Raw genomic sequence first — 112993 nt, forward strand, 5'->3', positions numbered from 1 at the left:
TACAACAGCCAGCGCATCCAGAAGAAGCTGGGTTGGCGATCACCTGATGAATTCGAGGCGAGCTACCATCACCCGGTTCCGGCTGGAACCTGATTACCCCGCCCTCCAACAATGCGGGGGAACCTCACGTCGCCCTCACCCCAGCGCAGCCCGACACCGCGGACGAGACAGCAGTACTCGACGCAGCCAACGCAGCGCAGGACGCACACGAAGCCACAAGCCGGCCACGCGGCAACCCCAAGACCGAAGACGCCGCACAGGCCGCACAGCCGGTCTACACAGCCATCTACAACGCGTAGAACACCAGGACACCGATGAGACTCCGCATCCTCGAACTGCCCATGCTGCACGTAGGCAACTACAGCGGCACGCCCTTCGCCCTCGTGTTCGACCAGTGCACACAGGACGACGCCACCGCAATCGCAGCCACACGCGGCAGCCTCAAGGCCAGCACAGGCGCCCAAGCCGTACTCGCCTTCGAGAGCACTGTCGACCTGGACTAAGGACACGACAAATTGAGCGTGCTGAAGCTCTTCAACCGCCAGCCCAAACCCGAACCAATCCAGGTATCACGGCAGCTCACCCGCCCCGGCAAAGCCGACACAATGGCGGACTGGCGAGCAATCCTCGCCGAATGCGCCGACCTCCCCGACGACGCAACGATCGATCTGAAGCGCTGGTGGTCCACCAAAACCCCCGAGCGCACACGGATCACCATCGACGCCTCTTACATCCCCTGATGTTCCACCCGCTCAACACCCGCATCAAACCTCGCCGATGACTTGGTCCACCGACCCTGACCGATACCGCGGCATCCCGCAAACACAAGCCGACAGTATCCGCCGGCGAGACCACCACACCTGCCAGAAATGCGGCAACCCCGGCCACGAAGTCGACCACATCCTCAACGTCAAGGCCGACGGTACCGATGACGACGACAACCTCCAGGTGTTGTGCAAGGACTGTCACGACGCCAAGACCCAAACCGAGGCAGCCGCAGGCCGCATCCGGCACAACCGGCGACGCCCAACCAAGCCCCACCCCGGCCTCAGAGCCACCGGGGCTACCACCCCCCTCCCCCCCCCGGGAGTCGGGCGGTCGGCATAGGGCCTGCCTCTCTGTACGGGTTCCCAGGTCACGGGCAGCGCCGGGCATCTGCCCTCAATATCGCCCTGACCTGGGGTTTCCCCATCTCTTGCGGTGTCGGGCTCCCGTTCGAGCTGCCCTCACCGAGGAGGTGACCCCTGATGCCTGGTCCTGCACCGAAGCGCAATGCGCGCCGCCGGAACGCTCGCCCGGATTGGCGGCTGTTGCCTGCCGAAGGGCGGAGTGGGCCGCTGCCTGAGTGGCCCTTGGATGACACGACTCCAGTGGAGCGGGGCATCTGGGATGAGTTGTGGGCGAGCCCGCAGGCCGTGGCGTGGGAATCGCTGGGGTGGTTCCGCACAGTGGCTCGATACGCGCAGGTGTTGTTGGTGTGCGAGGACCCGGAGACAGCAACGGCGTCGATGCTGGCTGAAGCACGGCAGTTGGAGGACCGGCTTGGTTTGTCTCCGATGGCGATGCGCCGGTTGCAGTGGGAGATCGCTGAAGCACCGGGGACATCTGGGCGCGATGCGCAGGTGAGCGCTGTTGTCGACTATCGAAACCTCTGAGCTTCCGCCAGGGTATCGGCTCGATCCGCAGACTGGGGCATGGATTTCGATCCCGTGGCCCACGGATCCGGACGAGAAGGCAGCGCTGATTGCGTCGTCTCTTGGCCCGGCGCTGATCGACTGGGCTGAGTGGCGCACCGACGAACCGGGGCTGGTCGATTACCTGACCGGTGAGCCGTGGCGGTTCACAGATGGGCAGAAGCGATTTCTGATCCTGTACTACGCCTACACCGAGCGCGGTCGTTGGCGGTATCGGTCGGCGGTCAAGCGCGGCGCGAAGGGCACGGGCAAGGACCCGTTCGGGGCATCGATGTGCAACATCGAGCTTGTTGGCCCGTCTCAACTTGTGTGGGACGAAGAGACCCGCAGTTGGACCGGCCAGCGGCACATGTTGCCGTTGGTGCAGATCGCGTCGAACTCTGAAGCGCAGTCGAAAGACATGCTGCGGGTCGCCAACGCGATGTGGAATGCGGAAGCTCGCGACTACTACGGCATCGACTGTGGCGAGACGCGGACGATCCTGAAGGACGGTGGGCGCCAGGAGGTTTTGACGGCGTCGGAGAAGTCCAGTGAGGGCGATCCGGCGACGTTCATCGCCTTGAACGAGTCGCACCACATGACCGAGTCGTCTGGGGGCCACAAGGTGGCTGAGGTGGCGCGGCGCAACGTTGCGAAGTCGCCGGCGGCATTGCAGGCGCGGGTGTGTGAGTTCACAAACGCCCATCAAGAGGGCATGGATTCGGTCGCTGAGCGTTCTTACGAGGCTTGGCAGAACCAAGTTTCGGGCCGAGTGCCCAAGATCGACATCCTGTATGACTCGATCGAGGCTGACCCGGCTACGGATCTCGCGGATGCAGACCAGCTCATGCGGGGCCTTCGCCAGGCGTATCAGGACGCCCCGTGGTCGGACCTCGAACGGTTGGCGGACGAGATCCTGACCGACACCCGCACTACCGAGGCGGACGCGATCCGCTATTACCTCAACGGCCTTGCTGCTGCTCAGGATGCGTGGATCGATCCGCGGTGCTTCGACGCGTTGGCGCGACCGGATGAGGTTGTGGCAGACGGCGAACGCATCACGATGTTCCTCGACTGCTCGAAGTCCGAGGACGCGACTGGCTTGGTCGGTGTGCGCCTCTCGGACGGGCACACAATCACGCTCGGCATGTGGCAGCGACCGCATGGTGACCGCGGCAAGGGTTGGCTCGCGCCCCGCGAAGAAGTCGACGCGGCCGTTCGGGCTGCGTTCGACCGTTACCGAGTCGTGTGGTTCGGTGTCGACCCCTCGCCGGCAACCGATGATGACGACGAGGGGCTGTATTGGCTGACGATGATCGACGCCTGGCACCGGGACTTCCGAAACAAGCTCGTTCTGTGGGCGACGCCCGGCGCTCAGGGCCATTCGGTCAAGTTCGACATGCGTATGTCACAGCGCGGCGCGGCTGACCGCAACAAGGCGTTCACGGAGCAAGCCGAACTCACTGCGCGGGCGATAGATGAAGACGGCTCGCTGACCCATGACGGAGATGCGCGGCTGCGTAAGCACGCCCATGCGGCGAAGCGCCGCCCGAACCAGTGGGGCATCAGCCTCGGCAAGCAGTCGAGAGACAGCAAGAAAAAAGTCGACCTCGCGGTGTGCCTGGTCGGTGCCCAGTTGGGGCGTCGGCTCGTCTTGAACTCCGGGAAGGTGAATTTGAGCCGCGGAAGCGGAAAGGTGGTGATCATGTGACCGGTGAGGCAGCATTTGCCGACCTTCCACAGGTCCCTGATCTAGACCATCAGGAACAGAACACACTCGACTGCCTGATCAGGCAGTTCCGTGCGAAGTGGCCGCGCAATGAACTGCGGGCACGCTATTACGACGGCAAGAACGTCCTCAAGGACTTCGGGATTTCGATTCCGCCGCAGCTGCGAAGCGTTGAAACGGTGGTCGGTTGGCCTGCGAAGGCTGTCGACTCGCTGTCTCGTCGGTGCCGCCTCGATGGGTTCGTTATCCCGGATGGCGACGCTGACAGTCTCGGTATCACGGAGATGTGGTCAGCAAACCGAATGGACATCGAGGCGCCGCAGGCGCAGACCTCGGCGTTTCTGCATTCGGTGGCGTTCATTGCTACGACCTTGGGTGATGTGGCTTCCGGGGAGCCGGAAATTTTGATGACTGCGCGGTCGGCGCTGTCGGGTACCGGGATCTGGGATCCGCGGCGGCGACGGCTGTCGTCAGCGCTATCGATCATCGCGTATGACGAATCGACCGCACACGATCGGATGATCACGGAGTTGGTCGTCTACCTGCCGGATCGGGTCCTGACTTTGACTCGGGACAGTAAGGGCAAGTGGACGGTCGACCGGCGCAAGCACACCCTTGGCCGTGTTCCGGTGGAAGCGTTGGTTTACCGGCCGCGGCTCGATCGGCCGTTCGGGTCGTCGCGGATCACCCGTGCAGTCATGTCGATCACCGACGAGGCCGTGCGCACTGTTCTTCGTACCGAGGTGTCGGCAGAGTTCTACAGCTCGCCGCAGCGGTACATGCTCGGCGCCGATCCCGACGCCTTCGTTGATGCCCAGGGCGCTGTACGCACTGGCTGGGAAGCGATCCTCGGCCGGATGCTGGCGATCGCACGCGATGACGAAGGCAACGTCCCCACGGTCGGCACCTTCCCCCAGATGTCGATGCAGCCACACATTGAGCACATGCGGTCGGTGGCAACCCGCTTCGCGGGTGAAACCAATCTGACTGTCGGTTCGCTCGGTGTTGTGCAGGACAATCCATCGTCGGCGGAAGCGATCTACGCGGCGAAGGAAGAGTTGATCACCGAGGCTGAAGCCGCGGGTGAGGTCTTCGGCACCGCCTGGTGCAACGCCATCAGAACCGGCCTGATGATGCGCGAGAAGCGCACGGAAATGCCGGCGGAATGGGCGAAGCTGCGAGCGAAACTCCGGGATCCGGCGACGCCGTCGCGGTCGGCTGCGGCAGACGCGGTGATGAAGACGGTGAGTGCGTTCCCGTGGATGGCAGAGTCGCAGGTTGCGCTTGAGCAGTTGGGTTGGGACCAGACGACGATCGATCGTGCGATGGCCGACAAGCGGCGAGCCAGTGTCGGTGCATTGACGCAGCGTCTGGCTGCCGCCCGTCAGGCCACGCCGACTGCGCCAGCAGCGCCGACTGGTCAGACGCCGGCGGCACCTGAGCAAGAGCAAGCGGCGTGACGACAACTACCGCTGAGCGGTCGGAACTCCTTGAGGAACTGAACCGGCTGGCTGTTGTCGACATCAACGAACTGTGGCGGGAGCTGTCCGGACTCGAATCCTCCGAGTTCCGGAACATCCTGGTCCAAGCCTTCCCCGAACTGCTGGAGCCGTACTCGGTTGCCGCCGCGGAACTAGGCGCCGAGTGGTATGCCGAGTCCGCACCTGACCTGCCGTATCAGCCGCAATCGTTCCTACCCTCCAGCGAGGGCCTGGCATCCTCGGCGTCTTGGGCGCTGGCTGCACACGGCGAGGAAGCGCTGTCGCGTCTCGGTGGTGCAGCGCAGCGGTCGATTTGGAACGCAAACCGGGACACGATCATCGGTAACTCTGACCGTGAGCCCGGAGCGACGTGGGCACGCGTTGCCCGTCCTGGGGCGTGTGCGTTTTGCGCGATGCTCGCCACCCGTGGCGCGGTCTACACCAGCCGTGAGGCAGCGTTGAAGGTCGTCGGTCGCGGCAAAGAGATGTCGCTGACGGACCGCCGGATCCGCGCCGCCGGAGGCGACCGCCGTCAGGGCGGCCAGTTCGCCGCAGGCGGTACCCGCACCCGCGGCACCGGACAACTCGGCCACAAATACCACGACCATTGCAGCTGCCAGGCCAAAGAGGTGCGGCCTGGCGAGGTCTATCTCCCGCCTGACTACGTGCAGGAGTGGGAAGACGCCTACATCAAGGCGACCCGTGAGACACCGGGCGTCGGCAAGTACGGCGCTATCGACACAGACGCAGTGTTGGCCCATATGCGCGCCAGCCTCGGCGTCCACTGACTTCCGCACGGCGCGATGCCGGACGCGGATTCCCCCGCGATGGAGGAGCAACCCCTATGAATTCCACGACTCTGCCTGTGCATCCGATATTCGGTCCCGCTCTCGGATTGCGCCGCAACGGCGCACCGATCTGGGCCATCCGCGGCGCTTCCCCGGAGGGCGACCCTCCTGAGAACGACCCGGTGACGCCCGATGCGCCAGCGACCGACCCGAAGACCCCGGATGCGACCGAGGACACCCTCGGTGATGCGGGCAAGAAGGCCCTTGCCGCTGAACGTGCTGCCAAGCGCGCACTGTCCAAGGAGCGCGACGAACTGGCCGCGAAGGTCAAGCAGTTCGAGGACCGCGACAAGTCCGATTCGGAGAAGCAAGCGGACCGTATCGCTTCTCTTGAGAAGGATGCAGCGGACGCGAAAGTTCTTGCGCTCAGGTACAAGTACGCCGCCAAGCATCAGATCTCCGACGAAGACGCCGAGCTGTTTTTGGTCGGCACCGATGAGGAGACCATCGCCAAGCAGGCGCAGCGACTGGCCGAACGTGGATCGGCATCAGCGCCTCAGCCCGGCACCTACGTGCCCGGCGAAGGACGCACCCCGGCTACCCCCAACCTCGACGAGCAGATTGCCGAGGCTCAGAAGAACCGGGACTTCACTCGCGCGATCGCGCTGAAGCAGCAGCGGTCCGCACAGCAACGTCAGACCCGTTAGGAGGCTGCCCCATGTCCGGAGTGACTGGAATCGGCACCACTTTCAATCTTCCCAATTACCACGGTGAGCTGTTCGCGCTCACACCTGCTGATACCCCGCTGCTGTCTGCGGCTGGCGGCATCGGTGGCGGTCAGCAGACCGACTCGACCGCGTTCGAATGGCAGACCTACGACCTGCGTGATGCGGCGTCGCGGCCCCGGCTGGAGGGTGCGGACGCGCCCACCGCTGAAGAGCGGGTCCGGGCCAACGTCGAGAACGTTGTCCAGATCTTCCACGAAGCTGTCGCCACCTCGTACACAAAGCAGGCCGCGACCGGGCAGTACAGCACCCCGACGTCGGCGCCGTTCATCTCCGCTTCCGGCGTTCCGAATCCGGTCGGCAATGAGCACGCCTGGCAGATCATGCAGTCGCTGAAGCAGATTGCCCGCGATGTGAACTTCACCTTCTGGCACGGAACCAAGGTCAAGCCGACCGACAATTCGACCGCCCGGCAGACCGCCGGCCTGCTGTCGGTCATGTCCAGCAACACCCAGGTTGCGGGCGCTGCGAAGCGGACTGGCGCGACCTCGGCGACGGACACCATCACCGTTACCCATTCGCTGGTGGTCGATGACAAGGTCGTGTTCACCTCGGTCGGTGCCTCGACCACGATCGTCCCGCATCGCGCCTACTGGGTGGTGCAGAACTCGACCACGGCATCGTTCAAGGTGTCCGCCACCAAGGGTGGTACTCCGATCACGGTCGGAACCGCCACCGGCATCGACTTCTACGAGGCCAAGGCCGCGCAGGTCGTGACCCCCGATGTGATCGGCAATCTGCTTCAGTCGGTGTTCGACAACGGCGGCATCACCGAGCAGGGCACCGCGACCTTGTTCGTGCCGTCGGGCCAGAAGCGGGCCATCTCCAAGGCATACGCGACCGCCTACAGCTCGACCGCAGGCATCATGGGCGGCACCCGCAATGTCGGCGGCGTCTCGATGGACACCATCGTGACCGACTTCGGCACGCTGAACATCGTGGTCGACCGGGTGTTGCCCGCTGACGCGATCGCGGTCGTCTCGCTGGAGCAGATCGACCCCGTCTTCCTGAACGTGCCCAACAAGGGCGTCCTGTTCGAGGAGGAGCTTGCGAAGACCGGTGCCGCGGACCGGACCCAGATCTACGGCGAGATCGGCCTGAAGTACGGCAACCAGGCTGCGCACGGCGTGGTCCGGGGCCTGTTCGCCTGACGGGGTAGGGGGACGATTCGAATGGCATGGGCGACTGCACAGAACGTGCGTGACCGGTGGATCGGCCCGTTCCCTACCGGCGTCTCGGACGCGCAAATCGACACGCTGATTGCGGATGTTGAGGACAGCATCCTCGGCGAGTTCCGCGACATACAGCAGCGGATCGACGACTACGACACCCCACCGGACCCACCGAATCCGCGGGCCATCCCCCTCGCTCGCGTGGTGAAGGTGGTGTGCCGAGTCGTCATCAGGCACCTTCGAAATCCGGAGGGTATGCGGTCTAGGACCATGGCCGCTGGCCAGTATTCGACCGCGAATACCTACGGCGGTGACGATCCGGGCTCGCTGTATCTCAGCGACGAAGACCGCGACGAGCTGACCGGAAACGGCAACCTCGGCCGAGGTCAGAAGGCGTTCACGGTCGACACGATCCCGGTGTCGTCATGACTTTCCCGACGCCCTACGAAGTGGGGCTGCATGTCTACAGCGAGACCGCAAGAGACGGCCACGGCAACCCGGTGGCGGTGTACACGCCGCCGCTGGATGAGCCGGGCACACCGTACGCGGTGATTGGTTGGGCCATCACCGGCACCGACGAACCCGCGCTAGACGGTCACGATCGCGAGATCACTTCGGTCGAACTGCTCACACCGCCTGGGTTTCCGGCTGTGGCACGCGACGTGATCGATCTGCCCGCCGATCCAGCAGGCCAGTTCGAAATCGTCGGCGCGGTCAAAACTTCTGGACCCGCCAATCCGTTCGGCTGGAATCCCGGCGGAGTGCTGAACCTAGAACGAGTGGAGGGCTGATGGCCGTACGTGTGCGCTGGAACAGGCAGGCGCTCTATGAGCTTCGGAAAGCGCCTGGCGTGGTAGCAGATGAGCAAGAGCGCACGCGCCGCATCAAGGAAGCGGCTGGTGAGGGCTTCGAGACGTCCAGCATGCAGGGCGAGAAGCATCCACAGGGCCGCTGGCGTTCCACCGTGATCACTGCCACGTTGGACGCGATGCGCCGGAATGCGCGCGAACACACGCTGATCCAGGCGTTGGACGCGGGCCGCGGCTGATGACCGAGCTATTCGCGTTCCCAGACATCGAGGCGGAGTTGGTTGGCTGGCTGACCGCTCTGCTGGCTGAGATGGATGACAGCGCAGTGGTCGGCACGAAGGTCCCAAATCCCCTGCCACAGAGGCTGGTGCGGCTTGTCCGTGCTGGCGGTGCGCAACGGAACTTGGTCACTGACGCTCCGCGCGTGGTGTTCGAATGCTGGGATGGCGACGAGGTCGCCGCAGCTCAGCTTGCGCGGACCGTACGGGCTTTGCTGTGGGCCGCAGCACCAGGACGCATCGGCGCAATCTGGTGCAACAAGATCGTCGACGCCGGATTGGTGCCATCCCCCGATCCCGACACCGGAACTCCCCGCTACCTGATCACAGCAGAACTCCACGTCAGCGGCGTACCACTCTGAATCCTCTCTGACGCAACAAAACTCAATACCTCTCCCAGGGCCTGCGCAAATCCCAAGGGAGTACATCATGGCTCTGCCATCCACTCTGAAGATCGGCGCGGGCACCCCGAACCTGGTCACCGGCGGCGTGTTGGCCGCCCCCCTGGGCACCGCTCTGCCCACCAATGAAACAACCGCCCTCAACGCCGCGTTCAAGGCCCTCGGCTACGTGAGCGAAGACGGTCTTGAACCGCAGGGTGAGCGCACTGTGAACACGGTCAAGGACTGGTCGACCAACGTGATCGCCCAGTTGCAGACCGAGCACAGTTCCCGGTTCAGCCTGACGCTGCTCGCCGGCTGGGACTCCGATGTCCTGACCGAGTTGTACGGCGCTAGCAATGTCACCGTCACCGCGGCGACCAGCTCGTCCGGCACGAAGATCAAGGTCACCGAGAACGGCGCGGTCCTTCCGTTCCGCTCGTGGATCTTCGACATGGCCCAGGACGCGAAGAAGCTTCGGCTTGTTCTGCCGAATGCCAAGATCACCGAAGCCAGCGAGCGGCCGTTCGTAGCTGGTGACCTCACCGGCTACCAGATCACCGTCGAGGCGTTCCCGGACGCCACGGGCGTGAAGGTGATCCGGTACTACGACGACGGCGTCTTCTCGGCCTGACCCCGACTCCGGCGGCGGGCTTTCTTCCTATTCGCGCAGGCCCGGCCCGCCGCCGGCCCTTCTTTCGGGTCCCTCTGCGGCCTGCGCATTCTTCACCTACTCAAAGGGACTGCAACGATATGGCGACTCGCCGCAAGAACACCGCCCGGAATTCCGGAAAGGTCAAGGACAATTTCGTTCACCCGGTCACTATCGACGGGGACGGCAACGAAACTGTCGATGTTGTCCTGCCGTCGTTGACGTATATCAAGCCGGGAATTTCACGTCGCGTGCGTGGCATGAGCAATCGTGATGCGATGTGGTTCGTGATCGAGCAGTCCGCGAGCGCTGCGGCGCTGGACGCCATCGACGAAATGGACCCCGACGATTTCGAAGACATGCTCGACGCTTGGTGCGTCCATTCCGGGATCACGCTGGGGGAATCCTAAGCCTCGACGCACTGATCGAGGCACATCCACACGCAATTGAATCCGATTTGATCGATCGAGGTCTGCGGCTGCGCGACCTCGGCACCGATCAACTTTCATGGGGCGATCTTCGTGCCATTGTGCAGTGCGCTCGCCCGGAATCCGCCCTGGTACGGGCGACTCGCCCCACCGAATGGCAGTGGGGACTGACTGAGCATCTGCTAGCCGACATTGCTGATTCTCTGCGCTGGCTCCGCTGGTCGAAGACCAAGGCGGCACAGTCACGTTCGGCACAACCTCCCCAACCAATTCAACGCCCCGGCCTAACCGATGACCGGGAAAAGTACGGCACCCAGCCGATGACGGTCACCGAAATGGACAAGTTCCTCGGATGGAAAGGGGGTGAATAGTGGCTAACGCTATCGAACTCGCCACCGCATACGTAACCATCGTTCCCGACACGTCCCGAATCGGCCCTCTGGTCAATAGAGCGCTGCAACAGACCGGCGCTCAGGCAGGCCGGACCGGCGGTCAGAGTATGGGCTCCGGGCTCGGGGAAGGTCTACGCGGCCTCGGCGGCAAAGCCGGTCCGATCGGTGCCGCCCTGGCAGCTGCGGCCTCCGTCGCGGGGATCAGTGCGGGCGCGATCCTGGCGAAGTCGATCGCCGCCGGCATGGAGAACGAGCGGCAGACCGACCTTGTGCAAGCGCGCCTCGGTGTCGACGAAGCGACGATGCGGAAGATCGGCACGGCCGCAGGTAATGCGTACGGCAACGTGTTCGGCGAAAGTATCGCCAGCAACATGGACACGGCTCGCCGCGCTATCCAGTCCGGCTTGCTGGATCCCAACGCGACCGCGCAGGACACCCAAAGGGTCATTGAACAGCTCACCGGAATTTCCGACCTCATGGGTGAGGAGATCCCGGCAGTGTCCCGTGCGGCGGGACAGGCCATCAAGACCGGCCTCGCTGGCAACGCGGTCGAGGCATTCGACTTGTTCGCCGCCGCAGAAAAGAACGGCCTGAACGTCAGCGAAGACTTCCTGGACACGGTGACGGAATACGGCACCCAGTTTAGGAAACTCGGCCTGTCGGGGCCGGAAGCGATCGGCCTGATCAACCAGGCGGTGAAGGGCGGCGCCCGAGACGTCGACGTTGCGGCTGACGCCATCAAGGAATTCAGCATCCGCGTCGTCGACGGATCGAAGTCGACCACCGAGGCATTCCAGACGCTCGGTTTCGATGCCGATGACCTCGCAGCAAAGTTCGCGGCAGGCGGTTCGACGGCTCGGAGCGCGGTCGGTGACTTGCTCGGCGAAGTCCGCAAGATCGAGGATCCGGTCAAGCGTAACCAGATCTCGTTGGCGCTGTTCGGGACCCAGTTCGAGGACCTGGGCGACGCGCTGAACAACTTCAACCTGGATACGGCTGCCGGCAGCCTGGGCAAGGTTGCCGGCGCGGCACAAGACGCGCTCGGCACGATGGGCGATAACGCCGCGACTTCTCTGGAGGGCGCGAAACGGTCAATCGAAGTGTCGATGACCGGAGTGCAGAACGCGCTTGCGCAGGCGTTCGGTCCATCGCTTGAGAAGGTGGGCAACTGGGTCAAGACCCACCAGCCGGAGATCACCGGGTTCTTCATCAAGCTCGCCGATGCCACCTTCGTCACGCTTGATGCGCTGCTGGCGTTCTCGTCAGGCAGCCTGCGGGCGTTCGCGACGTTCGCCGAGGGCATCGGTGGCCCTTTGCAGAGCGTCCTTCAGCCGCTGGGTCTGCTTACCACCGCGTTCGGCAAGCTCACAGGCAACAAGGATGCCGAGGAGATCGGCAACTCGCTCCGCAACTTCGAATCCACCTTGACCGGCGCAGCCGACAAGGCACGCTCGCTGGCGGACACGATCGATGAACGCGGCCGTCCAGCCATCGCGGGCATGCGTCAATCGTTCCTCGACTCTGCCGAGGCCGCTCGGGCGTCGCAGGAGATTTACCGCGCGGTCGGGGAAACGGTGCAAGCCATCCCAGGTGAGCATTCGATCCTGTTGCACGACAACACTCCTGAGGCCACTGCACGTTTGGAAGCGCTCGGGTTGAAGGTGACGACGCTGCCTGACGGACAGGTGGAAGTCACCGCTCTCACCGAAGCCGGGCAGCGGATCATCGACGGATTCATCCAGCAGAACACCGGCCGCAAGGTGCCGCTGACTGCTGAGCTGACCACCGAGATCAACCAGAACGTCAGCAACATCGAATCTCGGTGGACTCGCCGTGATGGCGGCATCGTCATCCCTGGGCGTGCGTTCGGTGGCATCGCGCCCAGTCGTCCAGGTTTGTTCCGTGGCATCGGTGGCCCGCGCGATGACGCGAACCTCCTCGCGATCTCCGATACCGAGTTCATCGTCAACGCGAAGGCGACGGCGCGGCATCTGCCGCTGCTGAACGCCATCAACGCTGGACTCGACCCGCTCCAGTTCATGATGGGCATGGTCCGCGGCGGCGCGCGCCTGTGGCACGGCGACTACGACGGCAGTCTCAGCCGTATCGGCATCGACGAAGATCATCCGCTGGTCGCGGCTGCTCTCGGTATCCGAAACTTGCTGTACAAGGGCGACTATGACGGCAACCTCGCCGCGGTCGGCATCGACGAGGACAACCCGCTCATCTCGGCGGCGTTGGGCCTGCGATCGCTGGCACACGGCGACTACGACGGGCGCCTTGCCGAATTCGGCATCGAGGAAGACAACCCTCTAGTTTCGGCAGGTCTCGGCGCCGGTGCGCTGCTGCGCGGCGACTACAACAGCGAGCTGCGCCGCTTCGGGATCGAAGAAGACAACCCCCTTGTCGACGCCGGCATCGGTCTCGGCGGGCTGATGCGCGGCGACTACCTCGCCAACTTGCGGCGCTTCGGTCTCGAAGAAGACGACCCGCTGATCGATGCGGCGTTGAACACGCGCAAGTGGCTGGCGTCTCTGCCCGGCTTCGCCGATGGCGGACTGGCGAGCAAGCGTGCGGTGGGCTACGTCCGCTCCCACGCTGGCGAGCCCTACCAGTATGGGGCGCTGGACTGCTCGGGAATCCTGTCCGGTGTCTACAACCAGTTGACGGGCAAGAACGTCAGGTTCACCACCGACAGCGACTTCTCGCAGTTCGGATTCGTCCGCGGATACGACCCCAACGGGTTCTCGATCGGCACCAACGGCGGTGTCGGCGTCAACGGCCACATGGCTGGCACGTTGCTGGGCACCAATGTGGAATCCGACGCCACCAACGGCATTCAGTTCGGGGGCAGCGCTGACGGAGCAACCGCATTCAAGGACGTGTGGCACCTGCCTCGCGACCTGTGGTCACCTCCTGAAACAGACGATCCGAGCACCAAGTCCGGCGGTGTTGGCGGGCTTGGCAGCGGCACTGGCCGAACTGGGCTCGGCGGCAGTGGTGCTGGCGGCCCTACTGGAAGCGGTTCAGGGCTGGGCGGATCTAGCGGTAACGGCAACGGAACCAACTCGTTCGCTGGCGCGACTCCCGTAGCCGTCGTGAACTGGCCCTCCAGTTTCGGCATCCCCAACGGGGCGGGGACCCAGTCGCCACAGGTAACCGACTTCGGCCCGGATGTGCCGATGTCGACGGCTCCCTTCGAGGCGCCACCGACTGATCAAGCTGCACCAGCACAGCAACAGCATCCGTTCCAAGGGTTGCCGATGACTGGTGACCTGTTCAACGGACCCGCGCCCTGGTATTTGGCCGCAACCCCAGAGCAGGCGCTTGCCAACCTCGGCACCCAAGCCGCAGGTCTGGCGCAGAAGACCGGTCAAGGGTTCGTCGACTACTTCCAAAACAATTGGAAGGAGATGCTCAACTCGGGGCTGGCTATCGCCGGCATGGGGGCGACTGGCGGCGGGGGCGGCAACACCACCTACAACATCTCGGGCACTGACCCGATGGGTGCGGCGCGAGCCGTCGAACGCGTCCATCGACGCCAAACCATGGTCGCGCAGCGTGCAGGGGGGTTCGGTCGATGACGCTCCTCTTGCCCGAGTCGACGAAGATCGTGATCTGGAACGTCGACGCGCGTCCCTGGCATGTGCATGGGCTCGGCGCTGGCCGTGAAGGGGTCACCCTGATCGGCCAGACCGGGCACATGTTCGCGCCCGTCTCCCTGCTGGTATCCGAAGGTGCGCGCCAAGACGGCGCAACCTTCCTGCGCAGCGTGCGCCACAAGAAAGAAATGGACCTTCTGGTCTTCATCCGGGGGCGCACGGTCCGCGATTTCCAAGCTATCCATGACGCCTGGTTCCGGGGCTGGTCCACCGATCGGCCGTGCACCATCGGCACCTTCACCCATCACCAGGGCTGGCGCTATCAACAGGTTCAGCTCGATAGTGCACCGGAACCTCAGGGCGACGTCGACCCCGCGAAGAACGCCGCCATCACCTTCCAGATGTCAGTCACGGCAATGGATCCGCTGACACGGCACTTCGACGAAACCGTGACGTGGACCAACACGCTCGGCTTGAACGAAGGCGTGCTGCGGATGCGCAACGCTGCGGACCAAGTGGCGTGGCCGCGGTACACGATGCCCGGCCCCGGCCGGTACTGGATCCAGGACCCGACCGATTCTGACGGGCTGCGGATCGTCCAGACCCCGATCTTGCTGGCCGGTGAAACGCTGCGCATAGACAGCCACCCGCGCCACCGCACCGCACGGGTCTACTCCGCGGCCCATCCCAGTGGCCGGAATGTGTGGGGCCAGTTGGCCGGACGCCGCTGGTTGGCAAGTCTGCCGCCGTGGTCGAGCACCGACATTGTTGTTCGCGTTTCCGATGGCGGGACCACCGAGTCCGCAGTAACGGGAACGGTGAGCCCGAGATCATCGAGGCCGTATTAAATTGTGGGATTACGCCACTGAAGTTCGCCGAATGGATGAACTTCAGCGAGAAGAAGACGCTGCCCGCGCCAACCCTCAAGTCCTTGTCCGCTATTGGGACAAATGGATGGAAGAGGTCGGCGAAGAGGGCCGATACCTGAGCCTGGAATTCAGCGACAAACTGAACGCCGCAGGCGGATTGAAGATGACCTGTCCACGCGACATGGTTCATTTCGACCACATATTCCGCAACCCGGACGGGGCGAATGCCACCATCCCGATCACGGTAAATGTGGGCGATGACTACCGTTGGGATGGCTATATCACTCGCGCGTCTATCGTGCGAGATGAGAACGGTGTCGAAACAGTCGACATCGAAGCCATCCACTGCTGGCATCACATTGCCACGCTGTGCTTGTGGGCTTCGCCGTTCGCTCCCATTCTGGCGCAATTCCCGCGCCATATGGTGTTGTTTGGTCCGACGCGTACGATCATTGCTATCTGGATCCTGGCGAACCTTATTCGTCGGCAGCTTTCGGGCTGGAGTGCGCCGGAGAACTTCTCGAACGCGCCAGATTGGTACCAAGTTGGAAACGCATTGTTCCCCATCGCCCTGGTGCCGGTCGACATCCTTCGGGACACCAGTAAGTGGGGCGCAGGGAGCGCACGTTTCGAGATGGGCGATCAACTGTTCGAGCCCCTTTTGAAAGACAACGGCGTCCAACTGTCCGCGCGTTTCTTCCTGCCCGGCGAGGACGATCAACCGGCGCCGGACTGGTACATCCTGGACCGGCCGACCGTGGTGTTCGAACTGGAGCAGAAAGACGGCGTGACCGGCCCAACCGGCACGCTGCTCGACGGCATCGTGTCGTGGTTCGAAGACTTCGCCGACGACGGCGTGACCCCGATCCGGCAACCGAACTTCAATTCGACCACCGAGTACGAAGCCGTTTACGGCACGCCAGGAAAGTTCGGGACATTCAAAAACCTTCCGTGGGTGTGGTACTTCGAAGGCGAGTATTCCGGTATCGGTCCGGGCGAGGTCGCGATACACAAACCGTTGGCGACTCACGTCATCGTCGGCGGCAAAAGTCCGGGGTGGGTCAATGCCGGAATCGAAATTGCCATCAAGAATCTGCTCTCGTGGCTTGGGCTATTGATCGGCGTGCCGGGCCTGGACAGTTTGTACCAAGGGCAACTCGATGATGTGTTCCTGGCGTGGATGATTTACGAGGACACCGAGCGCACCCGCCAGGCGGGACCATATGCATTCGGTGAGCACCGGGTAACCGGCTCCGACAAGGCATTCACTCTGGATGGCTTCATGGCGGGCCGTCAGGGTCTGCACGACACACGCGGCTATACCAGTAAGAAAGTCAGCGTCGATGCGTACGGCGCACCGTACTTGTTCGGTCGGGACTACGGACTCGGCGATCAGATCGGGTTCCGTCTCGATGAGCAAATCTTTACCGACTATGTCACCGAGGCCGTGTTCCACGATGATCGGCAGACCGCGGCCCGGCTGGAATTGACCATCGGTGACGGCGCGGATGAAGAAGATTCGCTGGTGAAAGCATGGGGGCGTATGGGTCAAATGGCTGGCGCCATTACCCAAATCTTCTCCGACGTCGGCGCCGACCTTGATCTGATCATCTTCTGAATTAGGGGACGGCTGATGTCTGAAACCATATTCCCCGCCCACTTCACCGTCGACGAATCCACGGATATCGACGGCTTGCCGATGCTGACGGCAGACGTGACGGTCCCTCCGGCTGTCGCGGATCTGCCATTGCCCCCCGGACCAGAGGGCGACCCCGGTCCGCAGGGGCGAGCGCGCACGACCTTCCTGAAGATGGGCGCCATCGCCAACGCAGGCGCACGACCCACCGGTCTCGGTCCTGATGACCGCGGCAAGTGGTGGCACCGGCTGGATACCAACGGCATGGACGTGTGGGACGGCACCGACTGGAAGCCGTCGCCCGGCGCGGTCGGCCCCCAGGGTCCGATCGCCGCGACGAACACGATCACCGTGGACCAGACCACCCACAACGAGAACATCACCGCCGCGGCGGTCCAATTCTCCGGCAGCGGCGCGGCCCAACACTTGAAGGTCACCGTTCCCGCTGGGCCGCCCGGCGCGACCGGACCAGCCGGGGCGTCCGGCGTCATCACGACCTCACCGGACTACGACGCGACATCAGGTGCCGCGAACCGGTCGCCGTTCGCGTGGAACTCCGGTGCCCGGAAGTTCCGTGCGGTCAACCCGCCCAACGGGTACGGGCCTTGGTCCTGGTACGAGACGGACTTCATCGCCAATACCGGTGAGATCAACACGAGCAGGATCATCGCCGGACAGTTCATCGTGCCGGCGTTGCCGTTCGAATGGCGCCCGATCTGCTACGGCAACATGAGCGCCTACATCGACAACGCCCCGCCCTCCTACTTCCGGGCGACGGTGCGGCTGTTCACGACAGAAGGCGTGGTCGTCGCCGGATACCGCAGCAAGATCGGGCCGGGCGCTTACCAGTACGTGAACATGACGCCGCTGTACGCGGACGACGAGAGCACCAAGACCGTCTCGCCTACCAGCCATTACGCCACCGTCCCCGCGGGGCAGCCCGCGAATCTCGTCGTCGCGGTCGAACGGCTGGGAACCAGCGTCAGTGCCTCGACCCGCATCGGCTTCAACCAAACCCGAGCCTCGCTCGTCGTGTACGCGCAGCCGGTCTAAGGAGGTGTGAATTGACAACCGTCGGAGAGTACTTCGCCTCCACACTGATCCGGGGCATCAACGAAGGCATCAACGTCCCCGGCGTCGTGCAGAGCATGCACGGCACCCCGGCTGACGGGTCACTGGAACTGCCCGTCGGTACCGATGGACCGACCGGCCCCGATGGGCCACCGGCCGCGGCGTTCCGCTGGGAAGGCGACATCGCCGACTCCGCAGCGCTCAACGCGCTTGCCACCACGCTCCGCCCGGTCCATGCCGGGAAGGCGTACCGGGTGCTGAGCACGAACACGCTCATGTACTGGAACGGAACCTCGTTCGACCCGTTCACCGAAGCGTTCGGCGGACAGGGACCGGACGGACAGGTCAACAACATCACCATCGGCACCGTCACCACGGGCGCTGTCGGCTCGGATCTCATCGTCACTGTGACAGGTACCCCGCCGAATCTTGTGCTGAACCTGACGGTTCCGCGCGGCATCAAGGGCCGCAAGGGTGACGCCGGTGGACCTGGTCCGATCCGCTCGGCCCCGGACTACCAGAACGGCACCCACACCCAAGACATGGTCCCGCTGTGGGACACCACTGCGAACAAGTGGGTGCCGCGCCCGGCGCCGTGGTGGCGTGGCCCGTGGTCGATCAACGAGGGCCTGAGCTGGAACAGCACGGGCGCGTTCGTCGGGTCGTTCACCAACAGCAACACCACCCCCAACACCGTCGCCCAGTTGACGGTGCCCGCACAGGATGTGGCCTGGCGCCCGTTCGTCACGGGCGGTGTCACGGTGTCCACGGTTTCCACCGGATCCGACACCCGGATCGACGCGGAAGTCCGGATCGGCTCCAACTCTGGGCAGATCGTTGCCATCGGCGCTGGCCTGCCCTACGGCGTCGAATGGCACAACCGCCTGATCCCGCACTTCGGTTCCTCGGCGATGACGCCCGGCGGGTCGGTGGGTGTGATCGCCGCTGGCACCGCGACCACCTTGCATGTCGTGCTGCGCCGCAATCTCGGCACCGGCAATTACAACTACGTCCAGAGCAAATCGAACATCACGTGCTGGGCGGTCCCGGTGAGCGCGCCATGACCGAGATATACGACGAAGACGTCCAGGTCACGATGCGTCCGGTCAGCGATACCGCAGGCCTGCCATACACGGTCAACCCGGTGCAACTGTCGCAGCGGCAAGCCCTGATCGAGATCCGCGAAGGCGCCAAAGGACCGTCCGGTGCAGAGGGCGCCCCGGCGTGGCCGTGGATCTGGCAAGGCGACATCGCCGATCCTGCCGCAATCGATGCGCTGGGGCTGACTACCGCTGATGCGCGTAAGGCGTGGCGGGTGGTGTCGGAGAACGCCATCTACATCTGGACCGGTATGGAACTGGTGCCCCTCAACGAAGCGTTCCTCGCTCCCGGCAAGCAAGGTGCGCCGAACGTGCTGACCGGCTCCGGTACAGCCGGGGCAACGGGCTCGTCGGCTACGGCTGCGATCACGGGAACCGCCCCGAACCAGCATCTCGCGATCACCTTCCCGCAAGGCGTGCAGGGCGATACCGGAGATCCGGGCGCGGCGGGCGCGATTCAAGACGCGAGTGACGTCGCTGTCGACGAGGACCACCCTCTGGCCCAGGACTACGTACTCGCGTGGGACACCACGCTCAACAAGTTCCGGCCGGTCCCCTCCGCTCGGAACAGTGGGCCGTGGTCGATCGCGGGAGGGCAGTTCACGGGCGGATCGAACATCAACGTCAGCCCAAAAGTCATTGCCACGATCACGATTCCCGCGCAGCCGATGCAGTGGCGCCCGATCGTCGAAGGCGGACTCGTCGTGTACTCGCACGTCAACGCCGTGGGGGATTCCCGCATGGACGTCGAAGTCCGCATCGGATCCACCGACGGGGACCTGGTCGGCTACGGCTGCGGCCTGGCAGCGGCCAACGACAACCGAGTCAGCATCGCGCCGCGGTTCGCGTTTCCCATGACACCGACCGCGACGTTCGGCGTAGTTCCCGCCAACACCACAACCACTTTGTACGTGCTGGTCAGGCGCGTCACCGGATCGTCGAACTACACGGTGACCACCGAGCATGCCCAGCTGATCGTCTATGCCCAGGCAGTGAGGTAACCGCATGTCCGACGACGGCCGCGAGGTCATCGAAACCCGCGAGTTCGTTCCGATCCCGGACGAAACCAAACCCGGATGGGTCAAGACGCAGGGCGGGCAGATGTCGCCCCAGTACATCGCCTACTTGCAGCAGATCATTGCCGGCAAGGTCGAAGAGTCCGGCCCAGTTCCCGAGATGGATCCCGAGATCGTCTCCATGGCCGAAGAACTCGCGGTCATCCACCTTCCCGAATGGCTGAACCCACTGGGACGCAAGCTCGCCGAACCGACCGTGACGTCCATGAAGCAGGCGATTCGCGTTGCCGAGTACCTGCACAAGCGCGGTTGGCGCGCCCATCCCGAACACGAACAGATCCGCTGGTTGCCGACACCCGGCGGCATGCCCGGCCCATATGACACCGGCCTGCACATCGAACGCAACGAAGACGGTAGCTGGCCCGAAGACCCAGATCCGGAACGGTTCTGGGACATCGAGGCGATCGAGGTCCGGCAGCTGCCGAACGGCAAGTGGGGCGCCGCCCATCCGCGCGGCATCGGGTTCGAAGCCACCACGAAATCAGAAGCGTACGCGGGCTTGGTGAACAAGATCCGCGAGAAGATCGAGGAGGCCACCAATGGATGACCCGACCACTCGCGTCCAGGTTTCTCCCAATAAGCACAGTGGCGGCAGGAACGTGACATGGGTCGCGATCCACACCCAAGAAGGCCGCGGCACCGCAGCGAGCCTGACGAACTACCTGTGCAACCCGAACTCTCAGGTCTCCTACAACGCGGTTGTAGACGACGCCGAAACGGTGCTCGTTGTGCCGTGGGAGTTGAACCCTTGGTCGGCGTCAAACGCGAATTCGCGCGCTGACCACGTCTGTCTCGCAGGAACGTTCGCGTCCTGGTCGCGCGGCAAGTGGCTGGAGACCAACGACAGCGACGGTGTCGACGAAGACCTCATGCTGACCCGCGCAGCTGAACTCGTCGCCTGGCGCTGCCTGGAGCGCGACATCCCCATCGAATACGTCGGCGACGGCAGCGTCCCGCCCGACCGTCCCGGCGTGTGTGGACACGCCGATTTCGGCCAGTGGGGCGGCGGACACACCGACCCTGGCCCCAACTTCCCATGGGACGAACTCATCCGCCGCGCGCAGAACTTCGCGGCGGGAATAGGAGATAGCGAAATGCCCGCTCTCGAAGAGACTTTCAAAAACTACAAGGGCGAGACTGTCACTCTCGGCACCGCCGTTTTCTTCCTCGACCAGTACGTCAACGAGATCCGTGAACAGCTCGGCGGCCCCACTCCGTTCAAGGGATGGAAGCAACTCGGCGACAAGACGGTAGTCGATTCTCTGGCGGACGCGCACCGCAAGATCGACGCCCTGACCGACCTGATCGGCAAGCTCGTCGCGGCGAAGGGGCAGTGATGAACGTGAGCCCTGAAGCGATCCAAGCAGTCTTCGCCGGTCTCGTCGCCCTGGTGGGTGCGGTGACGGCGTGGCAACAGAAGAAGGTCAACGAGCTGACCGCCCGCGTCGTCGAGCTGGAGACGCAGATGGAGGAGGAGCGCGGCAAGTTCAAGGCTGCCGTGCGTGTGATCCGTGGCCTTCAGCGGTACATCGACGACCTGTGCGCCGCGATGCGCCGCGCCGGTCAGGACCCGCCCGCCAACCCGGTCACCATCCCGCCTGAGTTGGAGGACGAAATCTGATATGGCCGATTTGCCTCCGCTCGCTTACGGCAGGGTCGTCGGCCGGTTCCTCGTCAACATCGCGGACGGCCCCGACCTTGGCGACCATCCCGAGTTCGCGCCGCTGAGCGGCAACGTCACGTTCACCGCTGAAGTGTCCAAGGTTCTGGTTGCCTCGGCGACCGGCGGACCGGCGACATACGTGCAATTGCCTGCGCATTACGTGTGCCAGCTCGACGAGTTCGGTTATCTGACCTGGCGTGGCGAGCGCGGTATCCGCCTGGTCGCGCCGAACGGCGACACCAACCCCAGCGAGTGGACCTGGCGTGTGTCGTTCGATCTGTCCTACGACGGTGACCGAGTCCCTTTCGAGGCGTACAGCTTCGAGGTACCGGAGTACACCGCCGGCCCTGACCCGGAAGACCCTGACACCGGATCCACTGGGCTGGTCGACCTGGCGCTGGTGTCGCCTGTTCCGTCGAGTACGGGCAACGCCGTGGTCCGCGGCCTGTCGGTGTCGTCAGTCGGTCTCTCCGGCAACGCGCTGGTGTTCGGCTTGGACAACGGTACGTTCCTGCCGCCGGTCGTGGTTCCTGCTATCGATGATGCCTTGGACGCGGCGGATGCGGCAGCGGCTAGCGCCTCTGCGGCAGCTGACTCGGCGAGTGATGCCCTGGACGCGGTCAACTCGTTCGATATCAACGTCGGCACGGTCACCACAGGTGCGCCTGGCTCCTCGGCTTCGGTGTCGATCAGTGGTGGACCGCCTGTGTGGACTGCTGATTTCACTATCCCTCGCGGTGACACCGGCCTCACGGGACCATCGGCGCCGGACGCGACCAGCTCCGACAAAGGCATCATCAGACTCCCCGGCAGTGCTCCCGGCGAACTCGGCGGCACGGCCAGTAATCCGACAGTGACCGGCTGGTCGGGCAAGTCCGACGTCGGGCATGCACACACCGCAACGGCCATCTCCGATTCCACTTCGATCGGCCGCGACGTGCTTACCGCAGCGAGCCAATCCGCAGCACGGAGCGCGATCGGCGCGGGCACGTCAAGCCTGGCGATTGGCACGACCGCGGGCACAGCGTGTGAGGGCAACGACTCTCGGCTGTCCAACACACGCACCCCGACTGCGGGGACGTCGCCGTACGACCTGAGCATCGTCGCGTTCGGGAAGGACACCACACGCAACACGTCGCCTGGCACTGGAGACTTCCCGTTCGGCATCAAACTTCAACGAGATGCAACGTTCTCCAGCGTCACCTACCGCGGTGTCACGGCCGACGCCTCCGGCAACCTCGTCGTCGAACTTCGAAAGAACGGCTCAGCCGTCTCCGGTAGCAGTGCAACGATCGCTGCCGCGAATCAGCTCACAGGCGGAACCGCGACAGGTACATACAGCTACTTGGCAGGTGACATCCTCACTGTGCAGATCACAGGTGTTGGCACCACGCCGGGCAAGGGGCTGATCGCCGATATCAAGGGCGTCGCCTGATGCCGTGCATTGTGGTTCAGCCCCCAGCTGTCTCGTCGTTCCTGCCGTCCGGTATGACGAAGAACGGCACCCAGATATGGCCGGACAACGGCACGTGGACACTGATCACTGTCTGGACCGCGGATACGACCACTTACCCAGGGTCGAGTGTGGTCAGCGACAAACTCGCGGTGCAGGGCACTAAGTCGAGCGCCACTCTCTCAGCGTCCATCCCGTTCTCAGGCGGCATCTTCAACAGCGCCCACCAACTTCGGTTGGTGGACCAGTCCAACAACGTCATCGCCACTGGTAGCGCGGTCTCCGCCAACTCTGGCACTTGCACGGTCACTGCGTCCGGTGTGGACCTGTCCGCGATCACCAGCGTCGGCGTTCAGATGTCCGCGCCCGGCACCAATAACGGCTCGGTCAGTACCGGCACGTCCACCTTCCTCACCATCACCTGATACACAGGGGGCGCCTCTCTTGGCTGCAACGCTCTTACCTCCGATGACCGGCCCGTACGCGGTCGGCAATCGGAGGCTGTTCCTCACCGATCCATCTAGGCCCGACCCGTTCACAGGGGCCGCGGTTCGTTGGGTTCCTGTCATCGCCTGGTACCCCACTGCGGGCACCGGCAGTCCCGCCCGTTACCTGTCCGGCAACGACTCGTTCGATTCGACGATGGCGCTGGAACTCACCAACAAGTTGGAGTCCCGCACGTGCTTCAACTTGTTCGGGGTGTCCTGCTTCGGAGTGAGCATCGCCAACACTCTGCATCCACGGATCCGGGCTCGCGATACCCGCGCTGTCTTGAACGCGCCCGTGCACACCGGGCTTGGTCAGTTGCCTGTCGTGGTCTTCTCCCCCGGCTTCGGGATGCCCGGCCACAACTCGGCAATCTTGGCGCAAGAGCTGGCCTCGCACGGCTACCTGGTGCTGACAATGACGCACACGTGGGAAGCGATCGTCACCGAACTGGCTGACCAGGTCGCGAAGCAGAACGTGCCCGCGGTCGATCAGCAGTGGGCGAAGTGCTTGAACACCCGCGTTGCCGACGCGAAGTTCCTGCTCGACCAGTTGCCCACCCTGCCGAACGGTATCGGCGCGCAAGCCGACCTCGACAAGGTCGGGTTTGTTGGCCACTCCTACGGCGGCACCACGGGAATGGAACTCGCCTACCAGGATTCACGGGTGAAAGCAGTCGCCATCCTCGACGGCCCCGTGGGCTACCCCGGCACCAGCAACCAGGCGCAGGACCACGGCATCCCGCAACCGGTGATGCTGCTGTCAGGGCCGGTCGACCCGAACGACGGCTACACCACCGGCGCGGAAACCGCCGGATGGAACGCCTACGCAGCGACCAACCATGGACCGCTGCACCGCTTCCAGGTCGCCGGCGCCAAGCATCATGCCTTCACGGATATCGGGCTATTGACCACGAAGACCGCCGAGTTGTGCGGCACCATCGCGCCCGCGCGTGCGATGGAACTGCATCCACGATGGACCCGCGCGTTCCTGGACACCTACATCAACGGTGCCGCGGATCCGCTGCTCACCCTGCCTGCTGCGGACTGGCCTGAAGTCACCGCAATCTGATAACCAGCAGGCAAAACCGTGCGGCCATGGAAGAATCAGCGATCATGCAACGCAGATGGCTCACGGTGCCGATCGCGCTTCTGTCCGCGGGGCTCGCCGCCTGTTCCGTCGATGACACATCCAGCCCTACCACCACGACACCTTCCACCGCGGCGGCGACTGTCGCGGCAGTGCCGGCCTACGAGTTCTCGGAGGACGGAAAGAAGCTGACCGCGCTGGTGCGCACCGACGACACCGATCAACTTCGCTTGGTGTACCGGGAGATTTCGGGGCGCGTCCTAGCGTCGTACCCTGCTGGCGGGTACTTCCTGAACCTGGACTGCGCGTTCGGGAACGACCCCAGCAAGGCGGCGAATCGTCTGGCTACCGCGAAGATCGCGGTCGGGCCTTTGGGTGCTGCGCAGACTGGTCTAGAGCCAGGGAAAGCGTCGATTGACTTCAACACTGGCCGTATGTGCAGGGAAGGCGCTGCACCCGAGACGTTCAACGCGGACCGCTCGTTGGATCGCGACTACGCAGTGGAACTGTGCCGTGGGCGGGTTGAGGAAAAGTACGTCGCCGATCAGCGTCCGGTGAAGATGATGAACATCGATGTCACTGAGGCGTCCGGCCGTTGGACGGTAACGGGTACAGCGCAGGGGAAGTCGAAACCAGGCGGCGGCGAGATGGCTAAGGTCTCGTTCCAGTGCGTCTCTACGAACGACGGGTTGCTGAAAACGGACCTCGTGAAGTTCGACGTCGTTCGATAGCGACATGTGAACAGCGCCCCCGCTGGTCCTCAAGGACCGGCGGGGGCTTGTTTGCGTTCAGTGGGGACATGCGGAAGCCCCCGAGCCCGGCAGGTTTGTGGAACCGGCAACCGGATCGGGGGCCTCCTCTTAACCCGCCCTCGGGAACCAGAACGAACCCGGAAAGCGGGAAGCTCAATCGGTTATGACGCGTGCACCGATTGCAGGCGGCCGACGTGGGACGGTGCCGGCGGTTCGATTAGCCGTGGGAACATAAGCCCGTCATACGCCGAGACGACGTCACACCACTTCCGTGCTTCGTCGAGCGCGAGATGCCCGACATGGGGCGTGACGATGTTCGGGATCTGTTTGGCGCGAACAAACGCCATCATCCGTTCGAACGCACCTTCGCGGCCCGGCTCCAGCCAGAAGGTTTCAACGACCGCCCAGCCCCGAGCTTCCGCCACATCGGTCGCGTTTCCGATGAGGGCACCGACGTTGTTGCCGCAGGCACCGCGCGCGCCTGCGTCGACGAACACCACCGCCCAGCCCTGCGCGGTCATCGCGCACCAACCGGGATGCGCCGCGCATACGACCCGAGCGGGAACAAGGTGATCAGGTCACACAGCCGGAGCACAGGAGCAACGTCCCGCCCCGGAAGATGCCGCAAAGTCGGAACCAACATGCAATCGGTGTCATGAAAACGGATCCACTCCAGCGCCGACCGAAGCGACTCCGAATTCGGATCCGGCGCAACCAGGATCCGATCGAACTCCAGATCAAAGGTCGCGGCGGTGTCCTTCGCCAACACCCCCAGTTCTGACCGCGTGTGCCCACTCAACCCCGACACCAGATAGAGCACAGCTTTCCGCGATTTCATCGGTCGTCCCCCGCCGGGACCATGCGGCCAGTCTCACGAAGCACAGTCACCGCCGCTGCCCGTGCGCGGCAAGCGGTGCCGTAGCAGTCGAGGTGGTCTTGCATCGCCCAGTGGGCTTCCTCGACGGAGTATGGGTGCAGCGGTGCCGCGTGCGGACCCAACGTGAATGTGTCGATGAAGACTTCTGGGATCTCGGGTTTCGGTTCTCGGTCCCAGATCCAAGGCATCAGGCCAAAGATCAGCGAGGCCAGCAGGATAACCCCGGCTATGACCGCCGCGGTTGTACCAACTTCTGTGGGCATCTCGGGTACCCCTCTGCGCGTCGTATCCGCTTGGTATGCACCCGACATCGAGGGCTTTGTCCCCACCGACATGAGTCCCGGCATCGCCTCGACATCGGGTGCATGTTCGACGGTAAGAAGCGGCAACCTTGTAGGTCTACGAGTTTGCACAAACTTGCAAGATTCAGCACCGATCCCATGACGAACACAGGGCAGGTGGAGGACCATGGTTGATGCGGTGGTGCAAAGACCTGCACACCGCTAGACAGGAGGGAAGAAGATGCGTTTACGTTTCCTCGGTAAGGCTGGCTCGAAGAGCGGCGATTGCCCAACTCTCTACGCGACGGACCGAGGTACCTATCTTGTGCAGGCGTGGAAGACGCAGAAGCCGGAAACGGTGGAGCTGCCACACCTACTGCTCGGCTTCTCGGAACCGGATACGTTCATCGGGGCGACGATGACGGACACCGGTCGCGGGACGTTCCGCCTCAGCGGTCGACCCGTGACCGAACCTGAGACGCTGGCGCAGTTGACCCTTGCCGACGACGAGACAGCGATCGAGGTACCGATGACACGGAGGAACTTCTACGGTGGAGCTACGACAGAACAGCCCGTGGCCTGATCTGTTCCGGCAGGCCAAGCGGTCGGCTTTCCATCTCGAAGTCAGGGACACCTACGCGGTGCCGAGCGAGTCGGAACCACTGCGCCGGTTCCTCGCTGGCGAACCACGCCTGAACGATGACGAGTTCTGGGACTCATGGGGTTCCCTCGTGAGGGAAACCACCGACCGCGGGGTGACGGTCAGTCGCGTTCGTGTCGTCACGGTCCCGCTCACCGACTACCAGCGGTGGCTACTGAGCGAGACCGGAGACAACGTCGCGGCGGGAGAGGACATCCGGTACTTACCTCGCCACCGGGCCGGCGATGTTCCACAAGATGACTTCTGGTTGTTCGATGACGAAGTCGTCGGATTCAATCTCGTCGACGCGGGAGGGAACCCAGCGGGAGGAGCGGTCACCACGGATCCGGGCATCGCGTCCCACTGCCAGCGCGTGAAAGAACGCGTGTGGTCGCTGGCTACTCCATTCGCTGACTTCCGCCCGTGACCAGTTCGGCACAGGAAGCGAGGGAAGCTCTCGGCAAACGGCTCCGGGAAATCCGGCGCCGCGCGAATCTGACCGGCCGAGAGCTTGCCTCGCGCGAGGGATGGCACGAGTCCAAAGTTTCGAAGATCGAATACGGCAAACTCCGGCCATCAGATACGGATATCCGGGCGTACTGCACCCACGCTGGCGCAGACGATCAGTTGGAAGACCTTCTCGCGAGTTTGCACAACGTCGATTCGGCGTATATGGACTGGAAGCGGATCCTCGCGTCCGGCACGAAACGGCGGCAGCAACAATCGCTCAAGCTGGAAGCGGAGGCTCGGCACATCCGTAACTGGCAACCGCAAGTCATTCCCGGTTTGCTCCAAACAGCGGAGTACGCAGAGGCCATGCTCCGCTATGGGATCGACTTCTTCGAAGTCCCCGACGACATCGACGCAGGTGTGGCCAAGCGCATGCAGCGGCAACAAGTCCTGTACCGGCGCAGCCACGTCTTCCATTTCCTGATTGCCGAACAAGCTCTCTACACGACGGTCGGCGACGACACCGTCATGATTGGACAGTTGGATCGCCTGCGCTCCATCATCGGCATGCCCCGAGTCACGCTCGGTATCGTCCCCGCGATGGCCGAAGCCAAGACGGCAGTGGAGAACTTCGTCATGTTCGACAACCGATTGGTCAAGGTCGAGGGACACACCGCAGAGATCACCATCACCCAGCCGCGGGAGATAGCGTTGTACGCCCGCGCGTTCGATACGTTGGCCGAACTCTCGGTTACCGGCAAGCAGGCGCGTGCTCTCATCGCCGCGGCCCTTGAACGGCGAGCCGAGTCCGACTGACGTCGACGCAAAATCTTCAGTTGACTGACCCCGGTAGCCTTCAAGCAAACCCAATTTCTGGTGTGGAGGTCGGCCGCTGTGGACGTTACGGTCACGATTTCGAGGCGTCGTCGGGACCGTTGGGCAAATGCCATATGCCGACAACAGCGCTACCACGATTGGGCACGTGAACACCATGGCTCGATGTGGGATTACAGCATTGAAGATGAGCCACTGAAACAGCGAACGCAGCGACTGATGGATGCCAAGCAATTGTGCTTAACGTGCCCGTTGCGGGCTGATTGCGACGCGCACTATCGGACGGTGGTCAGCCAGAACCCGTATGGTGCGGTTGGCGGCGTGTGGGGCGGTCGAGTCTACGCCGACAAGACCGGCATCGAACGCTTCGATGACGCGCCCGCCGCAGCGTGACCGGTGACCGACATCTTGTCGGTCACCGGGCAACCATTGAGAAATCTCAACAGTTGGAGCCGACGTCAAGGTACGCGGGAAATGCGGACCTTCTGACCTGCACGGCATTCGGTACCGCACAGGTCCACAACGGCAACCGGGTCGGCAGCGCTGACCCCCGTCAGAAGTGCCGACTACTGTGGTCGCGGAACAGACACGCCTGCCCACCGTTGCGGCGCAACCATACGATCATCGGCTCCATAGCATCCAACGCCAGGGCCAGTTCGTGGTCGAAGACCGTCCGAACCTCATCGGGCACAGTGAAGCTCAGAGTGACTTCGCTCATCGGACCACGCTCAAGCGTCGTTCGCCCGCCGTGAGGCCATCCAGCCATGCAAGAGCCCCCGCCCAGTCGGCCTCGCCCATGCGCGCGTCGAGGGCGTTGCACACCGCCATGTCGACAGAGCCGCTGGCGCTAAGTGACAGCAGGGCTTCGCCACGCTGCTGCCACACCGAGCCTGCCCGGTCCGGGTAGCTGATTGCGTCGCGGGCGAACTCCGGCCAGACGATCGGCGACTTGTCGGCATGCTCCGGATCCGAGTCCAGCCACAGCAGAACCGAGACCGCTTCGCCGCGCTCTGTGTGAGCGCGAGACGGGCGAACCTGGGTCAGGTCGAATGCTGGCACCCGATCGGCGACGCCAGCGGCGACGCATAACATCTGCTGCCACGTCGGGCCGTCGGTCCAGTGGACATGCCACGCACGACCGCGGGCGCTCAGGCTGTCGTGGTAGTCGAGGCGGACCTTGGTGTGTGCGAGCGGTCAGGAGACCGGCCAACACTTGCGCTTGGCGTGATCGACTGACGCTCATCGCGCCCACCCCGCGTAAGCTACAGCGTTAGCTACAGTGCCCATTCTCGGGATTCCTATCCCGGAGCATTTGGGCTGGTCAGGAGCTTTTTGGAAGCTCCCCCATCTGGACTCGAACCAGAAACCTGCCGATTAACAGTCGGCTGCTCTGCCAATTGAGCTATAGGGGATTGCCCTCGACTCGCTCGGTTCGTACCGGGCGGGCCGAGGAGAAACTCTAGCGTATCGCTGGGCGGGAGCCCAAATCGTGTCGCTACCTGCTGACTTGTCCGCGGGGACGGGGCTTGGCTATCGGGTGTCCGGATCGACAGGCGTGTGGGGCGTCGGGCAGGATGGAGCGGCGAACTGGCAACTGGGAGGAGCACATCGAGATGCTGCGGTTGATCATCGGCGTGGCGGCCGGCTACGTACTCGGCAGCAAGGCCGGGCGGGCTCGCTACGAACAGATCAGCGCCGCGACCCGCGCGCTGACCGGCAGCCCGGTGACCCGCAAACTCGTGCTCGTCGGTAGGCAGAAACTGTCGGACAAACTCAGCACCCGTCCGCGCCTGGAGCCGATGGAGCCGCTCGACGAGCGGACCACCGTGCTGGTGCCGCACGACCAGCTGCGCCGCTGACCTGCCGATCGGGACCGAAGGCACCGGCGGAGGTCAGGCCCCGGTGGCGAAGTCCCCGTGGTTGCCCATCGCCTGGGTGAGCAGGCTCTTGCGGTACTGCTCCAAGGCGACGAGGTCACCGAAGAGGGCGAAGTACGCCTCCGGCTGTTCGGTCGAGGAGACCCGCTGGAGTTTGGACTTGAGCTCGGCGATCTGCCTGCCGACCCAAGCCTCCTGGGTGCGCGCCAGCACCCCGGTGACGAAGCGCGGGATGTCGGTCTCGGATTTCACCGGTAGCGGCTCGTTGGCCAGCTCCGAAAGCAGGGCGCGCACGGTGAGGTCGTCGGTGCGGTCGGCGACGGCGTTGACCCACTCGGCGCCACCGAGCCCGGCCGCGGTACCACCCGCCTCGGCGATCAGCGTGCGCAGGACCGCGTAGGCGGGGTGGGTGAACGCCTCCGCCTCTAGCGCGTCGAAACCCGCCCCTGCCATCGCCGGGTACTGCAGGGCGGCGGCCAGCACCTGACGTTGCGGCAGGAGTGTGGGATCGTTCGGATTGGGCCGTGCCGCCGGATGTTCGGCGACCACTTCGCGCGGCGCGGGCGCGCGCACCGCCCCGGCGCCGCCTCCGCCGTTGCGGTTGCGCTTGGCTTCCTCGCCGACGCGGCGCACGACGGTCTGGATGTCGTCCCAGCCGACCCAGCCCGCGAGTTTGGTGGCATAGGCCTTGCGCAGGGCGTTGTCCTTGATCTGCGCGACCACCGGCACCGCGCGGCGCAGCGCCTCCACCTGCCCCTCGGCGGTGTCCAGATTGTGATCGGCGAGCAGGCCGCGGATCACGAACTCGTACAGCGGCGTTCGCCGGGCGACCAGATCGCGCACGGCCGCGTCGCCGGAACGCTGCCGCAGCTCACACGGGTCCTGCCCGTCCGGCGCGATGGCGATGTAGGTCTGACCGGCCAGTTTCTGATCGCCGGAAAAGGCTTTCACGGCCGCCGCCTGGCCCGCGGCGTCACCGTCGAAGGTGTAGATGATCTCGCCGCGCCAGAAGTTGTCGTCCATCATCAAGCGACGCAACAGGGCGAGGTGTTCGTCGCCGAAGGCGGTGCCGCACGAGGCGACCGCGGTCTTGACCCCGGCCAGGTGCATCGCCATGACGTCGGTGTAGCCCTCGACCACGACCGCCTGGTGACCCTTGGCGATCTCACGCTTGGCGTGGTCCAGGCCGAACAGCACCTGAGACTTCTTGTACAGCAATGTCTCCGGCGTGTTGATGTACTTGCCCGGCATGGTGTCGTCGTCGAAGAGCTTGCGGGCGCCGAAGCCGATGACGTCGCCGGACAGGTTCCGGATCGGCCACAGCAGCCGCCGGTGGAAGCGGTCGATCGGGCCGCGCTGACCCTGCCGGGACAGTCCGGCGGCCTCAAGCTCTTTGAAGTCGAAACCTTTGCGAAGCAGGTGTTTGGTGAGCGTGTCCCACCCTGCCGGGGCGTACCCGCAGCCGAAAGTGTGCGCGGCGGCGGCGTCGAAATTGCGATCGGTGAGATATTTGCGGGCGGCTTCGGCTTCCGGCTCGCGCAGCTGGGCGATGTAGAACTCGTGCGCTGCCGCGTTCGCCGCGACCAGCCGGGACCGGGTGCCCCGGTCGCGCTGCACCGAGGTGCCGCCGCCTTCGTAGTTGATCTGGTAACCGATCCGGTCGGCCAGTTGCTCGACCGACTCGACGAAACCGACGTGCTCGATCTTCTGCAAGAAGGCGAACACGTCGCCGCCCTCGCCGCACCCGAAGCAGTGGAAAAGGCCGTGGTTGGGGCGCACGTGGAACGACGGCGACTTCTCGTCGTGGAACGGGCACAGACCCTTCATCGAGTCGGCTCCGGCGCGCTTGAGCGCGACGTACTCACCCACCACGTCTTCGATCCGGACGCGCTCGCGTATCGCCGCGATATCGCGATCAGGAAGTCGTCCGGCCACGGCAGAGAGTCTAGGCGAACGCGGGGCCGACGCGCCCGGGCGGCTCCGCACAGCGAGTTCCGCCCGAACCGGCCGGACGGGTGACCTCCGGTCGCGCCGAGCCGGCATCCGCTCGCCCGTGGGATCAGGAGCGATCCAGCTCCGCGCGGATCGCCGCGACGGTGCCGACCAGCCGTGCCTGGTGAGAGCCCTGCCAGTAGATCCGGCCGCATTCACGGCACTGCCGGAAGGTGTCGTAGTGACGACGCGTGAGCGGTTCGAGCCGATCCTCGACCTCGGCTTTGGCGACTTCGGCGACGACTCCGCCGCAGCGCAGGCAGCGGGTGAACGGCGCCAGGCACGCGCCGAGGTCGAGCCGCCGGATCACCTCGACGACCTGGTCGACCGGCCGGTCGGCCCGGATGTAGACGCCGTGGGTGACGTTGCGGCGCTTCAGCAGCCCACGATCACGGGTGAGCAGGATCCGGTGCTCGGCCGCCGACACCTCGGCGAGTTCGGCGTCCTCGGCGTCCCACCGGCAGTGCACGTCCAGGCCCAGTAGACGCATCAGTTTGGCGAGGCCGCCGAGATTCACGTCCGCGAGGAACCGGGGCGCACGCAAGGGGTGGGGACGCACCCTGGTCACCCGGCCGATGTCGAGTGTCTCGAAGACGGGGTAGGCGGTGATCCGCCCGCCGGGGCGCGGACGGTGGTCGAAGTCGACCGGTTGTCCGTCGACCAGGACCAGGTCGACCTCGGTGTGCGGGATGCCGGCGGCCTCGATGACGTCCTTGACGGTCTGGTGCGGGCGATACGGCCGCCGCAGCGCGGTGTACCGCTCGCCGGGCCGCAGGAAGTCGTTCAGCTCGGCATAGACGCGCAGGTCGACGGTCATTCGACGAACAGCGCCATCGACGCCGTGAACCCGTGCAGCGCGTTGCGACCCGCGATGGGGCCGATCTCGCCCGCGGCGAAGAAGCCCGCCAGTGGGATGCCGTCGAGCAAGTCCTCGATCGTCGTGGCGTCGTGATCCGCGACCCCGAACATCCGGCGGCCACGTCCGTTGCAGGTGAACAGCAACGCACCGGCCGCACGTCCGGCCAGATCGGTGCGCGCCCGCGCCAGAGCCGCGCGCAGGTCCCGGTCCGCGCCGATCGCGTCGCGCACCTGGAATTGGACCGTGGTGCCGACCTCCACGACCTCGCCCACCTCGATCGCGCCGCTGGAAGGGTCGGCGCCGAGCAGGCCGCGGATCAGGAAGTCGCCCTGTCCGGGCTCGGCCAGATGCTCGTCGACGACGAAGCCGATCTGCAGTCCGCGCGCCATCTGTTCCTGCTGATCGGGTGGCAGCACGGCGACGATCTCACGCAGCCGCTCGATGGGAGGCAGGCCGCCCAGCCCGGTGATCACCGTGCCGTCCGCGCCGGTGACGGTGTAGGGGTAGCCGATCGGCCGGCAGCCTTGGGACACGATCGGCACGCCGTGCAGGCCGGGCAAGCGCACACCGACCGCGCCCGAGGTGACCACGGCGTGGTCGCGGAACAGACGGCTGCCTTCGGGGCCCCGTCCGCCGCTCACCAATCCGCCCATAACGATGGTGCCGGGCAGATCCGTGTTCACGTACTCCAGCAGGAGATCGGCCGGGAAGGAATAGGGGTCGGGCAGCAGCAGGTGGAAGTCGCGTGCGGCCTTGTCGAAGCGATAACCGGCGAGCAGCCCGCCACTGGCCGTGCGGAGGAAGTCCAACTGGAAGGTCTCGGCGGCGGGCAGTCCGGTGGCCAGCCACACCGCGACAGCGGGCTCGTCCTCGATCTCGCGGCGACCCGCCACCACCGCCTGGGCCACGCAGCCGACCAGGGCGGGGACCCGGACCGTCCGGTGGACACCGGACAGCACTTCCACGGCGTCGTCGGTGTGCGCGCGGGACGCGAGCAGCACAGCGAGGGACGGCGCCTCGCCCGCGAGCTGATCGCGGGCGAACGCTGCGGCCTCCATGCCCGCTCGCCGCGCTTCGGGCGCGGTGGAGAGCCCTACTCCGATCCGCACCCTTCCATGGTAGCCAATCGGAAGCTGGAGCGAATATATCTGCGGCACTTAATCTTTCGTTGTCTCTATGCAGAAAGACCCTTGGCGGGCGAGGTGCCGGGTCGCCGCTCGGTCTGCCCGTGCCACGGCCGATACGACGAAGCGGCGGACAGGTTGCGATTCGATAGCTGTTCGGCGGCGCGCGAGCTGTCAAACCGTGTTCCCAGCCGGGAGAGGTCCGGCCGTTCTGAGCGACAATGGCGGAACCACAGTTTGCTTTCGGTCACGCGAGATCAGAGAGTCGGCGCAGGCCAGCGCACCGCGGCACGACCTGATGAGGACAGGCGGGAGACATCGTGAGTCAGCCGTCGCGGATCGACACGGGCGAGCTGCGCGTGCTCGTGTCGACGCTGGAGCGGCTCATCGTGGACGCCTCCCGGACAGTCGGCGAATTGAAGGCAGCCATCGCCTCCGCCGAGGCGCTCGTCGGCGATGGGCTCGACCGTGCCGATGCAACCTTCACCTCGACTGCAGCGGTGGAGATACCGGCTTCGGAAGGCGCGCCCGAAGCAGCGGAAGCACCTGAGCGCAAGGCGATGCCCACCCCGTGGGCGCGGAAGACCTCGGCGACCCCGTGGTCGAGGCGCGTCGTGCGACCGTGCCCGACGGCGCCGAGCGCACCGGTCCGCGCATCCGCGCCGCACGAGGTAGCCGTTCCCGCGGTCGAACTGTCCGCGCCCTTACGGCCGCCGGCGGCTCGCTCTTCGAAATACGAATCCATATATGGCCGCGCCGACGCCTTGGACGATCCGGCGTCCGTCCGGCGCACGGATATGGCTGACGGCTCCAGCCCACCCGCCGTCACCGTCGATTCGGCGCTGATCCAGCGGCCGGGCCGCGCGGACCGCTCCGCATCCGTCGATCGAACCGACGACGTCGACGTTCGCCGGACGGATCTTCCCGGAGCTCTCGCACCGACGCATCGCACCGACGCTGCCCGCCACCGGATCGATGCGCCCGACCACTCCACACCCGACCGACGCACCGACGCCACATCCCACCGCCGCACCGATCACGCCGAGCACTCTGCACCGAACCAACCCACCGACGCCGCGTCCCAGCGCCGGGCGGGCTCTCCGGACCCGTCCGGACCGACCGAACCGACCGGCCTATCCGCCCCGCCCATCGAGACCGCGGGCTTCCAGTCCAGGAACCGGACCGACGGCGGGCCGCGACGCCCACGCATCGACGCTGCCGAGAGAGCCGCGTTCGTGCCGGAGATAGACGTGGCGCTCCGCTTACCGAGAGCGAACGGAGCCGACACTCACACGCCTCACCGAAACACCGACGATCAGAGGCCGAAGGACCGCCCAGCCGAGGCCGAACCGGGCCCCGCAAGCAACTCCGCGCCGATCCGGCAGACTCGCCTCGCCCACGAGTCGACCTCCGCCCCCACGCGCACCCCGGATTCCGACCGCTTCGCGTCTCACCGACACACCGACACCGCGGATGAGCCGAGGCCGAAGGACCGCCCAACGGACGCCCAACCGGGCCCGACAAGCAACTCCAACCCGATACGCCAGACCCGACTCCCCCACGAGTCGACCTCAGCCCCCACAAGCAACCCTTCGTCGGACCCCACACGCACCCCGGATTCCGACCGCTTCACGTCTCACCAACACACCGACACCGCCGACGATCAGAGGCCGAAGGACCGCCCAACGGACGCCCAACCGGGCCCCACAAGCAACTCCGACCCGATCCGCCAGACCCGACTCCCCCACGAGTCGACCTCAGCCCCCACGAGCAACCCTTCGTCGGACCCCACACGCACCCCGGATTCCGACCGCTTCGCACCGGGCCGACACATCGACACCGCTGGCGACCGAAGGCCGAAGGACCCTCCAGCGGACCTCCGGCCGGGCCCCGAAAGCGACAACGGGCGGATCCGCCGGACCCACCTCCCCGACGACTCGACCTCCGCCCATACCGGCGGCCTCGAGCCTGACAGCGCGCCCCTGTCCGAGCCGACGCGGCAGACCGATGACCGTCACGACATCGATCGTGAGGGCGGCGGTATCGACCGCGGCGGAGCGGTGCGCACCGTTGAGAGGAGCGCAGCTCAGGAGGATGCCGCGACCGCTCCTGTGCCCGCATCCACTCCGGAGGGCGACTCCACAGACCTCGCGAGCGCCGAGACTCGTTCCACGATCGACACCGCGAACGGTGTCGCGCCTTCGGAGAAGACCGAGCTCCCCCATCGTTCGGAAGCGATTCGGCACAGCGACACCCCGCCGGGCGCCACAGCCATCCCGGCCGCCGGTGAAGCGGACGACGCCGCGCCGAAGATCCGGTTCCCAACCCTTCCAGCCCAGGTCGGCATCGCAGGGGGCTCAGGAAGTCGCGGGATACCGGACGAGCCCGACTCCACATCGACGGACAGCACGTCCGTTCTCCGGACCGATCTCCCGGACGGCTCCGCGGCAACTCCGATGCTCGGCGGCTCCGCGCCGACTCCGATGCTCGGTGCGTCCGTCCCGCCGATGATCGGTGCGCCTGCACCGCCGATCGGACCCCCGGATTCCCCCGCCGTCCCGCACCCGACGGCCAACCCTGACGACTCGGTTCCTACCCCGCGAGAGGGCGTTGCGGGAAAGCCGGTTTCCGCGCCGGAGGCCGAGGCCACTTCGCATCCCGACCCCGACTCCCGCGCCGTGAACCACACGGCGGCCGGACCGCCAGACGCTGGGCTCCCCCACGCCGTCGATGAACCCGTGTCGCAGCGGCGCACCGCCACCGGCTCCACCGCCACTCCGTGGATCGACGCCCTGCGCTTTTCCTGGATCGACGATTCCCCCGATGCACAGGCCGCCTCATCGAGCGCTGCAACGACGGACGCCACCTCGCAGACCGGATCCGCCCCGCAGACCGGCAAGACAGACAGCTCGCCGCAGCCCTCGGGCAGCACGGACTCCGAAGTCAGCCGAAAGCCCCGCGACACGGCTGCCCCCACGTCCGGCCGACGGGGCGAATCCGCGCCCATCCCCCCGCCCGGCCGCACCGACGCTGCCGCGCTCGGCCGAAGACGCGACGTCCCTCCCCGGCCCACGCCGATCGATGACACCACTACCGCACACCGACCCGGACCTCCGCCGCAAAGGGTCCCCGCTGACGGCCTCGATCGTCTCGGCACGGCGCAGCATTCGACACGCTCGCCCCGAACAGACGACGCGCGCCCCGATCAGGCCGTCCCCCGCAGCACAGACTCCGCGACCTCGGCGCCCGGGAGCGACTCCGCACCTCGGCAGCAGCCCGACAGCACCCGCGGCGCATCCGCCCAACGGACCAACTCGGCATCTGCCCCGAGAACCAGCCGCACACCCAGCGAGCGGGCCGGCACAGCGCACCGCCCCGCGGCCCCGGAGCGGACCGGAGGCCCCGATCCTTCCGAGGCGCTTCGCATCGCGCGGGAGATGTCGGCGCGGCATGGCGTGGAAGTCGTCGGATTCGATACCTCGACCGTGGATGTCCAGGTGATCCGCGAGATCGCTTCCGCCCTCGATGAGCTGCTCACCAAATACCCGATGCCGCTGCGCGGAGTCGAACTCACCGACGACGCCGAATCTCGCCCGAGGCCGGCTCGCGGGCCCGCCGAGCAGTCCGCCGAGTCCGCGATCTGGATCGTCCTGGACCGGGCCGCCTTGCATCCGCCTGCTCCCGTGGAGACGCGCAGGGTCTTCCGTCGGCGCGGCCCGGCCGAACGACCGGTGTACACGGCGGTCGCTCGCGAATTCGCGGGGGCGCTGGACGCCGCCGGTGGGTTCCGGGCTCGGCAAGAAGCGCTGCGGACGTTGATCAACGAGTCGCTGCGTGGCGGCGGCGGAGGACTCGGACTGCTCGATCCGGGCCGGGCCCTGATCGATGGCTTCACCGAGGTGGTTCTCCGGGGCGAGCGAGCAGGAGCGTCGGCCAAGGAATTGCATGGCGCGCTGGTGAAAATGGCCCGAGCGGAGTCCTCCGACGGCCTGTCGGCGTGACGCCGCCGACGCGGCTAGACGTTCAGCTCGACCGCGACCCTCTCCAGGCGGCTCTCGGTGTAGGAGGCGATCTGGTCCACCACGACGCGCACGCGAGCCGTGTCGTCGGTGGCGTCGTTCCAGAACGGCAGCAGCACGGGATCGAGGGTGCGCGGTGCGGCGGCCAGCAAGCGGTCGGCGACAGCGAGGATGCGCTCGCGCTGGGCGGCCTGGCGCAACCGGTGCGCCGGGTCGGACATGACATACCGCAACGCGACGGTCTTGAGCAGCGCCACCTCGGCGGCGACGATGCGCGGCACCTCCAGGTCCGCGGCGTACCGGGACAACGGTTCCGGCCCGGCCACCTCCCTCGTCGCCATGATCGCGGCGGTGGCGAAGCGGCCGACGAGCTCGCTGGTGAGGCGTTTCAGCGCGACCGAGGCGGTGAACGTGCCGTCGTATCCGGACACCGCCGAGACCACCGGCAGTTCCGACAACCGCTGCGCGGCGGCGATCAGTTCGTCGGCGGCCAGCGAGTGCTGGAACTGTCCCAGCGCCGCCAGCGCGTCCTGTTCGGCGGGGTCGGCCAGCGCACGCAGATCGATCCGGCCCGCGATGACGCCGTCCTCGACGTCGTGCACCGAGTAGGCGACGTCGTCGGACCAGTCCATGATCTGGCATTCGAGGCTGCGCCGCCGGTCCGGCGCGCCCTTGCGGATCCACTCCAAGCGCTCGGTGTCGACCTCGTAGGCGCCGAATTTGGTGCCGGGACCCGTTCGGCCCCAAGGGTATTTGAGCGCCGCGTCGAGAGCGGCCCGGGTGAGGTTCAGGCCCGCGCTGGCGGCATCGGGTTCGAGCACCTTGGGTTCGAGGCGGGTGAGGATGCGGAGGTTCTGCGCGTTGCCTTCGAACCCGCCGAAGGCGTCGGCGAAGGTGTCGAGGGCTTTCTCGCCGTTGTGGCCGTAGGGCGGGTGGCCGATGTCATGGGCCAATCCGGCCAGGTCGACCAGGTCCGGATCACAGCCGAGGCCGTCGGCGATGCTGCGGCCGATCTGGGCGACTTCCAGGGAATGGGTGAGCCGCGTACGCGGGGTGTCGGCCTCGCGCGGGCCCATGACCTGCGTTTTGTCGGCCAGCCTGCGCAGCGCCGCGGAGTGCAGCACGCGGGCCCGGTCGCGCGCGAACTCGGTTCGGTGACCGGCCTCGAACTCACTGCGCGGCGGCCCGAGCCCCGCGGTCTTGGCGCCCTCGACGACGAGGCGTTCGGTGTCGTGATCGGTGTACCGGGCGCTCATCGGGCCTCACTGTCCCGCCGTGTAGGTGAAGTCCGCCGAGAAGTGAGTCAGCTGATACCACAGCAGGGCGCCGGTCTCCCGGGCGATGCCGTGCGCCTGCGATTCGCGGGTGTAGACGGCGGGGCCGGTTCTGGTGGGGGCGGTCCACACCGCCAGCCCTTCGTCCCGGGCCATGGTGCGCGTGCGCAGCGAGTGCCACGGATCGCTGACCAGCACCGCCGACGACATGTCCCGCGCCCGCATCGCCGTCGCCACGGCTTCGATACTGCGTAAGGTGTCCGAGCCTGTTTCGACGGCGAGGATCTTGTCGCCGGGCACCCCGCGCGCCTGCAGGTAGTTCTTGCCCGAGGCGGCCTCGGTGAACAGATCACCCTCCTGCTTGCCGCCCACCGTGATGACCCGCGGCGCGACACCGGCCCGGAACAGCTTGTACGCCTGGTCGAGTCGCGCTTCGAAGACCGAGGACGGCGTCCCGGAGTACTGCGCGGCGCCGAGCACGACGATCGCGTCGGCCTTCGAGTAGTCATCGATGCGCGCGACCTGCCACACGCGGAAGGCGGTCCCGCCGACCAGCACCGCGCCCATCACCACCGAACCGACGACCAGCCGCCGCGTCCAGCGCAGCAACCCGGCGCCGAAGCCGCGTGGCCGGGCGGGGTCGGGAGCCGGGAGAGCCCGGGTGCGCATCGTTGGCAAATCCACACCCCAAGTCTGCCAGTAGCGGCGCCGTGCCTCGTCCGGTAACCGCCAGGGGGCTACCAGCCGCGCTCCTGCCAGGCCGGAAGGTCGGCGCGCTCGGCGCCGAGGGTGGTGTCGTCGCCGTGGCCGGGGTAGACGACGGCGTCGTCCGGGTAGCGATCGAAGAGTTTGGCCGAGACATCGCCGAACAGCGAGGCGAAGTCCTCCGGGGAGGTGGTGCGGCCGACACCGCCGGGAAACAGCGAGTCGCCGGTGAACAGATGGATGCGGCCTGCTCCGTCGGTGAACGCGAGGGTGATCGAACCCGGCGTGTGGCCGCGCAGGTGGATGACCTCGAAGACCAGCTCACCGACGGTGACGGTGTCGCCATCGGCGAGCAACCGGTCGGGGCGCACCGGAAGCGGGTCGGCGTCGAGCGGATGGGCTGCGGTGGGGGCGCCGGTAGCGGCGGCGGTCTCCCGCAGGGCCATCCAGTGGTCGCGGTGCTGATGGGTGGTGACGATCAGCTGAACCTGCCCGGGCGTCTCCTGCTCGACGAGTTCCGCGATGCGCGGCGCCTCGTTGGCGGCGTCGATGAGCAGCGCGGCGCCGGTGGCGGTGCACTGCACCAGGTAACAGTTGTTGTCCATGCCGCCGACCGACATCTTGACGATGCGGGCGCCGGGGACATCACGCTGCTGCGGGTTGGAACCCGGTGACACGTGGCCGCTGTACGGGCGATCGATGGTGATCACAGAGACGATGCTAGCGAGCTAGATTCGTGCCATGTCACTGCCGCAGCGGATCGGCCTCGCTCGCCTGCTCGTGATCAGCGTCCTGCTGGCCGCGTTCCCCCTGGCCGGGGCTCCGACGGCCGGAGCGGAACCACCACTTCGGATGAACACCTATGTGGAGGACACGGCCGGCGCGCTCGACGAGAAACAGCGCGATCAAGTGCAAGATGCGGTGAACCAGCTCTACGCCGACCAGCGGATCCGGTTGTGGGTGGTGTACGTGGGCGACTTCGACGGACTCACGCCGCAGGACTGGTCCGCGCGCACCGCATCGATGTCCGGCTTCGGCGAACGGGACTTGCTGCTCGCGGTGGCCACCGACGACCGCGCGTACTGGCTGGAGGGCGAACTTCCCGGCGGCGTCAGCGATTCCGAACTCGACGACATCGTGCTCGGGAAGGTCGAACCGGCCCTGCGCGACGGACGGTGGGCCGACGCGGGGGTCGCGACGGCCGACGGGCTGGACGCGGCGCTGCGCGGCGGCGGGGTGAACGTGCGCGCGCTGCTCGTGACCGGTCTGCTGGTCGTCCTGGTGGCGGGCGGCCTCGTCTGGTACGCGCGCAGGCGGCGGCGCGCTCGGACCGAGGCGGAGCTGGCGGCGGCGCGGCAACTCGATCCGGAGAACGCCGCGGCGCTGTCCGCGTTGCCGTTGGAGGCGCTGCACACGCGCTCCCGGGAAATGCTGGTGGAGATCGACAACGCGATCCGCACCAGCGGCGAGGAACTCGACCTGGCCACCGGCGAGTTCGGCGCCACCGCCACCGCACCCTTCCGTACCGCCCTCGACCAGGCGAAGGCCGCCGCCGCGGAGGCGTTCGCCATCCGGCAGCGCCTCGACGACGCCATCCCGGAGACGCCCGACGAACAGCGCTCCCTGCTGGTCCACCTGATCGGCACCGTCGGACGCGCCGACCGCGCGCTGGACGGGCAGGTCACCGAGTTCGACGCCATGCGCGATCTGCTGCTCGACGCCGCGAACCGGCTGGACGCGCTCACCAGGGACGTCGTCGACGCCACCGCCCGGATTCCCGATTCGGACGCCGAGCTGAGCCGGCTCACCGCCACTCATCCGGCGAGCGTTCTGGCGCCGATCCAGGGCAACGTGCGGATGGCGCGGGAGCGCGTCGCTTTCGCGGAGCAGAGCATCGACGCGGGACGGTCCGCGCTCGCCGAGCCGGTGGGCGAGCAGGGCGGCGCGGTCGCCGCGATTCGCTCCGCCGAGGCCGCGATCGGGCAGGCGCGCGCCTTGCTCGACGCGGTGGACAACGCGGCGGCTGCGATCCAGCAGGCGCGCGACAGCCTCCCGGGTGTGCTGGACGAGCTGCGCCGCGACCTCGCCGCCGCCGCCGAGCTCTCCGGCTACGGCGGCCCGGAGCTGGCGAACGCCCGCACCGCGGCGCAGGCCGCGCTGGCGAAGGCGACATCCACGGCGGACGCCGATCCGCTGAGCGCCTTCCACGAGGCGGTCACCACCGACGCCGATCTCGACCGCGCCGTCGCGGCCGCCACCGACCGCAAACTCGCCGCCGAGGAGCTGCGACGCAGGCTCGATCGGGTTCTCACCGACGCGCGCGCCCGAATCGGCGCGGCCGCCGACTACGTCACCACCCGGCGCGGCGGCATCGACGCCGAAGCGCGCACCCGACTGTCGGAGGCCCAGCGCAACCTCGACGAGGCGCAGCGGCTGAGCGCGAGCGACCCCGCCGACGCACTGCGGCGCGCGCAGACGGCAGCGGATCTGGCCGGGCGCGCGCTGCAGGCGGCGCAGGCCAGCGTCCGGGCCTGGGAGGCGTCGCGGGTGCCGTCGGCGGGCGCGCAGACAGGAGCGGTGCTCGGCGGCATCCTGCTCGAAGGGCTCCTGCGCGGCGCGGCGAGTGGCGCCCGGCACTCGGGCGGCGGCTGGAGCCCCGGCTCGTACGGTGGTTCGTCCGGCTCCCGGCGGATCGGTCGTGGCGGACGATTCTGACGACGGCTCGACCCGGACACCAGGCGCGTTCCGGATCAGCGACCGCCCGCCGCCGACAACGCGGTCAGCTCGGCCCGCACCGCCTCGAGCAGGCCGTCGGTGTGCGCGCCTCCGCCGAGCACGCCGACCGCGAGTTCGTGGGCGAAGGTGTAGGCGAGAAACGTGACCGCGGCCGACGCGCCCGCGGAGGGGCGAGGATGCGCGGAGACGTAGACGATCTCGTAATCGGTGAGCTCGATACCGGGGGGCGTGCGGAAGACCGGGACGACGCCGGTGTTCGTCACCGCGATATGCCCGGCCAGCGAATGAATCCTGCTCGCGCCGTAGTAATCCGGAAAGTGCAGGACGGACTGCTGCACGACGCCTTCGGACAGGTCGCGCGCCAAGCGGGCCGCGATCCGCTGTGCCAGTTCGAGCGGGTTGGCGGCCGGGTCCACCCGCGCCGCGAAGGAAGCGGACCCGGCCATGTTGGTGCCCGCCGTCGCGGCGACCTGCGGCTCCAGCCGGGTGCGCAGGTCCACCGGGTACAGGCAGCCCAACGATGTCGCGCCACCGACGGTCTCCCGCGCGTACGCGCGCAGCAGCGCGGCGGTGAGCAGGCCGTTCATCGTCACGCCGGTGTTGCGGGCGAGGTCGAGGATCCGGGCGGTGGCTTCCCGGTTCAGCCGCACGCGCACCGGGCGGGTGAGCGTGCTCGGCGCGGGCCGCGCGCTGCCGGTCGGCACGTCGCGCGCCTGCGGCGGAAGCGGCTGCGTCACGTCCTCGAATCCGGATGTCGCGCTCCTGGTGATGCCCCGCTCCGCGACATACCACTCCAACGATTGCGGAACATCATGTGACACAAGGTTTATCGGCTGTCGTTCGACGATGCCGGTATAGCAGTCCCACAGTCGCGACAGCAGCTCGACGCAGAAGCCCGCGTCGGCGACGCTGTGGTGAGCGAACAACGTGACCCGCCATTCGTCCGCGCCCGAACCGACGACGTCCAGATAGGCCAGTTGCACCGCCGGATCCACCGCGGGAATGCCGATCACCGCCACGTCGCCCTGGCGCACCGAAACCGGAGTCCATGCCGTCTCGTCCGCGGCCAGCAGATATCCCTGTCCCGCAACGTCTTCGTTGATTCGGCAGCCGATCACCGGATACGCTCGCCGTAACGCCGCGAAGGCCTCCCGCAGCGCCGTCACGTCCAGCGCTCCCCGTACCGACACCGACCGGCCCGTGTAGGTGCCGTGCCGCACGAACCGCTGCTCCGACGGCGCGAGCGCGCGAATCGGAGCGTCCTCATCCCTCAACACACCGCAAGGGTGCGGCACCACCGGCACAGGTGCAAACCGACCGGGCGGACGGATGCGGAAGACTGCGGGTATGAGTCTCGCGGCGCACTTGGAGAAGAGCGGCCTGCCCTCGGTGGAGGCCCAGCTCGCCCATCCCACCGTGGTGGGTATCGCGGCGGGCACCCTGCCCGAACCGGTCTTCCGATCCTGGTTGGAGCAGGATTATCTGTTCCTGCTCGACTACGTCCGGGTGTTCGCGCGCCTCGCCTGGCAGGCTCCGGCCGCCCATCTCGGCGACCTCGTCGACCTCGCGCACGCCACCTATCACGAGGAACTGTCGCTGCACCGCTCGCTGGCCGCCGAGTTCGGCGCCGATCTCGACGGCGCCGTCAAAGGCGGTCCGTGCGCGGCGTATACGGCGTTTCTGCTGGATTCCGCCGCGTCCTACGGTGAAGGGCTCGCGGCCTTGTATCCGTGCATGTGGGGGTACGCCACGCTCGGCGCGCGGCTGGCGCAGCGGCCGCCCGCCGAACCGCGCTACCGCCGCTGGGTCGACACCTACGCCGATCCCGGCTTCGCGGTCTTGACCCGCCGCTGCGCGCAGATGATCGATGAGTCCGGCGCGGACCCGGCACGCGCGGAAGAGCTGTTCCGCGAAGGACTGCGGCACGAGCTGGCGTTCTGGGAGGTTCCGCTCTGACGTTCACGGCCGAGTGACCTACGCTCACATCGTGAGTCAGGATCACGTGCGGGCGTCCGACGCCGATCGGGAGAAGATCATCGACCGGCTGCGCCTCGCGATGAACGAAGGCAGGCTGTCGCTGGCCGAATTCGACGACCGGCTGCAACAGGTGTACGCCGCCAAGACCTATGGCGAGCTGACGCCGTTGCTGTCCGACCTTCCCGCACAACAGGATCGGCAGTCGGCGCGCGCAAAAGGCCTCCCCCAGTGGATCATGATCATGTGGACGCCGTGGGTCTTCGTCAACGTGCTGTGCGTGGCGATCTATCTGGCCACCGGCGCGGGCTACTTCTGGCCGTTCTGGGTCGCGGTGCCGTGGGGTGCGGCGCTGCTGATCCCGACCACGATCGGCATCATCACCCGTAAGAAGAACGGCTGAACGACAGGGCCCCGTGGCCGATGCACGACCACGGGGCGTCGCCGGGGGAACTCAGGCGCCGATCAGGTGCTGGGCCAGGTAGCCCTCCACCTTGTCCAGTGCGATGCGCTCCTGGGTCATCGTGTCGCGCTCGCGGATCGTCACCGCCTGGTCTTCGAGCGTCTCGAAGTCGACGGTGATGCAGAACGGCGTGCCGATCTCGTCCTGGCGGCGGTAGCGGCGGCCGATCGCGCCCGCGTCGTCGAACTCGACGTTCCAGTTCTTGCGCAGCTGTGCGGCCAGATCTTTCGCCTTCGGCGTGAGATCGGCATTGCGCGAGAGCGGCAGCACCGCCGCCTTCACGGGCGCGAGACGGCGATCCAGGCGCAGCACCGTGCGGGTGTCCACGCCGCCCTTGGCGTTGGGCGCTTCGTCCTCGGCGTACGCGTCGACAAGGAAGGCCATCAGCGAGCGGGTGAGTCCCGCCGCGGGCTCGATCACGTACGGGATGTAGCGCTCGTTGGTGTTCTGGTCGAAGAAGCTCAGTTCGGTGCCGGAGTGCTCGGAGTGCGTCTTCAGGTCGAAGTCGGTGCGGTTGGCGATGCCCTCCAGCTCACCCCACTCGTTGCCCTGGAAACCGAAGCGGTACTCGATGTCGGTGGTGCCCGCGGAGTAGTGCGAGAGCTTGTCCTTCGGGTGCACGAACAGCCGCAGGTTGTCCGCGGCGATGCCGAGATCGGTGTACCAGGAGAACCGCGTCTCGATCCAGTACTTGTACCACTCCTCGTCCTCGCCCGGCTTGACGAAGTACTCCATCTCCATCTGCTCGAACTCGCGGGTGCGGAAGATGAAGTTGCCGGGGGTGATCTCGTTGCGGAAGCTCTTGCCGATCTGCGCGATGCCGAACGGCGGCTTCTTCCGCGCGGTCGTCATCACGTTGGCGAAGTTGACGAAGATGCCCTGGGCGGTCTCCGGGCGCAGGTAGTGCAAGCCCTCCTCGGACTCGATCGGGCCGAGGTAGGTCTTGAGCATCATGTTGAAGTCGCGCGGCTCGGTCCAGCGGCCGACGGTGCCGCAGTTCGGGCACGCCACCAGCTCCATCGAGACCGTGTCCGGGTCATCGATCTTGTTCTTCAGCGCGTACGCCTCCTGCAGGTGGTCCTGCCGGAAGCGGTGATGGCAGTGCAGGCACTCGACCAGCGGGTCGTTGAACACACCGACGTGGCCGGAGGCGACCCAGACCTGGCGGGGCAGGATCACCGAGGAGTCCAGACCGACGACGTCCTCGCGGCTGGTGACCATGGCGCGCCACCACTGCTTCTTGATGTTCTCCTTGAGCTCGACGCCCAGCGGCCCGTAATCCCATGCCGACTTGGTGCCTCCGTAGATCTCACCGCACGGGTACACCAGACCCCGGCGCTTGGCGAGGTTGGCAACGGTGTCCACCTTCGACTTGGGTGCCACGCGAGAATTCTCCATCCACTGCGAGTCGGATTCTTGACTTGCCTCGACACGATAGTTTTGCGTCGACGCTGCGATGGTGCCCAGCCTATCGGCAGGCCCCGCACGGGTTTCAACCGCACGGTTCGGCGTGCCCGTTTGACATGCGCACCTGTGCATATGCAAACTGGTAATGCTTTCCATTAAGGAGTTGGTGACATGACCGCCGAGACCGCCGCCGCACCGCCGCACAACCCGTATCGGTCGCCCGGACCGGCGCCGGTACCCCCGCGAACCGTACTGGAGGACGCGGGTGAATTGTTGCGGGCGCTGGCCGCGCCCGTCCGGATTGCTATCGTGCTGCAGTTGCGCGAGTCACCGCGGTGTGTGCACGAATTGGTCGACGCGCTCGGGGTGACGCAACCACTGGTCAGTCAGCATCTGCGTATCCTCAAGGCCGCCGGTGTCGTGCACGGTGAGCGTTCGGGTCGCGAGGTGCTCTACGAACTCGTCGACGACCACCTGGCGCACATCGTCGTCGACGCCGTCGCGCACGCCGAGGAAGGGTGATTCGTGCCAGACAACACGACCGTTCCGCAGAAACCGGTCGGCATCCGCAGCACCAGGCAGCGCAGCGCCATCGCCGCGCTGCTCGGTGACATCGACGAGTTCCGCTCCGCCCAGGACCTACACGACGAACTGCGCAAGCGCGGCGAGGGCATCGGCCTGACCACCGTCTACCGGACGCTGCAGTCGCTGGCCGACGCGGGCATGGTCGACGTGCTGCGCACCGATTCCGGCGAGTCGGTCTACCGCCAGTGCTCCACCGGCCACCACCATCACCTGGTGTGCCGGCACTGCGGCCGCACCGTGGAGGTGGAGGGTCCCACGGTGGAGTCCTGGGCCGAGGCGATCGCGAGCGAGCACGGCTTCACCGAGATCAGCCACACCCTCGAGGTGTTCGGCACCTGCACGACATGCGGGACGGCACGCCGACGCGACGTCTGATCGGCTCGATTCCCGGCGTGTCCGGTTAACGCGCCCGCGACCAGCGGAGATCGACCGGTGAGATCCTCGCGAGCCCGGGTCGATCCGGGTTCGGCACGAAGGATCCGCCATCTGCTGGGGAGGCAGCGTGTCAACGACCATCGACTTATTCGCACGCCCGGTGCGCCGCCGGGCCGTCACCGCCGCCGGGGCCACGCTCGTCGTGGCCTCGGCGCTGGTGCTTTCGGCGTGCCAGGGCGAGGACGGCACGCCGGTGGCGATCCCGCCGGCCACCGCCACCGGAGTCGTCGCGGAGCCGGGCGGGACGAGCGGGCAGTCGACCGTCCGCACCGTCGGCAAGACCGGCTGGTACGACGGGTTCGACATCACGGTGGACAAGGCGACCGTCGTGCCGGATGAATACGGCGGCGCGAAGGTGCGCATCGATATCACCTACAAGAACACCACGCCGGACAACCGCACGTTGAGCAGCACGCCGTCGCTGCTGGTCGGCAAAGAGGTGGACGGCGGGGCGATCTTCGACAGCCCCACGGTGGCCGGGAACGGTTCGGCGACCGGCACTGTCACGACGCCCGTCCGGTCCGCGAAGGACGCGGAGCACCTCCTCGACACCATGGCCGTCGTGTACGGCCAGGCCGCGGACAACCAGACCCGGATCCCGCTCGCCGCGGCGGGCAAGGTGGACAGCGTCCGACCGAAGACATTGAACGTCACCGGCACCCTGGTGCAGGAGCAGACGACCATCCGGGTCACCGGCGGCCGCATCAGCCCGAGCTACACGAAGAAAGAGAACGGCAGATCCGACCTGGCCTTGCGCATCGAGCTCGTCGGCGGGCCGGGCATCGCCGCGGGCGGAACGAATATCCACTACGACTATTTCACCGTCCGTACCCCCGACGGGCAGACCGTGCCCGCCGACATCCGCGGCCCGATCAACGAGTTGCTCGACGCGAACGAGACCATCGACAATCCGAAGAACTACGTGATCTTCGTGGTCCCCTCCCCCGGCACCGGCCCGTACACGGTGACCTACAACGCCCAGCGGCAAGAGGGCGCGGCCACCGCACCCACGCTGTCGTTCACCATCGACTGATCCGATTCCGCAGCCATTCCCGCCGGAGCTCTCTCCGACGAGAATGGCTGCAGGGACGAATGAATTCGAGCCCGTTCCGGGTTTGCGCTACCTGCCCGCGTGGCTCGACGACGCCGAGCAAGCGGCGCTGCTCGACGCCATCGATGCCGCCCCGTGGTCGGCCGAACTACGCGCAGGGTGCAGCACTACGGCCATCGCTACGACTACGGCCGCCGTGCCGTCGCGAGCCGAGCTCGCATTGATCCCGCACCCGCGCTGCCGGATTGGGCGCGCGTAGGTGCGCCGACTGCTCCGCACGGAGCAGATGGCCGCGGCCGATCAGGTGATAGTCAACGAGTACCTGCCCGGCCAAGGCATCAGCGCACACGTCGACTGCGTTCCGTGCTTCGGGGCGGAGGTCGCCGCCATCAGCCTCGGGTCGGCCTGCACGATGGATTTCACCGAACCGGACAGCGATGCCCGAGCGGCGATCCGGCTCGAGCCCGGCAGCCTGATGGTCATGAGCGGGCTGAGCGAAGGGCCGTCGTCGTCCGACAACAGCCCTTCGCAGATGATTCGATCAGCCGACCGGAACCGCGTCCCGAGCCGGTGCCCGCGTCTCGGCCGGACGGCCGCGCAGCGCGGCCACACCGAGCAGCGCGAGCGCGACCGCGGCCCAGACCAGCAGCACCACCAGCGGTCCGGTCGCCGCGGCGCCGTCGAAGAAGGCGATCGAACGCAGCAGCGACGCGGCCGCACCGGGGGGCAGCAACTGCCCGATGGCGCCCCACGGCTGCGGCAGCAGTTCGGGCGCGGACGTCGCCGCCGAGAACGGGTTCCCGATCAGCAGCATGGTGAGCGCGGCGATGCCGATACCGGCCCGCCCGAGCACGGCGGCGAGCCCGACGACCGCGCCTGCCACCGCGAACGACACCAGCCCGGCGACCGCCGCGAGCGCCGGGTACGACCCGGGCACCACCGACATCCAGCCCTGGATGATCGCCATGCCGAGCAACCCGCCGGTGACACCGAAGGTCGTCAGTCCGATCAGTCGCCCCCCGATCGCAGGGATCAGCAGTGCCAAAAGCACACCGGCCGCGATGCCGGACATCACCAGCGGCAGCACCATCGCGCCGAACGCGGTGCCACGCGGGTCATCCGAGTCGGCGGCCACCACGTCCTCGACACGAGCGGCGGGCGCACCCGAGAGCTGCTGACCGATCTGGGTGAGTTGCTGGGCGACAGCGGGACCAGCGCCGGAGGCGACCAGTACGCGCGGCGGCCCGTCGCCGGTGACGATCGCGCCGTACACCTCCCGGTCCTGGATCGCGGCGCGGGCGGCGGCCTCGTCCGCGTACGTGGTGATCTCGAAGGCGCCGGGACTGTGCTCGGCGAGCTTGCCGGTGACCATCGCGGCCTGCGGGCCGGTGACGGCCAGCGGCAGGTCACGAGGCGCGATGTTCGCGGCGGGCCAGGCGAACGCGATCAGCATCAGCGCCTGGAGCAGGGCGGCGCCGAGACCGAGAGCGAACGCCCGCGGCGTGGTGGTCATGGCCATCTCCTAAAAATCGAATGCTCGTTCTTTTAGTTGTGCCTACCGTCGCACCGCAGCGGGGAAGTTGTCAAGAACGAATATTCGTTTTACTTTGGGCGCATGCCCCGAGTCAGCGAAGAACACCTCGAACGCCGCAGACAGCAAATTCTGGACGCCGCGCGGCGCTGCTTCGCCCGCAAGGGGTTCCACGAGACCTCCATGCAGGACGTCTTCGCGGAATCCGGTCTCTCCGCCGGTGCGGTCTACCGCTACTTCAAGAGCAAGGACGAACTGATCACGGCACTCGCCACGGAGACGACGGTGTCGCTGCGCATCGCCATGGATCAGGCGATCGGCCGCGACCCGCTGCCCACGCCCGCCGAACTGATCACCATGATCGCCGAGGAGGTGGTGCGGCGCAGCGGGCCCGACGGCCCGGTGCGGCTGGCGCCGCAAGCCTGGGCGCTGGCCTTGGTGCATCCGCAGGCCGCGGTGATGGTCCGCGAGACGATGATCGCGATGCGCGCGCTCTGGGTGAGCTACGCCGAGCGCATGCGCGACAAAGGCTGGCTACCCGAAGACGCCGACATCGATGCCGTGGCCAAGGCGATCATCGGACTGCTGCCGGGATTCATCCTCCAGCACCTCATCCTCGACGACCTCGACCCGGAGACATTGGCGCGCGGCGTGCGCACCCTCCTTCCCTACGGCGAGCCAGACCGTCAGGCCATGGGCTGACCCGGGCACACGTCTACGGTTTGCCCCACATGATCGTGACCGTCGCCCTCAGGGCAGCAGACCCTGCCTGGCCCGGCTCGCGTTGGACAGCACGAGCAACAGCATGGTGGTGAGGGCCTGGTCGTCGAGGCCCGCGGCGGGGAAGGTGTAGCGCAGGATGACATCGGCGAGCCCACCGCGAGCGATCACCGTGAGCGAACCGAATTGCAGCGAGTTGTTGCGTTCGGCGACGCGCTTGTGCAGTTGCGCCTTCAACGGCCGGTCCCAGGCCAGCACACAGGTGAGGCTCAGCACGTCCAGACCGGGTGCCAGGTTCACCGCGCGCAGCGAGGACAGCGCGCCCTCGTACTCGAAGCCCAGCGACCCGTCGGCGTCGACGCGCACCTCGATGCCGTAGCTCGACAGGCATGCGCCGGCCCGTGCCTGCAGTTCCCGGTCCGGAGTCACCGCTGCGTCCATGTTCGTGCCGCCGTTCACTTGGTGCCGCCGAAACGGCGGTCCCGCGAAGCGTACTGGAGGCAGGCCTCCCACAGGTTGCGCCGATCGAAGTCGGGGAAAAGCGTGTCCTGATAGACGAATTCGGCGTAGGCGGACTGCCAGATGAGGAAGTTCGAGCTGCGGAACTCGCCCGAAGGGCGCAGGAACAGGTCCACGTCCGGCATGTCGGGCTCGTCGAGGTATTTCGCGACCGTCGCCTCGGTGACCTTCTCCGGATCGATCTCGCCCGCCGCCACCCGGCGCGCGATCTCCCGTGCCGCGTCGGCGATCTCGGCGCGACCCCCGTAGTTGACGCACATGGTCAGCGTCATCACGGTGTTGTCCTTGGTGAGTTCCTCGGCGATCTCCAATTCCTTGATCACGCTGCGCCACAAGCGCGGCCGCCGCCCGGCCCAGCGCACCCGGACACCCATCTCGTGCATCTCGTCCCGGCGCCTGCGGATCACGTCGCGGTTGAAGCCCATGAGGAAGCGCACCTCCTCGGGGCTGCGCCGCCAGTTCTCGGTGGAGAACGCGTAGGCCGACAGCCACTTCACGCCGATCTCGATACAGCCCTCGACGGTGTCCATCAGCACCGCCTCGCCGCGCTCGTGCCCGGCCGTGCGCGGCAACCCGCGCTCCTGGGCCCAGCGCCCGTTGCCGTCCATGACGAGCGCGACGTGGTTGGGCACCAGTTCCGGCGGCAGCTGCGGCGGCCGAGCTCCCGACGGATGCGGCGCGGGCGGGCGGACGCCCACACGCTCGGGCGCGGTCGCGGTGGCGGAGTCTCGGCGGAGGATCACGGCATCTATCCTGCCTGATCGCTTCCCTCGGCCTACCGCCGTGTTCCTTCCTGGTGGATTCCACGGTCCCCACCGGCGCCGGTGACTTATTCTTTTCCCTATCGTGATACTGGGGAGGGGTTTCTCGGACGTGACCGATTTACCAGGCACCGCGACTGCCGCGGGTTTCCGGGCCACTCGTGAACTACTCGGACTTCCGGTGCCATGGTGCGCGCGGTTCTTCGCGGTCGCGGAGCGCACCGTCGAGCGGTGGGAGAAGGGGGCCTTCCAGATCCCCGACACCGTGGCCCGCGAACTCGCCGCCATCGCGGACGAGACCGAACAGGTGGTCGAGGCCATGGTCGACGCCATCGACGCCGGGGAGATCTCGCCCCGCCTGCACACCTACCGGACCAACGACGACTACTGCAAGCACGAGCCGGACACCCGCTATCCGGCCACCTGGCACCGTGCCGTGTGCGCCCGAGTCATGAACGAGCTGCCCCAGGTAGAGCTTCAATTCGTGGAGTAGGCGGCGGCCTGCCCGGCCTGCCCCGCGCCGGGCGCGGATCGAGGACGGATCTCGTCCGGCCACGCCAACTCTTGCGGCGGCCCGGCGTCTGCTCCTGACGCCGACTGCGTACGAATCTCGTCCGGCCGCATCCCCTCCAGCGGCTGCGTTCCCTGTGCCCGTCCCGGCGCGGCCTCAGTACGAACCTCGTCCGGCCACATCCCTTCCTGCGGCTGCCTTCCCTGCGCCCATCTCGGCACGGTCTGCGCACGAACCTCGCCCGGCCACATGCCCTCCAGCGGCTGCGTTCCCTGCGCCGATCCCGCCGGGGCCTGAATACGAACCTCGTCCGGCGGCTGCCCCTCCAGCGGCTGCCTCCCCTGCGCCCATCCCGGCGTGGCCTGCGTACGATCCTCGTCCGGCCGCGTCCCTTCCTGCGGCCGCGGTGCTCGAGTCCCACTCGACGCGACCGTGCGTCCGGCCGTGTCCTTGGATCGCTCGACCAACGGCAGGGTGCGCAGCTGACGTTCCAGATGCCACTGCAGGTGCGCCGCGACCAGCCCGCTGGCCTGCCTGCGCACCGCCTCGGGCGTCGCCTCGACCTGCTCCCACTCCCCGCGCAACAACGCGACCAGCAGGTCGAGCACCCCGGGGGCCGGCGTCGCCGCACCCGGCGGACGGCAATGCACACACACCGCGCCGCCGGCCGCGACATGGAAGGCCCGGTGCGGACCCGGTGTCGCGCACTTGGCGCACTCGTCCAACGCGGGGGCCCAGCCCGCGAAACCCATGGCGCGCAACAAGAACGCGTCCAGGATCAGTTCGTGCGGCCGCTGTTTGGCCGCGATGGCGCGCAGGGCGCTCGCGGTGAGCGCGTGCAGCCGGGGCGCGGGCGCTCGCTCCTCGCCGGCCAGCCGTTCGGCGGTCTCCAGAACGGCGCACGCGGTGGTGTAGCGCCCGTAGTCGTCGATGATGTCGGCGGCGAACGCCTCCATCGTGTGCACCTGCGTGACGGTGTCCAACGTGCGCCCGGGATGCAACTGCACGTCGATGTAGGAGAACGGCTCCAACCGGGCCCCGAACCTCGACTTGGTCCGCCGCACCCCCTTGGCGACCGCGCGAACCAGTCCGTGCTGTCGCGTGAGCAGCGTGACGATGCGGTCCGCCTCGCCCAGCTTGTGCTGGCGCACCACAACCGCCTCGTCCCGATACAAACGCACGTGCCGAGTCTAATGCTGTGCTCGATTCTCCAGCGCCTTCGGCGCTGGGTGTTCGCGGCAATGCTCGGTCTCGCTTCGCTCGAAAAACGTGGCTGCGGTGCACTGGGCGCGTCGGTATTCCAGTCCCTGGCTGAAGGCATGCTGTTCGGGGCATGAGCCTCGCCGCCTGCGCGACAGCAACGCGAACACCAGGCGGACGACGCTCAGCCCATGCTCGGTCTGGGTTAGCTCGCTGCGAGGCGATGGGCGCATCGGTATTCGAATCCGCCCCCACGCGGCACGCGGTTCAGCATTGCTGCGCGCACGCGCCTGAGTCGACTACACGGCGGCCACGCAATGCCGGCGAGGCAGCGGACAGATCCTGCTCGCGATCCTCACAGCGCCCGGGTCAGGTCGACCGGCCGGCCGGCCGCCGCGGCACTGTCGGCGAGTTCGGTCAGCGCTGCCAGTTGGTGTGGGGCGTGTTGGGGGCGGGCGGTTGCTGCCAGTTTGTGTGGGGCGCGCCGGAAGCGGGTTGCTGAGGCCACTGCGCATTCGGGACGCCTGCGCCGTGCTGGTGGTACCGGGCTGGGCCCATGGTCTCGGCGTTGGCGCGGGCGAGCAGGTCGGGGAGCTGCGGGGCGGCGACCGGTGACGAAGCGCCGCACCAGGTGCATTCCAGGTGGTGCTTGGTGCTGAGCGGGAACAGCGGGATGAAGAAGAGCGTGAACTTGGTGACGAGTTTGCGCAGCGCGTGTGCGGCGGGATTGCCGCACCGGCCGCAGAGCAAGGTGATCATGGCGAGCGTGTGAATACGCTTCTGCCAGCCCCAGATCAGCATGTGAAACCCCCGAAGATAGAGAATCCGATGCCGGTCACAGTAGTAGGTGGACCGAGCGACGGGCGGACCTTACCTGGCCAGGAAGTGCCAGCCGAGCCATGCCCACAAGAGCACGGCGATGATTCTTGTCGCCCGGGTGCCGGTCAGATAGGCGATCGTCTCCCCCAGTGCGGCGACCGAATCGCGGCGCAGCCGCGTTACCGACAACGCGACGAGCGCGGCCGCCAGGATCAGGGCGAACCCGAGCAGGACGACGTCTCGATCGCTCATCTCGACACCAGCCACCACCCGGCGGCCAGCCACACCAGCCATCCGGCGAACCGCAGCGGCCACTGTTCGAGGGCCGGATCCAGCAGTGTGGACAAGGTCGGGTGCTCGTGGCTCGGCCGATTCAGGGCGGGCTGGCGCAGGAGGGCGTAGACCTCCCATGCCAACGCCGCGACCAGCAGCGCCGACCACATCGCCAGGCCGCGCCCGAGCCGGGCGGTACGCGGAAGCCGCACGATTCTCCCGCGGAACGTCAGCACCATCGCGCCCAGCGCCGCCACCGCCACCAGCGCGGTCGCCGGCCAGCTGAACGGCCGGGTCGCGGCGCCGGCCGTCGCGAGCACCAGCCCCACGGTCAGCGGTGTCACGCGCGACCGGGGTCGACGCGCCGATTGCTCTGTCACATGCGCAGGATAAGACCAGAGGACGTCGTATCGATGCAGGCAGCGACCATCTACGGATGCGTCGAGCGAGGCCGCGGGTTCCCGATCGTTGGGGCGCGGCCCGGCTCGTTTCAGCCGTCGGCGCGCAGGAGCCCCGAGATGAGCAGCAGGACCGATTGCTGGGTCTGCGCGCGGGCGAGATCGGGGTCCTCGGCGTGCGCGACGATCAACGCGGCCTCACTGATCACGCTGACGACGAGCTGGGCCAAGACGGGAACGGGCGCGTCCGCGATCAACCCGGCGTCGCGGGCGCGCTCGAGTTGCGTGGTGATCAACCCGAGCCCGTGCGCGGATTCGAATTCGCGCCAGGCCTGCCAGCCGAGCACGGCGGGAGCGTCGGTGAGCGCGATCCGCAGCATCGGGGGGCGCTGGCAGATCTCCAAGAACAGCCCGAGCCCCGCTGCCATTCCGGCCATCACGTCCGCGGAATCGACTGCGGCGATGGCGTTTTCGATCTCCTCGGTGATCTCGACCTCGATCTGTTCCAGCACCGCGAGGAACAGTCCGCGTTTATCGCCGTAGTGGTGGTGCAGCGCGCCTCGGGTGACGCCCGCCTCGGTGACCAGTTCCTCGGCGGAAGTCCCCGCGAAGCCGCGCTCGGTGAACAAACGGCGTCCCGCCTGTTCGAGCGCGGCCTTGGTTGCGCGAGAGCGGTCTTCCTGGCTACGGCGTGGCATGCAGCCGAGTGAACTCCAGGATCGATTCGGCGAGCAACTCGGGCTGGTCCTCCGGCACGAAGGTGTAGGAGTCGTCGATGAGCGTCAGCTGCGCGTTCTGCAGATCGTGGGCCAGGCGTTCGGCGAACGACAGCGGGAACAGCCGATCGTCCCGCGCCCAGGCCAGCAGTACCGGGATGTCGACGCCGGCGAAATGGCGGGCGGCCTCCAAGGTGTAGCGGCGATGCGCCGACTTCAGGAAGCGCCGCAGATCTTTCCGGATCGCGGCGGAGTTGCGGCTCGGCAGCAGATAGGAGTCCACGATTTCGGGCGGGACGGGCCGTTTGGTGACCCAGCCGAATGCCAGCGGAAGGCGGTGCAGGGCCCGGATGCGCAACGCCTCGGTGAGAGGACGTAACGACCCCGGGATCTTCGCCAGCAGGGGCAGCGCGGTGAACGGCTGCGGCAGGAAGCTTTCGTAGCTGTCCACCGAGACCAGAACGACGCGGCCGACGCGGGACCGGTCGCGGGTCAGCAACACCTGGGTGATCGCGCCGCCGGTGTCGTTGGCCACCAGGGTGACGTCGGTGAGGTCGAGACGCTCGAGGAACGCGGCGATGAGATCGGCGATCCCCACGGGGGTCAGTTCCGCGTCCGGAACCGGGATCTCGTGCGAACCGAGCGGCCAGTCCGGCGCCAGACAGCGGTATCCGGCCGCGGCGATCGTGGGCACCACCTTGCGCCAGAGGTCCGCGGTGACGAGCAGGCCGTGCACGAAAACGACCGGAGCGCCCTGCCCCGTCTCGTGATAGCGAATGCGGCCGCCGGGCAGGTCCACTTCGTGGGTGCGGCCGAGTGCAGTGCTGGTTGCCATGGGTCCTCCCGGAGATCGGCGGTACTGGACCACTGTTACATACATACCGTATGTATGTCTACTGCTTGCCGACCCTGGCCAGCCGAAGACCGCCTTGACCGCGTCTTTCGAAGCCATCACCGCCGTCGCCAGTGAGGCGACGCCCGCAACCGACTCCCCCACCGCGTGCAGACCGCCCGTGAGAACGATCCGGTTCGGCCGCTCCTTGGCCGGGCACGATATGGACGATTGACCAACTTCGCGCTACCGTCTGATACACCACGACGAGACGGAGCTCACATGACGGTGTCCGATCCTGCCCGTGTCCCCGGCACTCGGGAGCTGGGGCTGGCCGAACTGGCGGCGGCCATCGCCGGCGGCGCGATCACCTCGACCACGGCGGTCGGCGGCGCACTGGACCGGATCGACGCGACGCAGGGCACGCTCAACGCTTTTCGTATCGTGCGCCGGGAGCGGGCGCTGGCCGAGGCCGCCGAGGCCGACCGGCGGCTGGCCGCGGGTGAACGACTGCCGCTGCTGGGCGTGCCCGTCGCGGTGAAGGACGACACGGATGTCGCGGGTGAGCCGACCGCGTTCGGCTGCGGCGGCGATTTCGCACCCAAGGCCCAGGACGCGGAATCGGTGCGGCGCCTGCGTGCCGCGGGCGCGGTGATCGTCGGCAAGACCAATACCTGCGAGCTGGGACAGTGGCCGTTCACCAGCGCCGCGTGGTTCGGCCACACCCGCAACCCCTGGGACCGCACCCGGACGCCGGGCGGATCCTCCGGCGGGGCTTCGGCGGCCGTCGCGGCCGGACTGGTTCCGGCCGCTCTCGGTTCCGACGGCGCGGGCTCGATCCGCATTCCCGCCGCGTGGACGAACCTGGTCGGCATCAAACCGCAGCGCGGGCGAATCTCCACCTGGCCGGAGCCCGAAGCGTTCTACGGGCTCACCGTGAACGGACCGCTGGCGCGCACCGTCGCGGACGCGGCGCTGCTGCTGGACGCGGCGGCCGGTCCGCACCCAGGCGACCTGCACAGGCCGGAACCGATCACCGCGTCGGATGCCGTCGGCCGGGATCCGGGGAAGCTGCGGATCGCTCTGTCGCTGCGAATTCCCTTCACCGCGACCAGAACGGCGCTGGACCCAGAGGTCGAGCAAGCGGTGCGCCGCACCGCCGATACGCTGCGCGCGCTCGGGCACAGCGTGACCGTGGCCGACCTGCATTACGGCATTCTGGTCGGCGCCTCCTTCCTACCGCGTTCGCTCGCAGGCATCCGGCGGGTTCACACACGGATGCCCGGCCTGAAGGTCGATCCGCGCACCACCGCCAATGCCCGGATCGGGCGCGTGCTCGACGGTCCCGCGCTCTACGCGGCGCGTCACCTGGAACCATTGCTGCACAGTCGGATCGGCCGCTTCTTCCGCGGCTACGACGTCGTCCTCGCCCCCACCACCGCCACTCCTGCGCCACGCGCCGAAGAAATCGACGGCATCGGCGTCAACGCCACGAACAACCTCATCACCGCCGCCTGCCCCTACACCTGGCCCTGGAATGTTCTGGGCTGGCCGAGTATCAACGTCCCCGCAGGCTTCACCGACACCGGCCTCCCCGTCGGCGCCCAACTGATGGGCACGGCGAATTCCGAACCGCTCTTGATCTCCTTGGCCGCCCAACTCGAATCCGAACTCCAGTGGCACCGCCACCGCCCCGACCCGTGGTGGTGACCTGAACCAATCCGGCTCCAGCCGAGGCGATTCCGCATCAGTCGCCGCACGCGCGAACCCTGCCGGATCATGCTCGGCATCCGTCGGCGCGATGTACCTTGTGAATGCGCCGAGTCCCCGCATATGTCGGTATGGCCGCCGCAGAACCCACGCCGGTTCCACTGCGCCGATGCCGTCTCCTCTCGGCCGACCATAGAGCGCGAGGAGGGCCCGATGGCCGACCGTCACCTGGTGGACGTAGCTGTCCTGCTCCGGCACGACGGCATCCTGGGCACGGCCGACAGCCGCTGGTCACCTGGTCACCCGGACGTCGGCGACGGGATCAGGCGAAGCTGAGGAAGCTGCGGCGACCAGGCCGAGGGCGTTGTCTTGTTGACCAGATCCGACTTGATCGCACGGGCATACGCTCGATTCGCCCAGCACTTGAGCAACGAGATCAGGAGACTGGCGAGAGCTGATGCCGAACACGGCGTCAGACCCTTCGCCAGGGAAGCCTCGGGTGCGGCCAGGGCGCTTTCCGACGCCGACAGAGGTCTTCGGCACGCTTTCGATACCGGCGACCCGTCGTTGCCGGGTCCGCTGCCGCAATCCGGATCCACCTCGCCGGATCGGTTCTACAACGGAGCACGACTGTGGCAAGTCGATCAAGTGTTTCCCAGAGCTTTTCGCAGAGACGAAACCGCGGCCGAGGAAGGCTATATCCGCACAGCGTCACACAGCACCGCCGGCGACGTCGTCTATCTGACCGACGGCACCGACATCGCCGGCGTGTACGGAACGATCACCAGTTGGACCGATGTCCGTGACGGCACCATGCGGTTCCACCCCGCGGGCATGGTCTTGGGTATCGACGCCAACCGTATCCGGGTGAATCCGATGCTCGAAGAAGGGCATTCCGCGGCCAACTTCATCGAAGGTGTCAGCGACCGCGTATTCACCACCGCGGGGCGGGTCGACACATCCAAGATCGTCAGCGTGGAATTCCAAACCTACGACGACATCATCACCAACCCCGACGTAAACCTGGTCGCCGACGGGTTCCCCGGCTTCGACGGCCTTCGGCAGGAGTCGCTACGCGACCCCGCGACAGTCGCCGATCGCCTCGCGGGTATCGCCGAAGCCGTGCGCAGAAACTACCCGACGATCGACGTCACCGTCGGCGCCAACCGTCTCACCACCGACGAGGCCATCCGAATCTTCTTGGCCACATGAGGAGAGCAACAGCGGCCCGCTCGCACGATGGCACGCTTTTCCCGGTTGCTTCGCGCACGGTTTCGAACCGCTCAGAAACCCAGTTTGCCCAGCTGCTTGGGATCCCGCTGCCAGTCCTTGGCCACCTTCACGTGCAGATTCAGATAGATGCGGGTGCCGAGGATGTGTTCGATCTGTTTGCGGGCGTTGGTGCCGACCTCTTTCAGCCGGGAGCCGCCCTTGCCGATGACGATGGCCTTCTGGCTGGGGCGCTCGACGTAGAGCAGGGCGTGGACGTCGAGCATGTCCTCGCGATCCTCGTAGGGCAGGACCTCCTCGATGACGACGGCCAGCGAGTGCGGCAGTTCGTCGCGGACGCCCTCGAGCGCGGCTTCGCGGATGAGCTCGGCCATCAGCGTTTCCTCGGGCTCGTCGGTGAGTTCGCCGTCGGGGTAGAACGCCGGGCCCTCCGGCATCTTCGAGGCGATGACGTCGACGAGCACCTCGACCTGCTCGCCCTTGACCGCCGACACCGGCACCACATCGGCCTCGGGGCCCAGGAGCTGGGAGACGGCGAGCAGTTGCTCGGCGACCTGGTCGCGGCTCACCTTGTCGATCTTGGTGACCACTCCGAGCAGCGTCGTCTTCGGCGCCATCTGCTTGATCTGCTGCACGATCCAGCGGTCGCCAGGACCGATCTTCTCGTCGGCCGGGATGCACAGCGCGATCACGTCGACTTCCGAATACGTGTCCCGCACCAGGTCGTTGAGCCGCTGACCGAGCAGGGTGCGCGGGCGGTGCAGGCCGGGGGTGTCGACCAGGATCAGTTGCGCGTGCTCGCGGTGCACGATGCCGCGAATCGTATGCCTGGTCGTCTGCGGACGCGAAGAGGTGATCGCGATCTTCGCGCCGACCAGTGCGTTGGTGAGCGTCGACTTGCCGGTGTTCGGGCGACCGACGAAACAGACGAAGCCGGAACGGAATTCGCCCTTGCCCTGCGCCTCAGCCACCGCGGACCTCGCCGGAGTCGGCGCTCACGGCGTCGGCCGCATCCGCGGAGTCGTCGACGACCTCGAACACCGCGCCGTCGCGATCGGTGAAGATGATCCGCGCCTCCGCCGACACCTCCCGCACCGCGGTCACCCCGAAGTCGGACAACCGGCCGCCGACCACGACGGCCGCCTCGAATCCCTCGGCGCCGCTGGACAACGCCGCGGCCACGGCGGCCTGCAGCGCCGTCAGCCGCAGCGCGGTCAGCGTGACCTCGCCCGCGGCGTAGGTGCGTCCATCGGTGTCCCGGATCGCCGCGCCGCTCGCTCCACCGGTGCGGCCGAGCGCGCCGCGAGCCAGCACCACCAGCTTGTTGTCCTCGGCGTCCAGTTCGGTCATTCGCTGTCTCCGTCCTCGTCGCGATCGGCAGGGATCTCCCGCTCCGATCCGTTGGCCTTGCGCTTGCCATTGGGATTGTCCCCGTTGGGCTTCCCGGCGGGGACCTTCTCGCGTGCTTTGCGTACCACCACGGTGTTCACCCGCATCCGGCCGCGCGCGTCCGGGCCGCCCTCACCGCGCAGCACCAGCCCGTGCGCCTCGATCTTCGATCCGGGCAGCGGCACCCGGCCCAGCTCGTGTGCGAGCAGGCCGCCGACGGTGTCGACGTCCTCTTCCTCGATCTCCAACCCGTACAGCTCCCCGAGATCCTCCACCGGCAGCCGGGCCGACACGCGGTAGCGCCCGTCGCCGAGATCCTCGATGGGCGGGGTCTCGTCGGTGTCGTACTCGTCGGCGATCTCTCCGACGATCTCCTCGAGCACGTCCTCGATGGTCACCAGGCCGGCGATACCGCCGTATTCGTCCACCAGCAAAGCCATGTGGTTGCGCCTGCGCTGCATCTCGTCCAGCAGGCTGTCCAGCGGTTTGGAGTCGGGCATGAACACCGCGGGCCGCATCACCTCGCGCACTCGCACCTTGCGGCTGCGCTCGGTGAACGGCACGAGATCCTTCAGATAGACCACGCCGAGGATGTCGTCGACGTTCTCGCCGATCACCGGGATCCGCGAATGCCCGGAGCGCACTGCCAGCGACATCGCCTGCGCCGCGGTCTTGTCCGCTTCGATCCAGACCATCTCCGTGCGCGGCACCATCACCGCGCGCGCCGGTGTGTCGCCTAGTTCGAAGACCGACTGGATCATGCGCCGCTCGTCGTCGGCGACCACCCCACGCTCACCGGCCATCTCGACCACCTCGCGCAACTCGATCTCGGAAGCGAAGGGGCCGTTGCGAAAACCCTTACCCGGAGTGATCGCGTTACCGATGAGGATCAGCAGCCTGCTCAGCGGGCCGAGCAGCGCTCCGATGAACTGCAGCGGCAACGCCGCGGCCAGCGAGATGGAGTACGCGTGCTGCCTGCCCAGCGTGCGCGGGCCGACCCCGATCACCACGTAGGACACCAGCACCATCACCAGCGCGGTGATCAGCAGCGCCCAGTTCTTCCCCCAGACCGTCATCAGTCCTGCCGCGAGCAGCACCGTGGCGCCGATCTCGCACAGGATGCGCAGCAGCACCATGAGATTCACGTAGCGCGCCCGGTCGTCGACGACCCGGCTCAGCCGCACGGCGCCGGGCCGGTCGGCGCGCACCAAGTCGTCCACCCGGGCGGGCGAGATCGTGTTCAGGGCGGAATCGACGCCGGCGAAAACCCCACCCACGAAGATGAGCAGGACCGCCAGCAGAACGAGGGTCAGTGAATTCACGCGGGACCCAGGGAGTCACCCGGTGTGGTGAAGCCCGCCTTGCCCAGCAACCGCGCGTCGCGTTCGGCCAGCTCGGCGCGCCGACGAGCCTCCCGCAGGCTCTCGTACCACTCCTCGAGCAGCCGAGCCTGCAGGGCGAACATCTCCTTCTCCTCCTCCGGCTCGGCGTGGTCGTAGCCGAGCAGGTGCAGGACGCCGTGCACGGTGAGCAAGGCGAGTTCGTGATCGAGCGAGTGCCCCGCCTTGCGCGCCTGTCCGGCGGCGAACTCCGGGCACAGCACGATGTCGCCGAGCATGGACGGACCGGGTTCGGGACTGTCGGGCCGCCCGCCCGGCTCGAGCTCGTCCATCGGGAAGGACATGACGTCGGTCGGGCCGGGCAGGTCCATCCAGCGCATGTGCAAGTCGGCCATGGTGTCGAGATCGACGAGCACCATCGACAGCTCCGCGGCCGGGTGGACGTCCATCCGGGCGATCACGAACCGCGCGACGCTGACCAGCTCTTCTTCGGGTACGTCGATACCCGACTCGTTGGCGATCTCGATGCTCACCCGAACAGCCTACGATCCCCGCGATCGCGTCGGCGGAGCGGAGCCCCGCCCGGCGAGACGAGTTATCGCCGGTCCGACCGGCCGGCCGCGCGGCGCTGCGCCCGATTGCCGCCGTAATGCGGGGCGACCGGCGGCCGCGCTTCGGCTTCGAAGCGGTCGTAGGCGTCGACGATGTCCGATACCAGCCGGTGGCGGACCACATCGCTGCTGGTCAGCTCCGCGAAGTGGATGTCATCGATCTCGGTGAGGATCTCGCTGGCGGCGCGCAGACCGGACCGCGCGCCGGTCGGCAGATCGACCTGCGTCACGTCACCGGTCACCACGATCTTCGAGCCGAACCCGAGGCGGGTCAGGAACATCTTCATCTGCTCGGCGGTGGTGTTCTGTGCCTCGTCGAGGATGATGAACGAGTCGTTCAGCGTGCGCCCGCGCATGTAGGCCAGCGGCGCGACCTCGATGACGCCGGCCGCCATCAGCTTCGGAATGGCCTCCGGATCCATCATGTCGTGCAGCGCGTCGTACAACGGCCGCAGGTACGGATCGATCTTCTCGTTCAGCGTGCCGGGCAGGAAGCCGAGCCGCTCCCCCGCCTCGACCGCGGGACGGGTGAGAATGATCCGGTTGACCTGCTTGGATTGCAGCGCCTGGACCGCCTTCGCCATCGCCAGATAGGTCTTACCGGTACCGGCGGGGCCGATGCCGAACACGATGGTGTTGGCGTCGATCGCGTCGACGTAGCGCTTCTGGTTCAGCGTCTTGGGCCGGATGGTCTTGCCGCGCCGGGACAGGATGTCCAGGCTGAGCACCTCCGCGGGGGACTCGCTGGAGCCCTCGGTGAGCATCGAGACGGTGTGCCGCACGGCTTCCGGAGTCACCACGCGGTTGCGGCCGGTGAGCGCGACCAGCTGCTCGATCACCCGCTCGGCGAGCGCGACGTCGGCCGCCTTGCCGGTGAGGGTGACGGAGTTGCCGCGGACATGGATGTCCGCGTCGAGCAGCGTTTCCAGTTCACGAAGGTTCTGGTCGGCCGAACCGAGGAAGGGGAACACGGATTCTGGAGCGAGTTCGATGCTCGAGCGCACGGTGCGCGCTGCGGGACCCGAACCGTTGTCGCCGGCGCCGATGCCTGCCGCTGGGGTGGACGGGTCGCCGATCTCGCCTTGTGTTCTCAAAAGTGGCTATAGCCTGCTTTCCGGTCTCGACTGCTGTATTGAGAAAAGTTTAACGCGCCCCACCGACACCGCCCAGTGAATAAGCCGCGGGCAGAACCCGCCCTCACGGAATTCCCCCACGCCGCCGCGCCCAATCCTCGGTGAAGTCACGAAAGCGTCGCACCGCGTCCGGTGGCGTCGCCGCGGCGGGCCAGACCAGCCCGACCGAGCGCGCGGCGCCCGCGTCCGCCGGCGGCCCCGTCACCGGGCCGGACAGCGGCCCCGCCGACAGCGGGTCTTCCTGCGTCGTCGGCGGAGCGGCCGGGATTCCCTACGCGCGCGCCGGGTGGCTCGGCCTGGTCTGCGGTATCGGATTGCTGCTGGTCATCGCGGCGCTACTGCTGTGGGTGTCGCATCGAGCGCACCACGGTGCGGCGACAGTGCGTACCGGTAGCGCGCTGGAAACGGCAGCCATCGAGGTTTGAGCCGGTCGCAGCCTCCTGTCGATGACGGCGACTCCGGCGTCCCGGCGCGGCGGCGAGGTGCGGGTCGTCGTTTGGCATGCGCGGCGCGCCCCCGAGTGCCGGTCGAGCGCAGGACGGATGCGACGCCTCGGCAGAGACCCGAGAAGAGCTGGTAGTTCACCAGCGGGGGGTCAGAGCGCCGAGAGCGCCGAGCGCGACCGCCGCCGCGGTGGAGGTTCGCAGCACCGTCGGACCGAGCAACGTCACGTCCGCACCCGCCTCGGCCAAGGCGGTGATTTCCGCGTCGTCCAGCCCGCCTTCGGGGCCCACCACGAGCACGATGCGGGTCGCATCGGCGAAGGGCAGCGTGCTGAAACGGGTGGTACCGGATTCGTGCAGCGCCGCGACGATCGCGCCATCGGCCTTCGCCTCGCGAATCAACTCCAGTACGTCCTTCGTGCGGTGCAGGTCGGACACGTCCGGGATGTAGGCCCGGCGGGACTGGCGGGCGGCCGAACGGGCAGCTGCCCGCCATTTCTCCACGCCTTTGGCCGCTTTGCCCTCCCAGCTCGCGACGCAGCGCGCGGCCTGCCACGGCACGACGGCGTCCGCGCCCGCCTCGGTCATCAACTCGACCGCCAACTCCGAGCGATCCGACTTCGGCAGCGCCTGCACGACGGTGACCGACGGGGCGGGCGGAGCCGCCAGCACCCGGTTGCGCACGGCCAGATCGAGCCGGTCGCGTTGCGCGGCGACGACTTCCGATTCGGCGAGCACGCCGCGTCCATCGGAGAGGGTGATCGGCTCGCCGACCCGGATGCGACGCACGGTGGCTGCGTGCCTGCCCTCCGGGCCGTCGAGCACCGCGACTGCGCCCGGCTCGGGCACCTCGTCGAGGTAGAAGACCGTCGCGGCCACCTAGCGCCCGCTGAACGAGGCGCGCAACCGCGCGAACAAGCCGCTGTTGTGCTCGGACTGCGCCGACATCACCTCGGCGCGCTCCCGCTCGCGCAACCCTTTGTACTTGCGCAGCAGTTCGGTCTGCTTGCTGTCCAGCTTGGCCGGGATCACGATGTCCAGGTGCGCGAGCAGGTCGCCGCGCGCGCTGGAGCGCAGCCGCGGCATGCCGTGCCCGCGCAGCACCGAGATCTCGCCTGGCTGAGTGCCCGCCGGAATGGACAGCTCGGTCGGGCCGTCCAGGATCGTGTCGATCACGACGGTGGTGCCCAGCGCCGCGTCGACCATCGGCACCCGGATCGTGCAGTGCAGATCGTCACCGTCGCGGACGAAGACGTCGTGCGGCTGCTCCACGATCTCGACATACAGGTCGCCCGCGTGGCCGCCACCCGGGCCGACCTCGCCCTGCGCGGCCAGCCGCACCCGCATGCCGTTCGCGACGCCCGCGGGAATCGGGGCGGCGATCTCGCGGCGCGCCCGCACCCGGCCGTCGCCACCGCACTTGTGGCAGGGGTCCGGAATGGTCTCGCCCGCGCCGCGGCAGGTGGGACACGGGCGCGAGGTCAGCACCTGACCGAGGAAGGATCGCTGCACGGACTGCACTTCGCCTGCGCCGCCACAGGTTTCGCAACGCACCGGCTTGGAGTTGCCGTTGGTGCCGGAACCCTGGCAGATGTCGCACAGGATCGCGGTGTCCACGGTCAGGTGTTTGGTCACGCCGACCGCGCACTCGGCCAGGCTGAGCCGGGTGCGAATCAGCGAATCGGCGCCGGGCTGGACGCGGCCGCGCGGCTTGCGCGTACCGGCCGATCCGCTCATGCCGCCGAAGAACGCCTCGAACACGTCGCCGAGCCCGCCGAAGCCCGCGCCGTTGAATCCGGCCCCGCCGCCGCCGGATTCCAGCGGGTCGCCGCCCATGTCGACGATGCGCCGCTTCTCCGGATCCGACAGCACCTCGTAGGCGGTCGACACTTCCTTGAACTTGGCCTGCGCCGCCTCGTCGGGGTTGACGTCGGGGTGGAGCTCACGCGCCAGCTTGCGGTAGGCCCGCTTGATCTCCTGGTCGGTCGCGTTCTTCGCGACGCCGAGCAGTCCGTAGTAGTCCCGTGCCACTTGAGTTCTCTAGTCCTTGGTCGTTCTCGACAGTGCCGCCGGTGCCCGCGACGCGTGCGAAGCGCGCAGGCAACAGCATTAGTCTTGTGCACTCAACTTTATCCGGCCGAAGGGTCGAGCGTAGCAGTGGCGTCGCCGGTCGACGTCAGGTCAGCGTTCGGCGAGGACCTCGCCGATATATCGGGCGACGGCCGCGACCGAGGCGATGGTGCCCGGATAGTCCATCCGGGTCGGGCCGAGCACCCCCATACCGCCGAGCACCGCGCCGGCCGCGCCGTAGCCGGTGGACACCACCGACGTGCCGCGCATCTGCTCGACCTGCGTCTCCTCGCCGATGCGCACCGTGACCGTCCCCGGCTGCTGGGCCGCGGCCAGCAGCTTGAGCACGACCACCTGCTCCTCCAGCGCTTCCAGCACCGCGCGCAGCGACCCGGGGAAACCGAAGTCGGCGGCGTTGCGGGTGAGATTGGCGGTGCCGCCGAGCACCAATCGCTCCTCGGGGTGTTCCACGAGGGTCTCCACCAGCACCGTCGACACCCGCACCAGCACGTCGCGCAGCCGCACCGGCGCGTGCTCGGGTAGCTCGGCGACCGCCGCCGAGGCCGTGGCCAGCCGTTTGCCGTCCATCGCACCGCCGAGCATGCCGCGCAGCGCGGCCAGATCCTCGTCATCGATCACCGCGCCGAGTTCCACCAGACGCTGGTCCACCCGGCCGGTGTCGGTGATCACCACCAGCAGCAGGCGCGCGGGATTCAGCGCGACCACCTCGATGTGCCGCACCGTGGACGCCGACACGGTCGGGTACTGCACCACGGCGACCTGCCTGGTCAGCTGTGCCAGCAGGCGCACACCCCGGCGCAGCACGTCGTCGAGATCGACGCCGGATTCCAGGAATTCCAGAATCGCCCTGCGCTCCGCCGGCGACAGCGGTTTCACCTCGGAGATCCGGTCCACGAACTGCCGGTAGCCCTTGTCGGTGGGGATGCGGCCGGAACTCGTGTGCGGCTGCGTGATGTAGCCCTCGGCCTCGAGCACCGCCATGTCGTTGCGCACCGTCGCACTGGAAACACCCAGGTTGTGCCGCTCGACCAGCGTCTTCGACCCGATCGGCTCCTTGGTCGCGACATAGTCCGCGACGATTGCGCGCAGGACCTCGAAGCGCCGATCCTCGGTGCTCGACATCGGCCGCACCTCCTCGCATTGGTCTCCGGTCGCGCCGTATCCGGCGCCGACGTCCCGTGGCCACCACTGAGCGCAGGCGAATCACGGTTCGTCTGTCGACCACAGTCTAATTGTCGGTACCCGAATCCCTCGCCCGCTACGCGTGCCCCGCGACACGGGAGCAATGCCGCGCTCAGCGCGGGACGGCGGCTTCGATCACGGCGGCCACGGCGTCGGGCCGGGAGACCAGCGAGGCGTGCGAGGCGTCGATCTCGCTGGTGCGGGCGCCCATGCGCTGGGCCATGAAGCGCTGCGCGGACGGAGGTATGACTCGGTCGGCGGCCGAGACGAGGTACCAGCTCGGCGTGCCGGACCAGGACGGCGATCCGGAGGGTTCGAGGTTCGCTTTCACGGCGATGGAGTGCTGGTGGGCGATCATGTCGGCCGCGGTCGCCGGGCCGACGTCCTGGGCGAAGACGGCGTTGAAACTCTCCGGCGCGACATAGCCGTCCAGGTTCTTCCCCGCGACGCCGGTGACGTCGTCCACGATCTTCACCTGCAGCGCGGGCGGGAGCAGCTGACTGCCGGGGAAGCGGATCGGGTCGAGCGCCTGCTGGGCCACCTCGCCTTGCACCGGTGCGAAGGCCGCGATGTACACGAGGGATTCGACCTTCGGATCGCGCACGTTGCTGATCACGAAGCCGCCGTAGGAGTGCCCGGCCAGCACGACCGGACCGCTGATCGTGTCCAGGGTCCGCTGCACCGCGGCCGCGTCGTAGGCGGGCCCGCGCAACGGATTCTCCGGGGTCACCACGCGGTAGCCGCGCTCGCGCAGCGCGGCGGCGACGCCGTCCCAGCTGGTCGTGTCGGCGAAGGCGCCGTGTACGAGCACGATGGTGGGCAGCGGCTGCGCCTGCGCGGGTCCGGCCGACATCGTGGCGGCGAGGGCGAGGGCGAGCGCGGCCACGGCGCGGCGCAAGCAGAGTTTGTTCGTCATCGGGTCTCGGCTCCTCAGTTCTGTACGAAGTCCAGCAGATCGGTGTCGAACGCCTTCTCGTAAGGGCCGCACAGGCCGTGCGGCGCGCCGGGATACACCTTCAACCGCGCTCGCGGCAGCAGTTCGGCCGTCTTGGCGCCCGCCGCGGCCAGCGGCACGATCTGGTCGTCGTCGCCGTGCGCCACCAGCACCGGGATGTCGATGCTCGGCAGCTCGGCGGTGAAATCGGTCTCGGAGAACGCCTTGACGCAGTCCAGCGCGGCCTTCAGCCCCACCTGCATGCCCATCAGCCAGAAGTGGTCGCGCAGCCCTTGCGAGACCTCGGCACCCGCGCGGTTGGCGCCGTAGAACGGGACCGACAGGTCCTTCCAGAACTGCGATCGGTCGGCGGCGACGCCGGCGCGGATGTCGTCGAACGCCTGGATCGGCGTTCCCTCGGGATTGGCGTCGGTCCGCAGCATCAACGGCGGGACCGCGCCGAGTAGCACCGCCTTGGCGACCCGCGACGTACCGTGCCGGGACAGATATCTGGTCACCTCGCCGCCGCCGGTGGAGTGCCCGACCAGAATCACGTCCTTGATGTCCAGCTCGTTCAGCACCGCGGCGAGGTCGTCGGCGTAGTGGTCCATGTCGTGCCCGTCCCACACGTCGCCGGAGCGGCCGTGCCCGCGCCGGTCGTGCGCGATGGCGCGGCACCCGTTGCTCGCGACCAGGTTCATCTGGTTGTCCCAGGCGTCGCCGTTCAGCGGCCAGCCATGGCTGAACACCACGGGGCGTCCCGAACCCCAGTCCGTGTAGTAGATCTCGACGCCATCGGTGGTGGTGATCGTCGGCATGGCGGTTCCCTTCGATCCGGAGTGATGGTCGGACTGCGCGTCGCCGGGCGCCGCCGGAGGGTGCTCGCCGAGGCCGTGCCCGAACACCACCGGACGTACGCGTGGTCACGCCACCGCGCCCCTCCACCGCACCCGGAATCGATCTTGGTCGTCGTTCGACAGCGTAGGACGGGCGGCGTCCGGAAAAACGACTCCGCGTGCACGATCTTCGGCTCTGAATGCACGGCCCGATCGGCCGCGCCCGTGCGAGGATTGCCGAATCTGTCTCATTTGCGACGGAGGCTGTGATGACGGTCGTGTTCGATTCGGACACTGTCGCGCCGCACGAGCGGGCGGCCGCGGTGGCCGCGGCGGTACAGCAGGCATCGGTCCCGTCCCACGTAGTGCTGGACGGGCCGGACGAGCGTATTCACGCCGTGTTCGACGTGTGGCGGTTCGGCGAGGCGAGCGTCGTCCGCGCCCGCACCTCGGGCATCCAGCTGATCCGGACGCCGAAACAAGTGCGCATCTCGCCCGCGCCGGTGCTGGCGATCGCGGTGCAGCAGGCCGGCGACGGACGCTACGAGCAAGGCGGCGTCCAGCGGGTGGTGCGACCGGGCGAACTGCACGTCATGGATCTGAACGCGCCCTACGACTTCAGCAGGCGCGGCGAGGGTGCGTCGACCTGCATGCACGTGCCGCTCGATCAGCTCGGCCTGCCCGCCGAGCTGATCAGCCAGGCCGCCGCCAGAGTGCAGCACAGCCCGCACTACCGGCTGGTGGCCAACCACATCCTCCAGCTGACCGCCGAGGCCGACGCGCTCAGCGCCGACCCGGCCGCCGCGTTGTCCGGCTGCGCCAGTATCGAGTTGATCAGGGGACTGCTGTTGTCGGCGGGCAGCGACGACGGCAGCGGCTCCGTAGCGCCCTCCGACCTGTTGCTGTCCCGGCTGCGCGCCTATGTCCGGCGCAACCTGGCCGATCCCGAGTTGGGGCCGGAGCAGATCGCCAAAGCGCACAACATGTCCGTCCGGCAGCTCTACAAGATCTGCGCGAACGCGGAATACAGCCTCGAACAGTGGATCATCGGCCAGCGGCTGGAGCGGGTCCGGGGCGATCTGGCCCGGCCGGACCAGAAGCACCGGACGATCGCGATGATCGCGCGCCGCTGGGGTTTTCGCGATCCGTCGCATTTCGCCCGGCGTTTCCGCGCCGCCTACGGGCTCTCGCCGCGGGAATGGCGCAGGACCGTCCTGGCCGCGAACGAGCCGTAGCGGTCAGCCGCGACCGCCGGCTCTCGCCTGTTTGCCCGCGAGGGCGTCGAGACCGAGCATCGCCAGCAGCGACTCACAGTCTGCGGCGTTCTCCGCGTAGCTGGCGACGGTGCGGGCGGCGACGGCGCACTGGCGCGCGTTCTCCGCTTTCTCCGCTGCTCGCGCCTCCGCGAATTCGCCCGGTTCATGGATAAGGGTGATGTGTCGTGCCGACGCCATGAGTCTCCTTGGGGTTGGTCGCAGACTACGCGGACGGGCGAGGTCGCGTTACCGGAACGAGACAGGTGGTCCTGACCGGTCACCGATTCGTGACGCGACGCCGAGCGCGTCACCGGCCTCGCACACCAGGCCATGCGCCGGACGACCGGAGCCGGCGCCGGGTACTCGATCCGCGGACCGACCGCGTCGCCTCGGCAGCTGGGGGCGGCGAACACGCTGATCAGTCGAGCAGTTCACGGACAACGCCGTCGGCGAGGAGACGCCCCCGATCGGTGAGCACGAGCCGGTCGTCCGCGGTGCGCAGCGCGAGACCGTCGCCGACCACCCGGTCGACGGCGGCGCGGGCCGAGGAAGCCAGATCGGCCAGCGGCAGGCCGGTGCGCAGCCGGACGGCTAGCATCACCCGCTCCGTGTACCGCTCCTCCGCGCTGAGCGCCTCCCAGCCCGCGGCGGGCAGCCCGCCCGCGCCGACCCGATCGGCGTACCGCGCGGGATGCTTCACGTTCCACCACCGCACGCCGCCGACATGACTGTGCGCGCCGGGCCCGGCGCCGAGCCAGTCGCCGCCGTCCCAGTAGCCGAGGTTGTGCCTGCAGGCCGCCGCCTCGCCCGCGGCCCAGTTCGACACCTCGTACCAGCCCAGACCCGCCGATCGGAGGCGCGCGTCGATCCGTTCGTAGCGGGCGGCGAGCACGTCGTCGTCCGGCGCGGGCAGTTCACCGCGGCGCACCCGGCGGGCGAGCGCGGTGCCGTCCTCCACGATCAGCGAGTACGCCGAGACGTGATCGACGCCGGCCGCGAGCACCGCGTCCAGGCTGGCGTCGAGGTCGGCGTCGCGCTCGCCGGGCGTGCCGTAGATCAGATCCAGATTGACGTGCTCGAATCCCGCGGCGCGTGCTTCCCGCGCTGCGGCCACCGCGCGGCCCGGGGTGTGCGTGCGGTCGAGCACCTTCAGGACGTGCGCGGCGGCGGATTGCATGCCCAGCGACACTCTGGTGTATCCCGCCGCCCGGATGCGCTCGAAGAACTCCGGGGAGGTGGATTCCGGATTGGACTCCGTGGTGACCTCGGCCCCGGTGGCGAGGGTGAACTCGGCGCGCACGGCGTCCAGCACCGCAGCGAGGCCGTCACCACCCAGGAGGGAGGGCGTGCCGCCGCCGACGAAGACGGTGGACACTTCCGGCGTCGGGGTGGGCAACGCCGCGAACTCCCGCGCCGCGGTGGCGAGCTCGCCCCGCAACGCCGTCAGCCACGACTGCGGTGACGCCGACGTGCCGAGTTCCCCCGCGGTGTAGGTGTTGAAGTCGCAGTAGCCGCACCGCGTGGCGCAGAACGGCACGTGGACGTAGATGCCGAAGGGGCCGTCGCCGAAGTCGTGCAGCACCGGCGCGGCGGTGCCGGTGCTCGCGGACAGGGCGGAAGAACTCACCTGTCCAGTGTGAACGCCACCGCGACCGCGCCGACACCCGGGGACTCCGCCAGGGGCGAACGGCTCCCGGTTCTCCTCTCGGACCGATTCGCGGTCGCGGCCGCCGCACCCGGCGAGCGGAGACGCGACGGCCGCACGGTCGAGTGTCCGGCGCCACCGCGACGGGCGCCCTACCCCGCCGGCCGCCCGGGCTCAGTCACCCACGACCGGGGTGTTCTGGTTCGCGGTGAGCACCCAATGCCCGTCCTCCTTGGACATCACGTACAGCGGGCTGCCTTCGCTGTCCAACACGCCCTCCGGGGTGAAATAACGCTGCCGTACCTTGACCGCGGCCACGTCCGGGCGGATGAACAGTACGTGCTCGACCTCGTAGGTGGCGGTGCCGTGCGCGGTGGCCCCCGGCAGTACCTGGGCGGTGAACTCGGCGATGGCGGCGCGGCCGAAGAGACGTTTGCCGTGGCCGGTGGTCCAGATCGCGTCCTCCCGGAAGAGCGCGGCGAATTCGTCGACGAGTTCGTTGCGCTGGGCGTGCTGGACACTCGCGACCACCGCCCGGATGGCCTCGAGTTCGGCGGCGGGATCGACTGGTGTGGTACTCATGCCGCCGAGCGTGCTACCTCCACCTCACTCGAGGTCAAGCGGCGTGCGCGGTGTCACACCGGATGCGGCGGTGATATCACGCGCCCGGCTTCGGTCCGGACTATGACTGCCGTCACAAACCGGGGCGAGCGTCCAGGGCATTTCCCGTCAAAGTGCGGGAAATACTGGAAGCGGGGTCGGAAGGCCATCGCTGACGTGGCACAATGGGCCGCATGCGCGCTTTGGAGATCCGACTTGTGGCACGTCGCCACGTCGATTACAAGCGCGTCTGTAGCGCCTGCTGTCTGCCCGGTTCCCCCCGGTAGCTCAGCGCGCCCGATCCCCGGGTCCCCGGCGATCCCCGACTTCATCGGCCCGCTGACACCGCAGGCGTGAGTCAGCCCCTCACGCCCTCAGCAGGATGTACCACCCACCCCGCAGGAGCGACCCCATGACGTCGAGTACCGACGCCGGTCCGAACGATCAGCCCACGCCCGAATCCCAGCCCGGGCACCGCGCGCGTCCCGACCGCCCGGCCTCCGAACGCCGCGTCCGCCCGGACCGCCCACGTCCCGAGGCGACCTCCACCGGTCCGCGCGCCCGCACCGGCAAGCCTGTGCGCCGCAAGGCCGAAGGCCAGTGGGCGCTGGGCTACCGCGAGCCGCTGAACCCGAACGAGCAGTCCAAAAAGGACGACAACCCGCTCAACGTCCGCGCCCGCATCGAGAACATCTACGCCAAGACCGGCTTCGACGGGATCGACAAAGGCGACCTGCGCGGCCGGTTCCGCTGGTGGGGTCTGTACACCCAGCGCGAGCAGGGCTACGACGGCACCTGGACCGGTGACGAGAACATCGACCTGCTCGAGGCCAAGTACTTCATGATGCGCGTGCGCTGCGACGGCGGCGCGCTGAACCTCGCGCAACTGCGCACCCTCGGTCAGATCTCCACCGAGTTCGCCCGCGACACCGCGGATCTGTCCGACCGGGAGAACGTGCAGTACCACTGGATCGAGGTGGAGAACGTCCCCGAGATCTGGAAGCGGATCGAGGCGGTCGGACTGAAGACCACCGAGGCGTGCGGCGACTGCCCGCGTGTGGTGCTCGGGTCCCCGCTGGCGGGCGAGTCGCTGGACGAGGTCATCGACCCGACGCCCGCGATCGAGGAGATCGTGCGCCGCTACATCGGCAAGAAGGAGTATTCCAACCTGCCGCGCAAGTTCAAGACCGCGATCTCCGGCCAGCAGGACGTGGTGCACGAGATCAACGACGTGGCGTTCGTCGGCGTCGTGCACCCCGAACACGGCCCCGGTCTGGACCTGTGGGTCGGCGGCGGCCTGTCCACCAACCCGATGCTCGCCCAGCGGGTGGGCGTGTGGGTGCCGCTGGAGGAGGTGCCGGACGTGTGGGAGGCCGTCGTCTCGATCTTCCGCGACTACGGTTACCGCCGCCTGCGCACCAAGGCGCGCCTGAAGTTCCTGATCAAGGACTGGGGCATCGAGAAGTTCCGCCAGGTGCTGGAGGACGAGTACCTGAAGCGCAAGCTGATCGACGGCCCCGCACCCGAGCAGCCGACCAAGCCGATCGACCACGTCGGCGTGCAGCGGCTGCGCAACGGGCTCAACGCCGTCGGCTTCTCCCCCATCGCGGGCCGGGTGTCGGGCACCGTCCTGACCGAGGTCGCCGACGCGGTGGAACGGATCGGCTCCGACCGCGTCCGGTTCACCCCCTATCAGAAACTGATCGTGCTCGACGTGCCCGACGACAAGGTCGACACGCTGATCGATGAGCTGGAACCGCTCGGCCTGCAGGCGCGCCCCTCGCTGTGGCGGCGCAATCTGATGGCCTGCACCGGTATCGAGTTCTGCAAGCTCTCCTTCGCCGAGACCCGCAAGCGGTCCCAGGCGCTGGTGCCGGAGCTGGAGGAACGGCTGGCGGATCTGAACGCGCAGCTGGACGTCCCGATCACGATCAACATCAACGGTTGCCCGAACTCCTGCGCCCGCTCGCAGATCGCCGACATCGGGTTCAAGGGCCAGTTGGTCGACGACGGCAGCGGGAATCACGTGGAGGGCTTCCAGGTTCACCTCGGTGGCAGCCTCGGCTTCGACAGCGCCTTCGGGCGCAAGCTGCGCCAGCACAAGGTGACCACGCAGGAATTGGGCGACTACATCGACCGGGTGGTGCGCAATTTCGTCAAGCAGCGGACCGACGGCGAACGGTTCGCCCAGTGGGCGGTCCGCGCCGACGAGGCCGACCTGAGATAAGTGTCGACGGGAGATCAACTGTGACAACCGAACTCGCGGAAAAGCTGTCCGAGGACGAGCTCCGCGCCATCGCCGCGCGCGGTGCCGCCGAACTCGACGGCGCCTCGGCGACCGAACTCCTGCAGTGGACCGAGGATACCTTCGGCAGGAACTACATCGTGGCTTCCAACATGCAGGACGGGGTGCTCGTGCACCTGGCCGCAGGCGTTCGCGCCGGCGTGGACGTGCTGTTCCTGGACACCGGCTACCACTTCGCCGAGACCATCGGCACCCGGGACGCGGTGGAGGCCGTGTACGGGGTGAACGTGATCGACGTCCAGCCGGAGCACACGGTCGCCGAGCAGGATCGGCTGCTGGGCAAGGATCTGTTCGCCCGCGAGCCGAACGAGTGCTGTCGGTTGCGCAAGGTGGTCCCGCTGCAGAAGTCGCTCGCGGGGTACAACGCCTGGGTCACCGGCATTCGCCGGGTGGAGGCGCCGACCCGGGCGAACGCGCCGCTGATCTCGTTCGACGAGGCGTTCGGACTGGTGAAGATCAACCCGATCGCGACGTGGTCCGACGACGAGATGCAGGACTACATCGAAAAGCACGGCATCCTCGTCAATCCCCTGGTGGAGGAGGGGTATCCGTCCATCGGCTGCGCTCCGTGCACGCGGAAGCCGGAGCCGGGAGCCGATCCGCGAAGCGGCCGTTGGGCAGGCCTCGCCAAGACCGAATGCGGGTTGCACACAGCATGACCGAGTCAGGGCCCGGAGGAGGCAGCCTGCGTAACCACGTAGGGCCCCTCGGGCATGCGAAGAAGGACACAGCATGACCGAAACCATTCGAAGCGAACGATCGCTCGGCATCACCGATTTCGACACCCTCGCCGCGCTGGAGTCCGAGGCGATCCACATCTTCCGCGAGGTGGCGGGCGAGTTCGAGCGGCCGGTGATCCTGTTCTCCGGCGGCAAGGACTCCACGGTGCTGCTGCATCTGGCGCTCAAGGCGTTCTGGCCCGCGCCGCTCCCGTTCGCCCTGCTGCACGTGGACACCGGGCACAACCTGCCCGAGGTGCTGGAGTTCCGGGACAAGGTGGTCGAGCGCTACGGCCTGCGCCTGCACGTGGCGAAGGTGGAGGACTACCTGGCCGACGGCAGGCTCACCGAGCGCCCCGACGGCATCCGCAACCCCTTGCAGACCGTCCCGCTGCTGGACGCGATCAGCGAGCACCGGTTCGACGCCGTGTTCGGCGGCGGCCGCCGCGACGAGGAGCGCTCGCGCGCCAAGGAGCGGATCTTCTCGCTGCGCAACGCCTTCGGCCAGTGGGACCCGAAGCGGCAGCGTCCCGAGTTGTGGAATCTCTACAACGGGCGTCACGCGCCGGGCGAGCACGTGCGCGTGTTCCCGCTGAGCAACTGGACCGAGCTGGACATCTGGCGCTACATCGCCCGCGAGGACATCGACCTGGCGAGCATCTACTACGCGCACGAACGTCCGGTGTACCTGCGCGACGGCATGTGGATGACGCCCGGCGTGTGGGGCGGCCCGCGCGACGGCGAGGTGCTGGAGACCCGATCGGTGCGCTACCGCACCGTGGGTGACGGTTCCTCCACCGGCGCCATCCTTTCCGACGCGGCCGACAACGAGGCGATCCTCGCCGAGGTGGCCGCGTCCCGACTGACCGAACGCGGTGCGACCCGCGGTGACGACCGCGTCTCCGAAGCCGCGATGGAAGACCGCAAACGAGAGGGCTATTTCTGACATGTCCGACCTATTGAGGCTGGCCACCGCCGGTTCTGTCGACGACGGCAAGTCCACTCTGGTCGGACGCCTGCTCTACGACACGAAATCCGTTCTGGCCGACCAGATCGACGCCGTCACCCGCGCGTCGGTGGACAAGGGTCTCGCCACACCGGATCTCTCGCTGCTCGTGGACGGGCTGCGCGCGGAACGTGAACAGGGCATCACCATCGATGTCGCCTACCGCTACTTCGCCACTCCGCGCCGCTCTTTCGTGCTCGCGGACACCCCCGGGCACGTGCAGTACACCCGCAACACCGTGTCCGGCGCGTCCACCGCGCAACTGGTGATTCTGCTCGTCGACGCGCGCAAGGGCGTGATCGAGCAGACCCGCAGGCACGCGGCAGTGCTCGCGCTGCTCGGCGTGCCGAAGCTGGTGCTCGCCGTGAACAAGATCGATCTGGTGGACGACGCCGCCGCCGTCTTCGCCGCCATCTCCGCGGAGTTCAACGAGCTCACCAGCACGCTTGGCTGGTCGAGCGAGGACGTGCTGGAGATCCCGGTCTCGGCGCTGCACGGCGACAACATCGCCACCCGGTCGGACAACACCCCGTACTACGACGGTCCCTCGCTGATCGAGCACCTGGAATCGGTGCCGGTCGATGCCGACAGCACCGGCAATCACGCGCTGGGGCTGCGGTTCCCGGTGCAATACGTGATCCGGCCGCGCACCGCCGAGTACCCGGACTATCGCGGCTACGCCGGGCAGATCGCGGCGGGCGCGGTCGCCCCGGGCGACGAGGTCGTGGTGCTGCCCTCGGGTATCCGCACGACCGTGGAGCGGATCGACACCCCCGACGGTGAACTCGCGGTGGCCCAGGCCGGACGCAGTGTCACGCTGATCCTCGCCGACGACGTGGACATCTCCCGAGGCGACATCATCGCTTCGACCGCCGACGCGCCCGAGCCGGTCGACGCCTTCGACGCCACCGTCTGCTGGCTGGGCGACAAGCCGCTGCGCCCCGGCGCGCGACTGCTGCTCAAGCACGGCACGCGCACCACCCAGGCGATCGTCGGCGCACTGCTGGAGCGCTTCGACGAGCAGCGCCTGGCAGCCGACCCGAGCCCGGAGTCGTTGGAGCTCAACGAGATCGGCCGCATCTCGGTGCGGGTCGCCGAGCCGATCGCGGCCGACGACTACCGGGTGAACCGGCACACCGGCAGCTTCCTGCTGATCGACCCGGCCGGTGGCAATACGCTGGCGGCCGGTCTGGTCGGTGACGTGCTGACCGCCGTCGAGGTCGGCACCGGAGCCTGACATGGCTGTGCGGCGAACTCTTTTCGGCACCGCACCGGTCTCGCGCGCGGGCGCCCCGGCGTCCCGGCCCGCGGATCCGGCCGTGCTCGACCGGAGCGCGGCGCGGCCGCCCGCGCTGATCGCGGTGGCGCACGGCAGTCGTGACCCGCGCTCGGCGGCGACCGTGGCGCAGGTGGTCGGCGCCGTGGCGGACGCGCGTCCGGACCTCGACGTCCGGACGGCGTTCCTCGATCTCACCGCCCCGTCGGTGGAACAGGTGGTGGACGCCGTGGCCGCCGACGGGCACACCCATGCGGTGGTGACGCCGCTGCTACTCGGCAGTGCCTTCCACGCCAAGGTGGACCTGCCCGGACTGCTCGCCGCGGCCGGCGCCCGCCATCGGGGGTTGCGCTTGACCCAAGCCGACGTGCTGGGCGTGGACGCCGGACTGATCGGTGCGCTGCGCGACCGGGTGCTCGCCGCCGTCGGCGGGTATGCGTCGGCGGATCGACGCTTGGGCGTCGCCGTCGCGGCGGTCGGCTCGTCGTCGGCGGCGGCCAACGCGCGCACCGCCGAGGTGGCCGCGCGTCTGGCCGCCCGCACCGGTTGGCGCACCGAGATCTGCTTCGCGACCACCCAACCGTCGGTGACCGAAGCGATAGCACGACTGCGCGCCCGTGGCGCGGACCAGGTGCTGGTCGCCCCCTGGTTCCTCGCACCCGGATTGCTGACCGATCGCCTCGCCCACGCGGCGCGAGGAGCGGTCCATGCCGACGTGCTCGGCGCGCATCCGGCTCTCCCCCGAGTCGTCCTGGATCGCTATCACGCGGCAATCGCGCAGACGCGCGCGCTCTCGGCCTGACCGCTCCGGCCCTACCCGCCGGCCGGGAACCTCGGAGTCGTCCGCGAACCCACTCTTCGTGCTAGGAACATGGCATGGCCGAGTCCTTCCGCACCACCTCCTGCGTCAGCCACAAACATCCGGAGTTCACCGTCGTGTTCACCGAGCCGCAGTTGCCCGGCATGGAGAACTGGCTGCTGTCGTATCTGGAGTCCACGGTCGCGGCGGGCACGCGGTACCACCCCGGCGAGACGATCCGGATCGGCTGGAATCTGGTTCGGGTGCGCGGCCGTGACGACGGCACCCTCGGCCTGGCCGAACGCACCGATACGCAGACCTGGGCCGAACAGGTCGATCGCACACTGCGCGACGTCTGGTATCAGCGCGAAGTGGCGGCCGGAGTCGGTCTGACCGATCGGTTGGACTTTCCCGGCGAGGATCAGCAGGCGATCGTCTCGTCGTGCGGACTCGAATCGCCGGTGCTGGTCCTGGCCCGCACCGCGACCGACGACCCGGAGTTCTCCGGCTGGTCGGTCGAGTGCTTCGAAGACCACGCGCACCGCGCGTCGTACTACACCACCCTGCTCGAGCTGGCCACCGCCATGCCGTTCGCGGTGCAGTTCCTCGCGCTCCCGGCCGCGACGACGGTGCTGATCGAGAGCCCCGAGATCACCCCCACCGGTGCCATCCGGCCGCACATCGTGGACGCCGACGGCGTGGAACTGTGCCCGATTCCGGGCTCCTACCTGGACTACCTGGTCAACGGCGCACCGGCCGACTAGTCGCCGGGTCCGAGCAGATCCGCCACGACGGCGTGCGCGGTGCGCACGCCCCACTCGTCGCCCATCTGCCGCGCGGTGTGCGCCGCGGCGATCACCGCGTCGAGTTCGAACGCGACGGCATCGGCCGCACGGCCGTCGAGATGCCCCTGCTGCTGGGCGCGGCGGATCTCCTTCACCAGAAACGCGAGCCAATCCCGGCGGTCTTCGGCGATGGCGTCGCGTACCGGTCCCGGTCTGCTGTCGAATTCCGCGAGGGTCGCGACGCGGAAGCACCCGCCGGGAAACGCCGGCTCGGCCACCTGACCGAACCAGCGCTCGACCAGGGCGCGCAGGCGGGGTAGTCCGGCGGGCTCGCTCAGGCTCGGTGTGATGACCTCGTCGACGAAGACCTGCCGCGCGGTCTTCACGGCAGCGAGCTGCAAACTCTCCTTGCTCCCGAAAAGGGTGGCGATACCGCTTTTGCTCAGCCCCAGATCGGTGGCCAAGCGTCCGATGCTCAGGCCGGTGAGGCCCTCGACGGAGGCAACATCGGCGGCGCGGCGGGCGATCGACGCCCGCGCACGGGCTCCTTTGGCCAACCGCTGATCGGTTTCGCGCTGCTGGGCGCCCGCGGTGACGGACTCGGTCATGACGTCATTCTTCCACTTCGGTGTTGCACATACGAACGTATGGTCGTATTTTATGTGAACGAACGATCGTGCGTTTTGTTTCCCACTTCCGAAGGACTTCCTTATGACCGACGCGTCCGTGCGGCTGGACAGCCCGCCGACCGCGACCGCGGCTACCCGCACCTTGCTGATCGCTTGCGGCGCGGCCTTCATCGCTTTCCTCGACCTCTCCGTGGTCAATATCGCCTTCCCCTCGATCGCCCGGGCCTACCCCGGCACGGCCACCACCACGCTGACCTGGATCGTCAGCGGATACGCGGTCGCTTTCGCCGCGCTGCTCACACCCGCCGGACGTTTCGCCGACGCGATCGGACGCCGCAAGCTGTTCCTCGGCGCGCTGGCCGGTTTCGCCCTCACCTCCTTGTTGTGTGGACTCGCTCCGACAGCGGGCTGGCTCATCGCGGGCCGCGTGCTGCAAGGCGCGACAGCGGCGCTGATGGTGCCCTCGGCCCTCGGCCTGGTGCTCGCCGCCACCCCGCGGGAGAAGATCGGCGCGGCCATCGGAGCTTGGTCGGCCGCGGGCGGGTTCGCCGCGGTGGTCGGTCCCGCGCTCGGCGGCGCGCTGGTCGAAGGTTTCGACTGGCGGGCGGTCTTCGTGATCAACGTGCCGGTGGCACTCCTGCTCATCGCGGCGGCCGTGCGCATTCCGGCCGTGGACGCCCGTCCTTCCGGCGGCGCGCTGCCGGACCCGCTGGGCACCCTCGCGGTGGCGCTGGGTCTCGGCGGACTGGTCGCGGGCGTCACCGAGGGGCAGCGTTGGGGCTGGACCTCGGCGGGGACGCTGGCCGCGCTGATCGGCGGCGGAGCGCTGGTGGTCACCGCGCTCGTCCGCTCCGCGCGCCATCGCGAGCCCGCGATCGCCGTGGACCTCTGGCGCAGCAGGTCCTACGCGCTGGCCAACGCGACGTCGTTCGTCTTCGGCGCGGCCATGTTCGCCTGGCTGCTGTCGGGACCGCTGTTCCTCGACGCGATCTGGGGCTACTCGGTGCTCGGCTCGGCGGGCGCGATGACCATCGGAGCGGTCGCGTCGATGGTGACGGCGACCGTCGCCGGCCGGGTCGCCTCGGCCACGGCCAGGCGATGGCTGGGTGTGCTCGGTGCGGCGATGTTCGTCGCGTGCACCGTGTGGATGAGCACGGACGCCTTCGGACCCACCCCGAATCTGTGGTCGGCGTGGATTCCGGCCGGCGTGCTCGGCGGCGGCGGCATCGGTTTCGTCGTCACGGTGCTGGGCACCGCGGCCGCCGGTTCCCTTCCGCCACAGCAATTCGCCGCCGGAACCGGCATGAACCTGACCGCGCGGCAGGTGGGCGGCGCACTCGGCGTCGCCGTGCTGGCCGCCGTGTTCGCGGCGCGACCCGACGATCCGATCGGGGCGTTCCACACCGTCTTCGCGGTGTGCGCGGGCATCGCCGCCGCGGCCGCATGCTTGGCGGCGCTACCGGCCCGCACTCCCTCCTTCGTCACCGACAACCAGGAAAAATAATGAGCGACAATGAGATTCGTACCGAAGCGAACGACCCTCTGCTGCTGCCGGCCGCAGAACAGCGACGCCTGCTCGCCGACGCGCCATGGCGGCGCTACGCGGTGCTCGGCGACTCCATCGCGCAGGGCGTCGGCGACCCGAGCCCGGGATACGAACCGGTGGGCTGGGCCGATCGCGTCGCGACCGTGCTCACGGCGGCCCACCCGGGTCTGGCCTACCTGAACACCGGCCGGATCGGCGCCACCTCCGCCCAGGTCCTCGCCGAGCAGCTGCCCGCCGTACTCGAATTCCAGCCCGACTTGGTCCATCTCAGTTGCGGCGGCAACGACCTGTTCTTGCCCGGCGGCGATCTCACCGAGCTGCGGACGAACCTGGACACCTTGTTCGCGACGCTCACCCGCACCGGCGCACAGGTCGTCACGTTCACCCTGGCCGATGTCTGGGAAGTCGAGCGCATGGCGGCCATGCGCCCGATGCGCGAGCGCATGGCCGCGCTCAACGATATGGTCCGCGAACTGGCCGCCCACTACGACGCACTCCTGCTCGAACTGTGGGACCACCCGCTGCGCCTGCGGCCGGACCTGATGAGCGCCGACCTCATCCACTTCAGCATGAGCGGCCACGCCGTGCTGGCCTCGGACATGGTGCGCATGCTGGCCGGTCACGTCCTCGCACCGCGCTGACGGCGGTGCAGGTGGTGGAGGCAGCTGCGGCAGCGGGTGCCTCCACCACGTTTCGAGGTGGGCGTCTACCGAGCTGCCACGCTCCGGCGGTCAGCGTGACAGCGGCACATGAGGAGCGCCCGAGGATTCGCGCGGCCCCGTCGATTCGTCGCGCAACCTCATGAGAACCGGCCGAGGGGCACGCCTGGATCAAAACATCGACGCCCCGCAAGCGAATGGAAGCAGTGCTGCGGCCTTGGAAGACCTTTCGCGACCGCATCGGTCGATCGCACGGCCCAACTGAGACCGACCGAAGAGCGCACCTGGCTCGAAGCATCGACGCTCCGCAAGACGGACCTCGTGACCGTGCGTCCGCAGGATCGGCAGTTCGCGACGGCCGACGCCCGTCACCACTGCCCCCGGGACCGCCCTGCCCCGCACCGGTCTCCCGTCACGGTGGCGCGTCGGGCCGAGCATCCGCTCCGTAGCGGTCGAGCAGTTCGGCGCCCAGGCGGGCCAGCTCGGCGCGGACCTCGGCAGGACCCAGGACCTCGATGGAGGCGCCCCAACCCGCCAGCTGCTGGCCGAGCATCCAGGCGGTGGGCGCGGTGACGCGGACGCGGACGCGGCCGTCGGCGGCCGGGCCGTCCACGACGCAGTTCCTGCCCTGCTGGTCACGCAGAATCGGCAGCAGGCGTTCGGAGATCAACAGGGTGGCGGCGGTGCTCGCGCGCCGCCGCTCCATCTCCTCGACCACCTGCGCCCAGGCGGCGGCGAGGTCGAAATCGTCCGGGCGGTGCGCCGGTTCGTCGGTGAGCAGCGCCTCGGCGATCCGATCGACGCGAAACGTCCGCTGTCCTCGCTCGGTCCCGGCGACCAAGTACCAGACGGCGTCCTTGTCCACCAGGCCCCACGGGTCGACCAGACGCTCGGACCGCTCGCCGGTGCGGTTCGCGTAGCGCACCCGCACCTTGTTGCGCTGCACGACGGCACGTTGCAGCAGGGACACCACGGGCGGCAACTCACGGTCGGTCGCACCCCAGCGCGCCGGGTCGATCACCACGGCGTCGGCCGCCGCTTCGGCATCCCCTCGGAACGTCTGGGGCAGCGCCCGGACCAGCTTGCGCAGCGCCGACCGGGCCTCCGGCACCGCGCCCGCGGACGGACCGGCCAGAAGGAACAACGCCCGCGCCTCCCCTGCCGTCAGCCCGCTCAGATCCGTGCGCGCCCCTCCCACCAGCGACCAACCGCCGCCGCGCCCGGGCTGCGGATACACCGGCACCCCGGCCGCCGACAGCGCCTCGAGATCGCGGCGCGCGGTGGCGACCGAGGTCTCCAGTTCCGCGGCGACCTGCGCGGCCGTCACCCGTCCCCGGCTCTGCATCATCAGCAGGATCGCCACCAATCGGTCCGCTCGCATGCCTTGATTCTGCCGAAAAAAGTGCTCATTCGTTGCGCACTTTGCCTCGGAGGATGGAGGTAACAACGGAAAAGAACGACTCGAAGGAGAACCCCATGTTGCGCGGAATGGCGACGAGCACCTTTTACGCCGACGACCTCGAGGCCGCCAAGGACTGGTACAGCCGGTTCTTCGGCATCGAGCCCTACTACCACGTCCCCGGCGGCTACTACGAGTTCCGCATCGGTGACTACCAGCACGAATTCGGCATCGTGAACCGCGCTTACGCGCCTGCCGGAGCCCGCAACGCCCCCGGCGGCGCGATCGTCAACTGGCACGTCGACGACCTGCAAGCAACCTTCGACCGGCTGCTCGAACTCGGCGCGACCGTGTACGACCCCATCACCCCGCGCGGCAACGGCGAGGGCTTCGTCACCGCCGCCGTGGTCGACCCGTTCGGCAACGTCCTCGGCCTCATGTTCAACCAGCACTACCTGGACGTACTCGCCAAAACGGGTCCCGCGTGAACCGACGGGCGGCGGCGTGCTGCCGGATCAGGCGAGCCTGACGTCACGACGAATGTTCCGACTGCCACCCGACAGAGCGGCTTCCCGGCATCGTTCCTCGACGGCGTGAGCGCGGCTGCGTCGCCTCGTCAAGGGCGGAACCAGCGCTCGAGGACGGTGGCGACGCCGTCGTCGAGAACGTGACCCGTCACTTCGTCGGCGAGGTCGCGGATGTCGGTGGGCGCGTTGGCCATCGCGACCGAATGCGCTGCCCAGCGCAGCATGTCGCGATCGTTGTATCCGTCGCCGATGGCCAGCGTCGCCTCGTCCGGCACGCCGAGGGCGAGACGGAGCTGTTCGAGCGCCCACCCCTTCGACACGCCCTGCCGGGAAACGGTGAGCCACGGCCCGAACTCGCCGTGCACCCAGCTCGCGCCGGGCACTTGCAAGGAGCGCAGCGCGAGCAGCATCTCCTCCAGCGAACCGTCCGGCAACCAGCCGTTCAGGCGCGGGGTCGGCTCGCTGCTGAGCGCGTGGTGGTCGACGAGCAGATACTCGCCCAGGGAGAATTCGCCGGGCCCGGCCCCGGTGGCCCAGGTACCGATGCCGACCTTCTCCACGGCGAAGATCATCGCCGGGAACAGTGCACGCAGCGCGGTGATCGCCGGCGCGGGGTCGAACGATTGGATCGCGACCGGTTCGCCTCTGGCGACGTCGATGTGCACGGCGCCGTTCGAGCACAAGGCATGCCCCTCGCGCAGACCGAGTTCGGTGAGCACCGGGCGTGTGGTCAGCAGCGTGCGGCCCGTGGTCACCACGACATGCGCCCCCGCCGTCACGGCCGCGCGCACCGCCTCGACCACCCGCGTACTGATCGGTGTTCCCGTGTCCAGCAGCGTCCCGTCCACGTCCAGCGCGATCAGCTGGGGACCCCCGGATGCCATCAATCCATTGTGCCTCGGCGCCACCGCTGTCGAACGGCGAATCCGGCGCGGCGAGAACTCCACGCGCGCCGAAGGATTCACCATCCGAGCCGTCGCCGCTAACGACCGCGCCCTCCGCCTCCGCCGCCGCCCGCGCCTGCGCCGCCCGCGGACGAACCGCCGACCGCGCCGGACCGGCCCCGCGACCCCCCGGACGACGAAGCGCCGGAGGAATTCCCACCGGAATGATTACCCGCCGACGACGCGCCCCCCGGACGCCCGCCTGATGCGGAGCCCCCGGTCGAGGGTGACCCACCGGCCGACGAATTGCCGGCTGCCCCCGTGGAGGACGACCCGTGCGTCGAGGAGTTGCGGGTCGACCCAGCTGAAGACGATCCGCTCGTGGACGAACTGCCTTCCGAACCACCAGAAGCCGAACCATCCGACGACGATTCACCGGCGGACCCACCCGACGAGGAACCGTGCGACGAGGAACTGCCATTCGACCCGCCCGAGGACGAACCATGTGACGAAGAGTTGCCGGCAGACCCGCCCGGCGACGAACCGTGCGACGAAGAATTCCCGGTCGACCCACCCGCCGACGAGCCACCCGGTGAGTCGTCGGACGTTCCGTTCGCGGCGGAGTCATTCGTCGAACCACTCGACGCGCCCCCGCTCCCGGAGCTACCGCCTGATGGTCCCGCGGCATCACCAGAGGACGACGAACTCGCCCCGGAGGATGCTCCCTGCTCCCCTGATCCAGCACCCGATGAATCGGGCGTTCCGGTCGAGGGATTGCCCGCCGCGCCTCCCGGCGTGTTGCCACCGGAAGCCGGACCGGGCTCCGCGGGAGTCGAACCATTCTGCGGTGCGGGAGTGTTCGGCCCCGGCGTTCCCGGCGCGGGCCGGCCGGGCAAGTCCGGCACCTGCCCCGGCAACGGTAGACCAGGAGTCGAAGGCTGCCCGGGAACGGGCGGCTGCGCGACGTCTCCGGGCACGGGACGGACGACCGGCGCGAACGGCAGCGGATTCACGAAGTAGGCGGGATCGCCGTATCCCCGGTAGCGCATTTGGCCTGCCGCGCAGCAGTTTCGCGGGTCACGATGCGAGCCGGGCCGCGACTCCGTCATCGACGGACCATAACCGGCGCTACGCGGCACCGGTGTGATGAACCGAGTGTAGGCGGAAGTCCGCTGCGCGAGTGCGGCCCGGCTCGCATGCCAGGCGCTGGGCGCGGTCACCCAGGACCAGGCGTCGGCGAGTTGCTCGTCGCCTACGTCGACCAACAGGCTGTCGGTCGGCGCGCCGAGTTCCGGCAGACGCTCGAGCAGCGGCGACAGCTCGGGAACCGTCGGTCCGCCGAAGACCGTGACCGCCGACATCGCGACCGCGGAGACCACCGCCGCACTGGAGAACACCGCCACCCGAGGCGCGGTGGCTCGGCCGTCCGAGGCGCCGAGCGCCATGGTGCGCGCCGCCATGAGGGCGGCGCCGGCGGCGATCGTCTGACCGGGGTCCGCCGAGATCACCACGGGGCGGCCGAGTTCGGCGAGCGTCCGCGCCACCTCCGCGGGGCGTGACGCGCCGCCCACCAGCAGGATGCGGCTGATAGCGGACAGGGTGACGCCCGCCTCCCGCACACAGTCGCGGACCAGTTGCAGCGAGTCCTGCACATGCGCGGTGCGCAACCCGTCGATGTCGATGATGGACGTCATCGACAGTCCCGCGGACGCCACGCCGGGGGCGTACCGCGCGATCATCGACCCCAGCGGCTTGCCGCCGAAGTCGTAGGAGCGCATCGGCTTTCCGATCATCGGATGGTTGTCCCAGCCAGGACCGACGCGCACGATACTCACGTCGAGGCTGGTGCCCCCCAGGTCGTAGATCAGGACGAAGCCGGTTTCCAGCGGGCCCTGCTCGTGCTCCAGCCACTCCGCGGCCGCGACCGGTTCGGGCACCAAGAGCACGTCACCCGCCCCGGATAGGTCCAGCGCTTGCCGCAGCAGCGCCACCTGCTTGTCGGAATACATTGCGGGATAGGTGGTCACGACGCCCGCTTCGGACGCACCCTGCTGCGCCGCCCGCAGTTCGCCGACCACCGCGGCGACGAGATTGGCCGGGGACCAGATGCGGCCGCCGACGATCACCGCTTCGGGATCCCGGCCGAGGTCGGCGAAATCCGTGACCGCCATGTCGAATTGCGGAATGCCACCCAAGCGCAGTCCACCCGCGCTGTCGAAGGTCACCGCGGTGCGCCGAGATCGCACCGCCGGCCGTGGTCGATCCGCGCTGACCGAAGCCGTCACGGAGTTCACTGCACCGATGCTGAAACCCAGACCTGTAGTCATTCGCTATCCCGTCAACGCACCGTGACCACGTCCATCACATGGCGTTCCCCTGTGGCCGCGGTCGTCTTCCAAACAGCCACCACAGGTTAGCTGTTTCGCGTCTGCGCGTATGCGCAATTGATACGGATTGTTCGCCCGAAGGCCATTGTCGTCCGAAATGCCAGGTAGATACGAGTCGAACGCACCGTCCAGCCTGCTAGACATCGCGAATTGGTCTGCGAGTTGGTCGATTCCGCTATTACACAGCGACCTCGGAATCACCGAGCCAACCGAACTCGACGCCGGTTTACCAAGGCAAAGCACACCGCACGACAGGCACCGACCGGTCGGTAACCGTATCTTTGCCCTTCGCGCAGCGCGGACCGCTTCCCGCCGGACTGATGACGCATCAACTAGATGTCTGATATTCGCCAGCATCGCCGTGTGCCGCCGACTTGACTCGACAGCGGGTCCCGCCACGGAGGGGGGATCGCCAAAGCGGAGAGGGAATTCAACGATGGCAACACGGTTCGCGGAGCAGGTCGTCCTGATCACCGGCGCGACCTCGGGTGTCGGCAAGGCGGTGGCGCTGCGCGTCGCAAGCGAAGGCGCCGCGGTGGTGCTCGGCGCGCGGAGCAAGGACGCGGGCGACCAGGTGGCCGCCGACATTCGCGCGGCAGGCGGGCGTGCGCTCTTCGTGCCGACCGACGTCACAGTGGAGCAGGACGTGGCCCGGTTGACCGACGCCGCGCTGGCCGAATACGGCCGTTTGGACGCGGCGTTCAACAACGCGGGCGCGGTGTGCGCCTTCGGCCCCGTCGCGGAGATCGACGAGGCGGGATGGCGCGCCGATCTGGAACTGAACCTCACCAGTGTGTTCTACGGCTTGCGGCATCAGGTGCCCGCGCTGGCGGCCTCCGGTGGCGGCGCGATCCTGAACAACGCGTCGAATCTCGGTGTGGTCGGCATGGGTTCGGTGGCGCCGTACGTGGCCGCAAAGCACGGGGTGGTCGGCTTGACCCGTGCCGTGGCGCTCGAGGCCGCCGAGCAGGGGGTGCGGGTGAACGCACTGGTGTCGGGTGCGGTCGACACCCCGGCGTTCCGGAATTCGATGGGCGCGACGCCCGAAGGAGAGGCCGCCATCGCGGCGCTGCACCCGGTGGGCCGCATCGCGACGCCAGAGGAAATCGCCTCGTTCTGCGCGTATCTGCTCAGCGGTGAAGCCAGTTTCGTGACCGGCGCCGCCCTCGCCATCGATGGCGGTTTCACCGCACGCTGACCTCACACGTGGAACCGCCTCGAGATACCGGCGCGGCCGGGGTATCTCGAGGCGGGGTTCGTCAGGCGCGAGCCAGCAAGCGGCGGACTCGGCCGGGGCGGGCTTCCACCGCTCCCCCGGCCCGGACCGCGGGCTGGCGCAGCCGCACCAGCCGATCGAATTCCGCGGCGGACCCGGCGGGTTCGGGCAGACGACCCGCGTTGAAGTCCGCGGCCAGCTGCCGCACCGTCTCCTGCGCACAGGACTTGTTGGTGCCGATGAAGCCGGTGGGCCCACGCTTGATCCAGCCGGTCACATACGTCCCGGCGACCACGGTGCCGCCCGGATGTTCCAGCACCCGGCCCTGCTCGTTCGGGATCACCGCGGCCTGCTCGTCGAACGGCAGGCCCGGCACCGCGACGCCGCGGTAACCGACCGAGGTGAACACCAAGCCGGCGTCCAGCCGGTCGGTCTCCCCGGTCGCGACGGCGCGGACGCGGCCGTCCGGATCGGTGACCAGCTCGGTGCGGCCGACCTCGAGGCCGGTCACCCGATCGGTGCCGAGGATCTCGGTGGGCGCGGACAGGTAGCGGAACACGATGCGCCTGCGCTCGCCCACCGGCCGGATCCGCGCGCTGTGCAGCAGCCGCAGCTTCTGTTCGACATGGAAAGGCAGTTCCGCGCCGAGTTCGGGCAGCTCGCCCTCGACCACGACGTCCACATCGCAGCCGAGCAGACCGACGAATTCCGGTACGGTGAACGCGGATTCGAGCGGGCCGCGCCGACCGAGCACGACCGCTTCCTCGATCTTGCTCTCGCGCAGCGCCCGCAACGCGTAGGGCGCGATGTCGGTACCGGCCAGCGTCGCGGGGTCACTGGTCAGCACGCGCGCGACGTCGAGGGCGACATTGCCGTTGCCGACGATCACGGCACGCCGGGCGGACAGGTCGAACACCCGGTCGGCGTAATCGGGGTGACCGTTGTACCAGGCCACGAAATCGGTGGCCGACACGGTGCCCGCCAGGCCCTCACCCGGGATGCCGAGTTTGCGATCCGACGACGCGCCGACCGCGTAGATCACGGCGTGGAAATGGTCGAGCAGTTCGGCGTGCGAAACATGCGCACCGACATCGACGTTCAAATACGACCCGAACCCCGGCTGCGCGGAGATGACGTCGAACAGCTCACCGACCTTGCGGGTCTTGTCGTGGTCCGGGGCGACGCCGTGCCTGGCCAGCCCATAGGGCACCGGCAGCCGGTCCAACACCGTCACCGACACCTCGGGCTGGGTCAGCAACTCGTCGGCGGCGTACATCGCCGACGGACCCGATCCCACGATCGCCACCCGCAGCGGCGAGCGCTCGGTGTGGATCCGTGCCGCGGACACCGGTCGCGCCAGCAGGGGGCGCGGCCGCGCCTGCCGGTAGAAATCGGCGTTGATCTCGATGAACGGCTTCTGCTCAGCGGTCAGCTTCTTCGCTGACACGATGGCGTCGACCGGGCACGCGGTGGCGCAGGCGCCGCAGTCCACGCACGCCTGCGGGTCGACGTACAGCATCTCCGCCGTCCGGAAGTCCGGTTCGTCGGGCGTGGGATGGATGCAGTTGACCGGGCAGGCGTACACGCAGGACGCGTCGCTGCAGCAGGATTGGGTGACGACGTACGGCATGCGACTCAGGCGACCTTGCTCCGCAGCGGTTCCGACCGGTAGCGGGTGCTCGGGCCGTCGATCCCCAGCGCCTTCCAGACGGCCTTGGCGACCGGATTCATCAGCCCGATGTCCTTGGCCAGGGCGCGCACATCACAGAAGTAGTCGCTGAAGACCTGCTTGGCCTCCTTCGAGCCGTAGAACAGCTCCTTGCGGACCTTCTCCGGGATATCGAACTCGGTGAAGAACGATCGCGGCGGCGTGACGATCGCGCGGCCGAGGATCCACATGACGATCGGCATGGCCAGCGAGAGGATGAACTTCTGCGCGGGCTTGGCCTCCGGCACATGGTTCTTCAAGAACTCGTGCGCGAAGGAGATGTGCCGCGCCTCTTCCGCGACGTGGATGGCCATCACGCCGCGCATGATCGGGTGCACCTCTTCGCCCGAGCGCAGAATCTGCTTCTGGATGTGGTCGATCGGCTCCTCACCGGCCAGCACGGCCATGAAGAACAGGTTCGGGAACCAGGCGGCCACCGGCGCGCCCAGGTACTTGAACTTGCTGACCAGCGGCCCCATGCCTGGCACGTCCAGCCCGATCCGGTTGACCATCTCCTGGAACATCAGGGTGTGGTTGTGCTCCTCGATCATCTCGTGGGAGCAGTACCGGAACTCCGGCGAGCCGTTGGGCAGGCCGAAGTTGTGGATGACCATGCCACTGATCAGGATCGACTCGAATTGCAGGCCGACCTTGGCGATGTTCGCCTGCCGGTATTTGCCGACCGCGATCTTCTGTTCCTTGCTCAACGCCTGGTACCAGGGATGGCGGGCCACCGTGTCGGCGGACACGGGCAGGATCCAGCGCTCCTCGCCGGCGTCGGCGGCGAAGTCGGGGTCATCCCAGTCGATGTCCTCGAAGGGATCGAAATGCTTGTTGACCGATCCCTCGGAGAGCAGCAGCAGCTTGGCGGCGTACTCCTGCGCCTTCTCCAGATCAGGATCGACGGCTGGTGTCACGGCTGCGGACATCGTCGTCACTGCCTCTCGTCGATGGAACCGTTTAACTGTATCCCATAGTTACACCAACGGAGAGTTCCGTCAACCCAGCAGTTGCCAGGACCGTCCGGCGATGCGCGCCCTCATCACGCGCACCGCCGGACGGCCCTTGTTCGTCGCAGCCCTGACCGGGCGCCTAACTCACCAGCACCCCGTCACCGGCCGCCAGCATCGAAGTTCCGAGACCGAATACCGCCGACATGCTCGTCACGGCGACCGCCCGACCCAGCCTGCGCCGGGTCCGGCGCGACAGCATCAAGGCGCGTGTGGCGGCCCGACGACGCACCCGGCGGCGCCTGGCTCGACGCTGCTCGGCCACCGCCTCCGCCACGACCGCCGCCCTCCGGCCGATGATCGCGGCGCCGTCGGCGGTGGTCCGCTCGGGATCCGCGGCAGCGATCACCGGCCTGGCCAGTTCCGCGGCGAGCACCTCGGCCACCTCCGCCGGTCGCGCCGCCCCGCCGACCACCAGGACCCGGTCGACGTCGGCCATGGTGACATCCGCGACCCGCAGGCAGCGGTAGACGAGTTCGAGGGACTCCCGGACATGCCGGACGCGCAGTTCCCCGGCGACCGTGTCGGCGACGGACTCGGAGACCGACGACGAGGACAGACCCTGCCCGGCATGCTCGGCGATCAACGCGCCGAACGCGCGCCCGCCGAATTCCGTCGAACGCAGTGAGACGCCGACGATCGGGTTGCTCGGACACCCCGCGCCCACCCGGACCAAAGTGACGTCGAGCCCCGCGCCGCCGAGATCGTAGACCAGGGTGAGCCCCGGCATCAGCGGACCACGGTCGGCTTCCAGCCAGGCCGCCGCCGCGACGGGTTCGGCGACCAGCGCGGCCTGCGTGAGGTGGACACCATCGAGCGCCGCGCGCAACGCGTCCACCTGCTCGTCGGCGTAGCGGGCCGGATAAGTCACCGCGATGCCGAGCCCGCAGTCGCGCCCCGCCTGATCCTGCAGCACCTCGTCGATCAGGCACTTGGCCACCGTGGCGACGAGGTCGGCCGGCGCCAGCGCGCGATTACCCACCCGCGCCCACGTGCTGGAACGCTGGGTGAGATCGGCGAATTCGGTGACCGCGCGGCCGTGCCGGGGAATCATGCCGACCCGGGCGACGCCGGTGCTGTCGAAGGTCAGCGTGGTGCGGCGCGTGATGCTCTGCGCCCGCTGTGTTTTGCCTCGCCGCGGCGGAGCCTTGGCCGAACCTTCCTCCGCCAGAACGGAAACCGTGTTCACCGTACCGATGCTCAACCCGAGACCAACCGCCATCGCAATCCACCCGATCGCCGTGCCGATTTGCTTCGAACGCGTTTAGGCAACCACTCCGCGATCTTCGTGCCAAGTCCGGACAACCGATTGTCCGCAAGCCGCCTGTGCCGCGCCGCACCGCTTCCGCGATCTTCGGCGCGCTCACCTGGCCGAGTAGCGTTGCACATGCCGTCCAGTCGGGTTTCCTTGCGACACGCAGGGATCGATCATGCCCGGTAGAGGTTTGCCGGGTTTCGCCTATTACGAGGGACCTCGCTCGTCGATGGCACTCCACATGGGGAGACTCCCCCTGACGAGACTTCCCTGATCGGTGCCGACGATTTGCCGATCGAGATGGAATGCCGGACTGATGGCAACCACGGACAGCAGCACCGCCTGCCGAGTCCGGCACGATCGCCCGCGCGGCTGCCGCATCACCGCCCGATCGGCAACCACACCGCAGCCCTGGGACAGACCGTCGCCATACCGAATGCCGACGACCGCAGCAACCTTTCAGCGCCGCGCTCGTCGCCCATCCGGACGCGATTACCCGCCGAACGCTTGGTGGGTGGGAAGTTCCGGAATCCGGGTGGCGCGGACGTACACCGTCTCACCATCCGACAGCCGCAGCGCTTCGGCGTCACCGCGGGTGACCTGCGCGGCGAACAGGTCGCCGGTCGCCGCGTTGCGCAACTCCACGCGCACCTCGAAGCCGAGATGCACCACGCGCTCGACCGTCGCCCTGGTGACACCCGCGGACTCCGCGGTGCCCTCGTGCTCGGCGAGCGCCATGCCGGGGTCACGGCCGACGCGAATGTCGTGCGGACGCACCAGATGTCCGTTCAGCCGGGCCACCGCGCCGAGGAACGACATGACGAACTCGTTGGCCGGCCGGTCGTACACGTCCTCCGGAGTGCCGATCTGCTCGATGCGGCCCTTGTTCATCACCGCGATCCGGTCGGCGACGTCCAGCGCCTCCTCCTGGTCGTGGGTGACCAGCACCGTGGTCACGTGGACCTCTTCGTGCAGCCTGCGCAGCCAGGTCCGCAGATCGGCACGGACTTTGGCGTCCAGCGCGCCGAACGGTTCGTCCAGCAGCAACACCTGCGGATCGACGGCGAGCGCGCGCGCCAGTGCCATGCGCTGGCGCTGACCACCCGACAGCTGGGCCGGGTAGCGATGCTGGAAGCCGTCCAATCCCACGATGCCGAGCAATTCGTCGACACGCTTGTTGATCTCGGTCTTCGGGCGCTTGCGGATCTTCAGGCCGAACGCCACGTTGTCGCGCACGGTCATGTGCTTGAACGCCGCGTAATGCTGGAACACGAAGCCGATGTCACGTTTCTGCGGCGGCACCCGGGTGACGTCGCGTCCCGCGATGGTGACCACGCCGGAGTCCAGCGATTCCAGTCCGGCGATCGAGCGCAGCAGCGTCGACTTGCCCGAGCCCGACGGGCCGAGCAGCGCGGTGAGCTCGCCGGAGGGAATGTCGATGGTCACGTCGTCGAGGGCCGCGAACGTGCCGTAGTTCTTGTTCGCGTTGGTCACGGTGATCACTTGGCGCCCCGCTTACGTTCGAGGATGGTCATCAGCAGAAGGGTGACGAGGGCGATGCCCATCAGCAAGGTCGCGGCGGAATAGGCGCCGAAGGTGTTGTGGTCGTTGATGTAACGGCCGTGCACGAGCAGCGTCAGCGTCTGCGACTTGCCCGGCAGGGCGCTGGACACCATGATCACCGCGCCGAACTCGCCGAGCGCGCGCGCCACGGTGAGCACCACGCCGTAGGTCAGGCCCCACCGGATCGCGGGCAGCGTGATCCGCCAGAACGTCTGCCATTTCGACGCGCCCAGGGTGGCCGCGGCCTGCTCCTGGTCGTCGCCGATCTCGTGCAGCACCGGCTCCACCTCACGCACCACGAACGGCAGCGTGACGAAGATGGTGGCGATCACCATGCCCGGCAAGTTGAAGATGACCTTGAAACCCACGTCCTCCAGGCCACCGAACCAGCCACCCGCACCCCAGAGCAGGATCAGCGACACACCCACCACCACGGGCGAGACCGCGAACGGCAGGTCCACGATGCCCTGAACCAGGTTGCGCCCCGGGAACTTTCCGCGGACCAACGCGAGCGCCGTCACGATGCCGAAGATCACGTTCACCGGGACGGTGATCGCCACGATCAGCAGCGACAACTGGAACGCCGAGATCGCCGCGGGCGTGGTGATCGAGTCGGCGAACGCGCCGACGCCCCGCTCGAAGGTGCGCCACAGGATGATGATCAGGGGCAGAACCAGCAGCACGAACAGATAGCCGAGCGCCACCGTCCGCAACGAGATACGGGTCAGCGGATGCAGTCTCATCGCGACCGCTCCGTCCCGCGAGAATTTTCGCGCTCCGGCGATGCCGGGCGCTGTGCACGATCGTGTCTCATCGAGTCGCCTGCTCCTTGCGCGCGCTGCGTTCGGCGAGCAGCCGCAGCACCAGCAGCGTCGCGAACGAGATGGCCAGCAGCGCGACCGACACCGCCGCCGCGTTCACCGGCCGGTCGATCTCGATCTGCTTCTGGATGTACTGGGAGGCCATCTCGGTCTTGCGCGGGATCGCGCCGCCGATCAGGACCACCGAGCCGTACTCGCCGATGGCGCGGGCGAACGCCAGCCCGCCACCGCTGATGATCGCCGGCGTCAGCGCGGGCAGCACGATCCTGCGAAAGGTGGTCCAGTTGTTCGCGCCCAGCGAAAGCGCGGCCTGCTCCACCTCGCGGTCCGCCTCTATCAGCACCGGCTGCACCGAGCGCACCACGAACGGCAGCGTGACGAACGCCAGCGCGACCACCAGGCCCGGCTGGGTGGCGTTCAGGTGGATGTCCACCGGACTCTGCGGACCGTACAACGAGAGCAGCACGATGCTGGCCACGATGGTCGGCAGCGCGAACGGCAGGTCGATCAGCGCGTTGACGACACCTTTGCCGGGGAACCGGTCACGGACCAGCACCCAGGCGATCAGCGTGCCCATCACCACGTTGATCACCGCCACCACCACCGAAACCAGCACGGTGATGCGCAGCGAGTCCAGCGCGGCAGGCGCGGTGACCGCGTCCCAGAAGCCGGACCACCCGTCCTCGAAGCTCGTCACGGTGAGCGCCGCCAGCGGCAACAGCACGATGATGCTCAGCCACAACACGGCGGTGGCGATGCCGAGCGGCCCCACCGAACCGGTCACGCGCAGCCACGACCAGTTCCAGCGGCCGCTCGCGCGGGCTGCGTCGGAGGCGCCGGGACCGTCTTCCCGCACGGTCCCGGCGTTACTGCTCTTCGTCACGATCGTCCAGTATCCCGTGTAACGGGGGTCACCCGGTCACTTGGTCGCATTGTCGTAGATCACCGCGACCGAGCCGGTGTTCGGGGCGAACAGCTCCTTGTCCACGGTCTTCCAGCCGCCGAGGTCGGCGATCGTCCACAGCTTCTGCGGCGTGGGGAAGTCCTTGGCGTAGTCGGCGGCGACCTTCGGGTCGACCGGGCGGAAACCGGCGGCGGCCCAGGCCTTCTGCCCTTCAGGAGTGAAGAGGAAGTCGCGGAAGGCAACGGCCTTCTGCTGGTTCTTGCTGTTCTTCAGCACCGCGACCGGGTTCTCGATCTTGAACGTCACCGGCGGGACGAAGTGCTCGATCTGATCGCCGTTGCGCTCGGAGAAGATCGCCTCGTTCTCGTAGCTCAGCAGCACGTCACCGGTGCCCTGCAGGAAGGTCTCGGTCGCTTCGCGCCCGGACTTGGGCTGCACCTTCACATGCTCCTTGGAGACCAGCTTGCTCAGGTAGTCCAAGCCGGCCTGCGGGTTCTTGCCGCCGTCGCTCTTGGCCGCGTACGGCGCGAGCAGGTTCCACTTGGCCGATCCGGAGCTGAACGGGTTCGGGGTGACCACCTCGACGCCCGGCTTCAACAGGTCGTCCCAGTCCTTGATGCCCTTGGGGTTGCCCTTGCGCACGACGATCGCGACCACCGAGCCGAACGGCACGCCCTTGGTGGCGTCGGCGTTCCAGCTCGCGTCCACCAGGCCCGCGTCGACCAGGCGGGTGATGTCCGGCTCGACCGAGAAGTTGACCACGTCGGCCTCGGCGCCGTCCTTCACCTTGCGGGACTGGTCACCGGAGGCGCCGTAGGACTGCTGGATCTGCACGCCCTTGCCCTGCTCGGTCTTGTTGAACTCGGGGATCACCTTGTCGAAGCCGGGCTTCGGCACGGCGTAGGCGTACAGGTTGAGGGTGCCGCCGCTGCCATCGGAAGCGCCTCCCCCGACCGTGTCGCTGGCTCCGCCGCCGCATGCGGTCAGCGCGACCGCCGCGACTGCGGCGAGGGCAACGGCGCTGTAGCGTCGACGCGGCGAAAGCCAAGATTTGCGAGCCATCGGGGTGGACCTTTCGTGCGGACCGCCAGTTCTCCGGTAGATACATCGGTGGCGGCGACCATCTTCTTGGTTCAGCAGACCTGCCGATCGAGCGATACGGCAGCGGCGACTACCGGCCCAACGGGGCCGACGGGAAGGCGGGCACATCTGCAAGAAGCGCGCCGGTCTGCTGGGAACGAGACGCGGACGTGCCCGGTTGCCGATCAGCGACAGTAGACGTCCGCGACAGCGAGATCACCGACAGCAATCAACGCCAGTTCATGGCGGACCTGCGGGACGGCGCTCGAAGACACGGGCAGACTTTATCAGAGCGAACGACGGAGTTCGAATCGAAGAGTCCCAGGAAGAGGGGGGTTTCATTCCATGACCACCAGTCCGGATCGCGTCCGCGTCCAGTTCCCCGGCATCAGTACCCGCACGTGGGAGCATCCCGCCGACCGCACCGCCCTGGTTACCTTGCGGTCACTGGCGGGGTTCGACGTGGTGCTGCGCACACTGTCGGGTTTGCTGCAAGAACGCCAGCACCGGCTGCTGTATCTGGCCACCGCGGTCCGGGTGGACGAGCGGCAGTTCCGTACCCTCCACCATCTGCGCCAGGACGCCGTGCGGATCCTGGATGCCCCCACCACGCCCGAGCTGTTCGTGCTGCAGAGCCCGCAGGCCAACGCCCTCACCATCGGCATGGACCGTCCGTTCATCGTGCTGACGACGGGCTTGCTCGAACTGATGGACACCGAGGAGCTGCGTTTCGTGGTCGGTCACGAACTCGGGCACGCGCTGTCCGGCCACGCGGTGTACCGCACGATGCTGATGCACCTGCTGCGGGTCTCCGCGAGCGTCGGCTGGCTGCCGGTCGGCGGCTGGGCGTTGCGCGGCATCGTCGCGGCCCTCATGGAATGGAGCCGCAAGTCGGAGCTGTCCGGCGACCGGGCAGGGCTGCTGTGCGGCCAGGATGTCGACGCGTCGGTGCGCGTCCATATGAAGACGGCGGGCGGCGCCTGGGTGAAGGAGATGAATCACGGGGCGTTCCTGGCCCAGGCCGACGACTACGAACGGTCCGGCGACTTGCGCGACGGCGTGCTGAAGCTGCTCAACCTGGAGTTGCAGAGCCACCCCTTCTCCGTGCTGCGCGCGGCCGAACTGCGCCGCTGGATCCAGAGCGGCGACTACGACCGCGTGCTGGCGGGCGACTATCCGCGCCGGGACCAGGATCGCGCCACCCGGATCACCGACGAGATGAGAGCGGCCGCCCGCACCTACCGCACGAACTTCGACCAGTCCGAAGACCCGCTCATCCGGACGGTGCGCACGCTGGGCCGGGATGTCGGCGCGGCGGCGAGCACGGTCGCCCACGAAGTCGGCGACACCGTCGCGAAGCTCGGCAAACGGTTCGGCGACTGGCGGACCGGCGGAAACTGATCGTCAGCGGGTGAGCAACCAGGCGACGACGATGAGCACGAGCAGTGCGACGAGGGCGAGCTGAACGCGCGAGCGAGGCATCAACGCGCCCCGCTCTGCACCGGCGTGCGAGCTTCGGCCGCCTGCTCGGGTTCGAGCATCGCGGCGGCCGGGGCGGGCCGGACCGGTGCGGGGTGGGCGCCGTATCGGCGATCCAGGACGCGCAGCACGGCACGCAGCACGCGATCGAGCCCGTAGGCGATGGCGAAGCTGATCGGGACCATGCCCACGAGGACCACCAGGAACTGTGGGATGAACGGCAGTCCCGCCACCCACAGCTCGAAGCCGTCCCACCACCCTGCGATGCGATGCACGATCTCAGCCTAGTCGGTTCGCCGGCCGGTTCCACGAGGCCGTCCGCACAGCGGGGGACCGAGCGGTGGACGCCGGGCGCGCATCGGCCCGAAGATGGGGTATGGCGTCCTCCGATGACCTCACCCTCAACGACTCCGACGGCTTGCCGACGAACCTGACCGATCCGACGGGCTCGACCGAGCCGCATCGCCACGGCGCATACCCGCCGATCGATGACTACGCGTTCCTGTCCGACTGCGAGACCAGCTGCCTGGTCGCCAGCAACGGCTCGGTGGAATGGATGTGCGTGCCGCGGCCGGATTCGCCGAGCATCTTCGGGGCGCTGCTGGACCGCAGCGCGGGCCACTTCCGGGTCGGGCCCTATGGCGTGAACGTGCCTGCCGCCCGCCGCTACCTGCCGGGCGGGATGATCCTGGAGACCACCTGGCAGACCGGCACCGGCTGGCTGATCGTGCGCGACGCGCTGGTGCTCGGGCGCTGGCACAACAACGATCAGCGCAGCAAGACCCACCGGCGCACCCCGATGGACTGGGATGCCGAGCACCTGCTGTTGCGCACGGTGAAATGCGTGAACGGCACCGTGGAGCTCGAGATGAGTTGCGAGCCCGCGTTCGACTACCACCGGGCCACCGCCCGCTGGGAGTACACCGGCAAGGTGTACGAGGAGGCGACCGCGGTGCGCAGCGACGACGCCAGCGCCGGTCCGACGCTGGTGCTCACCACGGATCTGCGCCTCGGGCTGGAGGGCCGCGAGGCGCGGGCCCGCACCAGGATGAAGGAGGGCGACGAGGTCTTCGTCGCGCTCACCTGGTCGGAGCTGCCCGCGCCGCGCACCTTCGACGAGGCCGCGAACAAGATGTGGCAGACCACCGAATGCTGGCGTCAGTGGATCACGCTCGGCAAGTTCCCCGATCACCCGTGGCGCAACTATCTGCAACGCAGCGCGCTCACCCTCAAGGGCCTGACCTACGCGCCGACCGGCGCCCTGATGGCCGCCGCCACCACGTCGCTGCCGGAGACTCCCGGCGGGGAACGCAATTGGGATTACCGCTACAGCTGGGTGCGGGACGCCAGCTTCGCGCTGTGGGGCCTGTACACGCTCGGCCTGGACCGGGAGGCCGACGATTTCTTCGCGTTCCTCAACGACGCGACGACCGGCGAGGAGGGCGAGCCCGTTCCGCTACAGGTGCTCTACGGCATCGGGGGCGAACGCCAGCTCGACGAGATCATCCTCGACCACTTCGGCGGCTACGACCAATCCCGTCCGGTGCGCATCGGCAACAACGCCTACAACCAGGATCAGCACGACATCTGGGGCACCATGCTCGACGCGGTGTACCTGCATGTGAAGTCGCGCCAGCAGGTGCCGGAGACCTTGTGGCCGCTGCTGGTCCGCCAGGTGCGCGCCGCCATCGAGCACTGGAAGGAGCCCGACCGGGGCATCTGGGAGGTGCGTGGGGAGCCGCAGCATTTCACCTCGTCCAAGGTGATGTGCTGGGTGGCGCTGGATCGCGGTGCGAAATTGGCCGAGCTGCACGGCCAGTACGAGCACGCCGAGGAGTGGTACGCGATCGCGGAGGAGATCAAGGCCGACGTCCTGGCCAAAGGCGTCAACTCCGAAGGCGTGTTCACCCAGGTCTACGGTGGCGACACCCTGGACGCCTCGCTGCTGCTGGTGGTGCTCACCCGTTTCTTGCCGCCCGAGGACGACCGGGTACGCGCCACCGTGCTGGCCATCGCCGACCGGCTCACCGAGAACGGCCTGGTGCTGCGGTATCGGACCGAGACGACCGACGACGGGTTGAGCGGCGTGGAAGGCGCGTTCACCATCTGCTCGTTCTGGCTGGTCTCCGCGCTGGTCGAGATCGGGGAGATCCAGCGGGCCAGGCACCTGTGCGAGCGACTGCTCGGCTTCGCCAGCCCGCTGCGGTTGTACGCCGAGGAGATCGATCCGCGCAGCGGGCGCCACCTCGGCAACTTCCCGCAGGCGTTCACCCACCTGGCGCTGATCAACGCCGTGACCCACGTCATCCGCGCCGAGGACACCCGGCACGCGGGCCGCTTCCAGCCCGCGCACACACCGCAGGGCCACCCCGTCTGATCCTGCGTAGGCATCGATCCGCCACCGCAGGGTCACCCCGTCTGATCCTGCGTAGGCATCGATCCGCCACCGCAGGGTCACCCGGTCCGACCTGCGAGGGGCCACGATCCGACACCGCAAGGTCACCCGGTCCGACCTGCGAGGGGCCACGATCCGACACCGCAAGGTCACCCGGTCCGACCTGCGAGGGGCCACGATCCGCCACCGCAAGGTCACCCGGTCCGACCTGCGAGGGGCCACGATCCGACACCGCAAGGTCACCCGGTCCGACCTGCGAGGGGCCACGATCCGACACCGCAAGGTCACCCGGTCCGACCTGCGATGATCCCATCCGACACCGCAAGGTCAGCCGGTCCGACCGGCCCCTGGGGAACGGTCTACGCGGGAACGAGCCCGTCGGCCTCCTCGCGCAGCGCGCGCACTCTCCCGAGCTGTGCGTCGAGGTCGGCGATCCGCTCCGGCCTGCGGTCGCCGTACTTCCCGTAGTTCTCCTCGGCTCGCCGCAGCGCGTCGTCCGCGCCGCGGGCGACCTCGGTCGCGATGTCGGTGAAGTGGTCGCGCAGCACCCGCTGCATGGCGCGCAGACGGTTACGCGACTCCTTGCCGACCTGGAAGATCACGTCGTCCATCAGGCGGGCCACCGCCACCTTGGCCTCGGCCCGGCGGCGCAGCTTGCGGTTCTTGCGGTCATCCCACAGCGCGTTGACGCCCAGCAGCACGCCCGCTCCCGCCGAATACCAGTTCACCAGTGACATGCCCAGCAGGCTGGTGGCCAGACCGACCATCAGGATGCCGCCGTAGGAGCCGCGCAGACCGGTCAGGAACTGCTGGGTCACGCCGGCCTTCGCACTCTCCAGCGGCTCCAGGGGCTGCACCGCCTCGAGCACCTCGCCCGGGTTGGCCAAGCGCAGGTCCGGCAGCGGAGGGGTGCGGTTGTCGGCCGGGAATTTGGCGGCCACCTGCTCGCACAGCTCCATGGAGCGGTAGTGCGCCACGGCGAAGTTCTCCTCGACCGCCTCGCAGATGCGCGCGTCCAGATCGGCGCCGAAGTCCTTCCACCGGCGCGCCGGATCGGTCTGGGCGATCTCGGCCTCGGCGTCGCGGATCAGGCTGCGCAGCCGGTGACGCAGATCGTGCTCGATGTCGGCCATCAGCTCCGTCGCGCCGTCGACCAGCGTGACCTGCCAGTTCGCGGTGCGCTGGCGCAGCTGATCGGCCTCGTCGCGGGCGCGGGCGAGCTGGTCGGTGATCTCGGCCCGGCGCCGCGGATCGCGCAGCGCCTCGGCTTCGGTGCGCAGCGTCAGCGCGAGGTGGTCGCACACCAAGCGGATGTCCTGGGCCGCGGCTTCCAGCGCCACCGCGTCCGCGCGGGCGACCACGTAGTCGCGCAGGTGGTCGATCAGCTGCGGCACGCCGGATTCGATGTCGCGCTGGTAGTCGCCGGTCAACCCGGCCTGCCGGTGCAGTTCCGCGGAAACCGGCGCCACCGCGAAGCCCAGCCCTGCCGAGTCCAGCAGTTCGCGGTTGCGCTGCTGGGTGCGCGACCAGTGCGGAAACACGTCGATCTTGTTCAGCACGCAGATCACGGTCGGGCAGATCTGCTGGATGCGCTGCAGTTCGGCGATCTGCTCCGCCGTCAGCTCGGTGCCGGCCTCGCCGACGTAGAGCACAGCGTCGGCCGCGGCGATCATCGACCAGGTGGTGCGGTCGTCGCCCAGCGCGCCCGGTGCGTCCATGACCACGACGCCGTCGGCCAGCAACGGGCTCGGCTGGGTGAACTCGGCGCGGACCACGCCCTGGGTGGCCAGCGCCGGACCGGGATCGAGCGGGTCGACCGGCTGACGTTCGGTGCGGCCGTACTCGGTCTGCCGCACCAGCGTGGCGGTCGGCTCCGGCCCGTACTCGACGATCACCGGGACGCTCAAATCGCTGTCGGTCGCACTGACCGAGGCGCCGACCAGGCTGTTGACCAGCGTGCTCATGCCGTTCTTCGGACGACCGACGACCACGAGCCGTACCCGGGGATCGCTCACCCTGGCGCGGACCATGCCCAACCGGCTGCCCAGGTCGTCGCGTCCCGCGGATCGGGCCGTCTCCCGCAGCTCGTCGAGTATTCGGATGAGCGGGGCCATCGCGTCCGGATGTTTCACGGTCGCAGCCTTCAGCCCGGCAGCGGCAGACAACCCTCCTCCTTAACTCTCGGTGACTTTCGTTCAGGTACCCCCGGCGGGCACTCCGCAGTCCTCGCAACCGCGCGTGGCGCTGCTACATCAGTGAGATGTCCGACACATCGGACGCATAATGATGCGTGTCCGACACGGCCGGCTCCGGCAGCAAGGCACTGGAGAGGCCGCCCGCGGACAGCAGTGCGGAGTGATCGTAGTCGTGCTCCGGGAATCCTGGACCGGCGACGGGGTCGGCCGACAGCGGCGCCGAGATCCCGTGCGGCTTCGGGTCGATCACCTGCGGCTTGATCGGCGCCTGGGTGGGCACCGGGGCGGTGTAGGTCGGGGCGTGCGGCTCGACGGTGGGCGCCGGTGCGGGAGCGCTGTAGGTCGGCTGGTCCGGCGCGGAGTACGTCGGCTGCGCAGGCCGGCTCACGGTCGGCACGCCACCGGTCGGCAGCTCGTGACTCGGCAGGTCGTCGGTCGGGTAGGTGCTGTGCGAAGTGCCGCCGGTGCTCGGGCGTCCGGCGCTTCCGCCCGGTGTGGTCACATCGTCGTCCGGGGTGGCCGGAACGTGCGTGGGCGCCGGAGTCTGGGTGACCGTCGCGCCGGGGGTCTTGGTGGTCGGCACGTCCGGCGCGGTCGTGATGCCGCCGTGCGGCGCGGTGGTGACGCCCGCGCCCGGGGTCTTGGTGATGTCGAGATCCGGCGTCTTCGGCGTGGACGGGGCGGTCACGTCGCCCGGAACGCTGGGCGTCGGCGTGGTCTTGACGATCGTCGTCGGGGCGGGCACGGTCGCCGTCGGCGAATGCGTCGGGTGCGACGGCTGCGGGTCGGACACCGGAGCGGGCTTGACCGCCGGCGCCGGCCGCACCGCGTCGAACAGCGCCGGAACGGCCGCGGCAGGCGCGGTGAGCACGGACGGCCCCTCCGGGGCGGCGAGGACGTTCGCGATAGGGGTCGAGGCGACGTCGGGCTGAATCGTGGTCTGCAGCGGCGTGACCGCGACGACCGGGGCGGCGGCGACCGCAGCGGGTGCGGGCGCGGGAGCCGGGGCGGCGGGAGCCACCGAGGCGACCGGCGCGACCGCACCGGCGGGAGCGACCGGAGCCGAGGCGGACAGCGGCTGGGCGACGCTCGAGACCGCCGACGACTGCGCGGCTCCCGCGGACGGGGACTGCGCCACGCCGGAGGCCGCCGACGACTGCGTCGCGGACGAGCCCGGTGACGTGAGCGCGCCGAGCAGGCCGGAGTGGCCGTGGCCGGGCGCGTCCTGCTCGGCGGTGTGGTCGATGCCGTCCGGAATGCGGATGCCGTCGGCCAGCCAGTCGGTGAACTCGTCGAGCTGCTCGCCGACATGGCCGACGCCGACGTCGACCTTCATCTCGGAAGTGAAGTAGATGCCGTTCGGGCCGATCCCGAAGTCGACCTGCCACTGCGTGCCGACGAACGCCCCGAGATCGCCGCCGCCCTGCCCGACGCCGTCGAACGGGTCGCCCGCCGCGGGCGTCGCGCCGACACCGTTGCCGCCCGGCAGGTCGAAGACGGTGGAGCCGGGCGCGACGAAGCCGTTCGAACCGGGCAGGCCGAAACCGTGTCCGGCTTGGCCGAGTCCGTGGCCGGGCAGGCCGAAACCGTGCCCGCCGGGTGCGTCGAGATCGTTGGAAGCCTCGGACCTGGCTCCCGGCAGCGCGGGACCGTGGGACACATGGCCCTCTGTCCCCGGAATGGTCAGACCGGATCCGGAACCCTCCGTGCCCGGGATGCCACCCAGCCCGGGAACGCCGTTTCCGGAGTGGCCGGGCAGTTGCATCCCGTGCCCGCCCGCTTCGCCGCCGGGCAGCGTAGGCAAGGGGAATCCGGCGTCGGTCCCGCTGTAGTCGCCCTCGAGCGTGGGCAGCGCCGGGGCGGCGCCGGTGCCGGGCAAGGTGAACGCGGGCGCGGGACCGGCCGACCCCGGGGCCGGGATGCCGTGCGCCACCGGAGTGTTCGAGCCGTGCGAGGAGAACGGCGCGGGTTCGACGACCGGGTCCGGGAACGTGATCACCGGGCTCGGCTGGTCGGGGTCGGGATCGGTGCTGTGCGCCCAGCCGGTGTGCCAGCTGTCGAGGCGGGATTCGCCGGGCTGCGCGGGGACGCCGCCACCGTTGGCGGCCACCAGGGCGCCGCCGGTGACGTAGGCGCCCGCCCGCGCGACCCGCGCAACGCCGGTGGCCACGCGGTAGGCGGTATCGCCGGCGCGCTCGGCCCCTTCGGTGTCGTCGTCGAAGGGCAGATCACGCGTCATAGAGAAGCTCCACTCTCGGTTGTCCAGCATCCTCACCGCGCCGTCGGGACCGAGTGAAGATCACCCAACAGTATTTCGGGAATACTCGCCTGTCACATTCTCCAGGACTGGAGAGAATGGGACTGTGCTGGGCAACACAACCTTGCCATCGGAATTACCGGATCGGAAGCCCCATTTGCGGCGGTCTTCCGGACCGCATGCAGGTTCGAACAGCCCCCGCTACCAGGACCGATCGTTACGTCAGCCGCATGGCCGCCAACGCGCCGGGAAAATTAATGGAACTCTAAGATTTGCCGGCGGAGTGCTGAAGAATCGCTTCTCGCCGTCGAATTCGAGAACCGGCCGTTCGGCGGCACGGATGTGCGGGGCACCACACCGCGGGGAGAACTGCCGGGCGAGATCGCGCTCCACCTACCCAGTCGACAGCCGGCCCGCCGCTCCCAGAGTGTGGGATTACATTGACACCATGGCCGGACAACGAATCCTGGTCGCGGACGACGAGGTTCGCGTCCTCGCGTCGCTGCGGCGGGGCCTGGAGCTCTCCGATTTCGAGGTCGTCACCGCGTCCGACGGGGCCGAAGCGCTGAGCATGGTCCGCGCCACCACGCCCGACGCGATGGTGCTCGATGTCAACATGCCCGAACTCGACGGCGTCGGCGTGGTCACCGCTCTGCGGGCGATGGGCAACGACATCCCGATCTGTGTGCTCAGCGCGCGCACCGCGGTCAGTGACCGGATCGCCTGCCTGGAGCGCGGAGCCGACGACTACCTCACCAAGCCGTTCGATCTCGGCGAGTTGGTCGCCCGGTTGCACGCACTGCTGCGGCGCAGCCGGAAACCGGTACGGCGGCCGGAGGAGGTGCGCGCGGTCGGGCGGGTGCGCATCGACCCGGCCGGGCGCAGGGTGCTGGCCGGAGACCGACCGGTGGAGCTGACGAAACGGGAATTCGAGGTGCTCGCCCTGCTCGCCGAGCACGCGGGCATCGTGCTCGGCCGCGAGCGGATCCTGTCCGCCGTCTGGGGATACGACTTCCCCACCGACACCAACGTCGTCGACGTGTTCGTCTCCTATCTGCGACGCAAACTGGAGGCGGACGACGTGCCCCGGGTGATCCACACCGTGCGCGGCGTCGGCTTCGTCCTCCGGGAGGAACCATGAGCAGGTCACCGTCGCTGCGCACCCGGGTGGCCGTCGTCTCGGGGGTGGTCGCGGCGCTGGTCGCGCTCACCTTGACGATCACCTTCGCGGCTCTGCTCGACGCCACCGGCGAACGCCAGCTGGACGAGACCGTCTCCTCGATGGCGGTGCGCGTCGCCGGGCCGCTGGAAGCGGTTCCCGCGCAACCGGGTCCACCGGCCGCGGCCCCGTTGTCCCCCCGGCAGGCGCCCGCGGACGCACGCGGGCCGGGTGCGCCCGCCGACGCGGCGATCGCCCGGGTCGACGGTCTGCCCGGCGTGCTGGTCGCGCTCGATCCCGACCGCGATGTCGTGGCGTCGGCCATTCACCGCAGTCAGCGCATCGGGTTCGGCATCGGCGTCGCGGGCGCGCTCCTGGCCGCCCTGCTCGGCTGGTTCCTGGCCGGATTCGCCGCGCGTCCACTGCGCCGCCTGGCCGACGCCACCCATCGCATCGACACCCTGGAGGAACTGCCGCCCTTGTCCGGCCGGGGCGCGCGGGAAGCCGAGGAACTCTCCGACGCGATCACCCGCATGCTCGCCCGGCTGGAGGCCGCGCACCGCGCCACCCAGCGCGCGCTGAGCGGCGCGCGCGACTTCGCCTCGGTCTGCGCGCACGAATTGCGGACGCCGCTCACGGCTTTGCGCACCGACCTGCAGGTACTTGCCACCAAAGCGATACCGGACGAGCAGCGCGGCGCGATCCTGTCCGAGGTACTGCTGGCCGAGCGGCAGATCGAGAACACCCTGACCGACCTGGAACGCCTCGCGCTCGGCGAACTCACCGAGCCGGACGTCTTCGAACCGTTCGACCTCTGCGACACCCTGGACCGGGCGGTGCACGACGCCCGGCGCAGGCATCCCGGAGTCGACGTCCGGCTCGCCGAATGCGCCCCGGTCACCGTCACCGGTCTGCCCGGCGGCGTCCTGCTCATCGTCACGAACGCCGTCGCCAACGCCGTGCAACACGGTCGTGCCCGAACCGTCACCGTCACCGCGCGGTCCGGTCCGGAGGACACCGTGGAAATCCACGTCGACGACGACGGCCACGGCATCCCCGAGGCGCTGCGCGCCGACGCCTTCGACCGCTTCGTCAAAGGGCCCGGCTCCCCCGGCTCCGGCCTCGGTCTGGCCTTGGTCCGCCAGCAGGCCGAATTGCACTCCGGCACCGCGGAACTCGGCGAGAGCCCCTTGGGCGGCGCCCGCCTGCGCGTACGGCTGCGCACGGCGGGCTAGCCGCCTACTTCTTGTCCTTCGGCTTGTCCGAAGCGGCGTCGGAGGACAGCGCGGCCACGAAGGCTTCCTGCGGGACGTCGACCCGGCCGATCGTCTTCATCCGCTTCTTACCTTCCTTCTGCTTCTCCAGCAGCTTGCGCTTGCGGCTGATGTCACCGCCGTAGCACTTGGCCAGGACGTCCTTGCGGATGGCGCGGATGTTCTCGCGGGCGATGATCTTCGACCCGATCGCGGCCTGGATCGGCACCTCGAACTGCTGGCGGGGGATCAGCTCGCGCAGCTTGGTGGTCATCTTGTGCCCGTAGGCCTGGGCCGCGTCACGGTGCACGATCGCGCTGAACGCGTCCACCGCCTCGCCCTGCAACAGGATGTCCACCTTCACCAGCTGCGACTCCTGCTCGCCCGACTCCTCGTAGTCCAAGCTCGCGTAACCGCGAGTGCGCGACTTCAGCGAGTCGAAGAAGTCGAAGATGATCTCCGCCATCGGCATGGTGTAGCGCAGCTCGACGCGGGTCTCCGACAAGTAGTCCATGCCGCCGAGTTCGCCGCGACGGGACTGGCACAGCTCCATGATCGAACCGATGAATTCGCTCGGCGAGATGATCGTGCACTTCACGACCGGCTCGTACACCGTTTTGACCTTGCCCTCCGGCCAGTACGAGGGGTTGGTGACCACGTGCTCGGCGCCATCCTCCATCTCCACCCGGTACACCACGTTCGGCGCGGTCGAGATCAGGTCGAGGTCGAACTCGCGCTGCAGGCGCTCGCGGGTGATCTCCATGTGCAGCAGGCCGAGGAAGCCGCAGCGGAAGCCGAACCCGAGCGCCACCGAAGTCTCCGGCGTGTAGGTCAGGGCGGCGTCGTTGAGCTGCAACTTCTCCAGCGCGTCGCGCAGATCCGGATAGTCGGAGCCGTCCACCGGATACAGGCCGGAGTACACCATCGGGCGCGGCTCGCGATATCCGGTGAGCGGTTCGCTCGCGCCGCCGCGCGCACCGGTCACCGTGTCGCCGACCTTGGACTGACGCACGTCCTTCACGCCCGTGATCAGGTAACCGACCTCGCCCACGCCGAGCCCCCTGGTCGGCTTCGGCTCGGGCGAGACGATGCCGATCTCCAGCAGCTCGTGCGTGGCGCCGGTGGACATCATCTTGATCTTCTCGCGCGGGGTCAGCTTGCCGTCCACCACGCGGACGTAGGTGACCACGCCGCGATAGGTGTCGTAGACCGAGTCGAAGATCATCGCGCGGGCGGGCGCGTCGGCCTCGCCGACCGGCGGCGGTACCTGGGCGATCACCTGGTCGAGCAGATCCGTCACGCCCTCGCCGGTCTTGCCGGAGACGCGCAGCACGTCCGACGGCTCGCAGCCGACGATGTGCGCCAGCTCGGCGGCGTAGCGCTCCGGGTCCGCGGCGGGCAGGTCGATCTTGTTCAGCACCGGGATGATCGTCAGATCCTTGTCCAGCGCCAGGTACAGGTTGGCCAGCGTCTGCGCCTCGATGCCCTGCGCGGCGTCGACCAGCAGGATCGCGCCCTCACACGCCTCCAGCGCACGGGAGACCTCGTAGGTGAAGTCCACGTGGCCGGGGGTGTCGATGAGGTGCAGCACGAAATCGGTGCCCGCGTGCTCGCCCGTCCTCGGCGTCCAGGGCAACCGCACGTTCTGGGCCTTGATGGTGATGCCGCGTTCGCGCTCGATATCCATCCGATCCAGATACTGCGCACGCATCTGCCGCTCCTCGACCACACCGGTCAGTTGCAGCATCCGGTCGGCCAGCGTCGACTTGCCGTGGTCGATGTGCGCGATGATGCAGAAGTTCCGGATCCGGGCGGGATCGGTGAACGTCGTGTCGGCGAAGCTGGCGGGCACTCCACTCCTCATGGGTATCGGCAAACTGCCGTCCATCGTCCCATGCTGCTCTGCTGGTTTTTGCAGCGCCTGCGGTGCTGCGTGTTCACGGCCCCGGGAAGTCTCGCGTTCGAGCGACCGAGACTCGCGACTTCGTCGCATGCGCTTCGGTCGCTGGAACGCGAGACGGGCCGCGAACGGTGCTCGTAGGACTCGCATCCGGGCGGGTCGGAAGTGTGCTCGGGCGGCGGACCCTCGGTTCGCCGGTCCGTATGGCGCGCGGTTTCCTCGGGCGGCGAACGACCTCGGTGACACAACGGATCCCACGCGGGTGAGAAGCGGCGGGTGCGCCGTTATTCTCCTGAGATGGCCCGAAGTTGGAACTCCCTCGGCAAGCAGATCGGCCTCCTCGCTAAGCAACAGGGTCCAAAGATCGTCAAGCAGCAGGGTCCCCGGCTCGTCGACCGGCTCGTCGGGTCGCTGGCCCAGCGGCGCACGAACGGGGGCGTCGCGGTGCGGCCCGCCGCGTCGATACCGGTCCCCACCGCCGAACGGGCCCGGCAGATCGTCTACTCGCCGCAATTGGACGGCCGGGCCGATCCCGGGGAGATCGTCTGGACCTGGGTGCCGTTCGAAGAGGACCCGAGCAACGGCAAGGACCGGCCCGTGCTGGTGGTCGGCCGCGATCGGCGCACGCTGCTGGGCCTGATGCTGTCGTCGAATCCGGAACGCGCCTACGACCGCAACTGGATCGGCATCGGCAGCGGGTCCTGGGACCACGACGGCCGTCCGAGCTGGGTGCGGCTGGATCGGGTGCTCGACGTGCCGGAGGCGGGCATACGCAGGGAGGGCGCGATCCTGCCGCGCAAGACCTTCGACCTGGTCGCCCACCGGCTCTGCGCCGAATACGCCTGGCACTGAGGACGACATGTCGCGCGTACTCGGGCCGACCAAGATCGCCATGCTGGTCACCGACGTCGGTTTCCTGCTCTACTGGGCGATCGCGTTCGCCCGGGTGATCCCGCCCGAATGGGCCTACAAGGACTACGCCGACCCGATCCTCGGCGACTGGAACTACTCGTTCCTCGTGCTGGACCTCGCCGCGAGCGCCACCGGCCTGGCGAGCCTGTGCCGCGGGCCGGGCGGACGCACCCTGATGACCATCTCCTTGACGCTGACCAGCGTGGCCGGGCTGCAAGCCCTGGCATTCTGGACGCTGCGCGGCGATTTCAGCCCGCTGTGGTGGGCGCCCAACCTCTTCTTGCTGCTGTTCCCCCTCCCCGCCTTGGTCACCCTGGTATGCGACGGCCCGCAGGAGCGAGCGGCGAGCTGACGATGCCGCGGGCCGATGACCCGGGCGCGAACGCGCCGGTCAGGAGATCATGTCGCGGGAACGGCCGAACAGCAGGCCGTACAGCAGCGCGCCGAGGCCCCCGCCGATCAGCGGGAACACGATGAAAGCCCAGACCTGCCCCATCGCGCCGTCCTGATAAGGCGCCACGGCAAGACTGCGGGCCGGATTCACCGAGGTGTTGTCCACCGGGATCGACACCAAGTGGATCACCGCCAGCGTGACGCCGATGGACAGGCCGGCCAACGGCACGTCCGAGAGCTGGTCGGTGGACGACAGCACCACGAACACCAGCAGCGCCGTGAGCATCACCTCGACGATGATCATGGCGGCGATCCCGAACCCGTTCTGCACGACCACCTCGCCCAGTGGCCCCCGGATCGCCGACGGACTGTGTTTGCCCCACCCGTTCGCGCCGAGACCGTCGACCGACCGGTCGTACGACGGCAGGTTCTTGGCCAGCGCGAACAGCACGAGTCCGGCGAGGAGCCCGCCGATCAACTGCGAGATCACATACCCGGCCGCGGACACGCCGCTGAGCCTGCCGAGCAACAGATGCCCCAGGGTGACCGCCGGGTTGACGTGACAGCCCGAGATCGGCCCGATGGAGTAGACGAGAAACATCAGCGACAGACCGAAGCCCAGCGCGACACCCAGCGGACCGACCTTGTTCCCCGCCAGCACCGCGGTGCCGACGCCACCCATCACCAGGACGAAGGTGCCGAGCGCCTCGGCGCCCCACTTCTTGCTCTCGGGGATCGGTTTGTTCTCGACAACCTCTTCGACCATTTCCTGGGCCGTTGGAGACATCTGTCCACCTTCCGCGTTCCAGACATGTACTCGGACGAGTCGTGGTACCGCTTCGACAACAGAGCCGCTCGAACAGCAACGGTTGCTCTGAGGACGCTACGCGAGTCGGATGATCTCTACAACGACTTCTGGACCGGTCGAGCGCCGCCGGAGAAGAC

Annotated in this window: 115 protein-coding genes, 1 tRNA gene and 2 pseudogenes; 66 read left to right on the top strand and 52 right to left on the bottom strand. The window is 68.0% G+C overall.

Features of this window, described 5'->3' with window-relative positions:
- Positions 1-314 precede the first annotated feature (314 nt).
- From GVY64_RS22875 to GVY64_RS23015, 29 genes are all read left to right on the top strand, one after another.
- The gene (locus GVY64_RS22875) at positions 315-503 is read left to right on the top strand and encodes a hypothetical protein (protein WP_159844879.1); all 189 of its coding nucleotides are present in this window, start codon (positions 315-317) and stop codon (positions 501-503) included.
- Between the two features lie 12 nt (positions 504-515).
- Positions 516-740, top strand: coding sequence for a hypothetical protein (locus GVY64_RS22880; RefSeq protein ID WP_159844882.1), 225 nt, complete (start codon positions 516-518; stop codon positions 738-740).
- Between the two features lie 37 nt (positions 741-777).
- Positions 778-1107, top strand: a complete 330-nt coding sequence (locus GVY64_RS39165) for an HNH endonuclease (protein ID WP_159844885.1) — start codon at positions 778-780, stop codon at positions 1105-1107.
- Positions 1108-1247: 140 nt separating this feature from the next.
- Positions 1248-1655 (top strand): phage terminase small subunit, encoded by a 408-nt coding sequence (locus tag GVY64_RS22890; RefSeq protein WP_442939619.1) that lies wholly within the window; start codon positions 1248-1250, stop codon positions 1653-1655.
- Entirely contained in the window at positions 1633-3384 is a 1752-nt protein-coding gene (locus GVY64_RS22895; RefSeq protein ID WP_159844891.1) for a terminase, read from the top strand. The genes GVY64_RS22890 and GVY64_RS22895 overlap by 23 nt, the downstream gene beginning before the upstream one ends.
- Positions 3381-4862: a phage portal protein gene (locus GVY64_RS22900; protein WP_159844894.1), complete on the top strand. Its 1482-nt coding sequence runs from the start codon at positions 3381-3383 to the stop codon at positions 4860-4862. The genes GVY64_RS22895 and GVY64_RS22900 overlap by 4 nt, the downstream gene beginning before the upstream one ends.
- Positions 4859-5671 (top strand): VG15 protein, encoded by an 813-nt coding sequence (locus GVY64_RS22905; RefSeq protein WP_159844897.1) that lies wholly within the window; start codon positions 4859-4861, stop codon positions 5669-5671. Before GVY64_RS22900 ends, GVY64_RS22905 begins: the two co-directional genes overlap by 4 nt.
- Positions 5672-5727: 56 nt before the next feature.
- Positions 5728-6378, top strand: coding sequence for a hypothetical protein (locus GVY64_RS22910; protein WP_159844900.1), 651 nt, complete (start codon positions 5728-5730; stop codon positions 6376-6378).
- A gap of 11 nt (positions 6379-6389) precedes the next feature.
- Complete coding sequence (locus GVY64_RS22915; protein WP_159844904.1) at positions 6390-7607, top strand: SU10 major capsid protein; 1218 nt, start codon at positions 6390-6392, stop codon at positions 7605-7607.
- Between the two features lie 21 nt (positions 7608-7628).
- Complete coding sequence (locus GVY64_RS22920) at positions 7629-8057, top strand: hypothetical protein (RefSeq protein WP_159844907.1); 429 nt, start codon at positions 7629-7631, stop codon at positions 8055-8057.
- Positions 8054-8419, top strand: coding sequence for a hypothetical protein (locus GVY64_RS22925; protein ID WP_159844910.1), 366 nt, complete (start codon positions 8054-8056; stop codon positions 8417-8419). The genes GVY64_RS22920 and GVY64_RS22925 overlap by 4 nt, the downstream gene beginning before the upstream one ends.
- Positions 8419-8676 (top strand): hypothetical protein, encoded by a 258-nt coding sequence (locus tag GVY64_RS22930; RefSeq protein ID WP_159844913.1) that lies wholly within the window; start codon positions 8419-8421, stop codon positions 8674-8676. The genes GVY64_RS22925 and GVY64_RS22930 overlap by 1 nt, the downstream gene beginning before the upstream one ends.
- Positions 8676-9077 (top strand): hypothetical protein, encoded by a 402-nt coding sequence (locus GVY64_RS22935; protein WP_159844916.1) that lies wholly within the window; start codon positions 8676-8678, stop codon positions 9075-9077. Before GVY64_RS22930 ends, GVY64_RS22935 begins: the two co-directional genes overlap by 1 nt.
- Before the next feature lie 67 nt (positions 9078-9144).
- Positions 9145-9729 (top strand): phage tail tube protein, encoded by a 585-nt coding sequence (locus GVY64_RS22940; RefSeq protein WP_159844920.1) that lies wholly within the window; start codon positions 9145-9147, stop codon positions 9727-9729.
- Between the two features lie 119 nt (positions 9730-9848).
- Complete coding sequence (locus GVY64_RS22945) at positions 9849-10157, top strand: hypothetical protein (RefSeq protein WP_159844923.1); 309 nt, start codon at positions 9849-9851, stop codon at positions 10155-10157.
- Positions 10121-10546 (top strand): DUF5361 domain-containing protein, encoded by a 426-nt coding sequence (locus GVY64_RS22950; RefSeq protein WP_236567109.1) that lies wholly within the window; start codon positions 10121-10123, stop codon positions 10544-10546. Before GVY64_RS22945 ends, GVY64_RS22950 begins: the two co-directional genes overlap by 37 nt.
- Positions 10546-14151 carry a phage tail tape measure protein gene (locus GVY64_RS22955; protein WP_159844929.1) on the top strand — a complete coding sequence of 1202 codons (3606 nt, stop codon included), beginning with the start codon at positions 10546-10548 and terminating at the stop codon, positions 14149-14151. Before GVY64_RS22950 ends, GVY64_RS22955 begins: the two co-directional genes overlap by 1 nt.
- Positions 14148-15017: a phage tail protein gene (locus GVY64_RS22960; RefSeq protein ID WP_201298122.1), complete on the top strand. Its 870-nt coding sequence runs from the start codon at positions 14148-14150 to the stop codon at positions 15015-15017. Before GVY64_RS22955 ends, GVY64_RS22960 begins: the two co-directional genes overlap by 4 nt.
- Before the next feature lie 31 nt (positions 15018-15048).
- Positions 15049-16656: a Gp37-like protein gene (locus GVY64_RS22965; protein ID WP_159844932.1), complete on the top strand. Its 1608-nt coding sequence runs from the start codon at positions 15049-15051 to the stop codon at positions 16654-16656.
- Between the two features lie 15 nt (positions 16657-16671).
- Positions 16672-17727 carry a hypothetical protein gene (locus GVY64_RS22970; RefSeq protein WP_159844936.1) on the top strand — a complete coding sequence of 352 codons (1056 nt, stop codon included), beginning with the start codon at positions 16672-16674 and terminating at the stop codon, positions 17725-17727.
- 11 nt (positions 17728-17738) lie between these two features.
- The gene (locus tag GVY64_RS22975; RefSeq protein WP_159844939.1) at positions 17739-18809 is read left to right on the top strand and encodes a hypothetical protein; all 1071 of its coding nucleotides are present in this window, start codon (positions 17739-17741) and stop codon (positions 18807-18809) included.
- Positions 18806-19846, top strand: coding sequence for a hypothetical protein (locus tag GVY64_RS22980; RefSeq protein ID WP_159844942.1), 1041 nt, complete (start codon positions 18806-18808; stop codon positions 19844-19846). Before GVY64_RS22975 ends, GVY64_RS22980 begins: the two co-directional genes overlap by 4 nt.
- A gap of 4 nt (positions 19847-19850) precedes the next feature.
- Positions 19851-20468, top strand: coding sequence for a hypothetical protein (locus GVY64_RS22985; protein WP_159844945.1), 618 nt, complete (start codon positions 19851-19853; stop codon positions 20466-20468).
- On the top strand, positions 20461-21258 hold the full coding sequence (locus tag GVY64_RS22990) for a peptidoglycan recognition protein family protein (RefSeq protein ID WP_159844948.1): 798 nt from the start codon (positions 20461-20463) through the stop codon (positions 21256-21258). Before GVY64_RS22985 ends, GVY64_RS22990 begins: the two co-directional genes overlap by 8 nt.
- On the top strand, positions 21258-21542 hold the full coding sequence (locus tag GVY64_RS22995; RefSeq protein ID WP_159844951.1) for a hypothetical protein: 285 nt from the start codon (positions 21258-21260) through the stop codon (positions 21540-21542). Before GVY64_RS22990 ends, GVY64_RS22995 begins: the two co-directional genes overlap by 1 nt.
- A gap of 1 nt (position 21543) precedes the next feature.
- Positions 21544-23019, top strand: coding sequence for a hypothetical protein (locus GVY64_RS23000; protein WP_159844954.1), 1476 nt, complete (start codon positions 21544-21546; stop codon positions 23017-23019).
- A 53-nt stretch (positions 23020-23072) separates the two neighbouring features.
- Entirely contained in the window at positions 23073-23462 is a 390-nt protein-coding gene (locus tag GVY64_RS23005; protein ID WP_159844957.1) for a hypothetical protein, read from the top strand.
- A 43-nt stretch (positions 23463-23505) separates the two neighbouring features.
- Entirely contained in the window at positions 23506-24594 is a 1089-nt protein-coding gene (locus tag GVY64_RS23010; RefSeq protein WP_159844960.1) for an alpha/beta hydrolase family protein, read from the top strand.
- A 26-nt stretch (positions 24595-24620) separates the two neighbouring features.
- Positions 24621-25343, top strand: a complete 723-nt coding sequence (locus tag GVY64_RS23015; protein WP_159844963.1) for a hypothetical protein — start codon at positions 24621-24623, stop codon at positions 25341-25343.
- A 182-nt stretch (positions 25344-25525) separates the two neighbouring features.
- On the opposite strand, the gene GVY64_RS23020 is transcribed toward GVY64_RS23015, so the two are convergent.
- Complete coding sequence (locus GVY64_RS23020) at positions 25526-25885, bottom strand: hypothetical protein (RefSeq protein ID WP_159844967.1); 360 nt, start codon at positions 25883-25885, stop codon at positions 25526-25528.
- Complete coding sequence (locus GVY64_RS23025) at positions 25882-26202, bottom strand: hypothetical protein (protein ID WP_159844972.1); 321 nt, start codon at positions 26200-26202, stop codon at positions 25882-25884. Before GVY64_RS23025 ends, GVY64_RS23020 begins: the two co-directional genes overlap by 4 nt.
- Before the next feature lie 871 nt (positions 26203-27073).
- Here GVY64_RS23025 and GVY64_RS23030 point away from each other — a divergent pair.
- From GVY64_RS23030 to GVY64_RS23040, 3 genes are all read left to right on the top strand, one after another.
- Positions 27074-27589 carry a DUF6879 family protein gene (locus GVY64_RS23030; protein ID WP_159844977.1) on the top strand — a complete coding sequence of 172 codons (516 nt, stop codon included), beginning with the start codon at positions 27074-27076 and terminating at the stop codon, positions 27587-27589.
- Positions 27586-28428 (top strand): helix-turn-helix domain-containing protein, encoded by an 843-nt coding sequence (locus tag GVY64_RS23035; RefSeq protein ID WP_159844982.1) that lies wholly within the window; start codon positions 27586-27588, stop codon positions 28426-28428. Before GVY64_RS23030 ends, GVY64_RS23035 begins: the two co-directional genes overlap by 4 nt.
- Before the next feature lie 183 nt (positions 28429-28611).
- Positions 28612-28839 carry a WhiB family transcriptional regulator gene (locus GVY64_RS23040; RefSeq protein ID WP_159844985.1) on the top strand — a complete coding sequence of 76 codons (228 nt, stop codon included), beginning with the start codon at positions 28612-28614 and terminating at the stop codon, positions 28837-28839.
- 160 nt (positions 28840-28999) lie between these two features.
- Here GVY64_RS23040 and GVY64_RS23045 read toward each other — a convergent pair whose 3' ends face one another.
- The 3 genes from GVY64_RS23045 to GVY64_RS23055 form a co-directional block, all read right to left on the bottom strand.
- Complete coding sequence (locus GVY64_RS23045; RefSeq protein ID WP_159844988.1) at positions 29000-29164, bottom strand: hypothetical protein; 165 nt, start codon at positions 29162-29164, stop codon at positions 29000-29002.
- Positions 29161-29538 carry a hypothetical protein gene (locus GVY64_RS23050; protein ID WP_159844991.1) on the bottom strand — a complete coding sequence of 126 codons (378 nt, stop codon included), beginning with the start codon at positions 29536-29538 and terminating at the stop codon, positions 29161-29163. The genes GVY64_RS23045 and GVY64_RS23050 overlap by 4 nt, the downstream gene beginning before the upstream one ends.
- A gap of 247 nt (positions 29539-29785) precedes the next feature.
- Positions 29786-29858, bottom strand: a tRNA-Asn gene (locus GVY64_RS23055).
- 201 nt (positions 29859-30059) lie between these two features.
- Between GVY64_RS23055 and GVY64_RS23060 the strand changes: the two genes are divergently transcribed.
- A complete protein-coding gene (locus GVY64_RS23060; RefSeq protein ID WP_159845410.1) occupies positions 30060-30305 on the top strand; it encodes a hypothetical protein in 246 nt (81 codons plus the stop codon).
- 33 nt (positions 30306-30338) lie between these two features.
- On the opposite strand, the gene dnaG is transcribed toward GVY64_RS23060, so the two are convergent.
- The 3 genes from dnaG to GVY64_RS23075 all read right to left on the bottom strand — a co-directional run bounded on the left by dnaG (position 30339) and on the right by GVY64_RS23075 (position 34283).
- A complete protein-coding gene (dnaG, locus tag GVY64_RS23065; RefSeq protein WP_159844995.1) occupies positions 30339-32258 on the bottom strand; it encodes a DNA primase in 1920 nt (639 codons plus the stop codon).
- Between the two features lie 124 nt (positions 32259-32382).
- The gene (locus tag GVY64_RS23070; protein WP_159844999.1) at positions 32383-33132 is read right to left on the bottom strand and encodes a Mut7-C RNAse domain-containing protein; all 750 of its coding nucleotides are present in this window, start codon (positions 33130-33132) and stop codon (positions 32383-32385) included.
- Positions 33129-34283 carry an FIST signal transduction protein gene (locus GVY64_RS23075; RefSeq protein ID WP_159845002.1) on the bottom strand — a complete coding sequence of 385 codons (1155 nt, stop codon included), beginning with the start codon at positions 34281-34283 and terminating at the stop codon, positions 33129-33131. Before GVY64_RS23075 ends, GVY64_RS23070 begins: the two co-directional genes overlap by 4 nt.
- Before the next feature lie 3452 nt (positions 34284-37735).
- Here GVY64_RS23075 and GVY64_RS23085 point away from each other — a divergent pair.
- Entirely contained in the window at positions 37736-38299 is a 564-nt protein-coding gene (locus tag GVY64_RS23085; RefSeq protein ID WP_159845009.1) for a hypothetical protein, read from the top strand.
- Positions 38300-38313: 14 nt separating this feature from the next.
- Here GVY64_RS23085 and GVY64_RS23090 read toward each other — a convergent pair whose 3' ends face one another.
- The 3 genes from GVY64_RS23090 to GVY64_RS23100 form a co-directional block, all read right to left on the bottom strand.
- Positions 38314-39573: a deoxyguanosinetriphosphate triphosphohydrolase gene (locus GVY64_RS23090; RefSeq protein ID WP_159845012.1), complete on the bottom strand. Its 1260-nt coding sequence runs from the start codon at positions 39571-39573 to the stop codon at positions 38314-38316.
- Between the two features lie 6 nt (positions 39574-39579).
- Positions 39580-40260 (bottom strand): YdcF family protein, encoded by a 681-nt coding sequence (locus GVY64_RS23095; protein WP_159845413.1) that lies wholly within the window; start codon positions 40258-40260, stop codon positions 39580-39582.
- A 68-nt stretch (positions 40261-40328) separates the two neighbouring features.
- Positions 40329-41006, bottom strand: coding sequence for an MBL fold metallo-hydrolase (locus GVY64_RS23100; protein ID WP_201298123.1), 678 nt, complete (start codon positions 41004-41006; stop codon positions 40329-40331).
- A 31-nt stretch (positions 41007-41037) separates the two neighbouring features.
- Here GVY64_RS23100 and GVY64_RS23105 point away from each other — a divergent pair, with 31 nt between their 5' ends.
- Complete coding sequence (locus GVY64_RS23105; protein WP_159845015.1) at positions 41038-43011, top strand: TPM domain-containing protein; 1974 nt, start codon at positions 41038-41040, stop codon at positions 43009-43011.
- Between the two features lie 35 nt (positions 43012-43046).
- On the opposite strand, the gene GVY64_RS23110 is transcribed toward GVY64_RS23105, so the two are convergent.
- Positions 43047-44309, bottom strand: coding sequence for a phthiocerol/phthiodiolone dimycocerosyl transferase family protein (locus tag GVY64_RS23110; RefSeq protein ID WP_159845018.1), 1263 nt, complete (start codon positions 44307-44309; stop codon positions 43047-43049).
- Between the two features lie 70 nt (positions 44310-44379).
- On the opposite strand from GVY64_RS23110, the gene GVY64_RS23115 reads away from it, so the two are divergent.
- Both GVY64_RS23115 and GVY64_RS23120 read left to right on the top strand, forming a co-directional pair.
- Positions 44380-44988 carry a TenA family protein gene (locus GVY64_RS23115; RefSeq protein ID WP_159845022.1) on the top strand — a complete coding sequence of 203 codons (609 nt, stop codon included), beginning with the start codon at positions 44380-44382 and terminating at the stop codon, positions 44986-44988.
- 31 nt (positions 44989-45019) lie between these two features.
- Positions 45020-45409, top strand: coding sequence for a DUF1707 domain-containing protein (locus GVY64_RS23120; RefSeq protein ID WP_236567081.1), 390 nt, complete (start codon positions 45020-45022; stop codon positions 45407-45409).
- A 51-nt stretch (positions 45410-45460) separates the two neighbouring features.
- Here GVY64_RS23120 and GVY64_RS23125 read toward each other — a convergent pair whose 3' ends face one another.
- Positions 45461-46852 (bottom strand): glycine--tRNA ligase, encoded by a 1392-nt coding sequence (locus GVY64_RS23125; protein ID WP_159845025.1) that lies wholly within the window; start codon positions 46850-46852, stop codon positions 45461-45463.
- A 195-nt stretch (positions 46853-47047) separates the two neighbouring features.
- On the opposite strand from GVY64_RS23125, the gene GVY64_RS23130 reads away from it, so the two are divergent.
- The 5 genes and pseudogenes from GVY64_RS23130 to GVY64_RS39170 all read left to right on the top strand — a co-directional run.
- The gene (locus tag GVY64_RS23130) at positions 47048-47398 is read left to right on the top strand and encodes an ArsR/SmtB family transcription factor (RefSeq protein ID WP_039796803.1); all 351 of its coding nucleotides are present in this window, start codon (positions 47048-47050) and stop codon (positions 47396-47398) included.
- 3 nt (positions 47399-47401) lie between these two features.
- A complete protein-coding gene (locus GVY64_RS23135) occupies positions 47402-47836 on the top strand; it encodes a Fur family transcriptional regulator (RefSeq protein ID WP_159845028.1) in 435 nt (144 codons plus the stop codon).
- Positions 47837-47963: 127 nt separating this feature from the next.
- Complete coding sequence (locus GVY64_RS23140) at positions 47964-48929, top strand: hypothetical protein (protein ID WP_159845031.1); 966 nt, start codon at positions 47964-47966, stop codon at positions 48927-48929.
- 43 nt (positions 48930-48972) lie between these two features.
- Positions 48973-49206 carry a hypothetical protein gene (locus GVY64_RS23145; protein WP_159845034.1) on the top strand — a complete coding sequence of 78 codons (234 nt, stop codon included), beginning with the start codon at positions 48973-48975 and terminating at the stop codon, positions 49204-49206.
- A gap of 27 nt (positions 49207-49233) precedes the next feature.
- Positions 49234-49425, top strand: a pseudogene (locus GVY64_RS39170) (alpha-ketoglutarate-dependent dioxygenase AlkB); the annotation flags it as partial.
- 63 nt (positions 49426-49488) lie between these two features.
- Here the strand turns inward: GVY64_RS39170 and GVY64_RS23155 are convergent.
- The gene (locus tag GVY64_RS23155; protein WP_159845036.1) at positions 49489-50460 is read right to left on the bottom strand and encodes a hypothetical protein; all 972 of its coding nucleotides are present in this window, start codon (positions 50458-50460) and stop codon (positions 49489-49491) included.
- A gap of 102 nt (positions 50461-50562) precedes the next feature.
- On the opposite strand from GVY64_RS23155, the gene GVY64_RS23160 reads away from it, so the two are divergent.
- The gene (locus GVY64_RS23160; RefSeq protein WP_159845040.1) at positions 50563-51180 is read left to right on the top strand and encodes a TetR/AcrR family transcriptional regulator; all 618 of its coding nucleotides are present in this window, start codon (positions 50563-50565) and stop codon (positions 51178-51180) included.
- Positions 51181-51228: 48 nt separating this feature from the next.
- Here the strand turns inward: GVY64_RS23160 and GVY64_RS23165 are convergent, their stop codons facing one another.
- Positions 51229-51639 carry a YbjN domain-containing protein gene (locus GVY64_RS23165; RefSeq protein ID WP_159845043.1) on the bottom strand — a complete coding sequence of 137 codons (411 nt, stop codon included), beginning with the start codon at positions 51637-51639 and terminating at the stop codon, positions 51229-51231.
- Positions 51640-51653: 14 nt separating this feature from the next.
- Complete coding sequence (locus tag GVY64_RS23170) at positions 51654-52469, bottom strand: isoprenyl transferase (RefSeq protein WP_159845425.1); 816 nt, start codon at positions 52467-52469, stop codon at positions 51654-51656.
- A 121-nt stretch (positions 52470-52590) separates the two neighbouring features.
- On the opposite strand from GVY64_RS23170, the gene GVY64_RS23175 reads away from it, so the two are divergent.
- Positions 52591-52971 carry an Aca2/YdiL-like domain-containing protein gene (locus tag GVY64_RS23175; protein WP_159845045.1) on the top strand — a complete coding sequence of 127 codons (381 nt, stop codon included), beginning with the start codon at positions 52591-52593 and terminating at the stop codon, positions 52969-52971.
- A 383-nt stretch (positions 52972-53354) separates the two neighbouring features.
- On the opposite strand, the pseudogene recO reads toward GVY64_RS23175, so the two are convergent.
- From recO to GVY64_RS23205, 6 genes and pseudogenes are all read right to left on the bottom strand, one after another.
- Positions 53355-54170 (bottom strand): annotated as a pseudogene (gene recO, locus GVY64_RS23180) (DNA repair protein RecO); the annotation flags it as partial.
- A 436-nt stretch (positions 54171-54606) separates the two neighbouring features.
- Positions 54607-54990, bottom strand: coding sequence for a zinc-ribbon domain-containing protein (locus tag GVY64_RS37310; protein ID WP_201298126.1), 384 nt, complete (start codon positions 54988-54990; stop codon positions 54607-54609).
- Between the two features lie 69 nt (positions 54991-55059).
- Complete coding sequence (locus GVY64_RS23190; protein WP_159845047.1) at positions 55060-55260, bottom strand: DUF6186 family protein; 201 nt, start codon at positions 55258-55260, stop codon at positions 55060-55062.
- Positions 55257-55661 (bottom strand): hypothetical protein, encoded by a 405-nt coding sequence (locus GVY64_RS23195; protein WP_159845050.1) that lies wholly within the window; start codon positions 55659-55661, stop codon positions 55257-55259. The genes GVY64_RS23190 and GVY64_RS23195 overlap by 4 nt, the downstream gene beginning before the upstream one ends.
- 110 nt (positions 55662-55771) lie before the next feature.
- Positions 55772-56377, bottom strand: coding sequence for a TetR/AcrR family transcriptional regulator (locus GVY64_RS23200; protein ID WP_159845052.1), 606 nt, complete (start codon positions 56375-56377; stop codon positions 55772-55774).
- Positions 56364-57230 (bottom strand): alpha/beta fold hydrolase, encoded by an 867-nt coding sequence (locus tag GVY64_RS23205; protein WP_159845054.1) that lies wholly within the window; start codon positions 57228-57230, stop codon positions 56364-56366. Before GVY64_RS23205 ends, GVY64_RS23200 begins: the two co-directional genes overlap by 14 nt.
- A gap of 279 nt (positions 57231-57509) precedes the next feature.
- Between GVY64_RS23205 and GVY64_RS23210 the strand changes: the two genes are divergently transcribed.
- From GVY64_RS23210 to GVY64_RS23215, 3 genes are all read left to right on the top strand, one after another.
- Entirely contained in the window at positions 57510-58937 is a 1428-nt protein-coding gene (locus tag GVY64_RS23210) for an amidase (protein WP_159845057.1), read from the top strand.
- A gap of 213 nt (positions 58938-59150) precedes the next feature.
- The gene (locus GVY64_RS38760) at positions 59151-59273 is read left to right on the top strand and encodes a hypothetical protein (RefSeq protein WP_268895668.1); all 123 of its coding nucleotides are present in this window, start codon (positions 59151-59153) and stop codon (positions 59271-59273) included.
- A 36-nt stretch (positions 59274-59309) separates the two neighbouring features.
- Positions 59310-60149, top strand: a complete 840-nt coding sequence (locus GVY64_RS23215) for a hypothetical protein (RefSeq protein ID WP_159845060.1) — start codon at positions 59310-59312, stop codon at positions 60147-60149.
- Positions 60150-60220: 71 nt separating this feature from the next.
- Here the strand turns inward: GVY64_RS23215 and era are convergent, their stop codons facing one another.
- The 5 genes from era to GVY64_RS23240 form a co-directional block, all read right to left on the bottom strand.
- Positions 60221-61138 carry a GTPase Era gene (gene era, locus GVY64_RS23220; protein ID WP_159845063.1) on the bottom strand — a complete coding sequence of 306 codons (918 nt, stop codon included), beginning with the start codon at positions 61136-61138 and terminating at the stop codon, positions 60221-60223.
- Positions 61131-61517: a hypothetical protein gene (locus GVY64_RS23225; protein WP_063022539.1), complete on the bottom strand. Its 387-nt coding sequence runs from the start codon at positions 61515-61517 to the stop codon at positions 61131-61133. Before GVY64_RS23225 ends, era begins: the two co-directional genes overlap by 8 nt.
- The gene (locus GVY64_RS23230; protein ID WP_159845067.1) at positions 61514-62878 is read right to left on the bottom strand and encodes a hemolysin family protein; all 1365 of its coding nucleotides are present in this window, start codon (positions 62876-62878) and stop codon (positions 61514-61516) included. Before GVY64_RS23230 ends, GVY64_RS23225 begins: the two co-directional genes overlap by 4 nt.
- Positions 62875-63429, bottom strand: coding sequence for an rRNA maturation RNase YbeY (gene ybeY / locus GVY64_RS23235; protein WP_159845072.1), 555 nt, complete (start codon positions 63427-63429; stop codon positions 62875-62877). The genes GVY64_RS23230 and ybeY overlap by 4 nt, the downstream gene beginning before the upstream one ends.
- 62 nt (positions 63430-63491) lie before the next feature.
- Positions 63492-64553, bottom strand: coding sequence for a PhoH family protein (locus GVY64_RS23240; RefSeq protein ID WP_159845429.1), 1062 nt, complete (start codon positions 64551-64553; stop codon positions 63492-63494).
- A gap of 188 nt (positions 64554-64741) precedes the next feature.
- Between GVY64_RS23240 and GVY64_RS23245 the strand changes: the two genes are divergently transcribed.
- A complete protein-coding gene (locus tag GVY64_RS23245) occupies positions 64742-65065 on the top strand; it encodes a hypothetical protein (protein WP_159845075.1) in 324 nt (107 codons plus the stop codon).
- 156 nt (positions 65066-65221) lie between these two features.
- On the opposite strand, the gene GVY64_RS23250 is transcribed toward GVY64_RS23245, so the two are convergent.
- The 5 genes from GVY64_RS23250 to GVY64_RS23270 form a co-directional block, all read right to left on the bottom strand.
- Entirely contained in the window at positions 65222-65962 is a 741-nt protein-coding gene (locus GVY64_RS23250; protein ID WP_159845080.1) for a 16S rRNA (uracil(1498)-N(3))-methyltransferase, read from the bottom strand.
- Entirely contained in the window at positions 65963-67114 is a 1152-nt protein-coding gene (gene dnaJ, locus GVY64_RS23255; RefSeq protein ID WP_159845083.1) for a molecular chaperone DnaJ, read from the bottom strand.
- A gap of 150 nt (positions 67115-67264) precedes the next feature.
- Positions 67265-68296 carry a heat-inducible transcriptional repressor HrcA gene (hrcA, locus tag GVY64_RS23260; protein WP_159845088.1) on the bottom strand — a complete coding sequence of 344 codons (1032 nt, stop codon included), beginning with the start codon at positions 68294-68296 and terminating at the stop codon, positions 67265-67267.
- A 172-nt stretch (positions 68297-68468) separates the two neighbouring features.
- Entirely contained in the window at positions 68469-69272 is an 804-nt protein-coding gene (locus GVY64_RS23265; RefSeq protein WP_159845093.1) for an alpha/beta fold hydrolase, read from the bottom strand.
- 14 nt (positions 69273-69286) lie between these two features.
- Positions 69287-70108 carry an alpha/beta fold hydrolase gene (locus GVY64_RS23270; RefSeq protein ID WP_159845097.1) on the bottom strand — a complete coding sequence of 274 codons (822 nt, stop codon included), beginning with the start codon at positions 70106-70108 and terminating at the stop codon, positions 69287-69289.
- A 287-nt stretch (positions 70109-70395) separates the two neighbouring features.
- Between GVY64_RS23270 and GVY64_RS23275 the strand changes: the two genes are divergently transcribed.
- Entirely contained in the window at positions 70396-71361 is a 966-nt protein-coding gene (locus tag GVY64_RS23275) for a helix-turn-helix domain-containing protein (RefSeq protein ID WP_159845100.1), read from the top strand.
- 3 nt (positions 71362-71364) lie between these two features.
- Here GVY64_RS23275 and GVY64_RS23280 read toward each other — a convergent pair whose 3' ends face one another.
- The 3 genes from GVY64_RS23280 to GVY64_RS23290 all read right to left on the bottom strand — a co-directional run bounded on the left by GVY64_RS23280 (position 71365) and on the right by GVY64_RS23290 (position 73609).
- Positions 71365-71580 (bottom strand): hypothetical protein, encoded by a 216-nt coding sequence (locus GVY64_RS23280; RefSeq protein WP_159845104.1) that lies wholly within the window; start codon positions 71578-71580, stop codon positions 71365-71367.
- A gap of 220 nt (positions 71581-71800) precedes the next feature.
- Entirely contained in the window at positions 71801-73009 is a 1209-nt protein-coding gene (gene hemW / locus GVY64_RS23285; protein WP_201298127.1) for a radical SAM family heme chaperone HemW, read from the bottom strand.
- A 192-nt stretch (positions 73010-73201) separates the two neighbouring features.
- Positions 73202-73609, bottom strand: a complete 408-nt coding sequence (locus tag GVY64_RS23290; RefSeq protein WP_159845108.1) for an SgcJ/EcaC family oxidoreductase — start codon at positions 73607-73609, stop codon at positions 73202-73204.
- A 212-nt stretch (positions 73610-73821) separates the two neighbouring features.
- Here GVY64_RS23290 and GVY64_RS39175 point away from each other — a divergent pair, with 212 nt between their 5' ends.
- From GVY64_RS39175 to GVY64_RS23320, 7 genes are all read left to right on the top strand, one after another.
- Entirely contained in the window at positions 73822-73914 is a 93-nt protein-coding gene (locus tag GVY64_RS39175; protein ID WP_350909175.1) for an Ms4527A family Cys-rich leader peptide, read from the top strand.
- A gap of 125 nt (positions 73915-74039) precedes the next feature.
- Positions 74040-75854, top strand: coding sequence for a nitrite/sulfite reductase (locus GVY64_RS23295; protein WP_236567083.1), 1815 nt, complete (start codon positions 74040-74042; stop codon positions 75852-75854).
- Between the two features lie 20 nt (positions 75855-75874).
- The gene (locus tag GVY64_RS23300; protein ID WP_159845111.1) at positions 75875-76591 is read left to right on the top strand and encodes a phosphoadenylyl-sulfate reductase; all 717 of its coding nucleotides are present in this window, start codon (positions 75875-75877) and stop codon (positions 76589-76591) included.
- A 73-nt stretch (positions 76592-76664) separates the two neighbouring features.
- Positions 76665-77597 (top strand): sulfate adenylyltransferase subunit CysD, encoded by a 933-nt coding sequence (cysD, locus tag GVY64_RS23305; protein ID WP_159845116.1) that lies wholly within the window; start codon positions 76665-76667, stop codon positions 77595-77597.
- A gap of 1 nt (position 77598) precedes the next feature.
- Positions 77599-78894: a sulfate adenylyltransferase subunit 1 gene (locus tag GVY64_RS23310; protein WP_159845119.1), complete on the top strand. Its 1296-nt coding sequence runs from the start codon at positions 77599-77601 to the stop codon at positions 78892-78894.
- A gap of 1 nt (position 78895) precedes the next feature.
- Positions 78896-79735, top strand: a complete 840-nt coding sequence (locus GVY64_RS23315; protein ID WP_159845122.1) for a sirohydrochlorin chelatase — start codon at positions 78896-78898, stop codon at positions 79733-79735.
- Positions 79736-79809: 74 nt separating this feature from the next.
- On the top strand, positions 79810-80496 hold the full coding sequence (locus GVY64_RS23320; protein ID WP_159845125.1) for a hypothetical protein: 687 nt from the start codon (positions 79810-79812) through the stop codon (positions 80494-80496).
- Here the strand turns inward: GVY64_RS23320 and GVY64_RS23325 are convergent.
- Positions 80493-81125, bottom strand: a complete 633-nt coding sequence (locus tag GVY64_RS23325) for a TetR/AcrR family transcriptional regulator (protein ID WP_159845128.1) — start codon at positions 81123-81125, stop codon at positions 80493-80495. The genes GVY64_RS23320 and GVY64_RS23325 overlap by 4 nt on opposite strands.
- Before the next feature lie 103 nt (positions 81126-81228).
- Here GVY64_RS23325 and GVY64_RS23330 point away from each other — a divergent pair, with 103 nt between their 5' ends.
- Together GVY64_RS23330 and GVY64_RS23335 are read left to right on the top strand one after the other, a co-directional pair.
- The gene (locus tag GVY64_RS23330) at positions 81229-82650 is read left to right on the top strand and encodes an MFS transporter (protein WP_159845131.1); all 1422 of its coding nucleotides are present in this window, start codon (positions 81229-81231) and stop codon (positions 82648-82650) included.
- Positions 82650-83333, top strand: coding sequence for an SGNH/GDSL hydrolase family protein (locus GVY64_RS23335; RefSeq protein WP_159845134.1), 684 nt, complete (start codon positions 82650-82652; stop codon positions 83331-83333). Before GVY64_RS23330 ends, GVY64_RS23335 begins: the two co-directional genes overlap by 1 nt.
- A gap of 430 nt (positions 83334-83763) precedes the next feature.
- Here the strand turns inward: GVY64_RS23335 and GVY64_RS23340 are convergent, their stop codons facing one another.
- Entirely contained in the window at positions 83764-84732 is a 969-nt protein-coding gene (locus GVY64_RS23340; protein WP_159845137.1) for a helix-turn-helix transcriptional regulator, read from the bottom strand.
- 95 nt (positions 84733-84827) lie between these two features.
- On the opposite strand from GVY64_RS23340, the gene GVY64_RS23345 reads away from it, so the two are divergent.
- Positions 84828-85238 carry a VOC family protein gene (locus GVY64_RS23345; RefSeq protein WP_159845141.1) on the top strand — a complete coding sequence of 137 codons (411 nt, stop codon included), beginning with the start codon at positions 84828-84830 and terminating at the stop codon, positions 85236-85238.
- Positions 85239-85366: 128 nt separating this feature from the next.
- Here GVY64_RS23345 and GVY64_RS23350 read toward each other — a convergent pair whose 3' ends face one another.
- On the bottom strand, positions 85367-86161 hold the full coding sequence (locus GVY64_RS23350; protein WP_201298128.1) for an HAD family hydrolase: 795 nt from the start codon (positions 86159-86161) through the stop codon (positions 85367-85369).
- 98 nt (positions 86162-86259) lie between these two features.
- The gene (locus GVY64_RS23355; protein ID WP_159845144.1) at positions 86260-88455 is read right to left on the bottom strand and encodes an Hsp70 family protein; all 2196 of its coding nucleotides are present in this window, start codon (positions 88453-88455) and stop codon (positions 86260-86262) included.
- A gap of 529 nt (positions 88456-88984) precedes the next feature.
- Between GVY64_RS23355 and GVY64_RS23360 the strand changes: the two genes are divergently transcribed.
- On the top strand, positions 88985-89746 hold the full coding sequence (locus GVY64_RS23360; RefSeq protein ID WP_159845148.1) for an SDR family NAD(P)-dependent oxidoreductase: 762 nt from the start codon (positions 88985-88987) through the stop codon (positions 89744-89746).
- A 61-nt stretch (positions 89747-89807) separates the two neighbouring features.
- On the opposite strand, the gene GVY64_RS23365 is transcribed toward GVY64_RS23360, so the two are convergent.
- The 8 genes from GVY64_RS23365 to GVY64_RS39180 form a co-directional block, all read right to left on the bottom strand.
- Complete coding sequence (locus GVY64_RS23365) at positions 89808-91394, bottom strand: FAD-dependent oxidoreductase (protein WP_159845152.1); 1587 nt, start codon at positions 91392-91394, stop codon at positions 89808-89810.
- 5 nt (positions 91395-91399) lie between these two features.
- Entirely contained in the window at positions 91400-92401 is a 1002-nt protein-coding gene (locus GVY64_RS23370) for an AurF N-oxygenase family protein (RefSeq protein WP_159845156.1), read from the bottom strand.
- Between the two features lie 163 nt (positions 92402-92564).
- Entirely contained in the window at positions 92565-93671 is a 1107-nt protein-coding gene (locus tag GVY64_RS23375; RefSeq protein WP_236567085.1) for an Hsp70 family protein, read from the bottom strand.
- Positions 93672-94229: 558 nt separating this feature from the next.
- Positions 94230-95240, bottom strand: a complete 1011-nt coding sequence (locus GVY64_RS23380; protein ID WP_159845163.1) for a sulfate/molybdate ABC transporter ATP-binding protein — start codon at positions 95238-95240, stop codon at positions 94230-94232.
- Positions 95237-96043 (bottom strand): sulfate ABC transporter permease subunit CysW, encoded by an 807-nt coding sequence (gene cysW, locus GVY64_RS23385; protein WP_159845166.1) that lies wholly within the window; start codon positions 96041-96043, stop codon positions 95237-95239. Before cysW ends, GVY64_RS23380 begins: the two co-directional genes overlap by 4 nt.
- Positions 96044-96110: 67 nt before the next feature.
- Positions 96111-96911 carry a sulfate ABC transporter permease subunit CysT gene (cysT, locus tag GVY64_RS23390; protein WP_063022589.1) on the bottom strand — a complete coding sequence of 267 codons (801 nt, stop codon included), beginning with the start codon at positions 96909-96911 and terminating at the stop codon, positions 96111-96113.
- A gap of 129 nt (positions 96912-97040) precedes the next feature.
- Positions 97041-98087, bottom strand: a complete 1047-nt coding sequence (locus tag GVY64_RS23395) for a sulfate ABC transporter substrate-binding protein (protein ID WP_159845170.1) — start codon at positions 98085-98087, stop codon at positions 97041-97043.
- A 203-nt stretch (positions 98088-98290) separates the two neighbouring features.
- Entirely contained in the window at positions 98291-98380 is a 90-nt protein-coding gene (locus GVY64_RS39180; protein WP_321210233.1) for an Ms4533A family Cys-rich leader peptide, read from the bottom strand.
- Positions 98381-98450: 70 nt separating this feature from the next.
- On the opposite strand from GVY64_RS39180, the gene GVY64_RS23400 reads away from it, so the two are divergent.
- Complete coding sequence (locus GVY64_RS23400; protein WP_159845173.1) at positions 98451-99506, top strand: M48 family metallopeptidase; 1056 nt, start codon at positions 98451-98453, stop codon at positions 99504-99506.
- Between the two features lie 80 nt (positions 99507-99586).
- Here GVY64_RS23400 and GVY64_RS23405 read toward each other — a convergent pair whose 3' ends face one another.
- The gene (locus tag GVY64_RS23405; RefSeq protein ID WP_159845176.1) at positions 99587-99859 is read right to left on the bottom strand and encodes a hypothetical protein; all 273 of its coding nucleotides are present in this window, start codon (positions 99857-99859) and stop codon (positions 99587-99589) included.
- A 101-nt stretch (positions 99860-99960) separates the two neighbouring features.
- Here GVY64_RS23405 and GVY64_RS23410 point away from each other — a divergent pair, with 101 nt between their 5' ends.
- Positions 99961-101961: a glycoside hydrolase family 15 protein gene (locus GVY64_RS23410; RefSeq protein ID WP_159845180.1), complete on the top strand. Its 2001-nt coding sequence runs from the start codon at positions 99961-99963 to the stop codon at positions 101959-101961.
- A 377-nt stretch (positions 101962-102338) separates the two neighbouring features.
- Here GVY64_RS23410 and GVY64_RS23415 read toward each other — a convergent pair whose 3' ends face one another.
- Positions 102339-104144 carry a dynamin family protein gene (locus GVY64_RS23415; RefSeq protein WP_159845183.1) on the bottom strand — a complete coding sequence of 602 codons (1806 nt, stop codon included), beginning with the start codon at positions 104142-104144 and terminating at the stop codon, positions 102339-102341.
- A gap of 82 nt (positions 104145-104226) precedes the next feature.
- On the bottom strand, positions 104227-106413 hold the full coding sequence (locus tag GVY64_RS23420; protein ID WP_159845187.1) for a hypothetical protein: 2187 nt from the start codon (positions 106411-106413) through the stop codon (positions 104227-104229).
- Between the two features lie 466 nt (positions 106414-106879).
- On the opposite strand from GVY64_RS23420, the gene GVY64_RS23425 reads away from it, so the two are divergent.
- Both GVY64_RS23425 and GVY64_RS23430 read left to right on the top strand, forming a co-directional pair.
- Positions 106880-107572 carry a response regulator transcription factor gene (locus GVY64_RS23425; protein ID WP_159845190.1) on the top strand — a complete coding sequence of 231 codons (693 nt, stop codon included), beginning with the start codon at positions 106880-106882 and terminating at the stop codon, positions 107570-107572.
- Positions 107569-108825 (top strand): sensor histidine kinase, encoded by a 1257-nt coding sequence (locus GVY64_RS23430; RefSeq protein ID WP_159845193.1) that lies wholly within the window; start codon positions 107569-107571, stop codon positions 108823-108825. The genes GVY64_RS23425 and GVY64_RS23430 overlap by 4 nt, the downstream gene beginning before the upstream one ends.
- Positions 108826-108829: 4 nt before the next feature.
- On the opposite strand, the gene lepA is transcribed toward GVY64_RS23430, so the two are convergent.
- Positions 108830-110731: a translation elongation factor 4 gene (lepA, locus tag GVY64_RS23435; protein ID WP_328820996.1), complete on the bottom strand. Its 1902-nt coding sequence runs from the start codon at positions 110729-110731 to the stop codon at positions 108830-108832.
- A gap of 309 nt (positions 110732-111040) precedes the next feature.
- Between lepA and GVY64_RS23440 the strand changes: the two genes are divergently transcribed.
- Both GVY64_RS23440 and GVY64_RS23445 read left to right on the top strand, forming a co-directional pair.
- A complete protein-coding gene (locus GVY64_RS23440; RefSeq protein WP_159845201.1) occupies positions 111041-111595 on the top strand; it encodes a type II toxin-antitoxin system PemK/MazF family toxin in 555 nt (184 codons plus the stop codon).
- Between the two features lie 7 nt (positions 111596-111602).
- On the top strand, positions 111603-112007 hold the full coding sequence (locus GVY64_RS23445) for a DUF5360 family protein (RefSeq protein WP_159845206.1): 405 nt from the start codon (positions 111603-111605) through the stop codon (positions 112005-112007).
- 39 nt (positions 112008-112046) lie between these two features.
- On the opposite strand, the gene GVY64_RS23450 is transcribed toward GVY64_RS23445, so the two are convergent.
- On the bottom strand, positions 112047-112835 hold the full coding sequence (locus GVY64_RS23450) for an aquaporin (RefSeq protein ID WP_159845209.1): 789 nt from the start codon (positions 112833-112835) through the stop codon (positions 112047-112049).
- Between the last annotated feature and the right edge of the window lie 158 nt (positions 112836-112993).

The sequence above is a fragment of the Nocardia sp. CY41 genome (assembly GCF_009829325.1).
Lineage (GTDB): Bacteria > Actinomycetota > Actinomycetes > Mycobacteriales > Mycobacteriaceae > Nocardia.

What these genes read in the sequence shown, in the direction of transcription:
- GVY64_RS23420 (WP_159845187.1), bottom strand. Translation starts at nt 106,413, where the DNA reads ATGACGCGTGATCTGCCCTTCGACGACGACACCGAAGGGGCCGAGCGC.
- GVY64_RS23310 (WP_159845119.1), top strand. Translation starts at nt 77,599, where the DNA reads ATGTCCGACCTATTGAGGCTGGCCACCGCCGGTTCTGTCGACGACGGC.
- cysW (WP_159845166.1), bottom strand. Translation starts at nt 96,043, where the DNA reads ATGAGACTGCATCCGCTGACCCGTATCTCGTTGCGGACGGTGGCGCTC.
- GVY64_RS23340 (WP_159845137.1), bottom strand. Translation starts at nt 84,732, where the DNA reads ATGCGAGCGGACCGATTGGTGGCGATCCTGCTGATGATGCAGAGCCGG.
- GVY64_RS23410 (WP_159845180.1), top strand. Translation starts at nt 99,961, where the DNA reads ATGGCGTCCTCCGATGACCTCACCCTCAACGACTCCGACGGCTTGCCG.
- lepA (WP_328820996.1), bottom strand. Translation starts at nt 110,731, where the DNA reads ATGGACGGCAGTTTGCCGATACCCATGAGGAGTGGAGTGCCCGCCAGC.
- GVY64_RS23115 (WP_159845022.1), top strand. Translation starts at nt 44,380, where the DNA reads ATGAGTCTCGCGGCGCACTTGGAGAAGAGCGGCCTGCCCTCGGTGGAG.
- GVY64_RS22920 (WP_159844907.1), top strand. Translation starts at nt 7,629, where the DNA reads ATGGCATGGGCGACTGCACAGAACGTGCGTGACCGGTGGATCGGCCCG.
- GVY64_RS23350 (WP_201298128.1), bottom strand. Translation starts at nt 86,161, where the DNA reads ATGGCATCCGGGGGTCCCCAGCTGATCGCGCTGGACGTGGACGGGACG.
- GVY64_RS39165 (WP_159844885.1), top strand. Translation starts at nt 778, where the DNA reads ATGACTTGGTCCACCGACCCTGACCGATACCGCGGCATCCCGCAAACA.
- GVY64_RS23040 (WP_159844985.1), top strand. Translation starts at nt 28,612, where the DNA reads ATGTGGGATTACAGCATTGAAGATGAGCCACTGAAACAGCGAACGCAG.
- GVY64_RS23200 (WP_159845052.1), bottom strand. Translation starts at nt 56,377, where the DNA reads ATGCCACGCCGTAGCCAGGAAGACCGCTCTCGCGCAACCAAGGCCGCG.
- GVY64_RS22985 (WP_159844945.1), top strand. Translation starts at nt 19,851, where the DNA reads ATGTCCGACGACGGCCGCGAGGTCATCGAAACCCGCGAGTTCGTTCCG.
- GVY64_RS23050 (WP_159844991.1), bottom strand. Translation starts at nt 29,538, where the DNA reads ATGTTATGCGTCGCCGCTGGCGTCGCCGATCGGGTGCCAGCATTCGAC.
- GVY64_RS22890 (WP_442939619.1), top strand. Translation starts at nt 1,248, where the DNA reads ATGCCTGGTCCTGCACCGAAGCGCAATGCGCGCCGCCGGAACGCTCGC.
- GVY64_RS23145 (WP_159845034.1), top strand. Translation starts at nt 48,973, where the DNA reads ATGGCTGCAGGGACGAATGAATTCGAGCCCGTTCCGGGTTTGCGCTAC.
- GVY64_RS23275 (WP_159845100.1), top strand. Translation starts at nt 70,396, where the DNA reads ATGACGGTCGTGTTCGATTCGGACACTGTCGCGCCGCACGAGCGGGCG.
- GVY64_RS23190 (WP_159845047.1), bottom strand. Translation starts at nt 55,260, where the DNA reads ATGAGCGATCGAGACGTCGTCCTGCTCGGGTTCGCCCTGATCCTGGCG.
- GVY64_RS23440 (WP_159845201.1), top strand. Translation starts at nt 111,041, where the DNA reads ATGGCCCGAAGTTGGAACTCCCTCGGCAAGCAGATCGGCCTCCTCGCT.
- GVY64_RS23095 (WP_159845413.1), bottom strand. Translation starts at nt 40,260, where the DNA reads ATGCGCACCCGGGCTCTCCCGGCTCCCGACCCCGCCCGGCCACGCGGC.
- GVY64_RS23105 (WP_159845015.1), top strand. Translation starts at nt 41,038, where the DNA reads ATGTCACTGCCGCAGCGGATCGGCCTCGCTCGCCTGCTCGTGATCAGC.
- GVY64_RS23425 (WP_159845190.1), top strand. Translation starts at nt 106,880, where the DNA reads ATGGCCGGACAACGAATCCTGGTCGCGGACGACGAGGTTCGCGTCCTC.
- GVY64_RS23210 (WP_159845057.1), top strand. Translation starts at nt 57,510, where the DNA reads ATGACGGTGTCCGATCCTGCCCGTGTCCCCGGCACTCGGGAGCTGGGG.
- GVY64_RS23325 (WP_159845128.1), bottom strand. Translation starts at nt 81,125, where the DNA reads ATGACCGAGTCCGTCACCGCGGGCGCCCAGCAGCGCGAAACCGATCAG.
- GVY64_RS23290 (WP_159845108.1), bottom strand. Translation starts at nt 73,609, where the DNA reads ATGAGTACCACACCAGTCGATCCCGCCGCCGAACTCGAGGCCATCCGG.
- GVY64_RS23280 (WP_159845104.1), bottom strand. Translation starts at nt 71,580, where the DNA reads ATGGCGTCGGCACGACACATCACCCTTATCCATGAACCGGGCGAATTC.
- cysD (WP_159845116.1), top strand. Translation starts at nt 76,665, where the DNA reads ATGACCGAAACCATTCGAAGCGAACGATCGCTCGGCATCACCGATTTC.
- GVY64_RS23320 (WP_159845125.1), top strand. Translation starts at nt 79,810, where the DNA reads ATGGCCGAGTCCTTCCGCACCACCTCCTGCGTCAGCCACAAACATCCG.
- GVY64_RS23450 (WP_159845209.1), bottom strand. Translation starts at nt 112,835, where the DNA reads ATGTCTCCAACGGCCCAGGAAATGGTCGAAGAGGTTGTCGAGAACAAA.
- GVY64_RS23070 (WP_159844999.1), bottom strand. Translation starts at nt 33,132, where the DNA reads ATGACCGTCGACCTGCGCGTCTATGCCGAGCTGAACGACTTCCTGCGG.
- GVY64_RS23015 (WP_159844963.1), top strand. Translation starts at nt 24,621, where the DNA reads ATGGAAGAATCAGCGATCATGCAACGCAGATGGCTCACGGTGCCGATC.
- GVY64_RS23165 (WP_159845043.1), bottom strand. Translation starts at nt 51,639, where the DNA reads ATGGACGCAGCGGTGACTCCGGACCGGGAACTGCAGGCACGGGCCGGC.
- GVY64_RS23335 (WP_159845134.1), top strand. Translation starts at nt 82,650, where the DNA reads ATGAGCGACAATGAGATTCGTACCGAAGCGAACGACCCTCTGCTGCTG.
- GVY64_RS23225 (WP_063022539.1), bottom strand. Translation starts at nt 61,517, where the DNA reads ATGACCGAACTGGACGCCGAGGACAACAAGCTGGTGGTGCTGGCTCGC.
- GVY64_RS22965 (WP_159844932.1), top strand. Translation starts at nt 15,049, where the DNA reads ATGGATGAACTTCAGCGAGAAGAAGACGCTGCCCGCGCCAACCCTCAA.
- GVY64_RS23005 (WP_159844957.1), top strand. Translation starts at nt 23,073, where the DNA reads ATGACGAAGAACGGCACCCAGATATGGCCGGACAACGGCACGTGGACA.
- hrcA (WP_159845088.1), bottom strand. Translation starts at nt 68,296, where the DNA reads ATGTCGAGCACCGAGGATCGGCGCTTCGAGGTCCTGCGCGCAATCGTC.
- GVY64_RS39175 (WP_350909175.1), top strand. Translation starts at nt 73,822, where the DNA reads ATGCGCGCTTTGGAGATCCGACTTGTGGCACGTCGCCACGTCGATTAC.
- GVY64_RS23020 (WP_159844967.1), bottom strand. Translation starts at nt 25,885, where the DNA reads ATGACCGCGCAGGGCTGGGCGGTGGTGTTCGTCGACGCAGGCGCGCGC.
- GVY64_RS23155 (WP_159845036.1), bottom strand. Translation starts at nt 50,460, where the DNA reads ATGACCACCACGCCGCGGGCGTTCGCTCTCGGTCTCGGCGCCGCCCTG.
- GVY64_RS23400 (WP_159845173.1), top strand. Translation starts at nt 98,451, where the DNA reads ATGACCACCAGTCCGGATCGCGTCCGCGTCCAGTTCCCCGGCATCAGT.
- GVY64_RS23395 (WP_159845170.1), bottom strand. Translation starts at nt 98,087, where the DNA reads ATGGCTCGCAAATCTTGGCTTTCGCCGCGTCGACGCTACAGCGCCGTT.
- GVY64_RS23345 (WP_159845141.1), top strand. Translation starts at nt 84,828, where the DNA reads ATGTTGCGCGGAATGGCGACGAGCACCTTTTACGCCGACGACCTCGAG.
- GVY64_RS23270 (WP_159845097.1), bottom strand. Translation starts at nt 70,108, where the DNA reads ATGCCGACGATCACCACCACCGATGGCGTCGAGATCTACTACACGGAC.
- GVY64_RS23315 (WP_159845122.1), top strand. Translation starts at nt 78,896, where the DNA reads ATGGCTGTGCGGCGAACTCTTTTCGGCACCGCACCGGTCTCGCGCGCG.
- GVY64_RS23360 (WP_159845148.1), top strand. Translation starts at nt 88,985, where the DNA reads ATGGCAACACGGTTCGCGGAGCAGGTCGTCCTGATCACCGGCGCGACC.
- GVY64_RS22930 (WP_159844913.1), top strand. Translation starts at nt 8,419, where the DNA reads ATGGCCGTACGTGTGCGCTGGAACAGGCAGGCGCTCTATGAGCTTCGG.
- GVY64_RS23160 (WP_159845040.1), top strand. Translation starts at nt 50,563, where the DNA reads ATGCCCCGAGTCAGCGAAGAACACCTCGAACGCCGCAGACAGCAAATT.
- GVY64_RS22995 (WP_159844951.1), top strand. Translation starts at nt 21,258, where the DNA reads ATGAACGTGAGCCCTGAAGCGATCCAAGCAGTCTTCGCCGGTCTCGTC.
- GVY64_RS22980 (WP_159844942.1), top strand. Translation starts at nt 18,806, where the DNA reads ATGACCGAGATATACGACGAAGACGTCCAGGTCACGATGCGTCCGGTC.
- GVY64_RS23060 (WP_159845410.1), top strand. Translation starts at nt 30,060, where the DNA reads ATGCTGCGGTTGATCATCGGCGTGGCGGCCGGCTACGTACTCGGCAGC.
- GVY64_RS23000 (WP_159844954.1), top strand. Translation starts at nt 21,544, where the DNA reads ATGGCCGATTTGCCTCCGCTCGCTTACGGCAGGGTCGTCGGCCGGTTC.
- GVY64_RS23205 (WP_159845054.1), bottom strand. Translation starts at nt 57,230, where the DNA reads ATGGCAACCAGCACTGCACTCGGCCGCACCCACGAAGTGGACCTGCCC.
- GVY64_RS23010 (WP_159844960.1), top strand. Translation starts at nt 23,506, where the DNA reads ATGACCGGCCCGTACGCGGTCGGCAATCGGAGGCTGTTCCTCACCGAT.
- GVY64_RS22940 (WP_159844920.1), top strand. Translation starts at nt 9,145, where the DNA reads ATGGCTCTGCCATCCACTCTGAAGATCGGCGCGGGCACCCCGAACCTG.
- GVY64_RS22875 (WP_159844879.1), top strand. Translation starts at nt 315, where the DNA reads ATGAGACTCCGCATCCTCGAACTGCCCATGCTGCACGTAGGCAACTAC.
- GVY64_RS38760 (WP_268895668.1), top strand. Translation starts at nt 59,151, where the DNA reads ATGGCCGACCGTCACCTGGTGGACGTAGCTGTCCTGCTCCGGCACGAC.
- GVY64_RS23025 (WP_159844972.1), bottom strand. Translation starts at nt 26,202, where the DNA reads ATGAAATCGCGGAAAGCTGTGCTCTATCTGGTGTCGGGGTTGAGTGGG.
- GVY64_RS23045 (WP_159844988.1), bottom strand. Translation starts at nt 29,164, where the DNA reads ATGAGCGAAGTCACTCTGAGCTTCACTGTGCCCGATGAGGTTCGGACG.
- GVY64_RS37310 (WP_201298126.1), bottom strand. Translation starts at nt 54,990, where the DNA reads ATGCTGATCTGGGGCTGGCAGAAGCGTATTCACACGCTCGCCATGATC.
- GVY64_RS22970 (WP_159844936.1), top strand. Translation starts at nt 16,672, where the DNA reads ATGTCTGAAACCATATTCCCCGCCCACTTCACCGTCGACGAATCCACG.
- GVY64_RS22990 (WP_159844948.1), top strand. Translation starts at nt 20,461, where the DNA reads ATGGATGACCCGACCACTCGCGTCCAGGTTTCTCCCAATAAGCACAGT.
- GVY64_RS22915 (WP_159844904.1), top strand. Translation starts at nt 6,390, where the DNA reads ATGTCCGGAGTGACTGGAATCGGCACCACTTTCAATCTTCCCAATTAC.
- GVY64_RS23370 (WP_159845156.1), bottom strand. Translation starts at nt 92,401, where the DNA reads ATGTCCGCAGCCGTGACACCAGCCGTCGATCCTGATCTGGAGAAGGCG.
- GVY64_RS22960 (WP_201298122.1), top strand. Translation starts at nt 14,148, where the DNA reads ATGACGCTCCTCTTGCCCGAGTCGACGAAGATCGTGATCTGGAACGTC.
- GVY64_RS23265 (WP_159845093.1), bottom strand. Translation starts at nt 69,272, where the DNA reads ATGACGAACAAACTCTGCTTGCGCCGCGCCGTGGCCGCGCTCGCCCTC.
- GVY64_RS23445 (WP_159845206.1), top strand. Translation starts at nt 111,603, where the DNA reads ATGTCGCGCGTACTCGGGCCGACCAAGATCGCCATGCTGGTCACCGAC.
- GVY64_RS23130 (WP_039796803.1), top strand. Translation starts at nt 47,048, where the DNA reads ATGACCGCCGAGACCGCCGCCGCACCGCCGCACAACCCGTATCGGTCG.
- GVY64_RS22945 (WP_159844923.1), top strand. Translation starts at nt 9,849, where the DNA reads ATGGCGACTCGCCGCAAGAACACCGCCCGGAATTCCGGAAAGGTCAAG.
- GVY64_RS23365 (WP_159845152.1), bottom strand. Translation starts at nt 91,394, where the DNA reads ATGCCGTACGTCGTCACCCAATCCTGCTGCAGCGACGCGTCCTGCGTG.
- GVY64_RS23295 (WP_236567083.1), top strand. Translation starts at nt 74,040, where the DNA reads ATGACGTCGAGTACCGACGCCGGTCCGAACGATCAGCCCACGCCCGAA.
- GVY64_RS23090 (WP_159845012.1), bottom strand. Translation starts at nt 39,573, where the DNA reads ATGAGCGCCCGGTACACCGATCACGACACCGAACGCCTCGTCGTCGAG.
- GVY64_RS23430 (WP_159845193.1), top strand. Translation starts at nt 107,569, where the DNA reads ATGAGCAGGTCACCGTCGCTGCGCACCCGGGTGGCCGTCGTCTCGGGG.
- GVY64_RS23085 (WP_159845009.1), top strand. Translation starts at nt 37,736, where the DNA reads ATGTCGGCGCGGCATGGCGTGGAAGTCGTCGGATTCGATACCTCGACC.
- GVY64_RS22935 (WP_159844916.1), top strand. Translation starts at nt 8,676, where the DNA reads ATGACCGAGCTATTCGCGTTCCCAGACATCGAGGCGGAGTTGGTTGGC.
- GVY64_RS23330 (WP_159845131.1), top strand. Translation starts at nt 81,229, where the DNA reads ATGACCGACGCGTCCGTGCGGCTGGACAGCCCGCCGACCGCGACCGCG.
- GVY64_RS22910 (WP_159844900.1), top strand. Translation starts at nt 5,728, where the DNA reads ATGAATTCCACGACTCTGCCTGTGCATCCGATATTCGGTCCCGCTCTC.
- GVY64_RS22925 (WP_159844910.1), top strand. Translation starts at nt 8,054, where the DNA reads ATGACTTTCCCGACGCCCTACGAAGTGGGGCTGCATGTCTACAGCGAG.